The sequence below is a fragment of the Paramagnetospirillum marisnigri genome (genome assembly GCF_001650715.1).
GTDB lineage: Bacteria > Pseudomonadota > Alphaproteobacteria > Rhodospirillales > Magnetospirillaceae > Phaeospirillum > Phaeospirillum marisnigri.
On record NZ_LWQT01000120.1, the window covers coordinates 56685 to 165935 of the forward strand.

The window sequence follows — 109251 nt, forward strand, 5'->3', positions numbered from 1 at the left end:
GGCACCCAGCGTATCGAGGCGGAAACCGTCAAGTCCTACCTCACCATCGCCGAGGGTGACAACTACGACTCCGATCGGGTTAACCGCTCGCTGAAGGCGCTGTTCAATACCGGCCTGTTCGCCGATGTCAGCATCCGGCGCGAGGGAACCGAACTGGTGGTCCGGGTGGTGGAAAATCCCATCATCAACCGTATCGCCTTCGAGGGTAACCGCCGGATCAAGGACGAACAGCTGCAGACGGAAGTGCAACTGCGTCCCCGGACCGTCTATACCCGCACCAAGGCCCAGGCGGACGTCAAGCGCGTGCTTGAGCTGTATCGCCGCAGTGGCCGCTTCGCCGCCACGGTGGAGCCCAAGATCATTCAACTCGAGCAGAATCGCGTCGATCTGGTGTTCGAGATCAGCGAAGGTCAACCCACCTTCGTTCGCCGCATCTCCTTTGTCGGCAACCAGCAGTATGATGCGTCCCGGCTGGGGGAGGTTCTGCAGACCAAGGAAGAGCGCTGGTATCGCTTTCTGTCCTCGGACGACACCTATGATCCCGACCGCGTCACCTATGACCGCGAATTGCTGCGCCGCTTCTATCTGAAGCGCGGCTTCGCGGATTTCCGCGTCGCCTCCGCCGTGGCGGAACTGACCCCGAATCGGGAGGGGTTCTTTCTCACCTATACGGTGGAAGAAGGTGAGCGCTACAAATTCGGCAAATCCCTCATCAATGCCGCCTTGAAGGATCTGAAGGTCGAAGACCTTCAGCCGCTGGTGGTGAGCGAGGAAGGGGATTGGTACAACGCCGATCAGGTGGAAGATATCGTCCAGAAGCTGACCGATGCGGTCGGCACCAAAGGTTACGCTTTCGTCGACATCCGGCCGCAGGTCAATCGTAACCGCGAGACCAGGATCGTCGATGTCACCTATGACATCCAGGAAGGGCCGCGCGTCTTCGTCGAGCGCATCGACATCGTCGGCAATGTGCGAACACTGGACAAGGTTGTCCGTCGCGAATTCCGTCTGGTCGAAGGTGATGCCTTCAATTCCGCCAAGCTGCGCCGCTCCAAGCAGCGCCTGCGCGACATCAATTTCTTCGAAAAGGTCGAGGTCACCAACACTCCGTCCGAGAATGCCCCCGACCGGACCGTGATCAAGGTCGAGGTCGAGGAAAAGTCCACGGGCGAACTGACCTTCGGCGTTGGCTGGTCCAGCCAGGTCGGCCCGATGATGGAAGCCGTGCTGCGTGAGCGGAATCTGCTCGGCCGCGGTCAGGATATTCGCCTGGGCGGCATGCTGGGCCTGCGTCGGTCTTCGCTGGATCTGTCGTTCACCGAGCCCTATTTCCTGGATCGTGACGTGGCGGCCGGTTTCGACCTGTTCGCGATTGATCGCAAACTGCAACAGCAGAGCTCGTATAATTCCAGCTCCATCGGCGGCGATCTGCGCATCGGCTACCAGTTGACTGACAATATGCGGCAGGACTGGCGGTACATGCTGAAGCGGGATGAGGTCAAGGGCATCACTACCTTGTCGCCTTACGTTCTGGAACAGTTGGGAACCAGTGTGACCTCCTCGGTCATGCAGACGCTGACCTATGACCGGCGCGACAGCCGTATCGAGCCCACCGAGGGTTATTATATGCGGGGCAGCACGGAATTCGCCGGCCTTGGCGGCGATGTCCATCTGCTGCGCGGTACGATCCAAGGCGGCCACTATTGGCCGCTGGCCGAAAAGGTGGTGCTCAGCCTCAGTGGTGCCGGAACCTATGTCTATGGCTTGAGCGAACGGGTGCGCATCACCGACCGGGTCTATGCGGGTGGCGATAACCTGCGTGGTTTTGCCTCCGGCGGTGTCAGTCCGCGCGACAAGAACACCGGCGATGCGATTGGCGGTATCTGGATGGCCACCGGCTCGGCCCAGGTCAGGTTCCCCATCGGCTTGCCCGAGGAGTTCGGGGTGCTGGGTGAGGCTTTCACTGATTTCGGCACGGTGGGTGAAACGGATGTCGCCAATGTCGCGGGCGTGGAACAGTCATCGTCCATGCGTGCTTCGGTCGGCGTCGGTGTGTCGTGGAAGTCTCCCATGGGGCCGGTCTCCATCGATCTGGGCTTCCCGATCATGAAAGAGACCTTCGACAAGAAGGAAATGTTCAAGTTCAATCTTGGGACGAGGTTCTAGTGGCCCGATGTCATCGGGTCACTCCCCTGAACCACGAAGCGTTATAGGACGACCGGGAATGATCAGGCTCACCGTCCTTTGGATGTTGGCCATCCTCGTGGTGTTTGTGGGAAACGGTTCCCTAGGTGGAGAGGCCCTGGCCCAGGCCCGTCCTGTCGGCGCGCCCGTCGTGGTGATCATCGTCGATGTCCAGCAGATCCAGCGCGAATCCCTGGCCGGTAAGGGGCTGATCACCCAGCGCGACAAGTACCAGCAAAGCTTCCAGGCGGATTTCAATGCCGCCCGCCAGCGCCTTCAGGCCTCGGACCAGGAACTGGCGAAGCAGAAGGGGACCATTCCCCAGGATGCTTACGACCAGAAAGCCAAGGCCCTGGAACAGCAGGTGGTCGCTTTCCAGCGTCGTACCCAGGTGGCGGTCCGGGCACTGGAAAAATCCACCGAAGCCGCTGCTGCCGAGCTCATGAATGCAATACTTGGCATAACCGGGGAAGTGGCCAACGAAATGGGGGCCAATCTGGTTATTCCAAAGCAGCAGGTGGTCCTGCACGAGCCCAGCATGGATGTCACACCCAAGGTGATCGAGCGGCTTAACCGACGCCTGTCTGCTGTAAACTTTCCCGCCCCGGTGGTTGACGACGCTGAGCCCGCCGCAGCCTCCACTGCTAAACCCAATAAGAAGTAGATCATGGCAGATCCGAGATTCTTCACCGTTGCTGGTCCGTACACCCTTGCCTCCTTGGCGGACATCGCCAAGGCATCTGTATCCGATGGCGCTGATATGGCCCGGATATTCAAGGATGTGGCGCCATTGGAGGTGGCGGGGCCGGACGAGGTTTCCTTTCTGGACAACAAGAAATACGTGGCCGCATTCCAGGCGAGCAAGGCGGGATTATGCGTGGTATCGCCCGAAATGGCGGACAAAGCGCCGCCCGGCATGACCTTGCTGCTGGCGAAGGATCCGTATCGCGCCTATGCCCGCATTGCCCAGGCCTTCTATCCGGTGGCGGCTCCCGAGCCGTGGATCGCGCCGACCGCCTGTATCGATTCCACCGCCAAGGTCGCGCCCAGCTGCCGCGTCGAGCCCGGCGCCGTCATCGGAGCTGGAGCCGAGATCGGCGAGCGCAGTCATGTCGGCCCCAATGTGGTGATCGGGCGAGGTGTGATCATTGGCGAGGACTGCATCCTTGGCGCCAATGCCACCGTCTCCCATGCCGTCATCGGCCACAAGGTCAATATCTATCCCGGTGCGCGCATTGGCCAGGACGGGTTCGGCTTCGCCATGGGAGCGGAAGGCCATCTGAAGGTGCCGCAATTGGGCCGGGTGGTCATCGGCAATGGTGTCGAGATCGGCGCCAATACCACCATCGACCGCGGAGCCGGTCCCGACACGGTGATCGGTGATGGCTGCATGATAGACAATCTGGTTCAGATTGGGCACAACGTCCAATTGGGGCGGGGCTGCGTCATCGTTGCCCAGGTCGGCATTTCGGGATCGACCCGGATGGGTGATTTTGCCGCCGCCGGGGGGCAGGCGGGGATCACGGGCCATCTGCGCATTGGCGCGGGGGCGCGGATCGCCGCCCAGGCCGGGGTGATGCGCGATGTCGGCCCCGGTGAAACCGTGGGCGGCGCGCCGGCGGTGCCCATGACCGAGTGGCTGCGCCAAACCGCCATGATCGGCAAGATGGCACGTAAGAAGGGTTGAACCGTCACCCGGGCCAAGCGCCCCGGACGACATCAAGGCGAGATAAAGTGCAGGATCGTCATATGGAAACCACTGCTTCCGAACAGGGCAAGGTCATCGATATCAACCGGATCATCCAGATGATCCCCCATCGCTATCCGTTCCTGATGGTGGACCGGATGGTCGATGTCAGGCCCAATGAAAGCGCCACCGGCATCAAGAACGTCACCATCAACGAGCCGTTCTTCCAGGGCCATTTCCCTTCGCGTCCGGTTTTTCCCGGCGTGCTGATCATCGAGTCCATGGCCCAGACCGCCGCCGTTCTGGTGGTGGAAACCCTGGGGCCGTCGGCCGAGGGGAAGCTGGTCTATTTCATGACCGTGGAGAACTGCCGGTTCCGCAAGCCGTTCGGGCCGGGCGACCAGTTGCACATCCATGTCACCAAGGAACGGTCGCGCGGCAATGTCTGGAAGTTCCGGGGCGAGGCCAAGGTCGACGGGACCCTGGTCGCCGAAGCCACTTATGCCGCCATGATCCTGGACGAATAGGGCAAGATGACCAATATTCACCCCACCGCCGTCGTCGATCCCAAGGCTCAAATCGCCGATACCGCCATTATCGGCCCGTTCTGCGTGGTCGGCCCCGAGGTCGAGTTGGGCGATTCCGTGGAATTGCTGTCCCATGTGGCGATCGCCGGTCGCACCCGGATCGGGGCGGGGACCCGCATCTTCCCGTTTGCCTCCATAGGCCACCGTCCCCAGGACCTCAAATATCGCGGCGAGCCCTCGACCCTGGAGATCGGCGCCAACAACCAGATTCGCGAGCATGTCACCATGAATCCCGGCACCGAGGGAGGCGGCATGGTGACCAAGGTTGGCGACAACTGCCTGTTCATGGCCAGTGCCCATGTGGCCCATGACTGCATCCTGGGCGATAACGTCATCATGGCCAATAACGCCACCTTGGCAGGGCATGTGACGGTGGGAGAGTTCGCCTTCCTGGGCGGCCTTTGCGCGGTGCACCAGTTCGTTCGTATCGGTCGCCACGCCATGATCGGCGGCATGTCCGGCGTCGAAGCCGATGTTATCCCCTTCGGCACGGTGATCGGCAACCGGGCTCATCTCAACGGCTTGAATATCGTCGGATTGAAGCGCCGGGGCTTTTCCCGCGACGACATCCACACCTTACGCAATGCCTATCGTCTGCTGTTCGCCCCCGAGGGAACCCTGCAGGAACGCCTGTCCGATGTGGAAGAGCAGTTCAAGGCCAATGCGGCGGTGATGGAGATCGTGGAATTCATCCGCTCGGATTCATCTCGGTCGCTCAGCACCCCGAAATTCACCGGTGATGGCGCCTAAACTCGGCATCGTGGCGGGAGGGGGCGAGCTTCCCGGGCTCGTTGCCGCCGCCTGTCGGGCCGAGGGACGCCCGTTCCACATCCTGGCGCTGTCGGGCCACGCCGATCCGGCGGTGATTGCCGATGCCCCCTGCGACTGGATTCGCCTGGGCGAGGCGGGCACCGGCTTCGAGCGCTTGCGTCAGGCCGGGGTGGCAGAGGTGGTGATGATCGGCCCGGTCCGGCGTCCCACCCTGTCCGAGTTGGCGCCTGACTTCCGCACCGCCCGCTTTTTCGCCAAGGTCGGCCTGAAGGCCCTGGGCGATGACGGCCTGCTGCGCGCCGTGGTGGCCGAGCTGGAGCATGAGGGGTTCCGGGTGGTCGGTGTCGATCAGGTCCTGGCCGATTGCTTGGCTCCGCCGGGGCCTTATGGACGGCTGCGGCCCGATGCACAGGCCGAAGCCGATATCGCGCGCGGGATCGAGGTCGGGCGCGGCCTCGGTGCCCTGGATGTGGGGCAATCGGTTGTGGTGCAGCAGGGCATCGTGCTGGGGGTGGAAGCCATCGAGGGCACCGACCGCCTGCTGGATCGCTGCGACGAACTGGCCCGCGACGGGGTCGGCGGCGTACTGGTGAAATTGCGCAAGACCGGCCAGGATCGTCGCATCGACTTGCCCACCATCGGTGTGACCACGGTGGAGGGCGCCGCCCGGGCCGGGCTGCGCGGCATTGCGGTCGAGGCGGGTGGCACCCTGGTGCTGGGACGTGACGCGGTAGCGGCAGCGGCCGATAGGCTGGGTCTGTTCGTGGTCGGGCTGGAGCTCGATTCATGACCCGGACGGCACCGTTGATTTATGTGATCGCGGGCGAGCCCTCGGGCGACCTGCTGGGCGGGCGGCTGATGGCGGCCCTGAAGGCCCGGACCGATGGCGCGGTGCGCTTCGCCGGGATCGGCGGTGAATCCATGCGGGCCGAGGGGCTGGAACCGCTGTTTCCCATGGCGGAGCTGTCGGTGATGGGGCTGGTGGAAGTATTGCCCCGGCTGCCCAACATCCTCCGCCGCATCGGCCAGACTCTTTCCGACATCGAAACAAAGCGCCCCGATGCGGTGCTGACCATTGATTCCTGGGGATTTACCGGCCGCATCCACAAAGGGTTGAAGGCGCGGGGTTCGACCATTCCCCGCATCCATTACGTGGCGCCCATGGTCTGGGCCTGGAAGTCGGGACGGACCAAGACCCTGGCGCGGGTGTTGGACTTGCTGCTGACCCTGCTGCCCAACGAGCCCGCCTGGTTCGAGAAGGAAGGCCTGCGCTCGGTCCATGTGGGACATCCGGTGATCGAGGGGGGAGCGGGCAGGGGGGACGGCGCCGCATTCCGCGCCCGCCACGGCCTGGCCGCCGATGCCGAGTTGCTCTGCGTGCTGCCCGGCAGCCGTCATTCCGAGACCTCGCGGCTGCTGCCCGCCTTCGCCGAGACCTTGGCGCTGCTCGCCTCCCGGCGCCCTGGGCTGGTGGCGGTGGTGCCCACCGTCGAGACCGTGGCCGAGGACGTGACGGCCGCTGCCCGAAGCTGGCCGCTGCCCACCATCGTGGTGCGCGGCGCGGCGGAAAAGCATGACGCCTTCGCCGCCTGCAGCGTCGCCCTGGCAGCATCGGGGACGGTGGCGCTGGAACTGGCCATGGCGGGCCTGCCCTCGGTGATCACCTACAAGGTTTCCAAGCTGTCGGCCTTCATCGCCACCCGCTTCCTGGGGCTCAGCCTGAAATTCGTCACCCTGGTCAATATCCTGGTGGACCAGCCGGTGATGCCGGAACTGCTGCAGGACCAGTGCCGCCCCGACCGGCTGGCGGCGGCGGTGGAGCATCTGCTGATTGATCCGGCCGCCCGCGAAGCCCAGGTGGCGGGTGCCCGCCGGGCGCTGGAAAAGCTGGGCCTGGGCGGCGCCAGCCCCAGCCTGCGCGCCGCCGACACCGTGCTGGCCTACATAGGAGAACGGTCATGACCACTCCCGAGTTCCGCTTTCTCCACACCATGATCCGGGTCGGCGACCTGGATCGCTCGCTGGCCTTCTATACCGGCCCGCTGGGCATGACGCTGCTGCGCCGCCAAGACTATCCCGAGGGGCGCTTCACCCTGGCCTTCGTCGGTTATGGCGCGGAGCGCGACCAGACGGTGATCGAACTGACCCATAACTGGGACACCGCTGCCTACGACATCGGGACCGGCTTCGGCCATCTCGCCCTGGGCGTGCCCGATATTCACGGCGCCTGCGACCGACTGGTCGCCGCCGGGGCCAAGCTGGTGCGTCCGCCCGGCCCCATGAAGCACGGCTCCACCGTCATCGCCTTCATCGAGGACCCAGACGGGTACAAGATCGAACTGATTCAGCGCTGAATGATGTCCAGCCAGCCGGGAAGCGCCTCACGCGCCCGTTCGGCATAGAGCTTCTTGCGGTCGCGGCCCTTGATGCGGCGGCCCTTGTCGTCACGCTCGGGCGGCGGCGGGAACAGGCCGAAATTGATGTTCATGGGCTGGTAGGTCTCGGCCTCGGCGCCGCCGGTGACATGGGCGAGCAGGGCACCCAGCGCCGTGGTCTGGGGCGGTGGCGGCAGGGGCTGGCCCAGGGTCTCGGCGGCGGCGAACAGTCCCGCCAGCAGGCCGATGGCGGCGCTTTCCACATAGCCCTCGCAGCCGGTGATCTGCCCGGCCAGGCGTAACCGGGGCTGGGCCTTCAGACGAAGAAATCCATCCAACACTCTGGGACCATTGACGAAAGTGTTGCGATGCAAACCGCCGAGACGGGCGAATTCCGCCGATTCCAGCCCCGGGATGGCGCGGAAGATACGGGCCTGTTCACCATGGCGCAGCTTGGTCTGGAACCCCACCAGATTGTAAAGCGTGCCCAGCGCGTTGTCCTGGCGCAACTGCACCACGGCGAAGGGCTTGGGGCCGTTGGGATTGGTCAGGCCCACCGGCTTCATGGGGCCAAAAGCCAAGGTGTCGCGACCGCGCGAGGCCATGACCTCGATGGGCAGGCAGCCCTCGAAATAGGGTGTGTCCTTCTCCCAGTCGTGGAATTCCACCTTGTCGCCTTCGATCAGGGCGTCGATGAAGGCGTAATACTGGTCCTTGGACAGCGGGCAGTTGATGTAGTCCGAGCCGGTGCCCTTGTCGTAGCGCGACTGGAACCAGGCCTGGGAGAAATCGATGCTGTCCTTGGTGACGATGGGGGCGATGGCATCGAAAAAGGCCAGCGACTCCTCGCCGGTCAGCCCCCCCAGCCCTTCGGCCATGGCAGCGGAGGTCAAGGGACCGGTGGCGATGATGGTCTGCCCCCAATCCTCGGGCGGCACCCCCGTCACTTCCTCGCGCACCAGGGAAACCAGGGGATGAGCGGCCAGGGCGGCCTCGACCCCGGCCGAGAACCCCTCGCGGTCCACCGCCAGGGCGCCGCCCGCCGGAACCTTATGGGTATCCGCCTGGGACAGGATCAGCGATCCGGCGCGGCGCATCTCCTCGTGCAGCAGGCCGACGGCGTTATAGTCGGCGTCGTCCGAGCGCAGGGAGTTGGAACAGACCAGTTCGGAGAGACCGTCGGTCTGGTGGGCGGGGCTGCGGCGATGGGGCCGCATCTCGTGCAGCACCACCGGGATATCGGCCTGGGCGAGCTGCCAGGCGGCTTCGCACCCGGCCAATCCGCCGCCGATCACATGGATAGGCTTAGTCATGCCCCGTCACATAGACGCTCGGACGGCGTCTGTCCAGGGGATGGCTATTTGATGTTCTGCGAAACCGCCAACTGGGTCAGCCAGCCAACGGAGCCGCCGGTGGCCGCCGCCACCGATTTGTTGCCCTGGGCCGAATTCTTGCGGGCGCCCTCCACGTCGGTGCCTTTGTTCTTGTCCGGCAGATCCATGGGGCCGAAGGCATAGGTGGCGAAGGCCGAGGATGGGCCGGACGCGGCCTTGCGGGTGGAATGGCTGGCCGGGTTGTCCTTGCGGTTCAGAAGGATGTGGGACGAGGCCCCGGAAAGAGCTTGCATGGTCGGTCTCCGACGCGAAAAAGGAACTGCCCTCCACACTGCATTCGCCGTGCCAGCACGAAAAGCCAGCGTTTCCGCCGATCTGCCTCGGCATGCCCGGCAAATGCTGCCGGGTACGGGTGCAAGGAAGGAGATTTCTTCCCGGCGCGGATTAGGGTATAAGCACGCCGCCACCCCCTTTCGGATGGGAAAGAGACTACCCCATGGCCAAGACCTACTATGTCGTCGGCGGCGAATACGCCGATACTTCCTTTACCGTCATCGCCCCCGGCCATGTCGAGGAGCATTTCGGCCCGTTCGACGAGCACGAGGCCCATATCTGCTGGCGGGCACTGACCGGCAAGTCCGTGGACAACGCCATGATCCGCTACTTCATCCGCGCGACCGAGCAGGAGACGGTGGAGGAAGGCTGGTACGTGGTCGGCGGCGAATATGCCGACAACTCCTTCCAGGCCATCGCGGGCGGGCGCAAGCCCGACGTGTTCGGCCCGTTCAGCCGCAAGGAAGCCTTGGACAAGTGGCGCGAGCTTACCGGACGCACCGTCGATAGCGCGCTGACCCGCTATGACCTGTGCACCGCCGAGGAATTGAAGCGGGGCGATTAGCCATTGATTGGCTGGTCAAACCGCGCTCATCGCGGTATCTCCTGAAGGGTTGAATCAAGCACCGGAGGCTTGTCGTGTCGCATTACCCCAACAAGTATCATGCCTTCATCTGCACCCAGCGTCGGCCCGAGGGCCATCCGCGCGGCTGCTGCACCACCAAGGGCGGCGGGATGCCCATGTTCGAACGCCTGGTCGGCCAGATCAGCGCCAAGAATTTGTGGGAAGCGGGTGTCAGCGTCGCCTCCAGCAGCTGCCTAGGCTTTTGCAAGGCGGGGCCGCTGATGGTGGTCTATCCCGAAGGCACCTGGTACAAGGTTGAAAAGCTGGAAGATATCGACGAGATCGTCGAGTCTCACTTCACCAAGCATACCCCGGTGGAACGACTGATCGTTACTCCCAGCAAGTGATCAGGTCCGGGCCGTGGTCAGGGCATCCTTGATCAGGCCGAAGAATATCCTGGGCTCGGCGCTGCCTTCATAGCGCCAGCCCAGGTGGGCTTCGCAGCCCCGGCAGGCGCACAGCCGCCACAGATATCCCCGAAACCAGGTAAATACCCCCGAGGCCGCGCCCACCGCCGTCGCGCCCGGTGCGTCGCGGAAGCACAACACCCTGAACACCAGTCCCGCCGGGTTGAAGAAGACGTGTTCATGGCCGCCATTCAGGCTCATTTCCCAGCGGCCCCGGGTGACCAGGGCGCCGCAGCGGGCGCAATAATACTCGATGTCTTGCGTCCAGGGCGCCAGGACCGCGTCGTGCGAGGGAGCATCGCGGGGCATTCGGCCTCCAAATCTGCTGCCGCCACCGAATGTTGGAAGCGATCATATGACCATTCCAAGGTATGAGGCGCTAATGCCTTTCCCCATTATGCAGATCGGCAGTGCTGAAATACCTTGGCACAAGAAACCTAGGGGTATTCGCGACGTGCAATTGGGGCATCACGATAGCGGCAGTGCCATCGACCGTCTCGCCAGCTTGCTGGACGAGGAAGCGGTGGGCCGCCCCATTGATCCGGACGAGGTGATCCGCCTTGCCCAGGAGGTTTCGCGGATCGTCCCGGAAATCACACCCTTCATGCATCGGGTGATCCATCGCATGAAGGCGAAGCAATCCCGTATCCGGGCGGCCTGAAGCCCGTCAGTCGGTCCGTTGGATCAGGTGGAAACCGAATGGGGTTTCCACCACGCCGCTGACCTCGCCCGAGGCCAAGCTAAAAGCGGCCACTTCGAATTCCGGCACCATGGCGCCCTTGGGGAAGACACCGAGATCGCCGCCATCTTCCGACGACGGACAATCGGAATACTGCCGGGCCATGGCCTCGAAATCCGCGCCCTCCTTGATCTCTTCCAGAATCTCGGTGATGGCGGTCAGCGCCTCGTCCTTGCTGCGGCTGGCTTGCGAGCGCATGGAGCCCTTGTACATCAGCAGGATATGGGCGGCGCGGATCTGGTCGGGCATGGTGTCGGCTCCACAGGAGGGGGGAAGGAGGCGAGTTTAGGCGGTTCGGCCCGACTGCGCCAGTTGATGAATCACGATGGCGGCGGTGGCGGCGACGTTCAGGGACTGGATGCGCCCCGAGCCCTCGATGGTGGCGATCTCGTCGCAGGCGGCCAGGGTGGCGGGGGACAGGCCGTTTTCCTCATTGCCCAGGATCAGGGCCACCGGCTTGGAGGTGGGGGCCAGGCACTGGGCCAGCGGCCGCCCGGCACCCAGGGCGGTGCCGATGATTCTGTGGGAGTCCCTCAGCCGTTTCAGGGCCGGAATGAACTTCTGGGTGCGATAAATATCGATCCATTCCAGTCCGCCCTCGGCGACTCGCTGGGCGGCTTCCGATGGCAGCGCCTGGGCGGGATGGTCCGAGACCAGAAGACGTTCCAGGCCGAAAAAGGCCATGGTCCGGGCGATGGCTCCCAGGTTATGGGGATTGGAAATGCCATCCAGCACCAGCAAGGGTCGGCCGGACTTGGCCCAAAGCTGGGCCTCGGCCGGATCGAACACCGCGATGGGGCGCGGCTTGGCCACCACCACGATGCCGCCGTGAAGCTGGGTTCCGGCGATGCGGCTCAACTCCTCGGTGGGGACCATGCGGTAGGGCTTGTGCTGGCGCGCCATCACCGCGCAGAAATCGCCCGCCAACACCTTCATGCGATCATCATAGAACAGGCGCTCGGCCCGGCGGGGATCACGGGCGAACAGGGCGGCAACGGCGGGCAGTCCCGCCACCCGTTCCAAATCCTCGGCGGGACGCTTCGGGGCGGGCTTCTTGTGCGGGAGCGGGGCTCGTGCCATGACTGAGGGGCCTTGCATTGGTGGGGATGTGTGTTTTGCCTCGGCTGATCCTGTTCAACAAGCCCTATGACGTGCTGACCCAGTTCACCGACCGCGACGGCGGCCGCGCCACCTTGAAGGATTACGTCGTCATTCCCGGTGTCTATGCCGCCGGGCGGCTAGACCGGGATTCCGAAGGTCTGCTGGTGCTGACCGATTCCGGGCCGCTGATCAAGCGCATCAGCGATCCCCGCCACAAGCTGCGCAAGGTCTATTGGGCCCAGGTGGAAGGTCAGCCCACCGAGGCGGCGCTGGAGGCGCTGCGGCGGGGCGTGACGCTCAATGACGGCCCCACCCGTCCGGCAGGGGCGAGACTGATGGAGGAGCCGCCCGGCCTGTGGCCGCGCGACCCGCCCATCCGCTTCCGCGCCGCCATTCCCACCGCCTGGATCGAATTGACCCTGTCCGAGGGCCGCAATCGCCAGGTCCGGCGTATGACCGCCGCCGTGGGTTTTCCCACCCTGCGCCTGATCCGCTGGGCGGTGGGCGACTGGACCCTGGACGGACTGGCGCCGGGGCAGTGGCGTGAGATCATGCCACCTCGGACAGAACCCGGCGCAAGGCCGCGACCGCCTCGTCCAGCAATTCGGGGGTAATCACCAGCGGCGGCGCGAAGCGAATGGAATTGCGGTGGGTGTCCTTGGTCAGCACCCCCTTGGCCGCCAGCCGGTCGCAGACCTCGTGGGCGGTGACGCGGGCGGCATCGAACTGGATGCCGACGAACAGGCCCTTGCCCCGGATCTGGGTGATCAGTGGCGAGCCCAGGCCGCGCAGACTGGACAACAGCCGCTCGCCCAACTCGGCGGACCGTTCGATCAGGCCTTCCTCCACCAGCACCGACAGGGCTTCATGCCCCACCGCCGCCGCCAGGGGATTGCCGCCGAAAGTGCTGCCGTGGTCGCCGGGCCGGAAGACGTCGATCACCTCGCGCCGCGCCAGGAAGAGCGAGACCGGCAGCACGCCGCCGCCCAGGGCCTTGCCCAGGGTGACGGCATCCGGGGTGATGCCGTCGTGCTCGCAGGCCAGCAGTCGGCCGGTGCGCCCCAGGCCGGTCTGGACCTCGTCGGCAATCAGCAGCACCCGGTGGTCATCGCAGATGCGGCGGCAGGCGGCGAGATAGCCCGGCGGCGGCACCACGATTCCGGCCTCGCCCTGGATGGGTTCCACCAGGAAGGCGGCGGTATCGGGCGTGATGGCCCGCTCCAGCGCCTCGGCGTCGCCGAAAGGAACCTGATCGAAGCCGGCCGGGTAGGGGCCGAAGCCGTCGCGATACTGCGCCACCGAGGACATGCCGATGATGGCGATGGTGCGGCCATGGAAGTTATCGGCGCAGGAAATGATCCGCGCCTGGCCCGGTGGCACGCCCTTGACGGTATAGGCCCATTTGCGGGCCGCCTTCAGCGCGGTTTCCACCGCCTCGGCGCCGGTGTTCATGGGCAGGCCGCCATCCATGCCAGTCAGGCGGCAGGCCAGTTCCAGGAACGGCCCCAGCCGGGTGGTGTGATAGGCCCGTGATACCACCGCCAGCCGGGAGGCCTGCTCGGTCAGCGCCTTGAGAATGCGGGGATGGCCGTGGCCCAGGCTGACGGCGGAATAGCAGCCCATCATGTCGATGAAACGACGGCCGCCTTCGTCCCACAACAAGGCGCCCTGTCCGCGCGCCAGGACCACCGGCAGCGGCTGATAGTTATGGGCGCACCAGCGCGCCTCGCGTTCGATAGTGGTGGTCATGGAGGGTCTCCCGACGACCGTATCGCCGCTTCGACGATGGTCTCGACCAGGGCGGCGGTGCGTTGGTCGATGTCGTGGTGGGGATTGTACTCGGCGATTTCCAAGCCGATACAGCGCGGCGAGGCCAGCAGCGGCGCCAGGGCATCCAGCAATTCATCGGCCCGAATGCCGCCAGGGGCGGGGGTACCCACCCCGGGGGCGTCGGCGGGATCAATGGCGTCTAGGTCGAGGCTGATGCCGAAGTCGCCCGGCCCGGTGGCCTCGGCCAGGGCGGCGGCAAGGCCGAGCCGCTTCAGTTCGGCCATGCCCATGACCCGGATGCCGTGGCGGGACGTCCTTGCTTCCTCCTCGGGCTCCCAACTGCGCACGCCCATCAAGGTGACTTCAGTCCCCGTCAACACGGGGGGATGGCGTGCCAATCCCGGCGGCCCCAATCCCAGCAGGCAGGCCAGTGGCATGCCGTGCAGCGCGCCGGACGGGCTGGTATCGGGCGTATGGAGGTCCATATGGGCATCGATCCAGATCAGGCGGAAGGCCGCCCCATGGGCCTGGCGCAAGCCCGCCCAGGTGCCCATGGCGCAGGAATGGTCACCGCCGATGACGATGGGAAAGCGACCGCGGCCGCATTCCTTGGCCACCAGTGTGGCGAGATGATCGGCGAGACGGGGAATCACCGTTTGGGCGTCACCAAGCGGCGCCTGGAGTTCCAGGCAATGGAGGTCCTCGGTCAGGCCTCGCAGCCTCTCGCCCATGCCGCCCCGGCGCAAGGCCCGGGGGCCATCGGCGCAACCGCCGTCACGGGCGCCCAAACCACAGCCCACGCCAAGGATGGTCATGGCTCGACCCGATCCGGTCATGTCGGCCTCCATCCGACCACAGGCCCTTATTCCCAATGAGTCATTTAACCATTGTCGGGACTGATTTGCAGGGGAGCCAAGGGGGACACGGTGAAAAATCACGGTTTCGCCACAATGGCGCCCCGCATGTCGCCGTAATCTCCGGCCATCTTGGCGTTCGGAAGCGGGAGGGGCGCCCGGCCCGGCTTCCAGACCTCACGCGGCGCCGGAAACAGTGATCATGTCGAGCAAGAGCGAAGCCAGCATCTCCCAGGCCTCTGAAGCTTCCAAGTCGGCCCAGGAGGCAGCCAAGGCGGCGGCCGAGGCATTGCGGCAGCGCCGGGCCCAGATCGCGGCCTATATCTGAGGATTGATCAGGTGAGGGGGTGGAGCGGCGGTCCGCGAACCGGCGGAAGGTCGGCCACCCGCTCGCCCATGGGCGCGATGGCGGCGATCCAGGCCGAAGCGGCGCTCGCGGCATCCGTCACGGCAGGCAATGTCGCCTCCGGGCCGGAGCCGGCCAGGACACCGGTGACGGGGTCGGAAGCGGCCGTGAGGGTGGCGCCGTCGCTGGCGGGAGACTCGGCGCTGGTCTGGGGAATATCCACGGCGGCCGACTTGGCCTGGGGCTCCCAGGTGATCTCGACGCGACGGTCGCGGGCTTCCTTGTGCTTGCCTTTACGGGCGGTGGTGGATTTGTCCGAGCCGAAGCCCACGACTTCCACCTTGGCGGCGACAATGCCCAGCTTGCGGAGCTGGTCAGCCACGGCCTGAGCCCGCTTTTCCGACAGCATCCGGTTATAGGACGACTTGCCCGCAGAATCGGTAAAGCCGTGAATGCGGATCACCGAGGGCTGCGCCGCCTTCAGCGCCGGGGCCGCTCCGTGCAGGACCTGCATGGTCGAAGCCGAGATGTCCGACTTGTTGAGGCCGAAATACACCACCAGCGGCTGAGCTTCCATTTCCACCGGCGCGGCCACGACGGGCGGCGGGGGCGGGGGGGCGGCACTGGTCACGGGGGCGACGGCACTCTGGGTCGAAACGACGGGAGCCGAGGACTCCATGGAGGGGGACGCCGCGCAGGCGGATAAGGCGGTCAGGGCCGCCAGGGTGGTGAATACGCGGACGATCTTCATGGTCGGTCTCGTCAAGCAATGGCCACGACCGCCCCAGACAGGGACAGGCGCAACCTCAATCTTGCAAGACGAGACTCAATTGTCCAGCAAAATACTGGCATGAACGATGTCGAACTAAAGTAAGCGCCATGACAAGGCGCCAATATAGCTAAAAAGTCACTTTAAAGGCGTTGGATTCACGATCGCAAAAAATAATTGCTAATCAATGCGTTATCGGGCGCTCCTGGGCGTGCGCGCCAGGATGGGGCCCAGGTAGCGCCCCGTGTAACTTTCCGCACACGCAACGACATCTTCGGGTGTTCCGGCGGCAACAATACGCCCGCCGCCGTCACCGCCTTCCGGTCCCAGGTCGACGATCCAGTCGGCGGTCTTGATGACTTCGAGATTGTGTTCGATCACCAGGACGGTATTGCCGGTCTCCACCAGCGCCTGGATCACCTCCAGCAATTTGCGGACATCCTCGAAATGCAGGCCGGTGGTGGGTTCGTCCAGGATGTAGAGGGTGCGGCCGGTGGCGCGGCGCGACAATTCCTTGGCCAGCTTGACCCGCTGGGCCTCACCGCCCGACAGGGTGGTGGCCTGCTGGCCGAGATGGATATAGTCCAGCCCCACCCGTTGCAGGGTGACCATCTTGTCGCGGATGGCCGGAACCGCCTTGAAGAAGTCGGCGGCCTCCTCGACGGTCATGTCGAGAACATCGGCTATGCTCTTGCCACGAAAGGTTATTTCCAGGGTTTCGCGGTTATAGCGCTTGCCCTTGCAGACGTCGCACTGGACATAGACATCAGGTAGGAAGTGCATCTCGATCTTGATGACGCCATCGCCCTGGCAGGCCTCGCAGCGGCCGCCCTTGACGTTGAAGGAGAAGCGGCCGGGCTTGTAGCCGCGCACCTTGGACTCCGGCAATTCGGTGAACCAGTCGCGGATGGGGGTGAAGGCACCGGTATAGGTGGCCGGATTGGACCGGGGCGTGCGGCCGATAGGGCTTTGGTCGATATCGATGATCTTGTCCAGATGCTCGATACCCTCGATGCGGTCGAAGGGAGCGGGCTGCTCGCGCGAGCCCATCAGGCGGCGCGACAGCGCCTTGTACAGGGTCTCGATCACCAGGGTCGACTTGCCGCCGCCCGACACGCCGGTGACGCAGGTCAGGGTTCCCAGCGGGATATCCATGGTGACGGATTTCAGGTTGTTGCCGCGCGCTCCGTGCAGCGACAGACGGGCGCCGCCGCCCTTGCGTCGGCTGGGCGGAAGCGGGATATGGTCCAGGCCGGACAGGTAGCGGCCGGTGGAACTGGCCGGATCGGCCATGACCTGTTCGGGCGTGCCCGCCGAGACGATCTGGCCGCCGTGGATGCCGGCTCCCGGCCCCATGTCGATGAGGTGGTCGGAGGCGCGGATGGCGTCCTCGTCGTGCTCCACCACGATGACGGTGTTGCCGATGTCGCGCAGCCGCTTCAGGGTCGCCAGCAAGCGGTCGTTGTCGCGCTGATGCAAGCCGATGGAGGGCTCGTCCAACACGTAGAGCACGCCGGTCAGGCCCGAGCCGATCTGGCTGGCCAGGCGAATGCGCTGGCTTTCGCCGCCCGACAGCGAGCCCGAGCCCCGCGCCAGGGTCAGGTAATCCAGCCCCACATCCACCAGGAAGCCCAAACGGTCGTTGATCTCGCGCAGGATGCGCCGGGCGATTTCCTGGTCCTTGGGGCGCAGATGCTGGTTCAACTCGCCGAACCAGTCCCGCGCCTTGGCGATGGAATATTCCGTGGCCTCGCTGATATGCAGGCCCCGGAGCTTGACCGCCAGCGCCTCGGGCTTGAGACGGGCGCCGCCGCAGGATTCGCAGGGCGCGGTGCCCTGGAAGCGGGACAGATCCTCGCGCACCCAGGAGGAATCGGTCTCGCGGAAGCGGCGGGCCATGTTGGGAATGACGCCCTCGAACGACTTCTCGGTGTGATAGCCCCGGAAGCCGTCCTCGTAATTGATGCGGACCTCCTCACTGCCGGACCCGTGCAGGATCACCTGGCGCGCCCGCTCGGGCAGGTCCTGCCACGGGGTTTCCAGCTTGAAGCGGTAATGCTCGGCCAGGCCCTGCAGGGTCTGGATATAGTATTGCGAGGTGGAGTTGGCCCAAGGCGCGATGGCGCCATCACGCAGCGATAGCCCAGGATTTGGAACGACCAGTTCGGGATCGAAATAAAGTTTCACCCCCAATCCGTCGCAAGTCGGGCAGGCGCCGAACGGATTGTTGAAGGAGAACAGCCGGGGCTCGATCTCCTCGATGGTGAAGCCGGAGACCGGGCAGGCGAATTTGGCGGAAAACACCGTGCGCTCGCCACTGGCGGCGTCCTCGGCGATGCACAGACCATCGGCGAGGTTCAGCGCGGTCTCGATGGAATCGGCCAGCCGGTTGCCGAGGCCGGGCTTCACCACCAGCCGGTCCACCACCACCTCGATATCGTGCTTCTTCTTCTTGTCCAGGGCGGGGACGTCGTCGATCTCGTACAAGGTGCCGTCAACCTTGACCCGCTGGAAGCCCTTCTTCTGCAGCTCCTGCAGGTCCTTGCGGTACTCGCCCTTGCGACCGCGCACGAAGGGGGCCAGCAGATAGAGCCTTGTGCCCTCGGCCATGGTCTCGACCCGGTCGACCATCTGGCTGACGGTCTGGCTTTCGATGGGCAGGCCGGTGGCGGGGGAGTGGGGAATACCCACCCGCGCCCATAGCAGGCGCATATAGTCATAAATTTCGGTGACGGTGCCGACGGTGGAGCGGGGATTCTTCGATGTGGTCTTCTGCTCGATGGAAATGGCGGGCGACAGGCCCTCGATGCTTTCCACGTCGGGCTTTTGCATCAGCTCCAGGAATTGCCGGGCATAGGCCGACAGCGATTCCACATAGCGCCGCTGCCCCTCGGCATAGATGGTATCGAAGGCCAGCGACGACTTGCCCGATCCCGACAGGCCGGTGATCACCACCAGCTTGTCGCGCGGAATGTCAACGTCGATGTTCTTCAGATTGTGTTCCTTGGCACCGCGCACGCGGATATGGCCGCTCATTTGGGTCCTCGTCGCATGATCAGGGCGCGGATGTTAGAGAGTTTCCCAGAAGGGATAAAGCGTCCTTGCCAGTCGGGGCGCGCATGGCTATCTTCCGCCCCGTCATTGGGGAGTAGCCTCCTTCACCTCCAGAAGGGGATGCGTCAACAGACTTGGACTGCTTCAGTCCATGGCGCATCCGGCCCGAGCGGCTTGGCGAGACCTTTGGCGGGAGTCCCTCGACGCATGGGGTCGGGCGGGACGACCGGCCATTGGTTTCTTCGCCCGATCCCCCCGGACATATCATCATGGAAGCCGTTCTTCTGTCCCTGACCGTGGTCGCCGCCGCCGAGATCGGCGACAAGACCCAGTTGCTGGCCCTGCTGCTGGCCGCCAAATACCGCAAGCCCGTGCCGGTGGTGGCGGGCATCTTCGTCGCCACCATCCTCAATCACGGCATCGCCGCCGGAATCGGCGTGGCGGTGGCGCAATGGCTGGGGCCTGACTGGCTGCGCTGGATCATCGGCCTGTCCTTCATCGCCATGGCGGCCTGGACCCTGGTTCCCGACAAGATGGACGAGGAGCCGAAGATGTGGGAGCGGGCAGGGGCCTTCGTCGCCACCACCGTCTCGTTCTTCCTGGTGGAGATCGGCGACAAGACCCAGGTGGCCACCGTCGCCCTGGGCGCCCGCTATGGCGATTTGCTGGCCGTGACCACCGGCACCACGCTGGGCATGCTGATCGCCGACATTCCCGCCGTCTTCGTCGGCAATGCCCTGGCAGAGAAGATCCCCCTGGGGCTGGTGCGGGTCATCGCCGCTGCCATCTTCGCCATCCTCGGCGTGCTGGCCCTGATGGGATACGGCAACGAACTTCTGTAAAGAAAAAGCCGCGCAATCAGATGGTTGCGCGGCTTTCCTCTCACCTGTTCCCGATCAGAACGGAATTTCATCGTCCATGTCGGCCGGGGGTTCCCAGCTCTGGCCGCCGCCCTGGCGAGCACCGCCGCCACCGCCGCCGCCGCCCTGCTGACGCGGGCTGTCGTCGTAGCCACCGCCGCCATAACCGCCACCGCCGCCGCCGTCACGGCCGCCCAGCAGGGTGAGTTCGCCCTTGAAACGGCCGATCACCACTTCGGTGGAGTACTTCTCGACGCCCTGCTGGTCGGTCCATTTGCGGGTCTGGAGCGCGCCTTCCACATAGACGCTGCTGCCCTTCTTCAGATAGCGCTCGGCGATGTCGGCCAGGTTTGGATTGAAGATCACCACCCGGTGCCACTCGGTCTTTTCCTTGCGCTCGCCGGTGGCGCGATCCTTCCAGGATTCTGAGGTGGCGATATTGAGATTGACGATCTTGGACCCGTCCTGCGAGGTGCGGACCTCGGGATCACGGCCGAGATTTCCAAGCAATATCACCTTGTTGACGCTACCGGCCATGTCGCACGGGCTCCCCGCTTGAGATTGAAAGCGGGATCGTACTGCATGGCCGAAGGCGGTGAAAGCCCTAATGCTTCGCCTTGGATGGGGGGGCGGGCAGCAGGCGCCCCAGCAGCGAGCCCAGCGCCTTGACATAGGCGGCCGCACCGGAGCGATGCATGCGCAGATTGATCTCGCCCCCCCGGGCAAGGCGGAAGCCCAGGGTCAGATATTCCTCGTCCGCCTCGGGACGGATGGTCCATTTTTCCACGGCGATGGCCGGGGCGGGGGCGGCGGGGTTGCTCTGTTCGGTATCGGCCAGGCGTTCGGCATGCTGCAGCCAGGACGACAGGATGGACAACTGGTCCAGCGGCAGGGTGACCACCGCCTCCTCGCCGGATTCGTCAAGCAGCACCAGCCGCACACCGTCGCCGGTATCCGAGGTTCTGGCCGACAGGACCTGCTGCGCCGATATCACCCGTTTCATGCCGTTTCCCGGTCTGGAAGCGTTTTGAAGCGGCCCGCATTATGCCACACCCACACGGTTGTCGCACTGCACGATATCTGGTAGCGTGCGCCAGCCTTGGCCCTAGCGGCCACCCCATCACTCTTACGGTTTTTCACGAAACCGACGGGAAGATTTCGTTGACCACGCCTCCTGCGTCGCCACAGTTCGATATCAGTCCGGTCACCATCGAAGACGAGATGAAGCGCTCCTATCTCGATTACGCCATGAGCGTGATCGTGAGCCGCGCGCTTCCCGACGTCCGCGACGGTTTGAAGCCGGTTCATCGCCGCATCCTCTTCGCCATGAAGGAGGCAGGCTACGACTATAACAAGCCCTTCCGCAAATCGGCGCGCATCGTCGGTGATGTCATGGGTAAGTATCACCCCCATGGCGACTCGGCGATCTATGACGCCATGGTGCGCATGGCGCAGGACTTCTCCATGCGGCTCATGCTGGTGGATGGGCAGGGCAATTTCGGCTCCATGGACGGCGATCCGCCCGCGGCCATGCGCTATACCGAGGCGCGTCTGGCCCGCTCGGCCCATTCGCTGCTGGAGGATATCGACAAGGATACCGTCGATTTCCAGGCCAATTACGACGAATCCACCCATGAACCCAAGGTTCTGCCCGCCCGCTATCCCAATCTGCTGGTCAATGGCGCCGGCGGTATCGCCGTGGGCATGGCCACCAATATCCCGCCCCATAACCTGGGCGAGGTGATCGACGCCTGCTGCGCCTTCATCGACGATCCCGAAGTGACGGTCGAGCGGCTGATGGAGCTGGTTCCCGGCCCGGATTTCCCCACCGGCGGCACCATCCTGGGGCGGTCCGGCATCCGCTCGGCCCAGACCACCGGTCGCGGCTCGGTGATCATGCGCGGCCGCGTCCATATCGAGGAAGTCCGCAAGGACCGCGAAGCCATCGTAGTCACCGAGATTCCCTATCAGGTCAACAAGGCGCGCATGCTCGAGCAGATCGCCGAGCTGGTGCGCGACAAGAAGCTGGAAGGCATCTCGGACCTCCGGGACGAATCCGATCGCGACGGCGTGCGCATGGTCATCGAGATCAAGCGCGACGCCATCGCCGACGTGGTGCTGGCCCAGCTCTACCGCTTCACCCCGCTGCAGACCAGCTTCGGCGTCAATTCCCTGGCGCTCAACGGCGGTCGCCCGATGATGATGACGCTACGCGACATCATCAAGGCCTTCATCGCCTTCCGCGAAGAGGTGATCACGCGGCGCACCATCTTCGAACTGGGCAAGGCCCGCGACCGCGCCCATATCCTGGCCGGTCTGGCCATTGCCGTGGCCAATATCGACGAGGTCATCCGCCTGATCCGCGCCGCCCCCGATCCGGCGGTGGCACGCGAGCAGTTGATGACCCGCCGTTGGCCGGTGGGCGATGTCGGCCCACTGATCCAGCTGATCGACGAGCCCGGCCGCGGCATCGAGGATGGCACCTATTCGCTGTCCGAGCTGCAGGCCAAGGCCATCCTGGACCTGCGGCTGCACCGCCTGACCGGGCTGGAGCGCGACAAGATCGGCGACGAGCTGCGCGATATCGGCCGCCAGATCGAGGAATTCCTGCTGATCCTGTCGTCGCGGCCACGCCTGTTCGAGGTGATGAAGACGGAACTGCTGGAAATCCGCGAGCAGTTCGCCACGCCGCGCCGCACCACCATCGAGGAAAACGAGTTCGAGGCCGATATCGAGGACCTCATCGCCCGCGAGGACATGGTGGTGACGGTGACCAATACCGGCTACATCAAGCGGGTGCCGCTGTCGGCCTATCGCGCCCAGAAGCGGGGCGGCAAGGGCCGGTCCGGCATGAACATCAAGGACGAGGACTTCCTGTCCCAGGTGTTCGTGACCAACACCCATACGCCGGTCCTGTTCTTCTCGTCGTCGGGCATCGCCTACAAGCTGAAGGTCTATCGCCTGCCGCTGGGCAATCCCCAGGCGCGTGGCAAGGCCATGGTCAATATCCTGCCGCTGGACGAGGGCGAGACCATCTCGACCATCATGCCGTTGCCCGAGGACGAGACCACCTGGGGCAACCTGCATGTGGTGTTCACGACCTCGTCGGGCGATGTCCGGCGCAATCTGCTGTCCGACTTCACCGAGGTCCGCGCCAACGGCAAGATCGCCATGAAGCTGGGCGAGGGCGAGCGCCTGATCTCGGTTCAGACCTGCACCGAATCCGACGACATGCTGCTGGCCACCCGCCTGGGCAAGGCCATCCGCTTCTCGGCCTCGGATGTTCGCGTCTTCAAGGGCCGCGATTCCACCGGCGTGCGCGGTATCCGGCTGGAGGCGGGCGACGAGGTCATCTCCATGTCCATCCTGCGCCATGTGGACTTCGACTCCGAGACCCGTGACGCTTACTTGCGTGGCGACCTGCCCGCCGACCAGATCGAGCGCATGGCGGCGGAGGAGCAGTATGTGCTGACCGTGACCGAGAACGGCTTCGGCAAGCGGACCTCGGCTTACGAGTACCGCATCACCGGCCGTGGCGGTCAGGGCATCGCCAATATCGACATGACCGACAAGACCGGGCCGGTGACGGCCTCGTTCCCCGTCAATCACGAGGACGAGGTCATGCTGGTCAGCGACGGTGGCAAGCTGATCCGCATGCCCGTTGACGATATCCGCATCGTCGGACGCCGCACCCAGGGCGTGACCCTGCTGCGCACCGCCGAGGGCGAAAGGGTGGTTTCGGCCGCCAGACTGTGCGACATCGCCGGAGGGGCCGAGGATGACGACGATTCCGACGGGGACGGCGACGACATCCCCGATGGTGTGGCGGGAGGCGAGGATGCCTAAACGGGTCGGCCTCTATCCCGGGACCTTTGATCCCATCACCAATGGCCACCAGGACATCGTCGCCCGCGCCGCGCGCGCCGTCGATCACCTGATCGTCGCCGTGGCGGTGAACGCCGGCAAGGGGCCGCTGTTCTCCCATGACGAACGGGTGTCCATGGCCGAGGACGAGATGGCCGATCTGGCCCGCGCCATCGGCGCCAGCATCGAGGTTCGCTCGTTCGACACCCTGCTGGTGGATTTCACCGCCCAATGCGGCGCCAATCTCATCGTGCGAGGCTTGCGCGCCGTGTCCGACTTCGAATACGAATTCCAGATGGCCGGCATGAATGCCCGCCTGTCGCCCGAGATCGAGACCATCTTCCTGATGGCCTCGGAACGTTGCCAGTTCATTTCGTCTCGCTTCGTCAAGGAGATCGGGCGGTTGGGCGGTGACATATCCCAGTTCGTCAGCCCCCGGGTGAAGGCGAAGCTGGACGAGAAGTTCGGCTTCTCTTCATAGCCGACCAAGACCAACGGAGGATTCCCGTGGACGCCGAAAACACCCTTTATCTCGACCTCAAGGACGGCCGCGTGGTGATCCAGCTGCGCCCCGATCTCGCCCCCAATCACGTGGCCCGCATCAAGGAACTGGTGCGCGAGGGCTTCTATGACGGCCTGAAGTTCCATCGGGTCATCGACGGCTTCATGGCCCAGACCGGGTGTCCCAAGGGCACCGGCACCGGCGGCTCCGACAAGGGCCACCTGAAGGCCGAATTCTCGGGCGAGAAGCATGTGCGCGGCACCTGCTCCATGGCTCGTGCCGCCAGTCCCGACAGTGCCAGTTCGCAGTTCTTCATCTGCTTCGGCGCCCATTCCCATCTCGACCGCCAGTATACCATCTGGGGACAGGTCTCCGAGGGCATGGACTTCGTGGATGCCATCAAGAAGGGCGCGGCGCGCAGCGGCAGCGTCGATTCTCCTGATTCCATCATCCGCCTGCGGGTCGCGGCGGATTGCGAGGACTGATCAGATCATGACTTCCGTTTTCAAGCGCTTCGCCCTGGCCCTGGCGGCCCTGGCGCTGTCCGCCCTGCATCCCGCCCTGGCCGCCGGCCCCGACGACACCTGGGTGTTGGAATTGTCCTCGGGCAAGGTGGTGATCGAATTCCGCAACGATCTGGCGCCCCATCACGTGGCCCGGATCAAGGAACTGACCCGCAAGGGCTTCTATGACGGCACCCCGTTCCACCGCGTCATCGCGGGCTTCATGGCCCAGGGCGGCGATCCCACCGGCACCGGCTCCGGTGGTTCGGGCACCAGGATCAGGGCCGAATTCACAGGCGAGCCCTTCGTGCGCGGCGTGGTCGGCATGGCCCGTTCCGGCAGCCCCGATTCCGCCGATTCCCAGTTCTTCATCATGCTGGGCTCCGCTCCCAGCCTGGACGGCAAGTACACCGCCTTTGGCCGGGTACTCGAAGGCATGGAATTCGTCGATCGCATCAAGAAGGGCGACGCGGGCGACAATGGCATTGTTTCCAATCCTGACAAGCTGCTCCGGGCCCAGATCCTGGCCGACGTCAAGAAATAATCTTTCCCGCCGTTGACGGAGGGCGCTCACCTGCCTATGGTGGCGCCCTCTGGAAATTGGGGGTCCGTAGCTCAGTCGGTAGAGCAAGCGACTTTTAATCGAGAGGTCGTGGGTTCGAGTCCCACCGGACCCACCACTTTCCAGGAGATCAGGCAAGGGAGCATCCCGGTTCGGGAGGCTCCCATTTTTCTGGGCGCTCACGGACTTTTGATTTGCTTCCAAAGGTATGTTTATCCCTTCGGGCGCCAGGGCCATCCCCGAAGCATGGGTGCATGGTGAATAAGAATAGTTGGAGCGACTCTAGGGTGATTCCCTGATAGGCGGCACCGCCAAAATGATCAAAGACTAACCAAGTCACGATCACTGGAGGCCACCATGTCGACATCCATCATTCCCGGCACCTGCGGCGCCTGCTCTCAGTACAGCGGTGGCCAGTGCCAATCCACGGGATCCCAATTCTCCGGCAAGCCGGTCTGGGCGCTGTCCTGCCTTCCCTGCCAGGGGTATCGGCGCAGCTCGGCGGCTGCCACTCCAGTGGATCCGGTTGCCCTGGAGGCTGTCGTCCGCCGGGCCATGGTCAATGCGAGCGCGGCGCCGTTCCACTGAGGCAAGGGTGCAGGATGCCTCAGACCCGGCCGATCATGGCCACCAAGATGCGCTCTGCCCGGTCCAGCCATGTGTGCCCAGCCTGGTAGGCGGGTAGGGCGGCGCGGGCCACGTCCCGCCAGTGATTGGCCCTGAGGGCCTGGTCGACAAGGTCACCGACCTGCCGGGGATCGTCGTAGAACAGGATGGACTCGCCATGGGTGAAATCCTGTTCCACGAAGGTCGAGCGGTTGGAGATCAGCGCCGCTCCTGCCGCCATGCCGTACCAGATGCGTTCATGCGACCCTTCGGGAAATTTCTGCGAGACATTGATCACCACCTTGGAGCGGCGCATCAGGGCCAGGCTCTCGGTGAAGGAGCGGTTGAAGCCGTGCCGCACGCAGCCATCCGGTAGGTGCCCGGCCACATCCTCCGGAACATGTCCGACCACGTGCAGGCCTGACTGGCGAATGCTGGACAGGGCGGCAAGGCGGGCACAACGCTGGGCCTCGTCGGTGGCCAGATTCAGCAGCCGCGCCAGTTCGTCGGCCTGACGGCTTCCCAGGGCGGCCACAAGCGACGGGAAGGGATCGATGGCTCCCCTGGCGGCGGCGCTTCCGACCGCCAGGGCGACAGATTCCGATTCATCGAGGGCTGTGGTCGCGTCCAGGATATTGCCCACGAACAAGACGTCGATATCGCGCTCTCCTTCCAGCGCCGAGGCATCGGCGTTGGGGCCGCCATGGGGAATGAAGGCGGCGGGAGCCCGCAGATAGTCGGAGGCCCGGCAGTGCCCCTGGTCGATCAGTCCCAGCACGGTACGGGTTCCCGTCTGAAGCAGTCGGGGATGGCTGACCGGATGATCGACCACCAGCGACAGCTTGGGGAAATCCCCGGTGTGGATCTTGCTGTTGACGTCGATGGCGAAGGAGCCGGGATGGCGCATGGCCTCGTGGGGCAGGGCCGGTGGGGTGCCGTTTCCGAGCATGGTCAGAATGGCTGGCCTGCCAAGATCGTGGAACGCCAGGGTAAGATCGGCGAGGAACCGGTTGACGGTGTCGGCGCTGTCCACATGGCCGAACAGCAGAATGGTTCCTGGCACTGTGATCACTCCCCGTCAGGAAGGTCGAGCCCGGCAAGCCTGTGTCTACGACCTTTCTTTGGATATCATCACCCGAGGACGTCCAGTGGGAAAGCAGGAATTATGATCCGAATCGACCATCTCGACCATCTGGTGCTGACCGTGGCCAGCATCGAGAAAACCACTGTATTCTATGCCGATGTCCTGGGAATGGTGGTCGAGACCTTCGGCGGCGGGCGCACCGCTTTGCGTTTCGGCAATCAGAAGATCAATCTGCATCAGGCGGGGCAGGAATTCGAGCCAAAGGCCAAGGCGCCGACACCGGGGTCCGGTGATCTCTGCTTTATCACCACGACCAAGTTGGAGGATGTCATTGCCCATCTTGCCCGGCTCGCCATTCCCATCGAGCAAGGCCCGGTGGAGCGGACGGGTGCGACAGGGAGAATCCGGTCGGTCTATATCCGTGATCCGGATGCCAATCTGATCGAGATTTCCAATCCCCTGGACGGTTGAAGGTCAGGCGACAGGCACGCCCCGCGTTAACAGCATGTTCACCGGGATTTGGTAGGGTAAATGAAACGGTCATCCTGTTTCGGGTGCCGTCGAACCGTCAGAATGACGGAGGCCGCCATGATCCCGCGTCTGTTGCTCAGTCTTGTCGCCACGTATCTCGCCCTGGAAGGTTATTCCATCCTGACGGCACCGCCAGACTTGGTGCGCCAGGCTATCGCCAAGGCCCAGGAAAGCACGCGCGCCTTTCCCGAAGTGGATGTCGTATAGGTAATGCAGAATTGCCAGCGAGTGGCGGTGGCCCTATCATTCGGGCGCACAGGGGCCGTGGTGACAGGTTCATGATTGAGACGTTTGAGGGATCATCCGGCGACGGCGATGCCGTCTGGCGGAACAGCCTGCATGACCAAGCCGGGCGAACTTCCGATCTTTACGCCAATTGCGTGGGAGCCTACCACGCATTCGACAGCCTGCCGCGTCTGGTGGAAGGACTGCGTTTGCTGTCCATCAATGCCGGGCTGGTATCCGCCAGGGCAGGGGATTACGGCCGTTCCGTGCGGGTACTAACTCATTTCGCTACCGAATCGGTGGTTCGGCTGCACGAGGCCGTGCCCAAGATGCTGGCTCTGAAGCGCGACACTTATGAAACCGCGGCCGGGGTCATGCGGGCCATCAACGACATTGGCAAGCTGGAAGCGGCCGGGACCCTGATCCTGCGCAACTCGGGGCCGGAGGCTGCCGCGCTGATCCGGATGGGGGCGGCCTGGCGGTCGCGGGTACAGCATTTGGGGCGCGCGGCCGGGCATCTGGCTGCCACCAACGACCAGTTGGTGGCCATGGTCAAGGTGGCGCGGGAAGTCATGCTGCAAACCGAGCTGATCGCCGCCAATATCGCCATCGAGGCCACCTCGGCCGGCCCTTGGGAAGCGGAATTGACGGCCATCGCCGACACCATCCGGGAAAAAGTCGACGAGTTGCGGACCATGGTGGACGAGGCGGGACGACGGCTGCGCAACGCCACCGAGACCATCGTCGGATTGGTGGCCTTCGGTCACAGGACACAATAATGAAGGAACGGATGGGATGAAGTGCACCGAGCTGTGGGCCGAGGGCGAGTACCGCTGGCTGGCTTTTGCCGATGACCCGGCCAAGCCGGAGAACGTCATCGACACCAACCAGTTGGTGGTGGTCGGCTCCCAAGGCTGCATGCTGATCGACCCGGGCGGAGTCGAGGTGTTTCCCGCCATGGTCGCCGCCGTCACCCAGGAAGTGCCGGTGGATACCATCCGCCATCTGTTTCTCAGCCACCAGGACCCCGACGTGTCGTCGGCGCTGCCGCTGTGGCGTCAGGTTTGCCGCGAAGACCTGACCACCCATGTATCGTGGATGTGGACCGGCTTTGTCAGCCATTTCGACCGTGAGGCCCGCTTTCACGCCATTCCCGATGAGGGGTGCGATATCCAGGTGTCGCCGGAAGTCTGGCTGAAGGTTCTGCCCGCTCATTACCTGCATTCACCGGGAAATTTCTCCATCTACGACCCCAAGGCCAAGGTGCTGTTCTCCGGCGATATCGGGGCCGCTCTGGTGCCGCGCGAGCGCCGCTCGGGGATTTACGTCGAGGATTTCGCCAGCCATATTCAGTACATGGAAGCGTTTCATCGGCGCTGGATGGGATCGGCAGCGGCCCGCGACAAGTGGATTGCCATGGTCCGCCGTCTCGACGTGGATATCCTGGCCCCCCAGCATGGGCTGCTGTTCCGGGGTGCCGATGTGGGCCGTTTCCTCGATTGGCTCGGCGAGTTGCCTCTGGCGGGCGGACTGGACTCCTTCGATCAGGCAACGGCCCGACTGGGTTGACAAGTGATCGCACGGGAAGCACTGTCAACGCATTGTTGACGGGGAAGTGATGGATCTCTTCGACCAACTGAGCGAGGGGCGCGAGGAGAAGGCGCTGGACCGCCTGTCCTCCATGCTGGCCCAGTTCGAAGCCGAAAACGAAATTGAACAGGATCTGGCGCTGGAGCGGGCCTCGGCCTATTGCGACCGCGAATGGGGAAGCTACGCCGCCGGGCTTGAGGCCCTGGCTCTCCGTGTCGAAAGCCGGGGCAACGGTTCGGTGGATGCGTCGCTGGAAGCGCTTCGTCTGCGCGAGGAGGCCGACAATCCCGGCGGGATCATCGCTGCCATCCGCCGCCGCCGGAACCGCGAGCGCGGCCAATTGAGCGAGCGCGAAACCGTGATCGCCCTCTATGGCTCGGAAGAAGCCGTGGCGGCGCCGACGGCATTCGAATCCGTCTTCATCCATGCCTGCGACCATTTGCGTGATGGGGCCTCGGACTCCGACGATCCCTTCCTGCCCCTGGCGGGATGGAGCCTGGCCTGGCACGATCTGCCGCCATCGCTGCGCCAGGCGGTGTCGGGCGCCTATCCGCTTCCCGGAACCGTTCAGGCCGCCCGCGATGAATGCCTGCGATGGGAAACCCGCCTGCGTCATCTGGAACTGCTGTTCGGCTGCCCCGGTTCCGGCATCCTGCCCACCGCCTGCGCCGCCCGGCGTAAGCTGGTGGAGGAGATGTGGCGCAAGGACCTGGCCGCCGCCAGCCTGGAGGACTTCGCCGCCCGCCTGGACTACTGGGCGGAGCGGGGAGGCGAGGACGGCACCGGCTATGTCGTGCTGCGGCGTGATCTTCCGGTGGTGACGGCCACCCTCGCGGTGGCCAGCCCCAGGGAAAGCACCAAGGACCGTGCCCGACGCCTCAAATCCGAGAATCCGGACTGGTCGCTGGCCCGTATCGGCAAGCAGCTCGGCATTTCCCGTCAGGCGGTGCACAAGCATCTGAAAGGGTTCACCCTACCGGTATGACCGATTGGCGGCGAGATGGAAGCCCTGTATGCTCGCTAAATCGGCTTTCACTTACCGGATTACGCCATGTACCGCTCCGCTTTCGTCCTTCTTGTCACCGCCTTGGTGTCGAGTCCGGCCTCGGCCCAGCTTCTGGACGTGCTGACCGCCCCCAAGACCCTGATCGAACGGGCCGCCGAAGCCCGCTCCATGGGGGATATTGCCAGCGACAACGCCATTGTGGTCAAGGTCAACGCCGCCATGGCCCGTCAGGGCACCATCGCGGCCGCCACCGAAATCTATGAACAGCGCCTGCTGGTGACGGGGTTGTTCGATGACAAGGCCAAGTTCGAGGCGTTTCAGCGCGACGTGAAGGCGGTGGAGGGGGTGAAGAAGCTTTACTGGCACGCCCTCTATTTGCCCGAGACCGACCCCAAGCGGAAGGGAATGCCCAGTTGGAGCGACACCCTGGCCCTGACCACCAAGGCCCAGGTGAGGCTGACCAAGGCGATCGGTGGACGCTATGTCAATTTCCGCATCGCCGCGGATTCCCATGGCACCCTCTATGTCATCGGCCGCGCCTACACCAAGGACGAGGCCAATAGCGTGATCGCCGCCCTCAAGGACGGTGATGGCGTCAAGAAAGTCGTCAACTACATGGATGTGAGGCCCTGATCATGGCCCAACGCCTACCCCGTCACGTCATCGGTGCCATCAGCGTCGCCATCGGTTTCTTCGGCGGTATCGCCATGCTGCTGATCCTGCCCCAGAAATTTGGTGTTTCACCGAAGCTGACCGGCTTCATGGCCCTGGCCGTCTGGATCGCGTCCACCTGGGTGTTCTGGACCGGCGGCAAAGAAAAAAAGGGAGAAACCGAGACGGCACCGCCGCCGCCCGCCGGAGAGTCATGAGGCATGCGTGATCACGCCTGGACCCGCGCCATGCCGGGCGTCTTCGTGCTGTTGTGGAGCACGGGGTTCATCGGTGCAAAATATGGACTTCCCTATATCGAGCCCTTCACCTTCCTGGTGCTGCGCTTTGTCATCGTCGTGGCCCTGCTGGGGGTGGCCATCGGGATCGCCCGCGCCCCATGGCCGCGCGATCCGGGCCTGATCCTGCATCTCTCGGTATCCGGCCTGCTGGTCCATGCCATCTATCTCGGCGGGGTCTTCTCCGCCATTCGGCATGGGGTGCCCTCGGGACTGGTGGCATTGGTGGCCGGTCTGCAGCCACTGCTGACCGCCGCCGTTGTCGGGCCGCTGCTGGGGGAGCGGGTAGGGGGCAAGCAATGGCTGGGCCTCACCCTGGGGCTGGTGGGGGTGGCCATGGTCCTGTCAACCCGGCTAACGGGCCTCGGCTTCGATACTTTCGGCTGGGATGGCATGGCCTTTGCCATTGCCGCCCTGGTGGGAATCACCGCCGGAACCCTCTACCAGAAACGTTTCTGCACCGGAATGGATCTCCGCACCGGCACCATGGTGCAGTATTTGGCGGCTCTGGCCGCTGTCGCCCCCGCGGCTTTTGCCCTGGAAACCATGGAAATCCGCTGGACGCTCCCCTTTGTCCTGGCGCTGGCCTGGTTGGTGCTGGTTCTGTCGCTGGGCGCCATCAGCCTACTGATGACCTTGATCCGCCTGGGAGAGGCGGCGAAAGTGGCCAGCTTCTTCTATCTGGTGCCACCCATGACCGCCATCCTGGCTTTCCTGCTGTTCGACGAGGCGTTGACGCCCCTGGCGCTGGCCGGAATGGCCGCCACGGCGGTGGGCGTCGCCCTGGTTGTGCGACAGAAATGATTCCCTAGCGCTGGCTCATCCAGTCGGCCAGACGGCGCAGGAAGCTCTCGCACTGGGCCACCTGATCCAAGGTGATGAATTCATCAGGTTTGTGGGCCTGCAGGATGCTGCCGGGGCCGCAGACCACGGCGGGAATGCCCGCCCGCTGAAACAGCCCGGCCTCGGTGGTGAAGGCCACTTTGCTGGTGTCGTTGTTGCCGGTCAGGGCACAGACCAGGGCCACCGCCTCGTGGTCGGCGGGCATGTCGAGGCCATCGGTGGTGTTGTGTTCATCCAGCATGATCCCGGCCTCGGGCGACACATCGAGCATTTCCGGCACCAGATCCTGGGCCCAGCCGCGCATCTCGGCCATCAGGCTTTCCGGATCATGGGCGGGCAGGTTGCGGATCTCGAATTCGAAGTCGCAACTGCGGGGAACGATGTTCAGCGCCGTTCCGCCCCGGATGGTGCCGGTATGAATGGTGGTGTAGGGGGGCTGGTAATCGAAGTCGAAGGGGCCGGTCTCGCGGATGCGGCGCTGCAGACCGCGCAGCCGCGCCACCAGATCGGCAGCGATTTCCACCGCGTTGACGCCCTTGTGATTGAGGGCGGAATGGCACTCATGTCCCTCCACATGGCAACGCACGCTTTTTTTGCCCTTGTGGCCGATGATGGGCTTCATCTCCGTGGGCTCGCCGACGATGCACAGGCGGGGAGGGACGGCCAATCCAGCCAAATCGTCGATCAGGCGACGAACCCCAAGGCAGCCGATTTCCTCATCGTAGGAAAAGGCGAAATGCACCGGCATGGCAAGGTCGCGGGCGGCGAATTCCGGGGCCAGGGCCAGGCAGACGGCGATAAAACTCTTCATGTCGGCGGTGCCGCGCCCCACAAGCCTGTCGTCCAGGCGAACCAGGGAAAACGGATCGGCGCTCCAGTCCTGGCCGTCCACCGGAACCACGTCCGAATGGCCGGACAGCACCACTCCGGGACGGTCCGCGGGACCAATGGTGGCAAACAGATTGGCTTTCTGGCGGCTGTCGTCCCAGGTCAAGCGGATGTCGGCCCCGAGCGCGGACAAGACATCGGCAGCAAAGTCTATTAACTTCAAATTAGTCTTGTAGCTCGTAGTGTCGAACGCTACTAGATGTTCGATCATCTCGATGCTGGAAAAGTGTTGCGCCGCTGGATGTCTGATCAAGGACAGGGTCTCTCGCTGAAGGGCCGTCGGCCAAAAATCCCGGGGACAATCCCGGGCGCTTTGTCTTGCCATCATACGGTGGCTTTGGGACGAGGCACCAGTCATTGCGCGCAGGTTATTCCCAATCGGCTATGGTCGCGCGACAGGGGCACCGCTATTGTTGGGCCATCGGGCTGCCGCGGATTTCCGCGATCCCGCCTTGTTGAAGCAGGGAGCGTGGGGGATGTCCCCCATGTGGCGATGTGATGGCGGATACCGGCGCGGAAACGCGGAATGGCGCCCAGGAGGCCCCGGTCAGCATCGCCTCGCTGTCAACGCTGCGCAACAACATGATCGACCTTACCTTGGGGTCGGTATTCCTCAATATCCTGGGCCTGGCCCTGCCCATGGCGCTGCTGCAGGTCTACGACCGCATCCTGCCCAACAGTTCCGTTGGCACCATGTTTCTGTTGATGGGCGGCGTGCTCGGGGCGTTGTTGCTGGAATCCACCCTGAATTTCTGTCGCTCCTACGTTACCGGCTGGGTTGGCGCCAAGTTCGAGCACAAGGCCGGCTGTACCGCGCTTGACCGTCTGGTCATGGCGGGCATCGACGATTTCGAAAAGGACGGGTCGGGTGCTCATCTGGAACGCATGGGATCGCTGTCCATGGTGCGCGAATTCTATGCGGGCCAGGCCATTCTGACCCTGCTGGATCTCCCCTTCGCCATTCTCTATCTGGGACTGGTGGCCATGATGGGCGGCTGGCTGGTGATGGTACCGCTCGTCATCCTGGTGGCCTTCGCCGTTACCGCCATCGTGATCGGCACAAGGTTGCGCGGTTCGCTGCAAAAGCGCATGACCGCCGACGACCGCCGGTTCAACTTCATCATCGAGGTTCTGGGGGGCATCCACAGCGTCAAGGCCTTCGCCATGGAAGCCCAGATGGTGCGGCGCTACGAGCGCCTGCAGGAGGCCTGTGCCGAGGGGTCGTATCGCGTCGCCCTGAATAGTTCCACCGCCATGGGCATCTCCTCGTTCTTCTCCCAGGCCACGACCATCGCGGTCGCCATGGCGGGCGCCTTCGTTGTGATCCAGGGGGAGATGACCACCGGCGGCCTGGCCGCCTGCTCCATGCTGGCCGGTCGGGCCATGAACCCTCTGCAGAAGGCGCTGGGTGTGTGGACCCGTTTCCAGTCCTTCATGCTGGCCCGCCATCGCCTGTCGGAGCTGTTCAAACTGAACCCAGAAGCCCCCAAGGGCCTGCCCAAGGTGGGGCAGATCAAGGGGGCGCTGGAATTCGACAATGTCAGTTTCCGCTACGGCGAGAAGCTACCCTATATCGTCAAGGACGCTTCCATCGCCATCAAGGAGGGCGAGTGCATCGTCATTTCGGCGGGCAACGGCGCCGGCAAGACGACGTTGCTGACCCTGATGCAGGGCACCCTTCGCCCCACCCAAGGACGCCTGCTCATCGACGGCGAACCCGCGTCCCAGTACGAGCCGCAAAGCCTGCGTGACCAAGTGGCCTATCTGCCGCAGATGGGCGAGTTGTTCCAGGGCACCATTCTCCAGAACATCACCATGTTCCGGAAGGAATTCGACGACGTCGCGGTAGAGACCGCGGGATTACTGGGTTTGGACGAAGTGGTGGCCACCATGGCCCTGGGCTTCGATACGCCGGTCGGCGACGGCGCCTATGACTCGCTGCCGCGCGGCATCAAGCAGCGTATCGCCATCGCCCGCGCCCTGGTCAACAATCCCCGCATCGTGCTGTTCGACGAGGCCAATACGGCGGTGGACGCCACCGGCGACAATTATCTTCGTGTCTGGCTGGAAAGAGCCAAGGGCAAGCGAACCCTGGTCCTGGTCACCGCCCGCCCAAGCCTGGCCAAGATGGCGGACCGGATCTTCGAACTGGACCGGGGAGAACTTCGCCTCAAGCCGCCGCGCGAGGATCGTGCCCCGGTGCAGGCCCCCGGCGGCCTTTTGCCGCAGGGGGGCGTGCCATGAACCAGATGGTTGCCTCCACCGCGCTGCCCTCCAAGCCCAACCAGAAGGCACTGGAGCAGTACGAACAGCAATTGGCCCAGAACGCGCTGGGCGGCTTTTCGGCGGCATCCGATCTCGCCGCCTGCCTGCTGCCTCTGCTCAAGGCATTGGGGTGGAAGGGCGATCCGCGCCATGTGGCGGAATCCCTGCCGCATTTCGCCAATGAGCTTGACCTGACCGGCCTGCGCAATGTCATGGCGACGCTCAACTATTCCAGCCGCCCCGAGATGCTGGAACTGGAAACCATCGACCCCCGACTGTTGCCGTGCCTGTTCCTGCCCGAGAACCAGCCCGCCATGGTGGTGAAGGCCATCGACGATTTCGGCAATGCCGAGGTGTTCGACAGCGCCGAGGCCTCGTCACGCAGCATCGAGCCCTGCCATTTGAAGGGCATCGCCTATTTCTTCACCAATCTGGGGGCGGATACCGCGGCCAAACCGGCCAGTTGGTTCAGGAGTGTGATCGAACGCTTCCGGCCGCTGTACTGGCAGGCCTTCTTTGTCACCCTGATCCTCAATGTGTTTTCGCTCTCGACGCCGCTATTCACCATGGCGGTCTATGACAAGGTGATCGGCGCCTCGTCGCTGTCCATGCTGTGGGCCTTGTCCATCGGCGTCGTCTTCGCCCTGCTGGCCGACGCGGTGCTGCGCGAGGTACGTGCCCGGGTCCTGGCCTTTGTCGGCGCCCGGCTCGATAACATCATGGGCAACAATATCTTCCAGCACATCCTGGCCCTGCCGCCAGGGTTCACCGAGCGGGCCACCATCGGTGCCCAGGTCGCCCGTATCAAGGACTTCGAATCGGTTCGCGAGTTCTTCACCGGGCCGCTGGCCACGGTGTTCATGGAACTGCCCTTCGCCTTCTTCTATTTCGCGGTGATCGCCATGCTGGGCGGCATCATCGCGGTGGTGCCCATGATCGCCACGGTCATTTTCCTGATCGGCGGCTATCTGGTGCTGCCCATCGTGCGCAAGAATGTGGGCATCGCATCCCGTGCCGCCTCTCGCCGCCAGGAATTCCTGGTGGAGACCCTGGGCAAGATGCGGGCGGTGAAGCTGGCCTCGGCCGAGCATACCTGGGTCAAGCGCTATCGCGAGATGTCGGCCCGCGCCGCCATGGGCGGATTCAAGAACGGCGTCTTCGCCTCGCTGATCACTACCCTGTCCAATATCCTGATCATCAGTTCGGGATTGGCGACCATTTCGGTCGGTGTGCTGGGTGTCATCGACGGCACCATGACCATCGGCGGTCTGATCGCCGCCATGATGCTGGTCTGGCGGGTGCTGTCACCCATCCAGACCGGCTTCACCATGATCCAGCGGGTCGAGCAGGTGAGGGGCTCCATCCGCCAGATCGACGGACTGATGGGCATCAAGCCCGAGCGCGACCCCAAGGCCATCGTGGCGCCGCTGAAGAATGTGAAGGGCAGGGTGGTGTTTTCGCGTGTTTCCCTGCGCTACACCAACGATGCCGACCCGGCGCTGGTCGGCGTGTCGTTCGAGGTCGAGCCGGGCGAGGTGGTGGCGGTGACGGGGCGCAACGGTTCCGGCAAGTCGACGGTGATCAAGCTGCTGTTGGGCCTCTATCAGCCGCAGGCGGGTAACATCAAGATCGACGCCGCCGATATCCGCCAGATCGATCCAATCGAGATGCGGCACATGATGTCCTATGTGCCGCAGACCTGCAGCCTGTTCTTCGGCTCCATCGCCCAGAACCTGCGTCTGGCCAATCCCACCGCCACCGACGCCGATATCCGCTGGGCCTGCGACCAGGCCGATGTCTGGGATGAAGTCGCCGCCCTGCCGCGTGGCCTGGAGACCCGCATCGGCGAGGGCTCGGCCGATCACCTGCCCACCAGTTTCATCCAGAAACTGTCGCTGGCCCGGGGCTATCTCAAGCGCAGCCCCATCATGCTGTTCGACGAGCCGGTCAATGGCCTTGATTTCGAGGGCGACCGGACCTTCATGCAGGCCGTGGAGAATTTCCGCGGCCAATCGACCATCTTCATGGTTACCCATCGCCCAAGCCACCTTCGTATCGCCGATCGCATCCTGGTATTCGACGGCGGCTATCTGCGTCTTGCCGGTCCCGCCGAAGAGGTGAGGGCTCGCATTCCTCCGGATCTGATCTGACATGAGCAGCAACAGCCAGAGCCTCGCCAACGTTTCCGGCAATCCGCAGAACCTGCCGCAGACGGTGGCCCCCAAGCCGCCAGCGGTCAAGATGTCGTCACGGCAGTCCCGCCATCTGGCCCAGGCGGTTGTGCTTGAGGAAAGCGGCACCTCCGGCCTGGTTCGCTTTACCATGCTGGTGGCCAGCGTCACGACCGCCGCCTTCGTTGTCTGGGCGGCGCTCACCGAAATTCCGGAAATTGCCTCCGCCGAAGGCAATGTCATTCCCAGCGGCCAGATTCAATCGATCCAGCATCTGGAAGGCGGCATCATCCAGGAAATCGTGGTCAAGGAAGCGGAGATCGTCGAGGCGGGCCAAGTGATCGTGCGCCTCAATCCCGCCCAGGCCATTTCCGACCTGGAGCAGACCCGTGCCCGCGAAGCCAGCCTGCTGATCAAGGCCGAGCGCTTGCGCGCCTTCGCCGAGGAACGTCAGCCTGATTTCAGTGGCATGCCGCCCGGCTATGAACGCCTGATCGCCGATAACATGGCCATCTTCGCCAGCCAGAACCAGGCCCGAGATACGGCCCGCTCGGTGATTTCCTCGCAGATCGACCAGAAGCGCTCCGACCTCAAGCTGCTGCAAAACCAAGAGATCTCGCTGCGCGAGCAGTTGGGGCCTCTTCAGGAAGAAATGACCATGCGCCAGGAACTGGTGGCCAAGGGCCTGGTGTCGCGGGTGGTCTATCTCGACACCAAGCGCGAGCTGTCGCGTGTCCAGGGCGAAGTCGCGCGCTTGATCGGACAGGAGGTCACGGCGCGCGGCGCCTTGATGGAGGTGGAGAACCGCCTGATCGACAGTAATTCCTCGCTGCAGAAGCAAACCATGGACGAGATGGGCGTCACCGTGAACGAACTGGCCCAGGTCCAGGAGAGCATCGGTCGCCTGGAGGACAGGGTGAAGCGCCTGGACGTGGTGTCGCCGGTGCGCGGCATCGTCAAGGGACTGGCGGTCAAGAATCAGGGGGCGGTGATCGCGCCCGGTGGTCAGGTCTGCGATATCGTCCCGATCGAGGATGAAATGAAGATCGATGCCAAGGTCACCACCAAGGATGTCGGTCATCTCAAGATCGGTCAGCCGGTCAAGGTCAAGGTGACCACCTATGACTTCGCCCGTTATGGCGCCGCCGAAGGCACGCTGACCAAGATTTCCGCCTCCAGTTTTACCGATGAGAAGGGCAATCCCTTCTTCAAGGCGGTGATCGTGCTTCACCAGAATTACGTGGGCAAGGTGCCTGGACGTTTCATGGTCCATCCCGGCATGACGGTTACCGCCGAAATCATCACCGGCGAAAAAACCCTGCTGCAATACATGCTGAAGCCCATCTTCACCCAGATCCAGCAGTCGTTCCATGAGCGTTGAGACCCGCGAGGACACCAAGGCCAGACCCAGCCTGATCCCCCGCCTGGGGATCGGCGCCCGGCTGCGTGCCTATTTCTTCGCGGGTGTGGTGGTGGTGGCCCCGGTCTCCATCACCTTCTATATCGCCTGGAAATTCATCAGCTTCGTCGATGGGCAGGTCTCGCCACTGATACCGCCCGCGATCCTGCCGCAGCATTGGGCTTTGCCCGGGGTCGGCCTGGTGATTGCCGTGGTCGGCCTGACCCTGGTGGGGGCGCTGACCGCCAACTTTGTCGGCAGGCTGGTGGTGCGGATATCCGAGGCCATCCTGACCAGGATGCCGGTCATCCGGGGCATCTATAGCGCGGTGAAACAGATTTTCGACACCATCTTCGGCCAGAAGGCGGAAGCCTTTCGCGAAGTGGTCCTGGTGGAATATCCGAGGGCAGGGGCATGGACCATCGCCTTCGTGACCGGCCAGGCCTCGGGAGAGATCAAAGACGCCTTCGCGGACGAGATGGTCAGTGTCTTCGTGCCCACCACGCCGAATCCGACTTCGGGATTCCTGCTGTTCGTGCCCAAGGCCGATCTGCGGCCGCTGGCCATGACGGTGGAGGAGGGGCTGAAGATGGTGGTGTCCATGGGGGTATTGACCCCGGCCGGGACACCTGCGGCGGTCCAGGGCTGAGCAGCGTCAGCCCGGAGGCAGGTCTTCTTCCAGGATGGTCATGTGCAACGAATACGACACTTCGCCGTCTTCGTCGTCACGGTGCAGCACACCGATGAATTCTCCACCCAGGGTCACTTCGATCGGCGCGCCACGCTTCTTGGGCGGCTCAATCCTGATCTTGGGGTTGCCGAAGGTCGCGCGCAGATAGGCCTCGACCCGGGCGATGTCTTTGGGGGTCATGCAAGTCACCGAATGGCTTGATCAAGGGGGAGGGAGCCTTGGCACCCTCTCGGCAAGGACAGTCGGTGACCCTTGGGCCACCGACCACCTTTAAAGACTCAGAGAGCCTTCAGATTGACCGCGGAGGTCTTGCCCTTGCGGGGGTCGCGCTCTTCTTCGAAAAACACCTTCTGGCCGTCCTTCAGGCCACCCAGGCCGGCACGCTCCACGGCAGAGATGTGGACGAACACGTCGGCGCCGCCGTTATCCGGAGCGATGAAGCCGTAACCCTTGGTGCTGTTGAACCATTTGACAGTGCCGTTCGGCATTTGATGTCTCCAATCATGAGCAAAGCCCAGCGCAGGAATGCGCCGAGCATCAAGTGCCGAGCGATTCTGGTCGTTTCGAAAGGCAGGTTTGATCAAGGCACTCTCGATTGGATCGGGCGGAAAAGCAAGAGAAAGAAAGCATAAGTCTTGATTTGGGGGCGTGCGCGCGACGCGGGTCTACCCCATTCCCGACGGCCTGCATCCTTATGTCGCATAATGTATATTATGGAAACTGTCGCTTTGGCGGATACGGGACGCCAAGCCATTGATCCGATTAAACAAAGCGCAAACCAACCCAACCGAACCCGCCGAGGTCAGAATGATCAAGATACAGCTATCCATTGACGACAAACACTTACCAGTGATCGAACAGTTCTTGGCTTCCGCATTGGCGGAAGTACAAAAGGCGCGCAATCCTGCATATATGCCTGAAGTATGTTGCAAAAAGACAACAGCGTATTTCGACACCGTTCAGAAGCTCGCAAAGGCAGCAATGGAGCGGGTTACGCTGGGGACGCCGATAGATGATGCTGTTGCAGAAATGACACGCCAAGCCCCATACCCTGCATGGGATACCGCGCTTGCCAACCTAAGACTAGCCATGAAAAAAAGGGACCGCGAGACGCGACTAAAGCGCGATGCGCTCATAGAGCGGATGCTGCAAGCCGGATATAGGAACCGCCAGATCGCCGAAGCCATCGGGTCAGACGAGAAATTCGCCGCCAAGCTGGCGGCTGCCGCGAAATCCAGAATTATGAAGGAAACTCGCCCATGTACTGGTTCTTGATGATCATCACCATGACGAATGGGCAACCGTCCATTCAGTCAATCACCCCTATGCCAAGTAAAGAAGTGTGCGAAGATTTTGTTTCAAGACTTCAGGATATGACGATCGCGACACATGATGGAAAACACATCCGTTTTCACTCAAATCTCAAATGCTTGTCTAGCGCCGTGACAACGCCCAAGCCATAAGGACAATTGACCCGACGATAAACCAGAATGCCGCTTCGGCTTCTTTGCGGGTCAGGATCGTGCCGGTGGCGGAAATATAGACCCGCTCGACGCCATCGGTTCCGGTGTAGAACGTCGGGCGGGGTTCCGGGCGGGGCGCATCAGCCCCGCTCAATCCGCCATCCTGGAATTCCTCTTCGTACATCATCGCCTCCGCTTGTGACTGGCGACCACCATGACCAGCCCCAAGGCCACCAGGGCGACCCACAGCCATTTGTGATTTTTTCCCACAAATCCATCCAGCGAGGCCCCGAGGCCGGTGGCGCTGTCGCCTTCGGCTGATCCAGCATCAGATCCATTGTCCTGCGTCACGGCATCAATCGTGGCTTGATATGACCCATCATCAACTGGTTCTGTCCTGGCCCCATCAGGCATGCCAGGGGCGACCGTAATTTCTGGATCGTACGCCCGTGATCCGTCCGTATAGACGACCCACCGATTCCCCCGCTCGTCATATTCGACATGGTCAACATAGACCGCCATCGCCTTCCCTCCTCTATCTGGACGCGATGAAGACGGCGAACACCAGGACGGCCCCGCCGATCACCGCGAGAGGCAGATAGCTGTCAATGGTTTCGCCCGCCCCCTTGGCGGCTTGCTCCCGGATGTAGTTTCCGGGAGCATCCAGGATGGCGTTGAGCCAGTCCGGCATATCTACCTCCGCCGACGCTTGGCCTTGGCCTTGACGATCTTGCCGCCCTTGGTCAGGCGATAGCCCTTCTTGATCCGCCCCGAGGCGGTGCGCGCCTTAGCCATTGGGCACCCCGCCATTGTTCGGGGTGACAAAGGCGAGGACGGCCGCCATCACGGCGCCAATGGCGGTGTTGGCGTCGACGGTGCCGGTCGCCACGCCGATCCCCGCCCCCACGGCGGAAAGCAGGGCAGTGCGGGACGAGTTTTCGGACAGGCGCTTCAGGAACCACTTCATCGGTCACATTCCTTCTCGAAATTGCAGGGAAGCCGCTTGAACAGGATTTCCAGCTCCAGGATGCGGCGGTCCAGCTTTTGCCAGACCCACAGGATTGCGGCGGCGGGAAGCGACCCGGGCGCCACGGCGGAAAGCATGTTGATCAGTTCGGCGTCAGGCATAGAAGACGTGCCTCCCGATCTGAGCGGTGACGGTCAGTTCATCCGCCCAGGCCGGGTGAATGTTGACCGTGTGATAGTGGGTGGCGCCCCCGGTGATATCGTCCAGGCCACCGTTGACGGCCGCCGTAGCGATTTCGACGGCCGCCGCGAACGACGGATCAGCCGTGGTGACGGTGGCGAGCTTGACCAAGTTGGGGTCGTTGGCGTTCCAGGCGCTGAACTGGTAGGGGGCTTGGCACACCCCGACCCATCCCCGCCCCCACCACCCCGGATTGGCAACCCGGTTGGAAATCACATTGGCGACGGCCTGCATGCCGGTCGCGCCTTCACCGCGGGCCTCGCCCCAAATGGTGCGGGCCACCACATCAACGGCGGCATCGGCTTCGGGCATTGCGTCATAATTGGCGGAAAGAGCCGCCTTGGCTTGGCGAGACGTGAGCATGAACACTCCATAGGCGAGCAGTCCGAGACCGAGCAGACGGACCAGCATTGGTTAATTTCCAGGGGCGAAAGCATCGTCGGGGACCGGGTTTTCACCGGGCTTGATCGGCAACGGGGGCATGATCACCTCACTTGGCCTGTATCCAGACGCCATGATTGGAAAGGGTGTAGGCGGCGCTGGTACGCCAGCGCCAATAGATGCTTGACCCGGCCGGTTGAGCCGACAGGTTGACGAGCCCGCCGACAATGCGGGTGGTGGCATTGAACTTGCCCAGATCGGCCAGGGTGACGGCCGCCCAGGTGGTGCCGTCACGCGACAGGTCAAGCATGCAGTCCGTCCCGATGGCCCCGCCGCCAAGCTCTACCGGACACACAATGCGTGCCTGGGATGGCTGGAACCCGAGGGCAAATGCGGCAGATACCACCGTCACGGCGGCAGCCGCGCCGACCGTCTGATAGGTGTATCGCAGGATCGGCGCTTGAGCCGTTCCGGACCCGACTTCCGTCATTGACACCGCTCCCGACGCATCCCCGGACATCCAGGCCGCGTTTCCCGGAGCGCCGTTGACCATGCTGTAGCCACTGGACGCATAGGCTGCGAGGCAGAACGTGCCCGACCCTGGCACCGCATAGGCACTGGATAGCGTCGCGTCTTCCCAGCCCGTTCCGCCATGGGCCAGGGTCGCCGAAGCCACCACCGTAAAGGCACCCGCCCCGGTCCTCTGCATCAGCTTGACCGGTATCGACGCGGCGACCGTGGAATAGACCCCGATTTTGGTGACGGTTGCTCCATTGGTGACGGTGAAAGACATGTCCACCACCGTGCGGCCAACCCAGGCGCCGAAAGTCGAATTCGCGGACCAAGACGTTGCGGCGGTGCCGCTACTTACTGATTGATTTCGCACCGTCTTGGCTGTCGCGTCATAGGCGCCGCCGCCAAGCGCCGCAATCCCGGTCTGATCGGTAAAGGCATCGGCCATGCCGGTAGAGAGTGCCAGAACCGACCACCCATCCTTGAGCACATCCCGGAGCGAGGCGACGGCTACGTCAACCTGGAGTGCGTCAAGGTCAGGACGAAGATTGGGAATGATCATGCCCATGATCAGCCCTCCGCCATGACGCGCACATCGGTTCCGGCCGTGTCGGAGATTGCCCAGATCGCCGCCGTGGTGCCTTCGAAGGTGAACCCTTCGCCCGGCCCCAGGGGGAAGCCGCTGGCCGTGGTGACGGCATTGGACGAGCCCAGATAGACCTTGGCGGCGGTGGAATTGTTGCGCACGGTCAATTTCTGGCGGGTGGAGCTGGAGGCCGCCGCCTGGACGGCCGAAGTCCCGACCGTGACGGCCACGGCCGACAAGACGGACGAAACCGACTGCGTTACCAACTGGCGGGACGGCGGCGCCGAAATCATCAAGTCCTCGTTGGGCGCCACCAGCAGATAGGCCGTCACGCCGGGTTGAGCCGCCCAGGTGAAGCGGATCATGGGCACCGGCTGGCGCGCCCGGATGATGCAATTGGTGGTCATGGGCACGCTGTCCATGACCACGTCGCCCAGCATCACATTGACCTTGGCGCCCAGCACCTCGGCGCCCGACGCGTCTTCGGCACGGATGAAGCTGATCACCCCGGCCAAATCGTTGAAATCCTTGGAGCCCGCCGACGACAAGTCGACGGGCACAATCTGGAAAGTGGGGCCTTTGGCGAACGCCATGACTATCTCCGGGTCAGGATCAGGGCAGCGGCACCGATCAGCGCCGCCGTGATGGTTGCTTTCGATCCGCCATCCACATGGGCCGAATAGGCTTCCATGGTGGCCTTGGTGTTGTCCTGCACCGCCTGAATGGCCTTGACGGCGGTGACTGCAATTCCTTCCGCCACGCCCTTGATCGCTGTGGCGTTGATGGTGGCGCTTTGGGTCTGGGCCTGGGCTTGGGCCTCCGACGCCACAGTCAGCGCCTTGGCGATATCGGCATTGTCGACCGTGACATTGACCGTCACGTCATTGCTTGCCGTCGACTGGCTACTTGACCCCCCTCCCCCTCCGCCGCTGTCGAAAGGGTCGCTCATGGCGTGATCCGATAGGTGCGGCCGATTTCGCGCCACCCCAAGCGGGTCAGATGATGCATGGCTCCAGGTCGGTGGGTGAATGCACGAGCCCCTTCGAACCCGCCCGCCAGCACCGCCGCCATGACGTAATCGTGGGCGGCGTCGACCAATCCGGCCCCGCTACCCGCCAGGGCACGGACAACCAGGTCATGACCAATGCCATCCTGAGCGGCGGAAAAGGCCATGGCGCCAATCTGTTTGTCATCCCGTTTGACATACACGCCATAGGCCCCAGCTAGCAGATCAACCCGGCCGCCGAAGACGGCAGGCGCCAGGGCTTGAGGATCGAAATCGGAAGTGGGCTCGAAGATGATCAACGCCGCCGCCCTCCGCCGCCGCCTCCGGTCAGCATGATCAGGGCGAAGCCACCGAACAGCAGCATCCAGATCATGGTCTGGGGATTGGTGGTGACACCAAGTTTGACGCCATTGGGATCACTGGTGGGAACATACTGGCCAGCCCCAATTGCGGATCGCGGCGTCGTCGTCCCTCCAAGACTGCCCATCGACCCCGGCAGGGGGACTTGCAGCGACGCGGGGTTGGATTGCGTCGCCGTTGACGTTGATGTTGGTACCATCGTCTGGGGAGCGTCAACATAAGGGCTGGCGGCGCCAGTCCCCGTCAGGGCCGTGATTATCGGGTTGAAGCTGATTTGATTGGTCGCCAACGACGACGATGACGACACACTATCTCCGCCGAGGATTGCCATGGGCTTACCTCGCCTGAGCGGTCTGGCGCAGCAGCAGCACGAACATCAACAGCGCCGCGCCGATATAGAGCGCCTGCCGATTGGACTGCGATGCCAACACCGAGTTGGTTTGTGCCAGTTGAGCCATATAAGCCTGTTGGGCGCGCTGCTGATCAGCTTGCCCCTTGGCCGTGTAGATGGTTCCGATCACGCCGCCCGCCGTTTCGGCCACGTCGCCCACCGTCCCCAAAATTCCGTCAAGCCATTCGGGCATGCCCGAGCCTCCATCAGAGGAGGGGGCGGCATCGGCCGCCCCCAACACGCTGTCAAGCCACCCCGGATCAGTAATGTCCGTGGGGTCCATGGCCGCCTCCCTATCGGATCAGGGGGCGGATGGCCTCGCGCTGGATGGCGAGCTTGCAGACGGTGCCCTGCTTGGTCAGGTCCATGACCGCCTTCAGATCGCCTTCGAGTTCGGCGGTGTTGATGGCGTTGACCACCGACCCATCCAGGCGCGGCTCGATGTAGAGCAAGCCCGCCTGCGTCGCCGCGTTGTCCAGGTACAAGTCCATGATATTTTCCGCCCGGATCAGGGCGGCATCACGGTTGAGGTAGACGAAGCTGGCCGCCTCCATGCGAATGGAATTGACGACGGTATCCACGCCCACGTTGTCGGACAGCTGGGCCATCAGGAACGAGGTCACCAGCAGGCCGGTACGGCTGTCGAGGATGGCGCTGAACGCGGTCGACGATGACGTGACGTCGACTTCGGTGTAATCCAGCTGGCGAACCAGATAGGGCTTGCCCGTCTTGCCCGACACGGCGGTGCCGTTGGCGGCACGCATCGGGTTGGCGACGTAGTGGCCTTCCACGTCCAGCGACACGTTGGAGATCGCGGCGCCGTTGGGGGTGGTGAACAGGTCGGAGGCGTCCGACCGGCCCCAGGTGACGATCAGGGAAAGCTGCTGCAGGCCGGTGGTATCCAGGGCGCAGTCTTCCTCACGGCGGCCAAGCGGCAAGGTGAAGTCGACGGGCAGGATTACGTCATAGGTGGTGACAGCGCTGTTGGTCAGCACCACCGTGGCGCCCATGCCGTAGGGCAGGCGGCCGTTTTCCAGGAACGCGCGGGCGGCGAGGAAATAGCCGGGCACCGACTGAACCATGTCGCGACCACCGGCCAGGACTTCGATCCGGGACAGCAGGCGGGCCAGGGTCTGGAACAGCGGCCCCACCGGGCCGGTGGCACCGTTGGTGACGGTGAACCGCAGCCGCAGCATCAGGCGCAGCAGCACGCCGTTCTTGTCGATTTCCAGGCTTTCCCGGCCCGCGCTGGTGTAGCGAACGGTTCCGAGCTTGCGCTTGTGCAGGGTGGGGTTGGAGGGCATGTCTTCGGCCCTCCTCAGATCTTACCGCGAACGAACTTCTCGTAGACGATCATGCCGACGATCACACCGGCGGCGGCCTTGGCAATGGCGATGGGGGACATGGAGTTGAGCCTTAGAAAGTTGAGCACTTTCATCGGCTTGCCATGAGACCCTAAACCAAGCCACCACGTAACGTATACGTTACGTGTCTAGGCAGGAAAATCACTGGAACGGCGATTTTTTTACGGCCACCCCAGCTTCCGACCAATCCAGTGCGTGATAATCACGTAACGTTGGAAGTTGCTTTGCCGCGTCCCCGACATAGTCGGCAAAATATCGAAGGTCGCGTGGCTCTGTCGTACGGAACACCGCCATACGGGTTGCGAGGGCGGTCAGGGTCCGGTTCATGCGATAGGGGCGGCGCGAGCATGCGATGATGCGAAGGCCCCGGTGGCGCCCTGCCTGGACGAGATTGTCAGCGATCGGCGGCAGTTTCATGGGGTCGGTGAAGCGGTCAACCTCGTCCCACACCACGAACATGTTTTCGCCAGCCCAGGCGCACCGATTAGCCCACTCGAAGGCCCCTTCCCCGCCGGTCATGACGCCACGCCAGCAGATGCGGACCTTCCCCGGCCGCGCCACCAGTTCCACCAGTTCGGCCTGATCCTCCGTCACCACGGCGCCCTTCGCCCATGCATCCTCTCCATTGGGATCGAAGATCAGCACCCGCTTGGCCTTGGCGACCCAAGAGCGGGCCAGGGTACTTTTCCCCGACCCGCTCTTGCCCAGGCACAGCCGAATGTCGGCGGCATCCAGCTTCATGTGCCCGGCACCCGGTCCATGGCGGTCTCGACCACCCCGGCCACGTCGCCAAACGACGGCGGCGGCGAAGCGGCGATTTCGGCTTCCTCCGCCACCACCGGAGCCAGCGGGCGGCGGGCCGACACGACACCGATGCAGGCCAGACCGAACCCCATCCAGGCCGCCCCCTTGGGGTCTTTCGGCCCCAGGTCATAGACCGTCACCAGCTGGGCCAGGGCCTGCCCCAGCACATCGGCCTCCGCCGTCACCAGGGGGGTGACGTTGGCGCGGCGACACGCGGGAATGGACAGGCCGTAGATCGCCATGGAAAGGGCCTGCACAAGGGCGGGATCGGCGACGGGCGCCATTTCCTCCATGACCGCTTCGGTAACGGGTTCCGTCTCGGGAGCCGGGAGAGCCTCGGCACGTAACGTGTTCAGTTCATCCTGCGACATCAGATGATCTCCTTCTCCCACCACGGCACGCTGGCCGGTTTGCTCTCCGGTTTCGGGTTTCCGCCGCCCTCTCCGAGCAGGCGCGCCCGGTCTTCCTTGTTGGCCCATTTTGTGATCCTCTTCGCCAATTCCCGGTCGCCCTTCTCCGATCGGCTGGTGGTTCCCGACAGGCACCCGCCATCCGCCTCGACGACGCAATAGACGTACAGGTGCCCTTTCTTGTTGACCTTGTAGGCGGCGCCATTGCCGCAGTTCGGGCATGGCCCGGTCCCGATCACTCGCCCCCTCTGTTCATCCGCCATCGATGGCCCTCCTCAGTGCTAGGCCCTTGTCGACAAGCATGGACAGGGCGGCGGGCCATCCGCCCCGCTCTACGGCTTCCAGCACGTCAACGGCCAGCCCGGCCCGCATGATGCGGACCCACACGCCCCGCCGGATGTGCGCAACGATGGTTTCCCCGGTTTCCTTGACGATTTCGGCCGGGTCTATGCCGTGTTCCATGGCGGCGATTTCCGCGTCGGATAGCTCCTGGCCATCCAAGTAGGTGTCGCGCAAACCGTGGCTCATGGTGATGTGCTTAGTCCCGGCCATGACGGCGGCATATTCCCGCCACCGGATACGGGCTTCCACGTCGCCCTCGGCGGCGGATGCCAGCAACTGCCATGGCGATAGGTTCTTCCCCCTGCCCTTCTTCACGTGCCACTTCGCCAATTCCGCGTCGCATCCCCACTTGGCGACGTAATCCCCGGCTTCCTTGACCGCCGTGGCGCGATACAGGTCAACCCCATGGGCCTCCGACACCATCCCCAGGCCCATCTTGGCGACGAACCGCGCCCACCGCTCATAGAGGGCGTGCCGCAGGGTCATTTCGACGCAGGCGCCCGGCTTCCCCAGGATCAGCACATGCAAGTGGGGATGCCATCCGTTCTTGCCATGGGTCAGTTCCATGGCGCGGATCACTCCCACGATGCCGCATCGCGCCTTGAGACGATCCCATGCGGCGCCCCGCAGCACACGGCGCCAGCATTCAGCGACATCTTCCCTCAATCGGTCCAGGCTATCCCACCGGCCATGGGGCACGGTGAATGTCGCCATGTAGACCGCTCCGGGCGCCGCCTGATATCCCTGCCATTCCCCACCCCAGGTGTCGCCCGGCTGCTTGACAAACCGCCGCCTACGGCCCTCGCAATGGGCATGCAGCATGGTTTCTATTTCAGCTCGGCGATGTTCGGCGATCTTGGCGCTGCATACGGGGCACAGCCATACCGAGCCGCAGGTTTCCAGCCCGAGGAACCGGGCGCCCCCCTCCCCCGCCACAACGGCAAGCTGGCCGCCCAGGATATGACGGCCGCACCGGGCCACACGGTGCAGCACGTCACGGGTGGTCCCGTCCAGGCCAAGGATTGACCGCCGGGGTAGCATCCGCCCGGCATGGTCCCGGAGGCGCCATTTGAGACGGCGAACAGGTTCAGCCAGGGGACCCTCCCAGGCTCCGCCTTCGGCTCCGGGGAGGGGGGGGGTTACATTACTTGCGATGTTCCCGAGAGGGTTCACAGCGCCCATCCCTTCCCGGTCTTCGGGTCATAGCCCATGGCTCTGGCGTCGTTTTTCCCCTTGCGCTTGGCGGCTTTCCAGACGGCGGCAAGGCCGTCTTTCTTGGACAGCCCTTTGGCGACAGTGACGCTCACGCGTTTGATCCCGTAATTTCGCGCCATCAGACGCGCCTCGCGTTGCCGAGCATGAGGCGGCTGGTGTTGTGTTCGCGGCCGGGCACGATTTCCAGGATGCCGCGCGCGAGGATGCGGGCATCCTCAAGGGTCAACCACATGCCGCCGATCAGTTTGTCGGGATCTTGGTTCGTCACCTCGCAAAGGGACAGCAACACCTCCTCTCCGGTGGCATGGACCTTCAGGCGCCAGAATTCAGACCGGTTTGGCACGAAGGCGGTGAAATGGATAAGGCCGGATTTCTCCGGCCCCTCCTCCCGATAGATTTCGATCCTAGCCATTGGCCTGCCCCGACGCCTGGAGCCCCGCCTTGCCGACCACGGTCGAAACCGATAGCGCGACTTCTGCGGACAGCACGAACGAATGGCGTTGCCCCGCCAGGGCGACGGTCATGTAGACCTCGCCATTCACGGCATTGGCGATGACCTCGAAAGGCATCGGGATACCGCAAATCTTGGCGGTATCCATCACGCGGCCGCCACGGCACGCGGGCGGCGCCACACCACCTCATATTCGGTGAAGTCTTCCTTGTCCTTGGCCTTGACCAGCACGAAGGCGGTCAGGTTCAGCGGCGCCTCGAAGCTCGGATCATCCACGGTGAAGCTGAAGAACTTGGCGCCACGGTTGGCGCCTTCCTGCACCGTCTTGGTCCAGGCCGCGCCCGCCTCGAAAGCGCCGCTGGCGCCCTTCAGGTGCACGAGATGCGACGGGCTGTTGCTGTCCCCCTGTTTGTGCTCGGGGTTCTTCTCGAAGATGAAATTGAAGGTCTGGCGCAGAGAGGTGTAGTTGCCCTCTCCATTGCCGGTGGCATCCAGGATCAAGCGATTGCACTTAGCCATGACGGGTTTCCTTCCTTGGCGGGATTATCAGGCGGTGCCGCTTCGCGGCCCCTTGGCGGGTTCTGGTTTCGGGGTCGGGTCGAATGTTTTGCCAAACGACCCGACGCCCGTTTCGGACCTTCCGGCCCCGAAATCCGCATGGGTAAACCCGCCAAGGAACCCCATGCGGCAAAGCTCTCCAAACCCCACGATGTTGATCGTCAGGACAGAGCAAAGCCAAGATGCAGGGGGTTCGTCAACGTATTGGGATAATACTTATCGTCAGCCCAACATATAGTTCAACACAACATGTTGAGCCAAACTCACCTATGAAACACAAATTGTTTTCACAGATGTTAAGTAAAAGCGCGCCACAATGCCGCCTAATTCTTTTATTACTATTTTGCTTGAGACCGACGAGACACGAACAAAAGGCGAAAAACCCGCCTAATTCGCCGTCTTTTGTATATTATGACAAATCATGCTAACCCGTTGTCAGACCTCCAAGATCATCCCGTCATAGGCCGGTTCGACCCAAGGCGGCAGTGTCTTGCGCAGGGTCTGGTAATCCAGCCGGGTTCCCATATGCGTCAGGACGGCGCGACGCGGTTTTACCCGTTCGATCCACTGCAGCGCCTTGTCCACATGGGCATGGGTGGCATGGGGATAGTCCACCAGACAGCCGATGATCCACAGTTCGACGCCTTCCAGCAGATGAAAGGACTCTTCGGGGATTTCGACCACATCGGTGCTATAGGCAACCTTGCCGAAGCGCAGCCCGATGGTCCGCGAGTAACCGTGATCCTGGTCGAATGGCACCACGGGAATGCTGCCGATCCTGAACGGTCCATGGATATCGTGGGGTTCCAGCAAGGGCCGATAGATGAACTCCCCCATCTTCTCCATCGGCTCGAAAGCATAGCCGAAGCGTTGGCGGGCGGTATCGAGCACCTGTGGCGTGCCCCAGACCGGCAGCCATTGCCGGGTTACCCGGTTGATCTCGCGCAGGTCGTCCAGGCCGTGCAGATGGTCGGCATGATCGTGGGTATAGACCAGGCCATCGACGATGCGGATATCGGCTTCCAGCAGCTGCTGGCGCAGATCAGGCGTGGAATCCACCAGCACCCTGGTATCCGCGTCCTCTACCAGGATGGACGAGCGGGTCCGCCGGTTGCGGGGCTCGTTGGGATCGCAGGCCCCCCATCCCATGGAAATGCCGGGAACCCCAGAAGCTCCACCGCATCCCAGGATGGTGATCTTCATGGCGGCGGAACCTTGGTGAACAGCCGCAGGAAATTGGCGGTGGTGGCCTGTTCCAGTTCGCCGACGCCGACACCCTTGACCTGGGCCAGCCGGGCGGCGGTATGGGCCACATAGGCGGGCTCGTTGCGCTTACCGCGAAACGGGATTGGCGCCAGATAAGGCGCATCGGTTTCCACCAGCAACCGATCCAGCGGCACCCCGGCCAATGTGTCGCGCAAGGCGTCGGCGGTCTTGAAGGTCATGATGCCGGACGCCGAGACGTAAAGTCCAAGATTTATTGCGATTTCAGCGAGTTCAGGCCCGGAGCTGAAGCAGTGGACAAGGCCGGTGAAGGCCCCCTTCCCCATTTCCTCGCTCAGGATGGCGGCCATGTCGTCGTCGGCATCGCGGGTATGGATCACCACCGGCAGGCCGGTGCGCCGCGCGGCCTCGATATGAAGGCGGAAGGACTCCCGCTGCCGCTCGCGCGGGCTCTTGTCGTAGAAATAATCCAGGCCGGTCTCGCCCAATCCCACCACCTTGGGATGGTCGGCGAGACGTAGCAGGGTCTCCACATCGGCGAAAGGCTCGACCCCGGCCTCGTGGGGATGGATGCCGACGGTGCAATAGACGTTGGGAAAACGCTCGGCCACCCGCAAGACCTGGTCATAGCGGCTGACATGGGTGCCGATGCTGAGCAGGATGCCGACACCGGCCACCCCTGCCCGGCCGACCACCCCGTCAAGGTCGTCGGCGAAATCAGGGAAATCCAGGTGGCAATGGCTGTCGACCAGCATGGCCTTAACTCGCTACCTCTTCGACGTAACGCGGAAACACGCCCTGCGGGCTGGGCAACGGCGTTCCGGTCACCAGGGCGGCAACGGGCGAGAAACTGCGGTAGTCCCTCTGGCCCTCGGGCACCGCCACCAGATCGAGGATGCGGTTCGACGCGGTGGGCATGAAGGGCTGCGTCGCCAGCGCCAACAGGCGGATGGTTTCGGCCAGGGTCCACAGCACCGTGCCCATGCGGGCCGGATCGGTCTTCTTCAGCCCCCAGGGCGCCTGCTTGTCCACATAGGCGTTGGCGGCGCGCACCACCATCCAGATGGCCTCCAGGGCTTCGTGGTAGAGCTGCCTGTCCATGGCGTCGCGCAGCCGGGCCAGCAGACCATAGGCCGGGGCCAGCATCTCGCTATCGTCCCCAGTGGCGGGGCCGCGTTCGGGAACCTGGCCGCCGCAGTTCTTGCCGATCATGGACAGCACCCGCTGGACCAGATTGCCATAGTCGTTGGCCAACTCGCTGTTCATGCGTCCCATCATGGCGCGATGGCTGAAATCGCCGTCATTGCCGAAGGGAACCTCGCGCAGCAGGAAATAGCGCACCTGATCCAGGCCATAGGTCTCAATCAGGCTCAGCGGGTCGATGACATTGCCCACCGACTTGGAGATCTTCTGGCCCTCGTTGGTCCACCAGCCATGGGCGAACACCCGCTTGGGCGGCGGCAGATCGGCGGCCATCAGGAAGGCGGGCCAATAGACGGCATGGAAGCGCACGATGTCCTTGCCCACCATATGGATGACGTTGGGCCAGTAGCGGGCGAAATCGCCGCTGGTGTCGGGATAGCCCAGCGCGGTGATGTAGTTGGTCAGGGCGTCGAGCCAGACATACATGATATGGGCATCGTCGCCGGGAACCGGAATGCCCCATTTGAAGCTGGTGCGCGACACCGACAGGTCCTGCAGCCCGCCCTTGACGAAGCTCATCACCTCGTTGCGGCGCGAGTTCGGCCCGACACAGTCGGGATTGTCCTCGTACCACTGGAGCAGCCGGTCCTGCCAGGCCGACAGGCGGAAGAAATAGCTGGGTTCCTTCACCCATTCCACCGGCGCCCCGGTGGGCGCCAGCTTGGCCCCATTCGGCTCCTTGACCAGTTCGTCCTCGGCGTAGAACGCCTCGTCGCGCACCGAGTACCAACCCTCATAGGCGCCGAGATAGATGTCGCCCTTTTCCAGCAGCTTGGTCCACAGCGCCTGACAGGCGGCCAGATGACGGGGCTCGGTGGTGCGGATGAAGTCGTCGTTGGAGCAGCCAAGAATGCCCGCCAACTCCTTGAAATTGGCCGAATTCTGGTCAGCCAGCGCCAGGGGTGGCACGCCTGCCGCCTCGGCCGACTTCTCCACCTTCTGACCATGCTCGTCGGTACCGGTCAGGAACTTGACGTCGAAGCCGTCCAGGCGCTTGAAGCGAGCCAGAACGTCGCAGGCAAGCGTGGTATAGGCATGGCCGATATGGGGCTTGTCATTGACGTAGTAAATCGGCGTGGTGATGTAGAATGTCTTGGCCCCGCTCATGACGGCCTTGCTCCTGCTTGGGTCTGCCTGTCAGCGAGAACCGGCGCGGGCCAGTCTCTCCACCGCGAGGAAAGCGCCGAGGACGGCCTGCTTGCGATCCAGATGGACCGCCTCGGCGCGGGCGAACAGGGTGCTGATCTTTTCCCACACCTCCAGCCAATGTTCAAGGCTGGCCGCCGCCAACAGGCGGCCCATCAGCGCCGCCTCGCCCGGCACCACCTCGGCCATGCCCCTGCCCTCGCGCCCGCCCGCCCGCACCAACCGCGCCAGCCACCAGATCAGCAGGCCGCTGACGGTGCGGAAACTGGCGTCGTTCTCGGGCCGCGCCACCCGGTCGCCGAAGGCGTGCAGGGCGGGCACGTCCAGCCGGGGCAGGCCGTTGAGCAGCAATACCACCTCGCGGTACAGATCAAGCCCGCCCTCGTCGGCCAGCGCCAGGGCCTTGCCGATGCTGCCCTCGCCCAGCCGGGCCAGGGCGTCGCGGTCGGCGCCCGCGAGTTCGGGGCGCTGCTCGGCCAGAAGCTCGGCCACCGTCGCCTCGGGCAAGGGTTGCAGCATCAGGCGGCGACAGCGCGAGCGGATGGTGGGAAGCAACCGGCCAGGTGAATGGGAAACCAGCAACATCAAGGCATTGCGAGGCGGTTCTTCCAGAACTTTCAGCACCGCATTGGCGGCGTTGCGGTTCATCTCGTCGGCGGAATCGATGATCACCACCCGCCAGCCGCCCTCGGCCGGGGTCAGGGACATGAAGGCGCCGATGCCGCGCACATCCTCAACCACGATCTCGGTCTTCAGCTTGGTCTTCTTGTCGTCGGACCAGCCGCGCTCCACCGTCTCCAGGTCGGCATGGCCCTGGGAGGCCACCCGGCGGTACACCGGATGCTCGGCGCCGATATCCAGGCTGTCGGGCGGGCCGCCGAACAGGCCACCGCCCTCACCGCCCCCGGCAAGGACGAAGCGGGCGAAGCGATAGGCCAGGCTGGCCTTGCCGATACCCTTGGGGCCGCAGATCAGCCAGGCATGGGCGAGGCGGCCGGAATTCCACGCCTCCAGCAGAACCTGTTCCGCCGGGCCGTGGCCCCGCAGGCTGTGATTGACGCGAGGATGCGGAGTCTCGCTCACGGCACCGGCAACCGGGCCCGTACCGTCGCCAGGATGTCGTCGTGGACCTTGCCCGGCGAGGCGGCGGCGTCGATCACGGCGCAACGCATGGGATTGGCGGCGGCGATGCCGAGGAAGCCCTGGCGCAGGCGCTGGTGGAAGCCCAGGCCCATGCGCTCGTAGCGGTCTTCCGCCCCCCCTCCTCCACCGGCAGAGCCCCGGCTACCCGCCCGCTTCAGCCCGTCCTCCACCGGCAGGTCGAGGACCAGGGTAAGGTCGGGAGCGAAATGCCCCACCGCCACCCGGTAGAGGCTGGCGATCACCTCGGGGTCGAGGCCGTGGCCGAAGCCCTGATAGGCCAGGGTGGAATCGGCGAAGCGGTCACATAAGACCCAATGGCCACGCTCCAGGGCGGGCCATACGGTGCGGACCAGATGGTCGCGCCGGGCGGCGAAGTGCAGCAGGGCCTCGGTCACCCCATCCCAACGCTCGGTCTCGCCCGAGACCAGCAGGGCGCGAATGGCCTCTGCCCCAGGCGAACCGCCCGGCTCGCGGGTGGTGACCACCATCAGCCCGTCCTCGCGCAGCGCCTCGGCCAACAGACGCAGTTGAGTGGACTTGCCCGCCCCCTCGCCGCCTTCCATGGTGATGAAACGCCCGCGCGCGGGACCGGTGGCGGCCATGCCTATTTCTTGCTCCCCCACAGGATGCGGCCCAGGGCGGCACTGACCCGCCCGGTGAAGCCCAGGCGATTGACGTTGTCCACCGCCACCAGGGGCATTTCCAGCGGCGCCATGCCCGGCGCGGTCACCACGATCTTGCCCAGCTCGGTTCCGGCGATGATGGGCGCGGGAATGGGACCGTTGTGGACGGTGGTCACCTTCATCTCGGCACGGGCACGCCGAGGCAGAGTCACTTCCACATTGCCCTTGGCCGCCAGACGCACGGTCTGGACCTCGCCCAGCCACACCTCGGCATCCTCCACCACCACCTCGCCCGCCTTGAACAGGGCATAGCTCTCCCATTCGCGGAAAGCCCATTCGGCGATGCGCTGGGCTTCCTCGGCACGCTCCTTCATGCTGGACATGCCGTTCAGCACCATGACGATGCGGCGGTTGCCCCGCTTGATGGAGGCGGCAAGGCCGTAGCCCGCCGCCTCGGTATGGCCGGTCTTGAGGCCATCGGCGCCCGGCGTGTTGTAGAGCAGCGGATTGCGGTTGCCCTGCTTGATGCCGTTGAAGACGAATTCCATCTGGCTGAACAGCGGATAGTATTCGGGAAAGTCCATGATCAGATGGCGCGACAGGATCGAGAGATCGCGCGCCGTCATCATATGGCCGGGCTCGGGCCAGCCGCTGGCGTTCTTGAAGGTGCTCCGAGTCAGGCCCAACTGGCGCGAGCGGCGGGTTTCTTCCTCGGCGAAGGCCTCCTCGCTGCCGGAATAGGCCTCGGCCAGCACTGAACAGGCATCATTGCCCGACTGGATCACCACGCCCTTCAGCAGATCCTCGACACTGGCGGTGGAATTCACCGGCAGGAACATGAGCGAACCGCCCGACTTGACGTGCTTCTTCCACACGGTCTCGCTGACCGGCAGGCGGTCCGACATCTTCCAGGCGCCGGTCTTGAGCTTGTCGAAGACCATATAGACGGTCATCAGCTTGCTCATGGAACTGGGGACCATCAGCTCGTCGGCGTTCTTTTCCATCATCACCGCGCCGCTGGCGTAGTCGATGATGATGGCCTGCTTGGCCGCCGTCTCGATGGTCTGGCCATGGGCGGGCTGGGAAAGCCCGAAACCGGCGACCAGTAGGATCGCGGCGAGCGGACGCATGAAAGGCTTGGAAAACATCGGGCCTACGACCTCGGCTGTTGATTGCATGGATTAGTCCACCACCACGCGGGCGTCCTGGCTGCCCGCCGCCACTACGGCCTCGAGGGTGCGGTCGGCATCCTCGACATTGGCCATGGGGCCGAGGCGAACCCGGAACACCGGCTTGCCCTGGACACTGGCCTGGGTGATCTGGGCCTTGCCCACCCGCGACAGACGCGCCGCCAGCCGGTTGGCGTTGTCGTGGCGGCTGAAGGACCCGGCCTGGACGTAGATATTGGTCGGACGAATCGGCACCGAACGCACCTCCTGGGTCGCCAATTCGCGTTCGACGGCGTCCACGGTCATGCCGCGCTGCGGCTGGACCGGGTTGGAGGACGCCAGTTCAGGCACCGAGGTATTGGCCTTGGAACCGGGCGGTGGCGGCAGGCTTTCGGCCTGGACCGAGCCTCGTGGCGCCGCCTGGGCGACCTTGGGCTCGTTGCCCGACGTATCCGGCTTGATCTTGCCCGCCAGGGCGCGGCTCTCCTCGGGCAGAATTTGGACACGGACCTTGGCGGTGCCCTTGCCCTCGATTCCCAGCAACTGGGCCGAACGCCGCGACAGGTCGATGATGCGGCCATGAACGAAAGGCCCGCGATCATTGATGCGCAGGATGATGGACCGCCCGTTTTCCAGATTGGTGACGCGGGCGATGGATGGCATCTGCAAGGTCTTGTGGGCCGCCGTCACCGCGTTCTGGTCGAACACCTCGCCATTGGCGGTCAGCTTGGCGTGAAAATCGGGACCGTACCACGAGGCGATACCGGTCTCGTCATAGGCAAAGTCTTCCTGGGGATAGTACCAGACCCCGGCCACCTGATAGGGCTTGCCGACCTTGTAATTGGACGAGGCCGAGGCCGATGGCGGCGGCGGCGTCTCGCCCCCCACCGCCGATTTGGCGCCATGGGCGAACAGATTGATTTCCGAGCATCCCGCCAGGATGGTTCCCGACAGCAACAGCACGGCCAGGCGCGACGCCCGCGACGTCTTCCCCATCATCTAGTCGCCTCCCTCGCCCTTCCACCAAACATATAGTCTACTTGCCGCCGATACGGTCCGCAAGATGCCCGACGGTCAAAGCGAAGAAGGTCGAGCGGTTCCACTTCATGATGGTGCGGAAATTGTCGTAGACCAGGAAGGCAGGTCCCTTGGTTCCTTCCGCCAGCACGACGGAGCCCGTCAGATCACGGGCGGGCAAAGGCTTGCCATCGGCGCCGCGCACGCCCAAGGCGTTCCACTCTTCCAGGCTTTTCCTGGTATCGACGCCCAGCAGCTTGGTGTCGAAACCGGCAGGCAGGCGCACCGCCCGGCCCCAGGTCTGGTCGCCGCGCCAGCCCTCTCCCGCCAGATAGTTGGCGGCGGAGGCCAGGGCGTCGCCCCGATTGGACCAGATGTTCTTGCGGCCATCGCCGTCCCAGTCCACCGAGAATCTGAGGAAGGTGGACGGCATAAACTGACACTGTCCCATGGCGCCGGCCCAGGAGCCGATCATGGACGGCGCCGCGATATGGCCCTGGTCGAGGATGGTGAGCGCGTTCATCAGCTCGGTGCGGAAATACTTGGAACGACGGCCGTCATAGGCCAGGGTCGCCAGGGAAGAGACCACCGACATGCCGCCGGTATTCTTGCCGAAGCCGGTCTCGATGCCCCACAGGGCGACGATGAAGCGCGGCTGCACCCCGTAGCGCTTCTCGATGGCCTGGAGCAACTCCCGGTTCTCGGCCAGTTTGCGCCGTCCCTCGTCCACCCGGGACTGGGTGACGATCCGGCCGAGATAGTCGTCGAACCGCAGGGTGAATTCCGGCTGCTTGCGGTCCAGCTCGATCACCCGATCGATATGCTGGACGTTGCCCAGGGCCGCGTCCAGGGTCTCGGCCCGGATGCCCTTTTCCATGGCCTCGGCGCGAACACCGGCCAGGAAGGACTGGAAGCCACCATCCGCCGCCGGAGTCATGGCCGCCGTCATGACCGGCGCCGCCGGTTCCTCGGCCGAGGCGGCACAGCCGGTCAGCGCCAAACTCAGCACGGCCACACCGGCCAGCGCCCAAGATTTCGTCGCCCAAGCCATGGACTGAACCCCAAATATAGTGATGCCTTGGTCTGTTGTGCCACATTCGGCGGTGTCAGGGCAACCGCTGCCTCATGGATGGGGAAACAAGGCGTCACTCCAGCCGAACACCCGATAGGCGGCCAGACCGGTCAGTTCATGCAGAACCAGCCCCAGGCCGCTGCTGGCTGCGGCCAGATTGAAGCGCAGGTCGGACAGGGTCGGAACCTCCCCCGTGGTGTGGAAATCCACCGGATAAGGCAATACCGGCCAGCCGATGGCCCGGAAGCTGCCCACCGCCCTCGGCATATGGAAGGCCGAGGTTACCAGCAGCCAGGTCTCCCCCAGCTTCGGCTTGGCCATGGCATGGCTGAACAAGGCGTTCTCATGGGTATTGCGCGATTGGTCCTCATAGAGGAACCGCGATGGATCCTGTCCAATTTGCTCAATGAATTCCTTGGCGTAATGAGCTTCCTTGAAGCTTTGCTCAAGCATCATTCCCGAGCCGCCGCTAAAGATCACCCGCGCCTCGGGATAATTTCGGGCAAGCGGCAACATCGCGGTCAACCGCGTGATGGCGCTGTTGACGGTGGGTTGGCCGCGCCGGGCGCTGACCAGCGGATTGATGCCACCGCCCAACACGATGATGCCGTCCACATGGTCGGGCAGCGCGGCCGGGATGGGAAATCGGTTCTCCAGCCAGGTCAGGGCCAGGCGTTCAACCGGCACCACCGCCACCAGCAGCGCCGCCAGCACCGACACCACCAGCACCCGCCGCCCCCAGGCGCGCAGGCGCCGCGACAGCAGCAGCAGGCACCCCAGGATTACCGCCAGCAGGAACAGGGTCGAAGGATCGGTCAGGGCCCCCAGCACCTTGGACAGGATGAACATTCGCACTTCCCCCCTCACACGACGCTTGCCCGCCGAGGCTTGGCGGCATCATAAGCTGAGTCAGGGGCCTGGAACCACGTCATTGGAAGATCATGGACGCCAGCAGGGAGTCACGTCTGGCCACCGCCATCGAGCGGCACAAGCGCGGCCTTCTCACCGAGGCCGAGGCGGAGTATCGCCGCTTGCTGGATCAGTTCCCGGACTTTGCCGAGGCCCATAACGCGCTCGGCATCGCGCTTCAGCAGCAAGAACAGGTCGAGGCCGCCGCGGATTGTTTCCGGGTCGCCGCGCGGCTGAAGCCCGATTACGTGTCGGCCCGGGCCAATCTGGGCGCCGCCCTGTTGGGCTTGGGGCGCGCGGACGAGGCCGTCGAGGCGCTGAATGCCGCCCTGGACCTTGATCCCGCCAATGCCGAGATCCATTACAACCTGGCCTGGGCGGCACAACAGCACGGCGACACCGAGTCCGCCCTGGCGGGCTATGGCCGTGCCCTGGCGCTCAATCCCGGCCATGCCGCCGCCTGCAACAACACCGGCCTGATCCTGCGGGCCCAGGGTCGGCTTGCCGAGGCCGTGGCGGCCTATGACCTGGCGGTGGAGCTGGCACCAGCCAATGCCGTGATCCGCTATGGCCGGGCCCAGGCGCGGCTGGAATCCGGCGACTTCGCGGGGGGATGGCGCGATCACGAGGCCCGGTTCGTCGGAGGGATTGCCCTTGCCCGCCATGAGTCCCGGCCCCGTTGGGACGGTGAAGACATCCAGGGAAAGCCGATCCTGGTCTGGGCCGAGCAGGGTCTGGGCGATTCCATGCAGTTCTGCCGCTATCTGCCGATACTCGCCCAGCGCGGTGCCCAGGTGGTGTTCGAGGTTCAACCGCCGCTCGAGCGGCTGTGCCGCCAAAGTCTGCCCGGCATGACAATTGTGGCCCGAGGGCAGCCCCTGCCGCCCTGCCAGGTCCAGGTGCCGCTGATGAGCCTGCCCCGGCTGCTGGGCGAGATGCCGTTCTGGCCGGGGGCCTATCTGCGCCCAGACCCGGCCGAGGCGGCGGCGTGGAAGCCTCGGCTGGGGCCGCGACTCCGGCCGCGCGTCGCCCTGGTCTGGGCGGGCAGTCCCACCCACAAGGACGACCGTAACCGCTCGCTCCCCCTGGCCGTTCTGGCCCCGCTGCTGGCCCTGGATGGAGTGGACTGGCTGTCGTTCCAGGTCGGCGAGGCCGCCGCCCAGGCCGAGGATGCCCCGGCATTGCGCCGCCTGCCCCACGGGCTCGGCGACTTCGCCGATACCGCCGCCGCCCTGGTTCACATGGATCTGGTGGTGGCGGTGGACACCGCCGTGCTGCATCTGGCGGGATCATTGGGCCTTCCGGCCTGGGGGATGCTGCCCTTCGCGCCCGACTGGCGCTGGCTGCAAGGCCGTGACGACAGCCCCTGGTATCCATCCATGCGGCTGTTCCGCCAGGGACCCTCGCGGGATTGGAAAGAGGTGGTCGCCCGGCTGGCCGAGACCTTACCCGGCGCCTTCCAGGAACTCGGCCAAGGCGCTCAGGGCGCTTGACAGCAGCCGGTGGTCGCGGGCATCGATCACCGTGCCCAGCACCGCCGCCGCCTCATCGCCCAGCAGTTCGATGGCCTGCATGGAGGCCAGCACGCCCTGGCTTTCCAGGGCCTCCTTGGCGGGGCGAAAGGCGCGGTTGCGGCCGCCCTTGGATTCCTGGTCCAGCACCTCGGCCAAGGCTTCCTCGGCGGGACGCTTGCGGTGAATCTGGAAGGCCAGGGCCTTCAGCACCCTGACCTTGTCGGCCGTATCGAGATCGCTGCCCTTGGCCATCATCCACCTTCATTGTCTCTGAAAATCATGGAAACCTCGTCGGGAGACAGGCAACGCCAGTTTCCTTCCTCCAGATCACCCAGGCCAAGCCCGCCGATCCCGATCCGCCGTAGCCGCTCCACATGGTTGCCAACGGCGGCGAACATCCGCTTCACCTGGTGGTAGCGGCCCTCATTGATGGTGATATGGGCGCGTTGGGGCGCCAGTACCAGCATTTTCGCGGGCGCCAGCGGTGTCTTTTCCGAGCGCAGCATCAAGCTGCCCGAGGCGAAGATGATCGCCTCGTCGCCGTTCAGCGGCCGTGCCAGCTCCACCTCGTAGGTCTTGGCCACATGAGCGCGCGGCGCGGTGATCCGGTGCGACAGGGCGCCATCGTCGGTCAGCAGCAGCAGGCCGGTGGAATCCCGGTCCAGCCGCCCGACCGGAGCCACCAGCGGGCTGCGATGCATGAAGCGCGGTGGCAGCAGTTCATAGACCACCCGGCCGGGGTCCGAGGTGGAACAGGTATAGCCATCGGGCTTGTTCAGCATCACCATCAGCCCTGGAGCCGGGTCCAGGGGCTCGCCATCGAGACGGATGTCGGCATGGTCGCAGCGGCTGTCGGCGGCCAGAACCTCGCCGGAAGCGGTGGTCAGCCGCCCGTCGCGGATCATGGCCTTCACCTCTTTCTGGCTTCCATAGCCGAGATTGGCCACCAGGCGTATCAGCCGCATGCCGCCCTACCTGTCGTGCCGGTTGGTGGAAAGGTAGACCTTGAATCCGTCCTTCTGCTCGATCAGCTCCACCTCGCGGAAGCGGCGGCGCAGTTCGACCTCGTAAGGAAGGCTTTGATTGGCCACCATCAGGAACTTGCCCCGGCGCCGGATGGCGGCCCAGGCGGCGGTGATGAAGGCCCTTCCGATGGCGGGATCGGCCTTGCGCCCCTCGTGGAAGGGCGGATTGCAGACGATCCAGTCATAGGGCGCGCATTTGGGCAGCCCGGCGCAGACATCCAGCCAGTGGCAGGCGACCCGGTCGGCCTTGTCCGGCACCAGCCGCGCCAGATTGGCGGGCACGTCGGCCAGGGCCAGGGTCTCGGCCTCGAACAGGTCGATATCCGTGACCTCGGGGCATTGTTGCAACAGACGCACCGTCAGATAGCCCCAGCCGCCGCCCAGATCGGCCACCCGCCCGGCGATGGCATCGGTGAAATGCGCGGCCAGGATGGCGGAGCCTCGATCCACCTGACTGGCGCCGAAAGCACCGGCGCGGGCGACGAAGCCGCTGTCGCCCACCGGCCTGGGCTCGGCCCCCTGCCGCCACTGGGCCAGAAGCTCCGGCACGGGACCATCGCCGCGCCGCGTCCAGAACACCCGGGCCTGATGCTTGGACAACTGGCCTTCCAGGCCCAGGGCCTGGTCCACCTCACGTTCGATGCTGGCCGCTCCCAGGGCCTTGGCGCCGCAGACCAGCAGCAGGCCGCCGGGCTCCAGAAGCTCCCAGGCCCGCGCGATATTGGCCAGGGTCTCGGCCTTATGCTTGGTGACCAGCACCAGTCCGGCGGGGAAGCTTCCCTCCAGCCGGTCCACCACCAGGAACCCGGCCTGGGCCAGACGGTCGGCGGCGGGCTTGAAGCCCTGCTCGCACACCAAATGCTCGCGCCAGCCGTCCTCCAGCCCCTCGCCGCCCTCGGGACGCATGAGGAAGGCGCGTTCAGGCCGGGGCAGCAGCCCCTTGTCGAACGGCAACAGTAAGGCCTTGATCTGATCCGGCTGGTCCACGCCCATATCCTCGCGAAAGCCGCCAGGGTGTAGCACGGGCCGCCCGATCAGACCAATGCAATGGCCGATGGATGCCCATGCCGGGCCAGACCTGTCAGGCGGCGACCTGTCCGGGCTCGCTGTTGGGCAGCAGGCTATCGGCGATGCGCAGCGCCACCAGCCACGACAGGGTTTCATCGCTCTGCTGGATGGCCTGGGCGGCGAAGTCCAGGGCGATGGCACGATCCATGCCCCCGGCCTTGGCGGCATCGGCGGCATCGGAAATCAGGTCGAGCAAGGTGGTGTTCATGGCGGCATCTTGGTCAGGTTCAAATCAGATGCCCCACCATACAAAGGTTATGATTAAGGATCAGTGAAGCCCCATCTAGCCAAGCCCGATCGGCTCGACTATCTTCCGAGACGGATCGGATGTTTGGTCCGGATGGGTGGCAGAGTGGTCTATTGCACCGGTCTTGAAAACCGGAGGGGCGCAAGCCTCCGTGGGTTCGAATCCTACCCCATCCGCCAGTCCTTTCAATATGTTACGGTGTGTCTTGCGGTGCCCTGGCCTGCTGTCCCGGTGGCCGGGCGATATCCGTGACGCTTCAGATTATTAAAATTTTTCGGGATCGGCAGGCTCCAGCAGCGACCTGCTGATGGCCCAGGCCGTTCCCCTTATTGACCATTAGTTCACTTTATGTTCTATTCGCATCCCGCTGAATGAGAGTCCAGCCGATGCGGAAGCCGACCGACCCCGAACGCCTCTATCTCGATTTTGACGGATTTTTCGCCTCATGCGAGCAGTTCGCCCATCCCCATCTGCGGGGAAAGCCGGTTGGTGTTGTTCCGTTTGCCGGGGTGGGCACCACATGCGTGATTGCCTGTTCGCGTGAGGCAAAAAAGCGTGGCGTCTCCAATGTCATGATGATCAAGGATGCGCTGCGGATCTGTCCCGATCTCATCCTTCAACCGCAAAACCCCGATCTTTACCGACGCGCCCACAACGCGCTGCTATCGGAAATCGCCATGGTCATCCCGATCGACGCGGTGAAATCCATCGATGAACTGACCTGCCGTCTCGACCCGTCCCAACAACAGCATCCCCTGGCGGTCGGTGATGCCATCAAGGCACGCCTGCTCAAGCTGGTGGGCCCCTGGATCAAATGCAGCATCGGCTACGCCGCCAACAGGCAGCTTGCCAAGATGGCCTGCAAGGCGGGCAAGCCAGATGGAAACATGCTCTGGCATCCCCGCGATATGCCGGGTCCGCTCCTGGCCCTCCGCCTAGCGGACGTGCCCGGTATCGGCAAGAACATCCTGCACCGGCTCTGGGCGGCGGGCGTCGTCGGCATGGACGATCTGCTTGCCACCCAGCCCAAGCAGATGCGTGCCTTGTGGGGCAACGTTACCGGCGAGCGGCTTTGGTACGCGCTGCACGGTTACGATGTCCAGCCCCCGGTTTCCGAACGCGGCATGTACGGCCATGGCAGGGTCATGCCCCCGGATCACCGTTCTCTGGCCGCGGTCAAGCCGATCTCCCGCCTGCTGCTGGTCAAGGCCGCGCGGCGGATGCGGCGCGATGGCTGGTCGGCCAGTCGCCTCCACCTTTGGCTGGGCATGTGGGAGGATTCATGGAGCGGCAGCGTCGACATGGCCGCCATCTCCGATGATCCCGGTATCCTCGATGCCCTGGAGCAGCTTTGGGGCAAGGCAAGGAGGGCCCTGCCCCCCCGCCCCGTCATTGCCCGCCTGGGCGTGACATTGGGGGAACTCAGCCGCACCGACCGGCGTCAGCTTGACCTTTTGACCAATGACGAACCCATTCGCCAACGCCTGGAAAAGGTCACCGAGGCCATTGATCACCTGAACAGGCGCTATGGACGCACCGTGGTCAGCGTCGGTCCCTGGACACCTCCACCGGGGGACCATGCCGGCGGCAAAATCTCCTATACCCGCATCCCCCGCGCCGAGGACTTCTATTGATGAACTGGAAAAGCGAAAGCCGCCTCTCCGACCTCGATCCCGCGACCCAGATCGAGGTCACGTGCCGTCGATGCGGGCTGACCCGCTACGAAACACAACGAAGCCTGATGACCCGGGCACAGTTGCGCCAATCAACCCTGGACGCGGTAGAGGCGGCATTGTCCTGCGCGGACCGATATTGCAAGGGGCGCGTCCGGATCGCCTTCATCCACGACGATCTGAATGAGCCATTCGTGGGAGGCCTTGCCTGATACCGCGACGGGGAGGGAGCAATCCATGGCGTCGATCCCGCCCCCAACCGCCAGGTCCAGAGTGCCGCGAAGCGCCCCATCGCGTTGGTATTAGCCGCCATGTGTGGGAAACCCTTGCGGTGAGAGACCTTGGATGGCAGGGTCCAGAGCTGATAAGCATTTTCTTAGAGGTTGAATGCCCCCGCGCGTCCTGCCCTCCACCGTCGCCGAGGATGATTTCGGCGGCTATCGCTCCTTGTTCGAAAATGCGGTGGAAGGCATCTACCGCACCACTCCGGCTGGGCGATATCTGGATGCCAACCCGGCTCTGGCTCGCATCTACGGTTACGACGGCCCCGCCGAGTTGATGGCGGCCCTGACCGACATTGCCCATGACCTTTACGTCAATCCCGCCGACCGCGACCGCTTTCGGGAAATCCTGGAGCGGGATTCGGTGGTGCGCAACTTCGAGGCGCGGGTCTATGGCAAGAACCGCGACATCATCTGGATCGCGGAAAATGCCCGCGCGGTGCGCGGCAGCGATGGCCGTCTCCTGTGCTACGAGGGAACGGTCCAGGATATCACCGAGCGCAAACGGGCCGAGGAATCACTCCGCCTCGCCGCCGCCGTGTTTGAAACCGTGGGCGAGGCCATCGTGGTCACCGACGCAAGACGGCATGTGGTGGCGGTCAATGCTGCTTTCGAGCGCATGACCGGCTGGAATGGCGCCGAAGTCATCGGCCAGCCCTGCGACCTCTTTGCCATCGAAATGATCGGCTTCGCCGAAATGAACGAGGTCTGGCGTCTGGCCACCACCAGCGGGCTGTGGTCGGGGGAATCCTGGGCCCGACGCAAGGATGGCGACCCCTTCCCCATCGCCCTGGCTTTGAGCGCCATCGCGGGCGAAGAAAGCGGCGCCGACCGTTATGTCTTGCTGGTGCGCGACATCACCAGCCACCGCCGCGACGAACAGCGCATCCGCTTCCATGCCAGTCATGACAGCCTGACCAAGCTTGTCAACCGCCGCACCGTGATGGAAAGCCTGGCCGACTGCCTGGAACGCGCGGAACGGGGCGGTGAACGCCTTGCCGTGCTGTATCTCGATGTCAACCGTTTCAAGGATATCAACGACAGCTTCGGTCATGCGGTCGGCGACGAGCTGCTGCGTCAGGTCGCCAGCCGCCTGAAGGCCTGTGTGCGGGCCAGCGACATCATCGGCCGCCTGGGGGGCGATGAATTCGTGGTGGTGCTGCCCAGCGTTGCCGATCACTCCACCGCCGAAGTCTGCGTCAGCAAGGTGCTCTATGCCTTCGCCGAGCCCTTCGTCATCAACGAGTTGGAGCTGTTCTCGTCCACCAGCATCGGCGTGGCTTTGTTCCCCGACGATGCCGAGAATGCCGAAAGCCTGCTGTCGCGCGCCGACGCCGCCATGTACCACGCCAAGCGCAATGGCCATGCCTTCAGTTGTTTCGATGCCGACATGGATCGCCAGGTGGCCGATCGGGTCAATCTGGAGAACGATCTGCGCCACGCCCTGGCGGATGGACAGTTCAGCCTAGCCTTCCAGCCCAAGGTGGACTTCCACAAGGGCTGTATCGTCGGCGCCGAGGCCCTGATCCGATGGCGCCACCCCGAACGCGGTCAGGTCTCCCCTGCCCTGTTCATCCCCGTGGCCGAGCGGGCCGGATTGATCGGCGCCATCGACGACTGGGTGCTGGGACAAGCCTGCGACCAGATGGCGCAATGGCGGGCCATGGGCCTGGATATCCCCGCCATCAGCGTCAATCTGTCACCGGCCCAGTTCCATGACGGGCGACTGAAGGACAAGGTCAAGGCTGCCCTGGCTCGGGCCCATTTACCCACCCACCTGTTGGAGCTGGAAATCACCGAGACCATGATGGCCAGCGACGTGGATCGCGCCATCGAAATCCTCAGCCAGTTGACCGCCCTGGGGATCAAGGTGTCGCTGGATGATTTCGGGACCGGCTATTCCTCGCTGGCCTATCTGAAGCTGTTCCCGGTCTCGGCGTTGAAAATCGACCGCACCTTCGTCGATGACCTGCCCGACGATGCCAAGGATGGCGCCATCATCGCCTCGGTGGTGGCCCTGGCCCGCAATCTGGGATTCGCCGTGATCGCCGAGGGGGTCGAGACCCAGGGTCAGGCTGACTTCCTGGCCGAGCAAGGCTGCGCCGTCATGCAGGGCTATCTGTTCAGCCGTCCGGTGGACGCCGATGCCTTCGCCCATCTTCTGGCCCATGGCTTGCCGGGCCTGAAGCCCCGCTGGAGCTGACGGGACGTCATCCCAGATGGGTGGCGAGATCGTCCAACGACATGGGGCGGCCCAGCAGGAATCCCTGCACCAGATCGCAATCGCAGGAGCGGAGAAAATCCAACTGCTCGGCGGTTTCCACCCCTTCGGCCACGGTTTCGAGCCCCAGGCCATGGGCCATGCCGACGATGGTTTCCACCAACTGGGCGGTATTGGGGTCGAGCACGGCCCCCTGGACGAAGGACCGGTCGATCTTCAGCGTGTCGAAGGGATAGCGTTGCAGATAGCCCAGGGATGAATAGCCGGTGCCGAAATCATCGATGGACAGCCGCACCCCAAGATCACACAGCATCCGCAATGTCTGTCCGGTTTCGGGGGTGTCGTCCATCAACACGCTTTCGGTGATTTCCAGTTCCAACTGGTCTGGCGCCAGCCCGCTCTCATCCAATTGACGCCGGACCCAGTCGCCGAAGGCACCGCCCTTCAACTGACGGGGTGAGACATTGACGGCCACCCGCAGCTTGGCACCGCGCCGTCGGGCGAATAGATGCGCTGCCTCCTGGCAGGCGGTGGCCGCCACCCAGTCACCGATTTCGGTAATCAGGCCCACTTCCTCGGCCAAGGGGATGAAATGGCCCGGTTGAATCAGGGTGTCGGGGGGGCGGCGCCAGCGGATCAGGGCTTCCATGCCGACGGCACAGCCGGTACCGGCGCTGAACAGCGGCTGGTATTCCAGGCGAAGCTCGCCCCTGGCGGCGGCGCCGCGCAACTGGCTTTCCAAGGCCAGCCGATCCCGCACCCGCTCGTTGATCTCGCGGGTGAAGAACTGGTAACGCCCCCGCCCCTGCTCCTTGGCCTTGTACATGGCCAGTTCGGCATTGCGCAGCAACACCTGTCCATCGGTGCCATCGGCAGGAAACAGGCTGATGCCGATGCTGGCCGAGACGAAATGGTCCTGGCCCGACACGGTGAAGGGCGGCGTGAAGGTATCCACCACCCGGTCGGCCACCTTCTGCACCGCGATGCCGTCATCGACACCGGGCAGTATGATGACGAACTCGTCGCCACCCATGCGCGACAGGGTGTCGCCTTCGCGGACACATTCGGTCAGCCGCGCCGCCGCATCCTTGAGCAACTGGTCGCCGAAGGCGTGCCCCAGGGAGTCGTTGACGTTCTTGAAACGGTCAAGATCGATATAGATCAAAGCCGTCATGGTCTGGCGGCGATGGGCTACCGCGATGGCCTGTTCCAGACGGTCCAGGGTCAGCAATCTGTTGGGCAGACCGGTCAGTTCGTCGTAATTGGCCTGCCGCAGCAGCCGCTCCTCATAGCTGCGCCGAACCGAGATGTCTTCCTTGACCGCCACGAAATTGGTGATGGTACCGGCGGCGTCCTCCAGCGGCGAGACGGTGGCGTATTCCCAGAACAGTTGACCGTCTCGGCGCTGGTTGCAGAATTCCCCCCGCCACTCCTGACCGGCATGGATGGTGGCCCACATGGCCTTGTAGGTTTCCTCGCCAGCATCCTTGCGGTGAATGAAGTCGATGGGCCGCCCGATGGATTCATCGGCGCTGTAGCCGGTGGCCTTGACGAATTTGGGATTAACGTAGCCGATCACCCCCTCGCGATCGGTGATCACCACAGAAACCGGGCTTTGCTCGATGGCCAGCGACAGCACCCGCACCCGTTCCTCCGCATCGCGGCGATGGACACGTTCGTTGGCATCGCGGATCTCACGCTCGATGGCGGGCACCAGACGGGCCAAGCTGGCCTTGTCGAGAAAGTCATGGGCGCCCCGCTTGAGCAGGATGACGGCATCCTCGGCCCGCACCACACCCGACATGATGATGAAGGGAATGTCGCGTCCGCTTTCCTGCAAGGTCGCCAGCGAGGCCTCGGCGCTGAAACGGGGCAGATGGTAGTCGCTCAGGACCACGTCCCAGACCGTGGACGACGCCAGGGCGTTTCGCATGTCGTCGGCGGTCTCGACCCGCCGGATCTCGGGTGAGAATCCCCCCCGGATCAGTTCCAGTTCAAGCAGTTCGGCATCATCGGCGGAATCCTCCACCAGCAGAACCCGCAGGGGCTTCGTCATAGCCAGGCCCTCACAATGGCGGCGCGACATTGGTGATCAGCCAGTAATGTTCCAGCTGCCGGACCATTTCCCGAAAGGAGTCGAATCCGACAGGCTTGCGGATATAACTGTTCACGCCCCGGTCATAGCCGCCGATGATATCGGCCTGATCGTCGGACGTGGTCAGAATCACCACCGGCACCCGGCGGGTTTCGGCCCGTTCGCGCAGGCGCCGCAGCACTTCCAGACCGCCGATCCCCGGCAGCTGCAGGTCAAGCAGGACCAGGGACGGCAGATCGCGCGTCTCCCTTTGGGCATGGCGACCATTGGCGAAAAGGTAGTCCAAGGCCTCCTCGCCGTCATGGGCGACAATGATTTCCGGGGCAACAGTACTGCCGCTGAAAGCATGCATCGCCAGTTCGACGTCGTCCTGATTATCCTCGACCAGCAGGACCTGCGGCGCTTTCGACATCAATCCAACTCCTCAGACAGGCGGGCGCAGATTAGTCATCACCCAATAGTGCTCGAGATGGGTGATCAGTGCCCGAAAGGCTTCAAATTCATGGGGTTTGCGCACAAAACTGTTGGCGCCCAGATCGTATCCGGCCAGCACGTCCTCGTCGCGTTCCGAGCCCGTGAGGATAACCACCGGAATGCGCCGGGTTTGGGGACGGGATCGCATGGTCCTCAGGACCTCCAGCCCTCCCATCCCCGGCAGTCTGAGATCGAGGATGACCACGGCCGGAGGGTCGGCCTCCGCCCGGAACAGATAGTCCAGCGCGGCTTCGCCATCCTCGGCCACCACCAATTCGGAATGCAGATGGAGGGACTGGTCGGCAAGCCGCACCAGTTCCGCATCGTCGCGGCTGTCCTCCACCAACAGGATTCTAGGGTTTGTCATCCTGGCCTCCTGCCTCCCAAAGGGTGAAGCGGAACACGGCGCCCTTGCCGATGGCGCCCTCGGCCCAGATCCGGCCGCCATGGCGGGCCAGAATGCGCAGCACCGTGGCCAGGCCAATGCCGGTTCCCTCGAATTCTTCCGGCCGGTGAAGGCGACAGAAGGGCATGAACAGACGATCGAGATAGTTCATGTCGAAGCCCGCGCCGTTGTCGCGCACCACATAGACCACCCGTCCCTCGGAGGTCTCGCATCCGAAAGAGATGGCCGCCGCCTTGTTGTGGCGGGAATACTTCCAGGCATTGCCGATCAGATTCTCCAGCACGGCATCCATCAGGCGACGATCCCCACGGTTCCGCAGGCCGGGAGCGATCTCCACCGAGACGCTGCGTTGCGGGTCTTTCTCGCGCAGGCGCGCAACAACCTTGGCGGCCATATCCGACAGATCGATATCCTCGACGGTCAACTCGCTGCGAGTGGAGCGTGACAGCTTCAGGAAGCTGTCGATCATCTCGGACATGTCACGGGAGCCCGCGCGGATGCGCTGGAGATAATGGCTGAAACGCTCGTCAAGCTTGGTTGAGTATTCATCGGCGAGAATTTGCCCGAATCCCTCGATGCGGCGCAGGGGCGCCCGCAGATCGTGGGAGACGGAATAGGTAAAGGCATCCAGTTCCTTGTTGCTGGCCTCCAGTTCGGCGGTGCGCTGACGCACCCGTTGTTCCAGCTCGGAGTTCAGGCGAGTGACCTCCTCCTCGGCCTTGCGTCGGGCAGCAATATCCTCTTCCAGTTCGGCATTGACCTCGTGAAGCTGCTGATAGACTTCGCGCAACCCCGATGACATCTGGTTGAAGGCGCCGACCATGCGGTCAAGCTCATCCTCCCTGGATGGCCGACTGCGCGACAGGCGCAGCGGGTCGCTTTGGCTGAGATTGAACCGGCTGAGATACGAGGCGATGGCCACCAGATGACGGGTCACCAGGCGATAGACGATATAAAGAATGAACATGGAAACCAGGAAGGTCTTGATCCCCTGGCTGATCAGGATCACCACCGCCTTGTCCACCAGCCGGGCATAGACACCGCTCAGGGTGGCCTCCACATACAAGGCTCCGATGGTCTGCTCGTCGTTGCGATCACGGGATTCGGCGTAGGTGATGGGAAATTCACGGCTCAGCACCGGTCCGACACCACGATCGCCGGTCGAAATGGTGACCCGGCGCTTCAATGAGCGGCCGATTTCGCGGACTTCCAGATACTGCATATCGGGAAGGCGCTTGATCCCCTCGATCTGCAACTGAAGCTGGTCGGTATCAAGACTCCACAGGCTCCCGCCCAAACTGGGCAGATAGGCGGTCTCGATCTCCTCGAACCGATTGACGATGTCGTCAATCTGTCCCCGGTAATCCATATAAAGCTCGAATAAGGTCGTCAGCAGGGTAACCAGCGAGCTGAACAGAAAAATCGAGGCAAGCAGTCGCCATGCCACGCCATGCCCGATGGGCGCGCGCGCACTCACCACAGTCCCGGCCTGGTGGCCATCCTCGGTGCCGTCGTGCACGCCATCACTCCCTTCGGTTTTCCCCATGAATTACCTCCTCACCCTATAGTACAGCGCCCATCGGCATGGGTGAAGCGGATACGAAGGAGTCTCGATACCCGCCAAGGGAGATATTCAATCACTGGATACCCACCCGTCTTACGGAACGGGAATGCCAGACGCGCCCTATCGCATTACGCGCTTTCAATTATTCGAAATACGCGTTTTTGAAGTTTACCCTGACGCCACATCCAAAATTTTTTTGGTGCGGAGTCTCTCGACATGCTCGTTTTCGATGATTTTGGCCCAGCGCTGGCGCATGGGTCTGCGCCCTTCCGTTCCCATTCCGCCTCGCGCCGCAAGCCACACACGCCCCGCCCCCCATCCTTGGCGGAGCAAACCCGGAGCCTTTCCCGGTTGATGAGCGCCGCCCCAGGGGATGCGGCGGCGGCGGCCCAGTCGTTCCTGACACTGACAGGTCAACTGGCGTCGCAATGGACGGCCACACCGGGACTGGTCACGGAACAGGCGGCGGAACTGGTCCGGGTACTGGCTTCGCCGATGCTGCAGCCCGATTCCGGTTCGCAACCGACTCGGCCCGATGACAAGATCAAGCTGGGGTCTCCCTTTATTGGCGTCATCGGTCCCCATGACGTGGCCGCCGCTCTGACGGATCTTTCGGGAAGGCTGGCATGGCGTCCCGATCTGGTGATGGAGGAAGGGGGACGCCTGCTCGCAACCCTCGGCCAGGGATTTGACGGTTCCTCGTCCCTGACACCCGCCAAGGGCGACCGGCGATTTGCCGATGCCGCATGGCGATCCAATCCCTTCCATCGCCTGTCCCTGCACGCCTACCTGGCTTGGACCACCGCCTTGGACCGTCTGATCGACCGGGTCGGGGCCGACGACAAGACAACGGCGCGATTGCGTTACATCACATCCCTGTTCACCGACGCCCTGTCCCCGGACAACAGCTTGCTGGGCAATCCGGCGGCACTGAAGCGGTTGCTGGAGACGGGCGGCGGCAGTCTGGTGTCAGGGATGCGCAACCTGCTCATCGATGCCGCCAGCCATCAGGACGCCCCGGCGCAAGTGGATAAATCCGCCTTCACCATCGGCGGCAATATTGCCGCCACGCCGGGTGCGGTGGTCTACCGGCACGAGTTGCTGGAGTTGATCCAGTACAGCCCCACAACCGGTCAGGTCCATGAGATACCGCTCATGATGGTGCCGCCGGTGGTGAACAAATTCTACATGATGGATCTGGCGCCGGGACGCAGTCTGGTGGAATTCCTGGTGGCTCGGGGCTTTCAGGTCTTCATGCTCAGTTGGCGAAATCCAGGTCCGGAACATGCGGATATGGGATTGGACGCCTATGTCGCCGCCATGATGGACGCGGCCGAAGCGATTCGCGAGATATCCGGCAGCGCCGACATCAACACCTTCACCATCTGCACCGGCGCCGTTCCCCTGGCGGCCTTCCTTGGCCATCTGGCCGCCCGGAAACAGGGCGGCATCCGGTCCGCCACCATGGTCGTCTCCATTCTCGACAGTAACGAGGGGCGCTCCCTTGGCCTGTTCGCCACCCCGGAAACCATTGCGGCCGCCAAACGCCGCTCGGCGGAACGAGGACTGCTGAGTGGTGAGGAGATGGCCCGCGTTTTCACCTGGATGCGGCCCCGTGACCTGGTCTGGAACTACTGGGTCAATAACTATCTGATGGGAAACCAGCCCCCGGCCCATGACGTTTTATACTGGAACAACGATTCCACCCGGTTGACGGCGCGTCTGCATTCCCAGTTGCTGGATGTCTTCGCCGACGATGTCTTGGTCTCCCCCGGCAGCCTGTCGGTGCTCGGAACGCCGCTCGACCTTAGGCAAGTGGCCTGCGACCGCTATGTGGTGGCTGGGATGACCGACCATATCAGCGTATGGAAGGGAGTCTATGCCTCGGCCGGCAAGATGGGGGGGCGGTTCAACTTCGTGCTGCATTCCAGCGGCCATGTCCAATCGGTGGTCAATCCACCCGGCACCCCCAAGGCCAAGTATTGGACCAATCCCCTTACCCCGGACACCCCCGAGGATTGGCTGAGCCAGGCCCAGCCGCAGCCCGATTCCTGGTGGGTCCATTGGGCCGGATGGCTGGCGGATCGGTCGGGGAACATGGTCTGCGCCCCTTCCCGCACCGGCAGCCAACGCCATCCGGTGCGGGAGAACGCGCCGGGAGCCTATGTGCTGGAACCTTGATCCCGCGACGACCATTGCGGCCATTGCCGCGCCACAACCTCGCCCTCGGCGGCGAAGGCGTGGCAGGTGTCGATCAGGGCGGGCCGTCCCGGCGGCTCGCCCCGTTCGGCGCGCAATGCGGGATAAATGGTCTGAAACGCGGTGGCTGCGATGACTCCCATCAGCTCGGCCAGATGGGTGCAGCCCTTGCGCCCACCGAATCGGGCGCGGACCTCGCGCATGAAGCCGGTGCCCAGATGCAGACCGGCCAATGCGGCGAAGGCCGGGGCGATGTCGGCGCACATGGGAAAGGGCGCGCCATCGATGGAGGCACGGGCCGATAGCACCGTCATGTCGTCACTCACCACCACCGAGGCCAGCATGTCGTGAATGGGTTCCCCGGCCGGGATATGCAGGCGGTAAAGCCCCTGGATATCTTCGGCCTTGATATCTGTCAGGCGGGATTCGATCTCCCAGTTGCCGTTTCCAAGACGATAGCCCCGAACGGTGATGGATCGGGTGTGCACAAGCTGTCGTGTTTCATCGGACATCCCGGTCATAAAGTAGGCCTCCGCATCATGACAGCATTCATTACGTGTAGTTTACAGTGTTACGCACAGCTAAAGCATATTCACAGGACCGGGTCAAATGGTTGAGCGGACGGAAAGTTTGGGTTAATGTCTATGCAACGAACAAAGAAACTGGCCAAGGACTGCGACCCTTGGCGACAGTGAGCGTCAGGCAAAAAATACAACGAATAGTAAATATCCTGATTCTCCGGGGAGAGAACCGCATGCGACCAAATAAGTTTTCTGGAATTTACTTGGGACTGGTGGCATTGGTGGTCACTCTGATTTCTTGTGGCCCAGCCTGGGCGCAGTCCTCGCCCAAGCATTCGGGTGTGCGTGAGCTGGAATACGCCTTTCCCGATCAGTCGGTCTGGACCACCCGGACGGACGAGAATGGCGACCCGGAAAACCCGCTGCTGCGCCTGGCGGCGGCGATGTTCGACAAGGCCGGTATTCCCTGGCATGCCAAACGCTATCCCGCCGCCCGCATGTTCAATTATCTGAATGACGGCACGGCAGAGTTCTCCATGCTGGTGAATGCTCCGTCATTGAAGGAATGCTGCCTTCTCAGCCGAAGCCCGGTGGCGAGCACCGATTTGCGGGTCTACCATCTGCCGGGAAAGCCGCCGGTCAAGACCAAGGAAGACCTGATCGGAAAACGCATCATCACCATTCGCGGCTACAGTTATGGCGGTCTGCTGTCCTTCATCTCAGACCCTGCCAATAACATCAGCAACAATACAGCCATCAAGCATGAAACCGCCTTTTCAATGCTGGAGGCAGGGCGCGGAGATTACCTGCTGGATTACACCGGTCCGGCTTTGGAGGTTCTTTCGGCGCGCCCCATTCCTGGCGTCCAATACGAGACACTGTCGCGACTGGATGTCTTCCTGGTGCTGGCCAAGTCCTATCCCGATGCCCAGGCCGTGATGAACCGCCTGGAAGCCATCGTCGAGAGCCTTAACAAGGACGAGATCATCCGCGGACAGTCACGGTGAGTCGTTGGCGCGATCTTCCTTAGAAATCCTTGGCCAACCGTATTATCGTAGCGTGACGCTGCATATCCGGAAGGCCATACGCCGATGATCCGCCTCGCCAATGTCCTCATCGTCCATTCCGATGCCGCCGTCGCCGAGGCATTCGCGGCACGGCTGTCCCATAATGGCTACCACGCCCAAGTGGCCACCAGTTCCGAACAGGCGTTGCCCCGGCTGAAGGGCGAGCATCTGGACTTGATCATCCTTGGGCAAGCCATTGCCTCTGCTCTCGACCTAACCCGTTCCATCCGGGCCACCGAAGATGGCCGCGATGTGCCCCTGGTCCTGGTGGCGGACACGGTGGATGCGGCCCTCGCCGAAGCGGCCCTGGCCAACGACCTGGATGATGCCATCGCCTGGGACTGCAACGATGCCGAGTTGTTTGCCCGGCTGCGCCCATTGGTCCGACTGGCCACCATGCGCTCGGAACTGGACCAACGGGTGGCGGTTGCCCGGGCCATGGGCGATGACATAACCGCGGAGACCGATAGCCAGGGCGCCGCGCCGCCGCGCATCCTGGTGGTCGGTCAGGATCTGGGCGAGGTCTCTAGCTGGCTGGCCGATATGGGTGAGGCTGTCCGCAGCCAGAACCTCTACGACGCCGAAAGCCAGTTGGAGACGCGGAATTTCGATGCGGCGGTGGTGTGCGTCGGCACCGATCCCGCCCCTTTCCTGGCTTTCGCTTCGCAGGTCCGCAACAACCCCCGCCTGTTCAACCTGCCGCTGGTGATGTTGACGACGGCCCCTTCCATTGCCGACGACGCCTATCGCCACGGAGTCAGCCGGGTTCTGCCGCGCATGGCCGACATCGCCCTGATCCGAGCGGTGGTGAAGACCCTGGTCCGCCGCCAGCAACTCCGCTGGGCCATTCGCGGAGCCCTCTCCAAGGTCTTGGCCGGAAAGTCCCGCGATCCCATGACCGGAACCTACAGCCGCGCCTTCCTGGACCATTACCTTCAGGCCCGCCTCTCCACCGCCCAGGCACACCAACGTCATCTGGCCGTGGTTTTTTTCTCCATTCCCAATGTGGACGGGGTGCGGTCCCATTTCGGCGACGATGCCGCCGAACATCTGGTGCAGCAATTGGGGCAATGGATCAGCGGCCTGTTGCGCGCCGAGGACCTGAACGCCTACTACGCCCCCAACCAGTTCTGCGTCGTCCTGCCCGATACCCCGCTGGTGGAAGCCGATGTGGTGATGCACCGCATTGCCGGAGTGCTGGCCTATACGGATTTCGCGGTGCGCGAGGTCTATCAGCCGGTCAAGGTCTGGGTGCAGGTCGGCAGCACCAACGCCAAGCCCACCGATACCGCCGAGCAGTTGCTGGGTCGGGCCCGGGCAAAGCTGGACTGATCCGAAATGAAGATCGAATACGTCTTCGATACCGTCTGCCCCTGGTGCTATGTGGGCAAGCGCCGGTTCGAACGCGCCCTGGCCATGCGACCCGATGTCCGGGCTTTGATCCGGTGGCGGCCGTTCCTGCTCAACCCGGACCTGCCGCCGGAAGGCATCGACCGTCAACTTTACCTGGACCGCAAATTCGGTGGCGCGACCAGGGTTCAGCGGGTCCATGCCGCTGTGGCGGCGGCCGGAGCCGCCGAGGGGATCGAGTTCCGTTTCGACTTGATCACACGCACGCCCAATACATTGAACTCCCACCGCCTGATCCGCCATGCCGCCACGGCAGGCCTGGAGAGCACGGTGGTCGAGGCCCTGTACCGGGCCTATTTCACCCAGGGGCGTGATATCGGTGACTTGGGAGTCTTGGCCGCCATCGGCGCCGAGGCCGGTCTTGCCGCCGCCGAAACCGCTGACTTCCTCAGTGCGGACAAGGACGCCGCCGTGGTGATGACCGACAATGCCCGCGCCCATCGCCTGGGCGTCAATGGCGTCCCCTGCCTGATCATCGATGGTGTCTATGCCCTTGCCGGAGCGCAGGAGCCCGAGATCCTGCTCCGCCTGATCGATATCGTTCGGGAAACCGAAGCCGAGGCGGTCTTCAGCCCAAGGTGATCTGGATCATACCGCGATAAGGGCCGCGGCGACGCTGCGGTCCTCGGCCAGCAGGACGTTGAAGGTGCGGCAGGCGGCACCGGTATCCATGGCCTCCAGCCTGATTCCGGCCTGACGCAGGGCGAGGCGCAATTCGGACGGAACCACGGCCATCTGACGACCGCATCCCAACAGCAACAGGTCCGGCTTGGCCTCCATCACCGGGCCGAGCGCGGCGATATCCACCTCGGCCATGCTGGTCGGCGGCCATGCCAGGCTGCGGTCGGGAAACACCAGCACCGATCCTTCCCACCGCTCACCGCTGATGGTGAAGCCAAGGTCGCCATAGCCCTTGATCAGTTGGCGACCGGCGGGAATGACCGGCGTGATATCCATCAGGGCGCCTTTTCGCCCACCGCCGCTGCCTCGGCCTTGGCTTCATCCTCGGCGCGATCCTTGCCGGTGCGCAGGTTGAAATACACCAGCATGGGCATGGCGACATAGATGGAGGAATAGGTCCCGATGATCAGGCCCCACAGCATCGCCACCGAGAAGCCGTGCAGCACGTCGCCGCCAAACATCAACAGAGCCAGCACAGTGACGAACACCGTCGACACCGTCAGGATGGTGCGGGCCAGGGTTTCATTGATGGAGAGGTTCAGCAGCTCGTACAGGCTCATGGTCTTGTACTTGCGCAGATTCTCGCGCACCCGATCATATTCCACCACGGTGTCGTTCACCGAATAGCCCGCGATGGTCAGGATGGCCGCCACCGTGGTCAGGTTGAATTCCATGCCGGTGATGGAAAACAGGCCGAAGGTGGTGATGACGTCGTGGAAGGTAGAGATCAGGGCGCCGACACCGAACTGCCATTCGAAGCGGAACCAGACATAGACGGCGATGGCCAACAGCGACAGCGCCACCGCCAGCACGCCGTCGCGCACCAGTTCACCGCCGACCTTGGGGCCGACGATTTCCACACGGCGATAGCTGAATCCCTCGCCCAGGGCTTCCTTGACCTTGCCCAAGGCCGCCATCTGGACCTTCTCGTCGCCTTCCTGGCGCTGGACACGGATCATGACATCGCGGCCGGTGGTGCCGAATTCCTGCAAGGACACCTCGCCCAGCCCCAGGCCGCCCAGGGTGGCGCGCATGCCGTGGAGGTCGGCGGGGCCGGTGGTCGATTGGGCTTCCACCAGGATACCGCCCGCGAAGTCGATGCCGAAGTTGAAGCCCTTCACCACGATCGAGGTGATGGACCCCAGGATCAGCAGCGCCGTGATACCGAAGGCGATCAGGCGGTAGCGGATGAAATCGTAGCGGGTGTCATGCGGCAGGAGCCGTTCGATCAGTCTCATCCTTGCGTCTCCTTACGCCAGCGGCAGCGACTTGAGCCGCCGCCAGGACACCCAGCTGAACACCAGGATGCGGTTGACCAGAACAGCCGTGTACAGCGACACCAGCAGACCGATGGACAGGGTCACGGCGAAACCGCGCACCGGCCCGGTGCCGAACTGGAACAGCAGCGCCGCCGCCACCAGGGTGGTGACATGGGCGTCGAAAATGGTGGCGAAGGCACGGTCGTATCCGGCCTGCATGGCTGACATCACCGTGCGGCCGTTCCGCTGTTCCTCGCGCATGCGCTCATAGATCAGCACATTGGCGTCCACCGCCATGCCCATGGTCAGCACGATACCGGCGATGCCGGGCAGGGTCAGGGTGGCCCCCAGCATGGACAGGAAGGCCAGCAGCAGGATCAGGTTGAGCACCATGGCGATATCGGCCAGCAAGCCGAAGGTGCCGTAGATCAAGATCATCAGCACCACCACCAGGATCAGACCCAGAAGCGAGGCCACGGCACCGGCCTTGATGGAGTCGGCGCCAAGATCGGGACCGACGGTGCGCTCCTCCAGCACCTGCAGCGGCGCGGGCAACGCACCGGCGCGCAGCAGCAGGGAAAGGTCCTGGGCCTGCTGGACGGTGAAGCTGCCGGAAATGATGCCGGACCCGCCCAGGATGGGCTCGTTGATGCGCGGCGCGCTGATCACCTTCTCGTCCAGCACAATGGCCAGGGACTTGCCCGCGTTGTCGCGGGTGGCGTCGCCGAATTTCTTGGCGCCCACGGTGTTGAAGCGGAAACTGACCACCGGGCGGCCCTCGTTGAAGGTGGCCTTTGAATCCACCAGCATGTCGCCGCCCACCTCGATGCGCTTGCGCACCACGTAAGTCTCGGGGAACCCCCGCTCCTTCTCCGCCGAGGGCAACAGCATGGAGCCAGGAGGAACCCGGCCCTTGGCCGCCTCCTCGGGCGTGGCGCTGTCGTCGAGCAGGTGGAAGGTCAGCTTGGCGGTCTTGCCGAGCAGCACCTTGATGCGGTCGGGATCCTTGACGCCCGGCAGTTGGACCACGATGCGGTCCTCACCTTGGCGCTGAATGGACGGTTCGCGGGTGCCCAACTCGTCGATACGGCGACGCACGATCTCCAGCGACTGCTCCACCGCGGACATCTTGCGGCGCTTGACCGCTTCTTCCGAATATTTCAGCACCATCAGCCCGTCATCGCGGGCATCCAGGCTGGCATCCCCATCCAGCTTGCGCAGGAATTCGCGGGCGCGGCTCCGGTCCTCGGCATCCATGACCCGGACGCTGACCACATCACCCTTGTTGCCCAGCTCGGAATACTTGATCTTTTCCTTGCGCAAGCCGCTGCGCACCGCCTCCACCAGGGTGGTGAGCTGCTCGCGCACCACATAGCCGGTATCCACTTCCAACAGCAGGTAGGAACCGCCCTGGAGATCAAGGCCGAGACTGACCGGCTGCAGCCAGGACGGCAACTGGTCCGCCTGTTCGCGGGACAGCAGATTGGGGGCGGCGAAGACGATACCCATCAGGCTCGTCAACACCACCACGATGATCTTCCACTTGGGGAAATGACTCATGTCCCGGCCTGTGCTGAAGGGGTGGCAGTCAAACGCTCGATCACTGGTCGGCGGGCTTGTCGGTCTCGGCCTTGTCGGCCTTGTCGGCCTTGTCGGCGGCCACCGGCTCGGTCTTGGACATCACTTCGGTGATGGTGGTACGGATCACCCGCACCCGCACGCCCTCGGCGATCTCGACCACCACCTCGGCGTCGTTGACCAGCTTGTTGACGGTACCGATGATGCCACCCGCCGTGACGACACGATCGCCACGACGCAGTTGGGCCAGCATCTCCTTATGGGTCTTCATCCGCTTCTGCTGAGGACGGATCAGCAGGAAATAGAACACCACGAAGATCAGAACCAGCGGCAGGAACTGCTCAAGCGCGCCCAAGGAACCGCCGGAAGCGGCCGCGGCCTGGGCATAAGCGGGCGACACGAACATCACTGTCTCCTAAAGTCTAATCCGCCAAAAACGTTGCCGGAATATAGCGGCCAAACGCGCCGATGCAAACGCCAAGTGGCCGATTTCGCAAAACCTTGCCCAAAGTTGGCGAGATGATAGGCTACCCGGCTTCCCCGCCGTCAAGCCGCCGGAGCCCGCCATGATCGAAGCCGAAGCCATCCTTGCCCTCAAGCGCATCGCCGATGCCTTGGAACGGCTGGCGCCTCCGGCCCCCGCCCCGGCCGATCTCGCCGCCGCCGATGCCTTCGTCTGGCACGCCGATCCCGATCGGCTGCAACCGGTAGCGGACGTCAACCGCGTTGACATTGGGTTGCTGCAGGGAATCGAGCGTCAGCGTGAACAGCTTCTGGCCAATACAAGGCGCTTCGCCGATGGGCTTCCTGCCAATAATGCCCTGCTGTGGGGCGCGCGCGGTACCGGCAAGAGCTCGCTGGTCAAGGCGGTGCACGCCACCATCAATGCCGAGCGCCCCGGAGCCCTGGCCCTGGTGGAAATCCACCGTGAGGATATCCCGTCCCTGCCCCGCTGCCTCAAGATACTGAAAGATGGCGGCCGCCGGGCGGTCCTGTTCTGCGACGATCTGTCTTTCGACCAGCAGGACGATGCCTATAAGTCGCTGAAAGCCGTTCTGGAAGGCGGGATCGAGGGCCGCCCCACCAATGTGGTGTTCTACGCCACCTCCAATCGCCGCCACCTGATGGCCCGCGACATGATCGACAATGAACGCTCCACCGCCATCAATCCCGGCGAGGCAGTCGAGGAGAAGGTCTCGCTGTCGGACCGCTTCGGCCTGTGGCTGGGCTTCCACCATGTGGGCCAGGACACCTTCTTCGCCATCGTCGAGGGCTATGTCAGCCATTTCGGCCTGCCCATCGGCCTCGACGAACTGCACCGCGAGGCCAATGAATGGGCGGTCACGCGCGGCTCGCGTTCGGGCCGGGTCGCCTGGCAGTTCATCCAGGATCTGGCCGGGCGCCTTGGCAAGGCCTTGTGATCAGAGGCTTTTTCGACCTTATGGCTTGACCGCCAGCCGGACGCAGCCCCAATGGCGCCCCCGCACGGTGATGGGGGCGTCGAATTCCTTCAGCAGCACGAAATTGCCGCCTCCCATGTCGCGGGGATAGGTCTGGACGTAATACGGGTTGGTATTCCGGGCCGCCACCAGCCCGGCGCGGTCGTCGAAAATCCGGCGATTACGGGAATTGGCCATATTCCACAGGCGATCATCCGGACGTTGCGGCTGGGAATACTTCTTGTTGTGCGTGGCGATATAGCCGTTGCGGTCCGCGACACAGCAGATGACGATGCGGGGATCGCGATCCAGTACCGACTCGGTGAACTGATGAACCACGTCATCGGTCAGTGTCGCGTGCTTGGCCAGGAACTGCTGCGGGTCGGTACCGGTGATGGGGTCATATTGGGTGTCGAACAGGTCAGTCTCGGTGATCCGCCCCTGCTTCACCGCCGTCTCGAACGCCGCCGATACCCCGCCAGAAACCGATTGCACCGCCTGAATATAGACCTTCTCCTCCTCGCGCGCCCGCTCCTGGATGGCGCGGATCGCCTTCTGGGCATCGACGGAGACATCGCGGAAGCGCAGATGAAGCCCGAGGACGCTGGCCGCCACCGCATCACAGGTCAAGCTCCCGATGCCGTCGAACTCCACCGCTCCCATGTCTCCGACCTGGGCCTTGTCGTTCAGCCCGGCCAACACGGTTCCCTTGGTGGACAGATCGCCGGTATGACCGGCGATCTCGCGCTTGCCCAGACGGCCCTTGAATGCCACGCCCACCGCCACCCGCACTACCGCGCGACGATCACCCGCCGCCGACGAGCGCAGGATGATGCCGAGGCGCCGCTGCAGATCGCTCACATCACGTTGGACCACCGCCGACAGTTCATTGACCCGCTGGGCCGTGATCCCGGTGCGATCTGCCTGGTCGAGCACCGAACGGGCATGGCCCGACACGGTGGCGGTATGGTGGGCAGCCTGATCGGCATTGCCCCGGATCTCCGATGTGGCGGCGATCTGCTGCTCGCTGGCGCGGTTAACTTCCTGGGCGATGGAATTGATTTCCTGGATCGAGCGGGTGACCTCCTCGACCATGGAAACGGTTTGCTCGGTGGCATGACCGATGGCCTTGGCCTGGCTGTTGACGCCCTGAATGCCGTCCTCGGTCAGCCGCGCCAGGCGCTTGACCTCGTCGGCCACCACGGCGAATCCCTTGCCCATGTCGCCCGCCCGCGCCGCCTCGATGGTGGCGTTGAGCGCCAGCATGCGGGTCTGTCCGGCGATGGACTGGATCAGGCGCACCACGTCCTGGATTCGTCCCGTGGCTTCCTTCAACCCCTCGACGGTGGCGGCGGCCTCTTCCATCTTGCCCTGGGCAGCGTCGGTCAGGCGAGAGGTGCCGTGAACCTTGGCGGAGATATCGCGCGAAGTCTCTTCCAACGCCTCGGTCGCCCCCGCCACCGATTGGACATTGTCACCAGTCACGGACACCGCACCTGTCACCGATTCCGCCATGGTCTTCAGCGACGCGGCCACGTCGCCCAACTCGTTGGCGCCTTCGATCAGGCGGCGGACCTGGGCGCCGATATCGCCCACGGTGACCGCCACCTCGCCATCAATGGCATCGGACAGGGCCAGCATTTCCCGCTTCAGCTTTCCCGCCTCGCCCCGCTCGATATAGGTGCTGATCGCCACATCCATATCGAGAAAGGCGGCCCGCATCACCGCCCCCATGACCTCGGCGAAGCGGGCCTTGTCGACTTTCTGGTGAATCTGGGCGATCAGCCGCTCCAGCACGAAGCAATAGCCACCGAGATAGCGGCTGTTGTCCAGGCCGATCCTCTCGTGGGTGGCACCGATCACAGCGGCCTTGTCGAAATAGTCGTCATCGAAGCGACCGGAGAACAAGGCACGCCAATGATCCTGCTGGGTCTTCTTCAGGTGTCCGACCTTGGAGCCATCGCCCAACAACTTGGCGGTGTCGGGCCATTTGAGCAAGTGGCCGTAGAAGGCATCGGCGATGGCGGGAAGGGCGCCGTCGACCAGGGAGCGAGTCTCCCGCAGGGTTCGGACGGTATCATCCTCGATCCGCAGGAATTTCAGCCGTTCACGATTGCGGGAATCGCCGACGCCGTCAGCCGCCATCCTGCCGCCTCCCTCTCTGAGCCCGATACATAGCCGAGCACGTGACTTTTTGTAGCATTAGCGTGTCGTGTTAGACCGACAGCGTCAATACGGATTATCCGCGATTAAATCAGAAGTATGGAGTTGAGCCGAGCTATCCAGGAGGTATTCGGCGGGATTGACCGCTTCGGTTCCCCGACGCAACTCGAAATGCAGTTGAGGTGTCGTGACATTGCCCGACGCCCCCACCGTTGCGATCACCTGTCCACGACGGACATGGTCGCCGCGCTTGACCATGTGCTTCTCGTTGTGGGCATAGGCACTGATCCAGCCATCGGCATGCTTGACCAGCAACAGATTGCCGAAGCCCTTCAACTCGTTGCCCACATAGGCCACGGTGCCATTCTCGACCGCCTTCACCGGCGTGCCCTTGGCGGCAGCGATATTGATGCCGTCATTGTGCTGGCCGCGCCCGGCCAGGGGCCCGAATTCGGCCAGCACCTCGCCCTTCACCGGCCAGAGGAAGCTGCTGGCGCCCCTGGGCGGCGGTGGCGGCATGGCGGCGGGAGGGGCGACAGTCTGACGCCCCTCGGCAGTGCCCCCCGGCTGAGCCGGTAATGGGGGCGACGAACCGGGCGCGGCATTTGGCGAGGCGATGGTGATGCCACTGGCCGGTCGGCCGGATACGGGGGGAGCCATGGCGGCTTGCGAGGGCGCCGCCGTCCCCTTGGCCCCCGGAATGGTCAGCCGTTCGCCCACCTGCAGCACATAGGGCGGCCGCTTGTTGTTGGTGGCGGCGAATGTGTTGAAGTCCACCTTGAAGCGCCGCGCCAGCACCGACAGGGTATCTCCCCGCTGCACCACATAGTCGGAGCCGCCTCCCGGCAGACGCAACATGGTTCCCGGCGTCAGGGCATAGGGCGGCTGGAGATGGTTGGCCTCGATCAGGTCGCGCACCGGCAGGGAATAGCGTCGCGCGATGGAATAGACCGTGTCCCCGGCATAGACGGTGACGGTGGCCGGGCGTTGCACCTGCATGGGCCCGCCATGGCCCACCGGCACCTTGGACTCCCAACTTGGCTGGCAGGCGGCCACAAGCCCCACGCCGCACAGCATGGTCAGGAAACGGACTAGATGATGTGGGCCGAGCCTCATAAGCGACACTATAGCCGCTGGACACCCCGCCGGGCAATCACTCCTCCGGCAGGCCTTCAACCAATGGGACGAAGCGTACCGGCAGGAAGGGGTGGATATCGATGCCGTCCGGGGTCTTGGTGATCCGCACCAGTTCCTGGTCGATGCCGCCCACATCGCCCAGGGGCAGCACCATGATGCCGTCGGGCTTCAACTGATCCACCAGGGTTGGCGGGATGTCGGGCGCGGCGCAAGTGACCATGATGCGGTCGAAGGGCGCCTGTTCCGGCCAGCCGCGCGATCCGTCGCCCAGGCGGGCGGTGATATTGTGCAGCCGCAAGCGGCGGAAACGGGTCTCGGCCTGGGCCAGCAGCGGCTTGTGGCGTTCGATGCTGTAGAGACGGCGGCAGAGCTGGGCCAGCACCGCCGACTGGTAGCCCGAGCCGGTGCCCACCTCCAGCACCTTCATGCGCTCGCCCACCTCCAGCGCCTGGGTCATCAGCGCCACCACCAGCGGCTGGCTGATGGTCTGGCCGCAGCCGATGGGCAGGGCGGTATTCTCGAAGGCCTGGTCCAGGAAGGGATCGGCCACGAACTGTTCGCGCGGCACCCGCTCCAGCGCCGCCAGCGTCCGGGAATCCGAAACCCCCATCCGACGCAGTTCCATCAACAGCCGGAGTATCCGGGCCGTCGCAGGGCTCATGGGAAGACCGACGCCAGGGCTCGCAGGGATTCATGGTGAGTCAGGTCGAAGCACAACGGCGTCACCGTGACGGCGCCGCGCAGCACCGCCTCGATATCTGTGCCGGGCGTCGAGCGCTCCTCGGCCCGCTGCGCCCCGATCCAGACATAGGGCTCGCCCCGGGGATCGGCCCGTTCGACGATGTTGTCGCCCAGCTTGCGCTTGCCCTGGCGCACCACCTCGATGCCGGTGACGGAAGACTGGATCACGTCGGGGAAGTTGACGTTCATCAGCAGGTTACGCCCCCATCCCGCCGCCAGCAGCCGCCGGATGACCTCGGGCGCCCAATGCTCGGCGGTGCCCCACTTCACCGGATGGGGATGGGTGATGTACTGGGACAGGGCGATGGCGGGAATGCCCAGGATGGTGGCCTCCATGGCCGCCGCCACCGTGCCGGAATAGGTGACGTCCTCGCCCAGATTGGAGCCCCGATTGACTCCCGACAGCACCAGATCGGGCTTGCGCCCCGTCAATACATGATTGACCCCCAGCAGCACCGCGTCGGTGGGGGTTCCGTCCACCGCGAAACGCCGCCGCGACAGCTGGCGCACCCGCAACGGCCTGCGGATGGTCAGGGAATGACCGGCGGCGCTTTGCTCATGCTCGGGCGCCACCACCCAGACGTCATTGGACAGGGTGCGGGCGATCCGCTCCAGCACCTTGATGCCGGGGGCGTTGATGCCGTCGTCGTTAGAAATCAGGATGCGCAGCTTCGACGGATCGGCGACGGGAGGAAAACTCATCTCAGCCGATCGCCTCCAGCCCGCCCATATAGGGCCGCAACACCTCGGGCACCGCGATGGAGCCATCGGCGCGCTGATAGTTCTCCATCACCGCGATCAGGGTGCGGCCGACGGCAAGGCCTGAGCCGTTGAGGGTATGGACGAAGCGGGTCCCCTTCTCGCCCTCGGCCTTGAAGCGAGCCTTCATGCGCCGCGCCTGGAAGTCGCCACAGTTGGAGCAGGACGAAATCTCGCGGAAGCGCTGCTGGCCGGGCAGCCAGACCTCGATGTCATAGGTCTTGCGCGACGAAAAGCCCATATCGCCGGTGCATAGCACGATGACGCGATAGGCCAGTCCCAGCTTCTGCAACACCGTCTCGGCGCATTGGGTCATGCGCTCATGCTCGGCGTCGGAGGCATCGGGATGGGCGATGGAGACCATTTCCACCTTGTGGAACTGGTGCTGGCGAATCATGCCCCGCGTGTCCTTGCCCGCCGCCCCCGCTTCCGAGCGGAAACACGGCGTCAGCGCCGTCATCCGGATGGGCAGCGCCTTCTCGTCGACGATCTCGTCGCCCAGGAGATTGGTCAGCGGCACCTCGGCGGTGGGGATCAGCCAATGGCCGGTATTGGTCTTGAACAGGTCCTCGCCGAACTTCGGGAGCTGGCCGGTGCCGAAGGCGGCGCCATCCTTGACCATCAGCGGCGGGTCGATCTCGGTATAGCCGTGATCATTGGTCTGAAGGTCGAGCATGAACTGGCCAATGGCGCGCTGCAGCCGGGCCAGTTGCCCCTTCAGCACCACGAAGCGGGCGCCGGACAGCTTGGCGGCGCCGTCGAAATCCATCAGACCCAGCTTGGCGCCGATGGCGTCGTGGTCCAGCGGCGTGAAGTCGAAGCTCTTGGGCGTGCCCCAACGCCGCAGTTCGACATTGTGTTCCTCGTCGGGGCCATCGGGCACGTCCTCGGCGGGCAGATTGGGGATGGAGGTCAGGATATCCTCGATCTGGACGCCGAGCGCCCGATCCTCCTCCTCCACCGCCGGGATGCGCTCCTTCAGCGAGGCGACCTCGTCCATCAGGGCGCTGGCGTCACCACCGCCCTTCTTCAGCGCGCCTATCTGCTTGGACGCCTCGTTGCGGCGCGCCTGCATTTCCTGGAAAGCGGTCTGCGCGGCGCGACGACGGCCATCCAGTTCCAGAATTTCGGCGGCACGGGGCGCCAGCCCCCGGCGCTTCAGACCGGCGTCGAATCCGTCCGGGTTGTCGCGAATGGACTTGAGGTCATGCATGGGAGGCGTTCCACAGGCTAGGAATTGAAATCGGTTTCCTCGACCGCGTCATCCCCGTCGTCGTCCTCGCCTTCGGCCCGCTTCTTCTCGGCCCAACGGGCGGAAAAGATCGATATCTCGTAGAGGAAGACCATGGGAATGGCCAGCGACAGCTGGCTGACGATGTCGGGCGGGGTCACGACGGCGGCGAAGACGAAATTGCCGACGATGGCGAAGCGGCGCTTTTCGGCAAGACCCTTGGCGGTCACCAGCCCGACGCGGGCCAGCAGGGTCAGCAGCACCGGCATCTGGAAGGCGAGGCCGAAGGCGAAGATCAGGGTCATGATCAGCGACAAGGACTCGTTGACCTTGGCTTCCAGTTGGATGGGCAACTGCCCCGGCGCCGCCACCAGGTTCTCGAAGCTGAGCAGATAGGTGTAAAGTCCCGGCAGCACGATGAAATACACCAGCGCCGCACCGGCCAGGAACAGCACCGGGGTCGCCATCAGGAAGGGCAGGAAGGCCTGCTTCTCGTGCTTGTACAAACCCGGCGCGATGAAGGCCCATAGCTGCCCGGCCCAGACCGGGAAGCACAGGGCAGCCGCCGCGAAGGCCGAGACTTTCATGAAGGTGAAGAAGGCCTCGGTGGGCGCGGTGTAGATCAGGCGCCGCGCGCCGCCCTTGGCCAGGGCGGCGGTGGAATAGGGTTCCAGCAGGAACTCGTAGATGGCGTTGGAAAAGTAATAGCAAAGCCCGAAGGCCACCACGAAGCTCACGGCGGACCAGATCAGCCGCTGGCGCAGCTCGATCAGATGCTCCAGCAGGGGCATGGTCTTGTCGTCGGTCTCGCTCATGATCGGATCAGGGCTCCGGCGGACGCGGGGCGGGCGCGTCGGCGGCGATGGCCTCGGGAGTCGGCACCGCTTGGGTGGCGCCGGTCAGGTCCAGGGTCGGGACCTCCATGGCCTTGGCCATCTCGCCGGTGGGGTCGATGGCCTTATCGATCTCCTGGCGCAGCAGATTGGGCTCGGCCACCTTGGCCACCTGCTGCTTCAACTCCGCCAATTCGCTCTCGCGCGCCATATCGTCCATGCCGCGCTGGAAATCCGCCGCCATCTCTCTTGCCTTGCGGGTCCAGCGCCCAACCTGGCGCAGGACCACGGGCAGATCCTTGGGGCCGATGACGATCAGGCTGACCACGGCGATCAGCGCCATTTCGTCCCAACCGATATCGAACATCCGGCTACCCCCGATGCTCGGGCGTGAAACGATGCAGCATCAACACCTGCGCGACGACGCCGCTCAGGGCTTGGCGGCGGTGTCGGGCTGCGCGGCGGGCTTCGGCGCCTCGGCCTCGGTCACGCGAGCCGGGGCAGGCGGCGGCGGAACCGGCTGGGCCGCCGCAGGCGCCTCTTCCTCGTCCTTCAGGCCGTGCTTGAACGCCTTCACGCCCTTGGCCATGTCGCCCATCAGCTTCGGGATTTTGTTCGCGCCGAACAGCAGCAGCACGATAATGAGGACGATGAGCCAATGACCGATACTCCAGGTACCCATACCGAACTACTCCCTGACGACGTGCGGGCCTTGTCATCGACCCGGCGGCGGATCATCGCAAAAGACTCGCCCCTCCGCAATGGGCGCAAGCCAAGGAATTGGAAATAGACACTACTCCCCGATTCCTAAGATATCCTCTTCGTCCAGCAGGTCGAGCTGGGCGTCTTCCTCCTCGGGACCGGTATCCACCAGCCGGTCGCCGTCCACGGCGCGATTGCCATAGGCACCGGCGGCGGCACGGGCATCCAACAGCCCCGCCGCCTCCAATTCCTTGACGCCGGGCAGGTCGTCCACCGATGTCAGGCCGAAATGATCGAGAAAGCCGTCGGTGGTGGCCCAGGTCAGCGGCCGCCCGGGAGTGCGCCGCCGCCCCTTGGGCGCCACCCATCCGGCGGCGAACAAGGTATCCAGCGTTCCCTTGGACAGGGCGACGCCCCGGATTTCCTCGATCTCGGCGCGGGTGACCGGCTGGTGATAGGCGATGATGGCCAGGGTCTCGGTGGCGGCGCGCGACAGCTTGCGCTCCTGGGTGCGCTCCACCTTGAGGGCCTCGGCCAGATCGGGCGCGGTGCGAAAGGCCCAGCCCTGGCCGCGTTGGACCAGATTGAAGCCGCGCACGGCATAATGGGCCTCCAACTCCGCCAGCAGTTGCGGAATATCGGTGGCTTCCGGCAGGCGTTCGGCCATGGCCCGCTCGGAGACCGGCTCTCTTGAGGCGAAGATCAGCGCCTCGATCAGGCGCAAATGGGCCGGATCATTCATCACTCAGGCTCCCCCGCCCCTCGCCCGCCTTGACATAGATGGGAGAATAGGCGGCTCCATCCTGGCGCAGGGTCAGCCTCCCCTGCTTGGTCAGCTCCAGCGCGGCGACAAAGGTCGACGCCATGGCCGACTTGATCTTGAGGGCATCGCCCCCCACCGGCGGCAGGAAGGACATCAGCACCGACCAGTCCGGCAGCCGCCCCAGGCCCAACATGGACTCCAGCCGGGCCAGGGCATCTTCCACCGACCACAGATCGGGGGCCTCCACCGTCAGGGTACGCACCGAATTGCGCACCACATGGTCGGCATAGGTTTTGAGCAGGTCGTACAGCGCCAGATCGAAGATGGAGCGACTGACCACCTCCACATCCTCGGGATCGCCCCGGCCGAACACATCGCGCCCCAGCAAGCGGCGGGCGAACAGGGCCGCCCCGGCGTCGCGCATGCCCTGGAGCCGCTTCAGCCGGAAGGCCAGGGCGGCGGCCATCTCTTCCGGCGACAACTCGTCCTCGGCCTCGGGTTCCGGCTCGGGCAGCAGCAGGCGCGACTTGAGATAGGCCAGCCACGCCGCCATCACCAGGTATTCGGCGGCGAGGTCCAGCTGGGTTTGACGAACTCTGTCAATGAATTCAATATACTGGTCGGCGAGCTTAAGAATCGAGATCTTGGCGAGGTCTACCTTCTGGTCGCGGGCCAATTGCAGCAGCACGTCCAGTGGGCCTTCCCAGCCGTCCAGGTCCAGGATCAGCCGCTCGCCCGGCTCCCGCCCCGCCCGCTCCTCGTCGGCCTGGAAGACGTCAAGCTGCATCTACTGCAGGACCTCCACCAAGACGCGGCCCAGGGTATCCACCGGCCCCTGAACCAGCCAGCGGAACACATCCAGGTCCAATCCCAGCTTGCCGCCCAGGATCGGCAGGACGAACAGCGCCAGCAGCAGGATGATCATTCCCGCCTTCTCCAGCCGCGCCACCCGCCAGGCCAAGGGAGCGGGCAGCACCCCCACCAGGACCCGGCCACCATCCAGCGGCGGGATGGGGATCATATTGAAGACGGCCAGCAACAGGTTGAAATAGATGGCGTTATCCAGGTTGAGCAGCAGCCAGCCCTGGATGTCGCGCGGCATGTGCGGCAGCAGATGGATGGCCAGCAGCACCGAAATCACCGCCAGCGCCACATTCATTCCCGGCCCCGCCGCCGCCACCACGATCATGCCCAGGCGGGGCGAACGCAGCCGGGCGAAATTGACCGGCACCGGCTTGGCCCAGCCGAACATGACACCGCCCAGGGCCAGCAGCAGGCCCGGCAGGATGATGGTGCCGAAGGGGTCGATATGACGGATGGGGTTGAGGCTGATGCGGCCCATGCGGCTGGCGGTATCGTCACCCATCATCAGGGCAGCATAGCCGTGGGCGGCCTCGTGCAGGGTAACGGCCAGGATCAGGGGCAAGGCCCAGACGGTAATGCCATAGACCAGTCCGGCCAGATCGCCCATCACCCCACCCGCGCCAGCAAGGCATCGACCCGCCGGGCGGCGGCGGCCACATCCAGGGGCTGGGGAGTCCGCTTCATGGCCGAGGCGCGGGCCAGCCGTTCACGGGCTCGCTCGTCCAGCGGCCGCAGGACCTCGGCCACCGCTTCCATTTCGGCCATGTCGCCGTTGCAGTGGAGCACCAGATCGCATCCGGCGGCCAGGGAGGCGGTGGTGCGCTCCTGGAAGCTGCCCCCCAGGGCCTTCATGGACAGGTCGTCGGAGACCAGCACGCCGTCGAAGCCGATGGCGCCCCGGATGATCCCGGAAATCACCTTGGCCGAGGTGGTGGCGGGGGCGCTGGCGTCGAGCGCGGTATAGACCACATGGGCGGTCATGGCCCAAGGTGCGTGCCGCAGCGCCCGGAACGGCGGGAAATCCTGGGCCTCAAGCTCGGCCAGCGAGGCTTCCACCACCGGCAGGGCCAGATGGCTGTCCACCATGGCGCGGCCATGGCCGGGGATATGCTTGATCACCGGCAGGACAGCCTCGTCCAGCAGGCCTTCCACCACCTGAACCGCCAGATCGGCCACAAGGTCGGGGGTACGGCCATAGGCGCGATCGCCGATGACGTCGTGGGCGCCGGGCACCGGCACGTCAAGCACCGGGGCGCAGTCCACATCGATACCGAGATCGGCCAGTTCACGCCCGATCAGGCGGAAATTCAGCCGCAGCGCGTCCCGCGCCGCTTCCGCGTCCAATCCGGCCAGACGGGCGAAGGGTTCGCCCGGCGGCGCCTTACGCCAATGGGGAGGCTTCAGGCGCTGTACCCTGCCCCCCTCCTGGTCGATCAGCACCGGAGCATCGGCGCGGCCGACAGAGTCCCGCAGGTCCTTGACCAGGGCACGGACCTGGGCGGGCGTGTCCACGTTGCGGGCGAACAGGATGAAGCCCAACGGATCGGTCCGCTCGTAAAAACGGCGTTCGGCATCGGACAGAGTGAGCCCGGCGCAGCCGAATACGGCCGCGGCGGGGGGAGAGCTATTTGCGGGCAACGATGCACCCCTGGCTGCGATGCGCCAGTTCGGCGCAGATTTGACGGGCGGCCTGTTCGGTCAGCGGCGCGGCGCGGACCCGCCAGAACACCCCCTTGCCTTCCAACTCCACCCGGACGATGTCCGGGCGCAGAGTCCCCAGCAGATCGGCATTGCCCTTCTGGATGCGGGCCCATTCCTTTTCCGCCAGATCCTGGGCGCGCACCGCCCCCAACTGGATGACGTAGTCGCCGATGCCGCCGCTGGCCTTGGGCACCGCCGGAGCGGGCATGGCGGCAGGCGACGGCGCGGCGGGCGCGCTGGCCACCTGGGCGGGGGTGATGACCTGATCCTGGGCTGGCGTGCGGGCCTGGACCGGCTGATAGGCGGGCGCGGACGGAGGCGCCGGGGGCGGAACCGTCGCCGCGCCCTCCATGGGCTGCGCCGCCACCTTCGGGGTGGGCGCCGCCTTCGGGTTCGGAGGTTCGCCCGGCTTGGCCGCCAGCGGCGCGGTCGGGCGCTGCGGCACGGGCGCCGGTTGCGGCTGGATCTGGGGCTGCAAGGGAATCAGGGTTTCCACCGGCTGGGCCAGTTTGGGCGGCGCCTTGGGCGCCTCGGCCTGGGGCAGCAAACGCTCCACCTTGGGCTCGGCGTCGGTGCCCTGCTCCATGCGTTCGTAGACCAGCTTGTCCTGGTTGGGCACCTGCATGCCGCCACGATCACCGGGCGGCGGACGCATCTTGATGGGCTTGTCGTCGGCCCTGATCACCGGCACGCCAAGCCCGGCCCCCTTCTTGCCGCCCAGAAAGTGCAGACCGGCGGCGACAATGGCCCCCACGGCGACCACGGCGACCACGATGGTGACCATGCCGCGCAAGCGATGTCCGGCCCGCGCTTGATGCGAATCGGCATCGGCGTCGAAACGCTGGGGAATGATCTTCTGGATATCGTCGTCGAAATCGTCGCTGGGACCCCGTGCCATGTCAGCGCATCTCCTCCATGGGCTCGACACCGAAAACCGCCAGGCCCGACGCGATCACCACCACCACCGCCCTCAGCAGCGCCAGACGGGCCAGCGACACCTCGCGGTCATCCTCGATCAGGAAGCGCAACCGGGCCTCGTCCTTGCCCTTGTTCCACAAACCGTGGAACGCCGCCGCCAGCTCGTAGAGATAGAAGGCGACGCGGTGGGGCTCGTGGGCTTCGGCGGCGGTTTCCACCAGACGCGGCCACCCCGCCAGATGCTTGATCAAAGCAAGCTCGGCCGGGTCGGTCAAGCGCGCCAGGACGGCGGCATCAGGCCGTTCGACGATGCCGGTCCAATCCGGCCAGATTTCGCTGGCATGGCGCATCACCGAATGACAGCGGGCATGGGCGTATTGGACATAGAACACCGGATTGTCGCGGCTTTGCTCCAGCACCTTGTCCAGGTCGAAATCCAGATGGGCGTCGTTCTTGCGGGTCAGCATGATGAAGCGGACCACATCCTTGCCCACCGCCTCCACCAGATCGGCCAGGGTGACGAAGGTGCCCGCCCGCTTGCTCATCTTGTAGGGCTGGCCGCCCTTGAGCAGGTTGACCATCTGGCACAGCTTGACGTCCAGGTCGCCCTCGCCGCCGCTGACCGCCTTGACCGCCGCCTGCATGCGCTTGACATAGCCGCCGTGGTCGGCGCCCCAGACATCGATCATGGCGGCGAAGCCGCGCTGAAACTTATCCAGGTGATAGGCGATGTCCGAGGCAAAATAGGTCCAGGACCCGTCGGACTTCTTGAGCGGCCGGTCGACGTCGTCGCCGAACTCGGTGGCCTTGAACAGAATTTGGGGACGAGGCTCCCAGTCGTCGGGCAGCTTGCCCTTGGGCGGCTCCAGCACACCTTGGTACACCAGCCCTTTCGAGGCCAACAAGTCTAACGCTGCATTCACTTTTCCGTCGTTGTGAAGCCCTAGTTCGCTGGTAAAACAATCGTGCCTTACGCCAAGCGCTTTTAAATCGCTCTTGATCATATTCATCATAGCGAACGTGGCGTCGGCCCTAAACGTCGCCAGCCACTCCACCTCGGGTGCGTCTTTCCACTTCGGACCATGGACCCTCGCCAGTTCAGCCCCGGCGGGCTTCAGATAGTCGCCGGGATAGAGGCCTTCCGGAATCTCGCCGATCGCCTCGCCCAGGGCCTCGCGATAGCGCAGGTGAACCGAGCGGGCCAGAACGTCAACCTGGGCCCCGGCATCATTGACATAGTATTCGCGGGTGACGGCATAACCCGCCTTGGCCAGCAGCGAGGCCAGGGCGTCGCCGGTGACGGCGCCACGGGCATGGCCGATATGCATGGGACCGGTGGGATTGGCCGAGACATATTCCACATTGACGCGCTTGCCGCCGCCCTGGGTGGAATCGCCATAGGCGACACCGGCGCGCAGCACGTCCATCAGCCGCTCGACCCAGAACGAATCGGCAAGGCGCAGATTGATGAAGCCGGGACCGGCGACCTCGACCCCAGTCACCGCCGGATGACGGCGCAGTTCCTCGGCCAGCTTCTCGGCCAGATCGCGGGGTTTCATCCCCGCCGGCTTGGACAGAACCATGGCGGCGTTGGTGGCGACATCGCCATGGGCGGCCTCGCGCGGCGGCTCGGCGGTGATCTTGGAATGGTCGTGGCCGGGAATCACCTTGTCGGTGGCGGCGACGATCTCGGTGCGGAAGTAACTGAACAGATTCATGTGATTACGGCTTCTCTTGCATGTCGAACAACCGGCGATGCTCGTCGAGGGCGAAGCGATCGGTCATGCCGGCGATATAGTCGGCCACCACGCGGGCGGTCTTGGCGGTGCCCCGGCCGTCTGCGAGACGGCGCCATTCGGGAGGCAGGCATTCCGGCTCGGCGAACAGCAGCCGGAACAGGTCCTTCACCACCCGACGACCCTTGCTGGTCATGCGATTGACGGTGAAGTGACGATACATATTGGCGAACAGGAACTGGCGCAGCGCCGCGTCATGGGCGCGCATACCGTCGGAAAACGCCACCAGCGGCCCGCCCAGCCCGCGCACATCCTCGGCGGATTTGGGCTTGTACTGCTCGATGCGGCGCTGGGTCTCGCCGGTCAGGTCCAGGATCATGATGCCGATCATGCGCCGCACCACTTCGTGAATGTGCAGCGAGGTCTCGGCATCGGGATATTCGTGGCGGACCTTGTGGAACAGCGGCCCCACCAGCGGCACATCGGCCAAGTCCTCGATGGTGAACAGCCCGGCGCGCAACCCGTCGTCGATATCGTGGTTATTATAGGCGATATCGTCGGCCAGGGCCGCCACCTGGGCCTCGGCCCCGGCATAGGAGTCCAGGTCGAGATCATGCAGTTCGGCATATTCGGCGATGGCGCCCGGCAGCGGCCGGTCGGCGCGCACCGCTAAGGGGCCGGTCAGCGGGCCGTTGTGCTTGACCAAGCCTTCCAGGGTTTCCCAGGTCAGGTTGAGCCCCTCGAACTCCACATAGCGGCGTTCCAGCTTGGTGACGATACGCAGGGACTGGGCGTTGTGATCGAAACCACCGAATTCGGCCAGCACCTCCTGAAGCGCGTCCTCGCCCGCATGGCCGAACGGGGTATGCCCCAGATCGTGGGCCAGGGCCAGGGCCTCGGCCAGATCTTCGTCCAGCCCCAGCACCCGGCTGATGGAGCGCGCGATCTGCGATACTTCCAGGGAATGGGTCAGCCGCGTGCGATAATTCTCGCCCTCGTGATAGACGAAGACCTGGGTCTTGTACTGCAGACGGCGAAAGGCGGCGGAATGGATGATGCGGTCGCGGTCGCGCTGGAACGGCGAGCGGGTCGGGCTGTCCGGCTCGCCGTGAAGCCGCCCGCGCGACTCCGCCGCCCGGCTGGCATAGCAGGCGAGAAAGCGGGCACAAGATTCGGTGGTCGCACTCATGGCAGGGACACTACAAGCCGCGCATGCGGAACGCAACTGCGAGGCTCCGTAAGTCGGCCGCGATGCGAAGGCTTGAAATACGCATTCGCATACCTAAATAGCAGGCTCGGGCCTTCCCCCGGCAAGGGCGGCGATGGTATCGTGATGCCAATCCGCCCGATCATCTATCCAAAGGGACCGACATGACCGAAACAGAGCACAATTACGCCGCGCGGGTCGCCGTGACCGAAAGCGCCGCCGACCGGGTGCACACCCTGATCAAGATGGAAGGCAATCCCAACATGATGCTGCGCATCGGCGTGTCCGGCGGCGGTTGCTCGGGATTCCAGTACGGCATCTCGCTGGACGACAAGATCGGCGACGAGGACCGGGTATTCGAGGACCACGGCATCCGCCTGGTGGTGGACCAGACCTCGCTGGACCTGCTGGACGGCTCGGTGGTGGATTACGTGGAAGATCTGGTCGGCGCCTCGTTCCAGATCAAGAATCCCAATGCCTCCTCCACCTGCGGCTGCGGCAGTTCCTTCTCGGTCTGACGCCTACCAACTGGGACAGCGGCTCATCACCAGCCGGTAATTGGCCGCCGTGTCGATGGCGGCGTTCCTGTCGCGCAATTCAGCCCTGAACCCGTCCATGGGCGGGTTCAGGGAGCGGAACAGACGCTGGGTGATCTCTTCCCGCCTCCGCTCCACCTGTCCCAATGGCACCACCATGGGAGAGATGCCGCCCGCCTCGCGGCGCAAGGCGTCCTCCAGGCGCGGCGCCCAGCGCTGGAAGGTCTCGCGGGCGATGGCCACATGCTCGTCCTCGTGCAGGCGGACCTTGGCGTAATTGCAGCCGCCGGGTCCGTATTCTGAGGCGATGTGGACGATCAGGTCGCGCAGCCGCCAGAAGCCATCCACCCGCCCCAGCCCCAGACAGGACTGCCCTCCCCCCAGGTCGACGGTCCAGAATTGCGGCAGAACCTTGCCTTCCACCTCGCTTTGGGTCAGGCCCACCACCTTGCCACCGGACAACTGCCCCAGCCGTCCGGCAAGGGCATTGACCTGGGCGCGGCTGAGCTCGCTGCTGTAAACCGGAACCCCCATTCCGGTTGACAGCGATACCTTGCGCTCGGGTACGAAGACACCGGGCGGCGGGCAGGTCTGGGCGGCGCAGGGGCTGGCCAGCAGCAGCGCCAGGACAAGGACTCGGATCACCATACCGACAGCATATGGGAACTGCGCGCCAGGCTCCAAGCGGGGTTTCGCCGGAACGCGGCGGCGGCTATGCTCCGCCGGAGTTGATCTCGGAGACGGAAGTCATGGCCCTGCGCATCGCCACCTGGAACGTCAACTCGGTTCGCGCCCGTCTCGCCAATGTGCTGGACTGGCTGGGCGAGGCCAAACCCGATGTCCTGCTGCTGCAGGAGATCAAGTGCCAGGACGACGCCTTCCCCCGCCTCGAGATCGAATCGGCGGGCTATCACTGCGTGGTGCACGGCCAGAAGAGCTATAACGGCGTCGCCATCCTGTCCAAGCGCCAGCCCGAGGACATCCGCATCGGCCTGCCCGGCGATGCGGGTGATGAACAGGCCCGCTATGCCGAGGCGACGGTGGAGGGCGTCCGGGTGGCCTCGCTCTACCTGCCCAACGGCAATCCGGCGCCGGGCGACAAGTTCGACTACAAGCTGGGCTGGATGCGCCGTCTGGTCGGCCATGCCCGCGCCCTGCTGGAGAGCGAGGTGCCGCTGGTGCTGGCGGGCGACTATAATGTCTGCCCCACCGACGACGATGTCTACGACCCCGTCAACTGGCAGGCTGACGCCCTGTGCCGTCCGGAAAGCCGGGCCTTGTTCCGCGAGCTACTGAATCTCGGCCTGACCGAAGCCTTCCGGGCGCTGCATCCCGACGAGCCGCGCCGCTATACCTTCTGGGATTATCAGGCGGGAGCCTGGCAGCGCGACCAGGGCCTGCGCATCGACCATCTGCTGCTGTCGCCCCAGGCCGCCGACCGGCTGATCGCCTGCGACATCGACAAGGCGCCACGGGCCAAGGACAAGGCCAGCGACCATACGCCGATCTGGGTGGAGCTTAGTTGAACGGCGTGGTTGTCGAGGTGCGATAGGCCTCGCCGCCCACCACCCGCTGGGGAGCAATCGTGGCGCGGGCGTGGCGCAGGGCTTCGATGATACGGACGTCGCTCACCCGATGGCGGTCTTCCAGCGTCACTTCGGGGCATTCCTCGCCGAAGACATGGCGATAGAGACCGCCCATCATGGCGGTACGCCCGGCCATCAGCATGTTGCAGGCGTTCTCCACCACCCCGCGATCCTCGGGACCGCGCATGTGCAGCGATGTCACCAGCATCACCGAGATGGCGTGCAGCACGTCATAGCGCACATGGGCGATGAACACTTCCAGATGGCGCGGCGTCAGGCCTAGGCCGTCGCGCTGGGAGACCCGGATCAGGCCGCCCAGCAGCAGGCTGAAGAATTCGGGGACTCCCCATTCCATGCCCAGTCCCACCGAGGCCAGGGCTTCCAGCGGCGTGAATTCTGGATGGCCGGCGACAAGGCGCTGGATCAGCACATTGTCGGCCACTTCGGGCAGCATGGCCACATCCTGGTCCTCGGGTGCCAGGCCCAAGCCCTCGAACAGTTGGCGATACATGACGATATGGGTCTTGGCCGCCAGCAGCCGCCCCAATTCGGGATAATCCTCAAGACCATGACTGCCGACGCCGTATTCATCGGCCACCAGTTGCGCCAGGGCGATCTGGGTCAGCTCGGACAGACGCTCGCCGCGATTGCCCTCGGCCAGGGCGGTCAGGCCGTGGAACCGGCCGATGGCCAGGGCCACGCATTGCCGGGTGTTCTTGATCTGGTTGAAATACTGGGTGGCGAAGCGCTTGACCTGCTCGGGGGTGATACGGCCCTCGAACACCCGCAGGAAAAAGGGATGGGTCCAGACCGGATGCTCCATCACATGGCGATGCAGGTGCAGGAACAACACGCCGAGATCGGCGGTCTTGCCCCGCCCCAGTTCGGCCAGGACGGTGCGCAGCGGCGAGGTCCCCTGCCCCATCTCGGCCAGGACCCGTTCGAAGTCGGCGCGCTGGCTGTGGATGAAGGCCGAAAGCACCGAGGCGGCGTCACGGTTCAGCAGATCGGGCAAGGGGTGGATGTGGTCCGGCAGCAATCCACGTTCATCCACCAGCATGCCGCAACTCCTAGCTTTGCGCCGGTTTGGCCGCCAGCCGCGACAGGCAGATCAGCAGTCCGCGCGCCGTCACAGGCTTTTCCATGAACTCATCCGCCCCCGCCAACAGCGCCAGATCGCGATTGATCAAGCGCTCGTGGCCCGACAGGATCAACACCGGGATGCTGGCCAGGCGCGGCGGCCCCTGGCGCAGCCACTTCACCAGATCCAGACCGCTATCGGCGCCCACATGCCAGTCGGTGATCAGCAGGTCCACCGCCCGCTCCACCAGGGCCGCCTTGGCGGCGGCCACGTCATTGACGACATTGACCCGGTTGATGCCGACGCTGCCCAGGATGGTGATAAGGATTTCACAGAAGTTCAGATTGTCGTCGACCAGCAGGATGTCGAGACTGCGCAGGTCGCGGGCCGAGTCACGGCGGCCCGGCACCACCATATCGACCTTTTCACCGGCCTGCCGCGCCCCGGCATGGCCCACCAGCCAGGCCCGGTAGCTCATATCGGTGGTGCAGATGTGGTTGACCAGCCAGTTGTTGAGGAAGCTGAGGCATTCCCTCGCCCGCACCGAACTGGGGTTCTCCTCGTAGCGGGCCTTGATGGACGCGACCTGCTCGGCGAAACCGTGATGGGTGCGCTGGTGCTGCTCCAGTTGCGGGCAGCGGCTGGCGCGCATCATCCCTTCCTCGCGGGCGAAATGATGGGCGGCGTACTCCTCCAGCGCCCCCAGCACGGTATAGACCGCCACATACTCTTCCCGGTCACCGATGGAGCGATGCAGAAGATTGATAAGACCGATCAGGGTCTTATGATCCTCGTCCAGCATCGGCACGCCGACGCTCATGGACTCGCTCCAGGTGATGGTCATGGGCCGTCCTAGGATTCCAGTTTAGACACGTCGCGCACCGCGCCACGGGCCGCGCTGGTGGTCATGGCGGCATAGGCCTTCAGGGCCGAGGACACCTGACGATCGCGTCCCACCGGCTTCCAGGCGGCCTTGCCCTTGGCCACCATGGCCTGTCGCCGCGACTCCAACTCCGCCTCGGACACCCGGATGGCGATCAGACGCTTGGGAATGTCGATATCGATGATGTCGCCGGGCTGAACCAGACCGATGGCGCCGCCCTCGGCCGCTTCCGGCGAGACATGGCCGATGGACAGGCCCGAAGTGCCGCCGGAAAAACGCCCATCGGTGATCAGGGCGCAGTCCTTGCCCAGGCCCATGCTCTTCAGATAGCTGGTGGGATAGAGCATTTCCTGCATGCCGGGGCCACCCTTGGGGCCTTCATAGCGCACGATCACCACGTCACCCGCCTTGACCACGCCGTCCAGGATCTTGGCCACCGCCTCATCCTGGCTTTCACAGATGACGGCGGGGCCGGAGAAGGTCAGATTCTTGTCGTCGACGCCGGCGGTCTTCACGATGCAGCCGTCCAGGGCCAGATTGCCGAACAGCACCGCCAACCCGCCATCCTTGGAAAAGGCGGCTTCGGCCGAGCGGATCACGCCCTTGGTCCGATCGGCGTCCAGGCTGTCCCAGCGTTTGGACTGGCTGAAGGCCTCGGTGGTGCGCACCCCGCCGGGGGCGGCGCGATAGAAGGTCTGCACCGCCGGATCATTGGTGCGGCTGATATCCCACTTGTCCAAGGCGGCGGCCATGGAGGGGGCATGGACGGTGCCGCAATCGCGGTTGATCAGCCCGGCCCGGTCCAACTGTCCCAGGATGCCGACGATGCCACCGGCACGATGGACATCCTCGATGTGGACGTCGGGAACATTGGGCGCCACCTTGCACAGGCAAGGAACCCGGCGCGACAGGCGATCGATATCGCCCATGCGGAACTCCACCTCGGCCTCCTCGGCCGCCGCCAGCAGATGCAGCACGGTATTGGTGGAACCGCCCATGGCGATGTCCAGCGTCATGGCGTTCTCGAAGGCCGCCTTGGTGGCGATGGAGCGCGGCAGCACAGAGGCGTCGTCGCCCTCATAGGCGCGCTTGGCCAGATCGACGATCAGGCGTCCGGCTTCCAGGAACAGTTCCTTGCGGTCGGCATGGGTGGCGACCACGGTGCCGTTGCCGGGCAGGCCCAGGCCCAGCGCCTCGATCAGACAGTTCATGGAATTGGCGGTGAACATGCCCGAGCACGAGCCGCAGGTGGGGCAGCTTTCCCGCTCATAGGCCAGAGCCTCCTCGTCGGAGACATTCTTGTCGGCGCCCTTGATCATGGCGTCGATCAGGTCGACGGCGTGGGTGGTCCCCTTAACCGTCACCTTGCCCGCCTCCATGGGACCGCCCGAGATGAAAACGGTGGGAATGTTGAGGCGCAGGCTCGCCATCAGCATGCCGGGCGTGATCTTGTCGCAATTGGAGATGCAGACCATGGCGTCGGCGCAATGGGCGTTGACCATGTACTCCACCGAATCGGCGATCAGTTCGCGACTGGGCAGCGAATACAGCATGCCGGAATGGCCCATGGCGATGCCATCGTCGATGGCGATGGTGTCGAATTCCTTGGCGACGCCGCCCGCCTTTTCGATCTCGCGCGCCACCATCTGCCCCAGATCCTTGAGATGGACGTGGCCGGGCACGAACTGGGTGAAGGAATTGGCGATGGCGATGATGGGCTTGCCGAAATCCGCATCCGTCATGCCGGTGGCGCGCCAGAGGCCGCGCGCGCCGGACATGTTGCGGCCATGGGTGGAAGTGCGGGAGCGATAGGGAGGCATGGCGGTCTAACCTCTGATCTTCTCGGGATGGGCAATACCCAGGCGTTCGGCCTCGGCGTCGAAGGCTTCCCGATAGATGGGGAAGGCTCGGGTCTTGGTCACGGTCTCGCCGGTACGGGAATGAACATATTGAGTCCGTTCCAGCAGGGGATGGGCGGATTTATCCGGGCAGGCATCCCCCTCGGCGATCAGGGCCTTGATCTGGGCGGTCAGACCGGCCACATGGCAGGAATCGATATCGGCCTCGGCCTGAAGCTCCTCGACCTCGCGGCGCAGTTCCTCGATTTCCGCTTTCAAGGCTTCGTTCTCGGCCTGCAGTTCTTCCAAGTCGTCCAAGTTTCACACTCCCAGAAGCGCGGGCAGATCGGCCAGGGTGGCGATGGTCGCCGCCGTCCCGCGCGGCAGATTCTCGGCGCGGGCGCCGGTCCGGTTGATCCAGACCACCTGGAAGCCGGAGCGCGCCGCGCCATGGACGTCCCAGGCATTGCCCGAGACGAAGCAAACCGACTGGGGCGAGACCTGGAACCGGTCGTTGACCAGCTTATAGACCGCCGGTTCGGGCTTGAACACCCCCGCCTGCTCGACGCTCAGGAGGGCGTCGAGGGCAGGGCCGAGCCCGGCGGCGCGAACGCCCTCATCAAGCATCTGGCGGGTACCGTTGGACAAGATCGCCGTCTTGATGCCCGCAGCCCGCAGCCGCAACAAGGACGAAGCCACGTCGGGATACATGGCGGGCTCCAGCCAAGCCCGCATCAGGCGGGTATGCAGGGCGCTGTCATCCAGGCCGAAATGGGCCATGGCCTCATCCAGGGCCTCGCCGGTCACCAGCCAGAAATCGGCCTTTGTCACCACCTGAGGCGGCAGCCAACTGATTTCCAACTGTCGCTTGCGCCAAAGCTTCAGCAACGGTTCCGCCCTGTCGCCCAGGTCGGGCCGGAAGCGCTCCACCATGGCCGACAGGTCCATCAGGGTTCCATAGGCATCGAAGACGCAGACCCGGACCGAACCGGGCGTAATCATCGGTTCGCCTCGGCGGTGCGCCGGGCCCAGCGCTTCAGGTCGGCTTCCAGATGGGGACCGGCGGGCTTGCCCAGCCTGCGGCGGTAAACCGCGACGCTTTCCATCACCCGCTGCACGTAGTTGCGGGTCTCGCTGAACGGGATCAGCTCGATCCAGTCGATAACGTCCACCTTGGCGTCACGCGGGTCGCCATATTCCCGGATCCATTTGCGCGCGCGGCCCGGCCCGGCGTTATAGGAGGCCAGGGCCAGGATATAGGAACCCTCGAAATCGTTGAGGAGGCTGCCGAGAAAAGCCGAACCAAGGCGCACGTTGAAATCTGGATTGTCCAGCTTGTCCACGTGATAGGGCAGCTTGAGCGACTTGGCGACGCGGACGGCGGTGGCGGGCATCAGTTGCATCAGGCCACGCGCTCCCACGGGAGATTCCGCATCGCTCATGAAGCCGCTTTCCTGGCGGATCAGGGCCAGGACCAGGGCCCGCTCCGGCCCATCCTCGGAGGTGGCCCAGCTGGGGACCGGCCAGCCAGCCTCCAGCAGGGTGACACCCTCGCGATCCGACCGCCGGGCCACCGTCAATGCCAGATCATCGCGGCCGCCGCGGGCGGCCAGACGGGCCACCAGCCCGCGTTCACCGGGGGTATTGACGATGTCGTTGAGCCGGATGAAGAAGGCACGCAGTTGGTCCTCGACCCCCAACTCGATCAGCAGCTTGGCGGCGGCGACCACGTCGCGGGATTCGAAGCGGGCGGTGTCCTCGGCGGTGGGCAAGGGCTCATCGGGCAGCGGCCAGTGATGGTCGCCCAGCTTGGAGGCCCCCAACTGGCCGTAATAGGTGGTGGAGTAGCGCGCCGCGCGAGTGTACCAGTCGCGGGTCTTGGCATCGCCTCCGGCCTCGCTCGCCCGTCCCGCCCAATAGGCGGCGCGGGCGCGCGAGATGGGGTGGCTGGCCCAGTCGTACAGCCGCGAGAAATGCATGGTCGCGGTTTCGCGATCATCAAGGAAACGCAGCGCGATCCACCCCGCCAGGAACTCGGCGTCCACATACTGGCTTCCGCCTTCCAGCCCGTGGTCGGCGGCGCTCTGATAGGCCCGCGAGACGTGCCCCTTCTGCAAGGCGCGCCGCGCCAGGATGGCGCGTTCCTGCCACCACAGATCGGGCCGAACCTTGTTGCGCGAGGGATGGCGCAGCAGGTCCACCGCCTCGTCGTCCAACTCCTTCTGGCGGCGCCAGCGCACCCGCTCGTAGATCAGGCCGGGATCGTCGCGCAAAGCGGCGGGCACCGCGTTGATCAGCGGCTCCGGATTGGCCTTGCCGCTTTGCAGGGCGAGGCGGGCCTGGGCCAGGGAGCGATGGCCGGGATCGACCTTGAGGATCATGCGCTGGACCGAGGTCTCCTGCCGGTCCCACAGCAAGCGGTCCAGGCGGCCCCAATGGTCCTCGTAGCGCAGATATTCGCCGAAGAAGCCGAGATACTGCTTTTCCTGCAATGCGCCGAAACTGAGATTGACCCAGGTGTCGCGCACCACCTTGACCGCCTGCTCGGTCCGCCCGGCGGCGAACAGGGCGCGGGCATAGGCACCTCCACCATCGGCCGTGGTGGGGGGATGATGGTCGAACCACCCCAGAACCTGAGCCGTGGGCGTGGCGGCCGTGATGGATTCTTCGGCCCGCCGGGTCATCTGGCTCATCAGCGGCCAATCGGGATTGGCATTGATGAAAGCGGTCAACTGGGCGAAATCGGCATCGGAACGGCCCGAGACATAGGCCATCCAGGTCACCAGCAACGGCGCCACCTTGACGCGGGACTGGCGGGCGAGCCGCAAGGCCTCGTCGAACCGGTCCTTCTTGGCGGCGGCAACCGCCTGGCGGGCAAGCCCCAGGTCACCGGAAATGGTCTGGGCCGAGGCCGAGGGGCCAACCAGCAGGCCGACGGCGAGAAACAGGGCAACGAGAAAAACCTTCACCGGCGACAACCCCGACATGGCGGCAATTCGAGCCGGTCATATTAGAGGCCCAAGGGAATGCCTTTCAAGCTGAACCCGGCATCACCGTGCGATTTCCAGCCGGAACCGGCGCTGCCGACCGCGGCCGATCTTGCAGGCGAAACCGGTTAGGGCTAATGTCCCTGCTCTTTTGCAACCTCTTTCGTGGATAGCCGCCATGTTCAAGGGATCGATCACCGCCCTCATCACTCCGTTCCGTGACGGAAAGGTGGATGAAAAATCGTTCCAGGACCTGGTGGCGTGGCAGATCGCCGAGGGCACCCATGCCCTGGTCCCGTGCGGCACCACCGGCGAGTCGCCCACCCTGTCCCATGCCGAGCATCATCGGGTGGTGGAATTGTGCATCGAGGCCGCCAAGGGCCGGGTGCCCGTGATCGCCGGAGCCGGGTCCAACTCGACCGAAGAGGCCATCGACCTGTCCCGCCACGCCAAGAAGGCCGGTGCCGACGCGGTATTGGTGGTGGCACCCTATTATAACAAGCCGACCCAGGAAGGCCTGTTCCGGCATTACGAAGCCATCGCCAAGGCCGTGGACATTCCCATCATCGTCTACAACATCCCTGGGCGCTCGGTGGTGGATATCAGCATCGACACCTTCCAGCGGCTGGCCGCCCTGCCCACCATCGTGGGCGTCAAGGATGCCACCGGTGATCTGGTCCGCCCGCTGCGGGCCCGTCTGGCGCTCGGCCCGAACTTCTGCCAGTTGTCGGGCGAGGACGCCACCGCCATCCCGTTCAACGCCCAGGGTGGTGTCGGCTGCATCTCGGTCACCTCCAACGTGGCGCCCAAGCTGTGCGCTCAAATGCAGAACGCCTGGGCCGCGGGTGATCTCAAGACCTGCGCCGCCCTGAACGAAAAGCTGATGCCGCTGCACGACGCCCTGTTCTGCGAAACCAGCCCGGCACCGGTCAAATACGCCGCCTCGCTGCTGGGCAAGTCGACCCCGGACGTGCGCCTGCCGCTGGTTCCGGCCTCGGACAATGCCCGGAAGCGCGTCGAGGCCGCCATGAAGGCGGCCGGGTTGATCTGATGGTCCTTCCCGGCCATATCGCCGCCCAGAACCGCCGCGCCCGCCACGACTATTTCATCGTGAGCGAGATCGAGGCCGGGATCATGCTGGTCGGCACCGAAGTCAAGTCGCTGAGGATCGGCAAGGGCAATATCAACGAAGCCTTTGCCGGTCCCATGCAGGGCGAGTTGTACCTGTTCAACGCCTATATTCCCGAATACCAGTCCAAGATGCCGTTCCCCCACGAGACCCGGCGGCCGCGCAAGCTGCTGCTGCATAAACGGGAAATGGCGCGGCTGATGATGTCCATCGCCAAGGACGGCATGACCGTGGTGCCGCTGGACATTCATTTCGCCAATCGCGGCATCGCCAAGGTGCAATTGGGGCTGGCCAAGGGCAAGAAGCTGCACGACAAGCGCGAGGCCATCAAGGAACGCGACTGGAATCGCGACAAGGCCCGCCTGATGCGTGACAAGGGCTGACCATTCCGCGATCCGTTCCCATATGGTGGGAACCATGAGCATCGAAGACGATCCTCCGCCGCCATCCAAACTCAGCCGTGCCAAGGAAGAATGGGCAAGAGCCCGTCGCGGCCTGAGCGGCCAGCCCCCCTCGCCCGCCCGTCCGCGCCTGCCTCCCGGCCAGCGTGAAACAGCCGACTTTCCGGTGCTGGATCTGGGGGATCAGCCCAATCTGTCGGTCAAGGACTGGAGCCTGTCGGTCGGCGGCCAGGTGGAAACCCCCATCCGTTGGGATTGGCAAACCTTCCTGGCCCAACCCCAGACCGAAATCGTCAGCGATATCCACTGCGTCACCACCTGGTCACGCTACGACAACCTCTGGGCCGGTGTTTCCGCCCGTCATCTGCTGGCGATGGCGCGCCCCCGCCCCGGCGTCAAATTCCTGCTGCTGCGCAGTTTCGACGGCTATACCACCAATCTGTCGCTGGAGGACTTCGGCGACGAGGATGTGCTGCTGGCCCATTCCTGGCAGGGCAAGCCGCTGTCGCGGGAGCATGGCGGCCCGGTGCGGGTGGTGGTGCCGAAGCTGTATTTCTGGAAAAGCGCCAAGTGGCTGCGTCACATCACCTTCTCGGATCGTGACACCCCAGGATATTGGGAATTGCGGGGATATCACGACCGGGGCGATCCCTGGGCCGAGGAACGTTACAAGTAGCGGTCCTACTCACCCGCCTCTTGCATGGGCTCCGAGGAGGATTCAGTGCGGCTGGGAAGGTGGACGGTCACGGTGGTTCCGCGCCCCTTGTCGCTGTCGATATCCAGGCTGCCGCCATGGAGTTCGACGAAAGCCCGCACCAGCGGCAGCCCCAATCCCGTCCCTTCGTAGCGCCGCCCCAAGCCGCTGTCCACCTGACGGAAGGGTTGCAGGGCCACCACGACTTCGTCCGAACTCATGCCGATACCGGTGTCGCTGACCGTGAAGCGGGCCACATCGCCCTCCATGCCCACCGTAAGCTCCACGACCCCGCCCTTCGGCGTGAACTTGACCGCGTTGGACAACAGATTGACCAGGATCTGCAGCAGTCGGCGCCGATCGGCGCGGATGGCGGTAATGGGGTCCACCACCGTGCGCCGCAGCGTCAGCCCCCCCATGGCGGCGCGGGTTTCGACGATGCGGATCGCCGCGGCCGAGACCTCGGCCACATCCACCTCCGAAACATGGAAATCCATCTTTCCCGCCTCGATGCGGGCGATGTCGAGGATGTCGTTGATGACCTCCAGCAGATGTCGCCCGGAACTGAGGACATCCTGGACATAACCCTTGTAGCGCGGCTCGCCCAGC

At 64.3% G+C, this 109251-nt stretch carries 127 protein-coding genes, 2 tRNA genes and 1 riboswitch (2 of these 130 running past the window's edge); of the genes, 48 read left to right on the plus strand and 81 right to left on the minus strand.

Annotated features, from left to right (window positions below; translation table 11 throughout):
• From bamA to gloA, 8 genes are all read left to right on the plus strand, one after another.
• Window positions 1-2166, plus strand: partial view of an outer membrane protein assembly factor BamA gene (gene bamA, locus A6A04_RS19835; protein WP_068495749.1) — the 3' portion only. The gene continues 120 nt to the left of window position 1, outside the view; the window shows 2166 of its 2286 coding nt (coding positions 121-2286); the start codon falls outside the window, past its left edge; it ends in the stop codon at window positions 2164-2166.
• 58 nt (window positions 2167-2224) lie between these two features.
• The gene (locus tag A6A04_RS19840; protein ID WP_082915085.1) at window positions 2225-2848 is read left to right on the plus strand and encodes an OmpH family outer membrane protein; all 624 of its coding nucleotides are present in this window, start codon (window positions 2225-2227) and stop codon (window positions 2846-2848) included.
• 3 nt (window positions 2849-2851) lie between these two features.
• Entirely contained in the window at window positions 2852-3871 is a 1020-nt protein-coding gene (gene lpxD / locus A6A04_RS19845; protein WP_068495751.1) for a UDP-3-O-(3-hydroxymyristoyl)glucosamine N-acyltransferase, read from the plus strand.
• Window positions 3872-3933: 62 nt separating this feature from the next.
• Window positions 3934-4398, plus strand: a complete 465-nt coding sequence (gene fabZ / locus A6A04_RS19850) for a 3-hydroxyacyl-ACP dehydratase FabZ (protein ID WP_068495752.1) — start codon at window positions 3934-3936, stop codon at window positions 4396-4398.
• A 6-nt stretch (window positions 4399-4404) separates the two neighbouring features.
• Window positions 4405-5208 (plus strand): acyl-ACP--UDP-N-acetylglucosamine O-acyltransferase, encoded by an 804-nt coding sequence (lpxA, locus tag A6A04_RS19855; RefSeq protein ID WP_068495753.1) that lies wholly within the window; start codon window positions 4405-4407, stop codon window positions 5206-5208.
• Window positions 5198-6019: an LpxI family protein gene (locus A6A04_RS19860; RefSeq protein WP_068495754.1), complete on the plus strand. Its 822-nt coding sequence runs from the start codon at window positions 5198-5200 to the stop codon at window positions 6017-6019. The genes lpxA and A6A04_RS19860 overlap by 11 nt, the downstream gene beginning before the upstream one ends.
• On the plus strand, window positions 6016-7191 hold the full coding sequence (gene lpxB / locus A6A04_RS19865) for a lipid-A-disaccharide synthase (protein WP_068495755.1): 1176 nt from the start codon (window positions 6016-6018) through the stop codon (window positions 7189-7191). Before A6A04_RS19860 ends, lpxB begins: the two co-directional genes overlap by 4 nt.
• The gene (gene gloA / locus A6A04_RS19870) at window positions 7188-7583 is read left to right on the plus strand and encodes a lactoylglutathione lyase (RefSeq protein ID WP_068495756.1); all 396 of its coding nucleotides are present in this window, start codon (window positions 7188-7190) and stop codon (window positions 7581-7583) included. The genes lpxB and gloA overlap by 4 nt, the downstream gene beginning before the upstream one ends.
• On the opposite strand, the gene trmFO is transcribed toward gloA, so the two are convergent.
• Window positions 7574-8917, minus strand: a complete 1344-nt coding sequence (gene trmFO / locus A6A04_RS19875) for a methylenetetrahydrofolate--tRNA-(uracil(54)-C(5))-methyltransferase (FADH(2)-oxidizing) TrmFO (RefSeq protein ID WP_068495757.1) — start codon at window positions 8915-8917, stop codon at window positions 7574-7576. The two genes, gloA and trmFO, sit on opposite strands and share 10 nt — an antisense overlap.
• A 44-nt stretch (window positions 8918-8961) precedes the next feature.
• The gene (locus tag A6A04_RS19880) at window positions 8962-9231 is read right to left on the minus strand and encodes a hypothetical protein (protein ID WP_068495758.1); all 270 of its coding nucleotides are present in this window, start codon (window positions 9229-9231) and stop codon (window positions 8962-8964) included.
• Between the two features lie 203 nt (window positions 9232-9434).
• On the opposite strand from A6A04_RS19880, the gene A6A04_RS19885 reads away from it, so the two are divergent.
• Both A6A04_RS19885 and A6A04_RS19890 read left to right on the plus strand, forming a co-directional pair.
• Window positions 9435-9836, plus strand: a complete 402-nt coding sequence (locus tag A6A04_RS19885; RefSeq protein WP_068495759.1) for a DUF4170 domain-containing protein — start codon at window positions 9435-9437, stop codon at window positions 9834-9836.
• Between the two features lie 74 nt (window positions 9837-9910).
• On the plus strand, window positions 9911-10243 hold the full coding sequence (locus A6A04_RS19890) for a (2Fe-2S) ferredoxin domain-containing protein (protein ID WP_068495760.1): 333 nt from the start codon (window positions 9911-9913) through the stop codon (window positions 10241-10243).
• Here A6A04_RS19890 and A6A04_RS19895 read toward each other — a convergent pair whose 3' ends face one another.
• Window positions 10244-10612: a cereblon family protein gene (locus A6A04_RS19895; protein ID WP_068495761.1), complete on the minus strand. Its 369-nt coding sequence runs from the start codon at window positions 10610-10612 to the stop codon at window positions 10244-10246.
• 73 nt (window positions 10613-10685) lie between these two features.
• On the opposite strand from A6A04_RS19895, the gene A6A04_RS19900 reads away from it, so the two are divergent.
• The gene (locus A6A04_RS19900) at window positions 10686-10964 is read left to right on the plus strand and encodes a hypothetical protein (protein ID WP_156612709.1); all 279 of its coding nucleotides are present in this window, start codon (window positions 10686-10688) and stop codon (window positions 10962-10964) included.
• Between the two features lie 6 nt (window positions 10965-10970).
• Here the strand turns inward: A6A04_RS19900 and A6A04_RS19905 are convergent, their stop codons facing one another.
• Both A6A04_RS19905 and A6A04_RS19910 read right to left on the minus strand, forming a co-directional pair.
• Entirely contained in the window at window positions 10971-11291 is a 321-nt protein-coding gene (locus tag A6A04_RS19905; protein ID WP_068495763.1) for a peptidylprolyl isomerase, read from the minus strand.
• 36 nt (window positions 11292-11327) lie between these two features.
• The gene (locus A6A04_RS19910; protein WP_068495880.1) at window positions 11328-12122 is read right to left on the minus strand and encodes a TrmH family RNA methyltransferase; all 795 of its coding nucleotides are present in this window, start codon (window positions 12120-12122) and stop codon (window positions 11328-11330) included.
• A gap of 35 nt (window positions 12123-12157) precedes the next feature.
• On the opposite strand from A6A04_RS19910, the gene A6A04_RS19915 reads away from it, so the two are divergent.
• Entirely contained in the window at window positions 12158-12757 is a 600-nt protein-coding gene (locus tag A6A04_RS19915) for an rRNA large subunit pseudouridine synthase E (RefSeq protein ID WP_068495764.1), read from the plus strand.
• On the opposite strand, the gene rocD is transcribed toward A6A04_RS19915, so the two are convergent.
• Together rocD and A6A04_RS19925 are read right to left on the minus strand one after the other, a co-directional pair.
• Window positions 12693-13892, minus strand: coding sequence for an ornithine--oxo-acid transaminase (gene rocD, locus A6A04_RS19920; protein ID WP_068495765.1), 1200 nt, complete (start codon window positions 13890-13892; stop codon window positions 12693-12695). The genes A6A04_RS19915 and rocD overlap by 65 nt on opposite strands.
• Window positions 13889-14749 (minus strand): arginase, encoded by an 861-nt coding sequence (locus tag A6A04_RS19925; protein ID WP_172822831.1) that lies wholly within the window; start codon window positions 14747-14749, stop codon window positions 13889-13891. The genes rocD and A6A04_RS19925 overlap by 4 nt, the downstream gene beginning before the upstream one ends.
• A 220-nt stretch (window positions 14750-14969) precedes the next feature.
• Between A6A04_RS19925 and A6A04_RS23515 the strand changes: the two genes are divergently transcribed.
• Window positions 14970-15095, plus strand: coding sequence for a hypothetical protein (locus A6A04_RS23515; protein ID WP_281196797.1), 126 nt, complete (start codon window positions 14970-14972; stop codon window positions 15093-15095).
• 7 nt (window positions 15096-15102) lie between these two features.
• Here the strand turns inward: A6A04_RS23515 and A6A04_RS19930 are convergent, their stop codons facing one another.
• Window positions 15103-15864 (minus strand): OmpA family protein, encoded by a 762-nt coding sequence (locus A6A04_RS19930; RefSeq protein ID WP_068495766.1) that lies wholly within the window; start codon window positions 15862-15864, stop codon window positions 15103-15105.
• 210 nt (window positions 15865-16074) lie between these two features.
• Window positions 16075-18918 (minus strand): excinuclease ABC subunit UvrA, encoded by a 2844-nt coding sequence (uvrA, locus tag A6A04_RS19935; protein ID WP_068495767.1) that lies wholly within the window; start codon window positions 18916-18918, stop codon window positions 16075-16077.
• 95 nt (window positions 18919-19013) lie between these two features.
• Window positions 19014-19188, plus strand: a riboswitch (yybP-ykoY riboswitch).
• Between the two features lie 17 nt (window positions 19189-19205).
• Between uvrA and A6A04_RS19940 the strand changes: the two genes are divergently transcribed.
• The gene (locus A6A04_RS19940; RefSeq protein WP_068495881.1) at window positions 19206-19778 is read left to right on the plus strand and encodes a TMEM165/GDT1 family protein; all 573 of its coding nucleotides are present in this window, start codon (window positions 19206-19208) and stop codon (window positions 19776-19778) included.
• 54 nt (window positions 19779-19832) lie between these two features.
• Here the strand turns inward: A6A04_RS19940 and ssb are convergent, their stop codons facing one another.
• Entirely contained in the window at window positions 19833-20333 is a 501-nt protein-coding gene (gene ssb, locus A6A04_RS19945) for a single-stranded DNA-binding protein (protein WP_068495768.1), read from the minus strand.
• A gap of 67 nt (window positions 20334-20400) precedes the next feature.
• Window positions 20401-20799: a hypothetical protein gene (locus tag A6A04_RS19950; RefSeq protein ID WP_068495769.1), complete on the minus strand. Its 399-nt coding sequence runs from the start codon at window positions 20797-20799 to the stop codon at window positions 20401-20403.
• Window positions 20800-20957: 158 nt separating this feature from the next.
• Between A6A04_RS19950 and gyrA the strand changes: the two genes are divergently transcribed.
• From gyrA to A6A04_RS22560, 6 genes are all read left to right on the plus strand, one after another.
• Entirely contained in the window at window positions 20958-23642 is a 2685-nt protein-coding gene (gyrA, locus tag A6A04_RS19955) for a DNA gyrase subunit A (protein ID WP_068495770.1), read from the plus strand.
• Window positions 23635-24141 (plus strand): pantetheine-phosphate adenylyltransferase, encoded by a 507-nt coding sequence (coaD, locus tag A6A04_RS19960; protein ID WP_068495771.1) that lies wholly within the window; start codon window positions 23635-23637, stop codon window positions 24139-24141. Before gyrA ends, coaD begins: the two co-directional genes overlap by 8 nt.
• Before the next feature lie 26 nt (window positions 24142-24167).
• Window positions 24168-24647 (plus strand): peptidylprolyl isomerase, encoded by a 480-nt coding sequence (locus A6A04_RS19965; RefSeq protein WP_068495772.1) that lies wholly within the window; start codon window positions 24168-24170, stop codon window positions 24645-24647.
• A 7-nt stretch (window positions 24648-24654) separates the two neighbouring features.
• A complete protein-coding gene (locus A6A04_RS19970) occupies window positions 24655-25209 on the plus strand; it encodes a peptidylprolyl isomerase (protein ID WP_068495773.1) in 555 nt (184 codons plus the stop codon).
• Between the two features lie 60 nt (window positions 25210-25269).
• Window positions 25270-25345 (plus strand) — tRNA-Lys (locus tag A6A04_RS19975).
• A 239-nt stretch (window positions 25346-25584) separates the two neighbouring features.
• Window positions 25585-25815: a hypothetical protein gene (locus A6A04_RS22560; RefSeq protein ID WP_156612710.1), complete on the plus strand. Its 231-nt coding sequence runs from the start codon at window positions 25585-25587 to the stop codon at window positions 25813-25815.
• Window positions 25816-25834: 19 nt separating this feature from the next.
• Here A6A04_RS22560 and A6A04_RS19980 read toward each other — a convergent pair whose 3' ends face one another.
• Complete coding sequence (locus tag A6A04_RS19980) at window positions 25835-26896, minus strand: glycosyltransferase (protein ID WP_068495774.1); 1062 nt, start codon at window positions 26894-26896, stop codon at window positions 25835-25837.
• A 102-nt stretch (window positions 26897-26998) separates the two neighbouring features.
• Here A6A04_RS19980 and A6A04_RS19985 point away from each other — a divergent pair, with 102 nt between their 5' ends.
• The 8 genes from A6A04_RS19985 (at window position 26999) to A6A04_RS20015 (ending at window position 32020) form a co-directional block, all read left to right on the plus strand.
• Window positions 26999-27388 carry a VOC family protein gene (locus A6A04_RS19985; RefSeq protein ID WP_068495775.1) on the plus strand — a complete coding sequence of 130 codons (390 nt, stop codon included), beginning with the start codon at window positions 26999-27001 and terminating at the stop codon, window positions 27386-27388.
• 117 nt (window positions 27389-27505) lie between these two features.
• On the plus strand, window positions 27506-27655 hold the full coding sequence (locus A6A04_RS22565; protein WP_156612711.1) for a hypothetical protein: 150 nt from the start codon (window positions 27506-27508) through the stop codon (window positions 27653-27655).
• Between the two features lie 71 nt (window positions 27656-27726).
• Window positions 27727-28452: a hypothetical protein gene (locus A6A04_RS19990; RefSeq protein WP_068495776.1), complete on the plus strand. Its 726-nt coding sequence runs from the start codon at window positions 27727-27729 to the stop codon at window positions 28450-28452.
• 16 nt (window positions 28453-28468) lie between these two features.
• Window positions 28469-29242 carry an oxygen-binding di-iron domain-containing protein gene (locus tag A6A04_RS19995; protein WP_068495777.1) on the plus strand — a complete coding sequence of 258 codons (774 nt, stop codon included), beginning with the start codon at window positions 28469-28471 and terminating at the stop codon, window positions 29240-29242.
• 49 nt (window positions 29243-29291) lie between these two features.
• The gene (locus tag A6A04_RS20000; RefSeq protein WP_068495778.1) at window positions 29292-30248 is read left to right on the plus strand and encodes a helix-turn-helix domain-containing protein; all 957 of its coding nucleotides are present in this window, start codon (window positions 29292-29294) and stop codon (window positions 30246-30248) included.
• 66 nt (window positions 30249-30314) lie between these two features.
• Window positions 30315-30902, plus strand: a complete 588-nt coding sequence (locus A6A04_RS20005; RefSeq protein WP_068495779.1) for a BON domain-containing protein — start codon at window positions 30315-30317, stop codon at window positions 30900-30902.
• A gap of 2 nt (window positions 30903-30904) precedes the next feature.
• Window positions 30905-31138, plus strand: coding sequence for a hypothetical protein (locus A6A04_RS20010; protein ID WP_068495780.1), 234 nt, complete (start codon window positions 30905-30907; stop codon window positions 31136-31138).
• A 3-nt stretch (window positions 31139-31141) separates the two neighbouring features.
• Window positions 31142-32020, plus strand: a complete 879-nt coding sequence (locus tag A6A04_RS20015) for a DMT family transporter (RefSeq protein ID WP_068495781.1) — start codon at window positions 31142-31144, stop codon at window positions 32018-32020.
• Between the two features lie 4 nt (window positions 32021-32024).
• Here the strand turns inward: A6A04_RS20015 and argE are convergent, their stop codons facing one another.
• A complete protein-coding gene (gene argE, locus A6A04_RS20020) occupies window positions 32025-33200 on the minus strand; it encodes an acetylornithine deacetylase (RefSeq protein WP_245651317.1) in 1176 nt (391 codons plus the stop codon).
• 245 nt (window positions 33201-33445) lie between these two features.
• Between argE and A6A04_RS20025 the strand changes: the two genes are divergently transcribed.
• The 4 genes from A6A04_RS20025 to A6A04_RS20040 are packed head-to-tail and all read left to right on the plus strand — an operon-like array spanning window position 33446 to window position 39431.
• Window positions 33446-35191, plus strand: coding sequence for a peptidase domain-containing ABC transporter (locus tag A6A04_RS20025; protein ID WP_068495783.1), 1746 nt, complete (start codon window positions 33446-33448; stop codon window positions 35189-35191).
• The gene (locus A6A04_RS20030; RefSeq protein ID WP_245651318.1) at window positions 35188-37362 is read left to right on the plus strand and encodes a peptidase domain-containing ABC transporter; all 2175 of its coding nucleotides are present in this window, start codon (window positions 35188-35190) and stop codon (window positions 37360-37362) included. Before A6A04_RS20025 ends, A6A04_RS20030 begins: the two co-directional genes overlap by 4 nt.
• Before the next feature lies 1 nt (window position 37363).
• Window positions 37364-38764, plus strand: a complete 1401-nt coding sequence (locus A6A04_RS20035; RefSeq protein WP_068495784.1) for an HlyD family type I secretion periplasmic adaptor subunit — start codon at window positions 37364-37366, stop codon at window positions 38762-38764.
• Window positions 38754-39431, plus strand: coding sequence for a DUF502 domain-containing protein (locus A6A04_RS20040; RefSeq protein ID WP_068495785.1), 678 nt, complete (start codon window positions 38754-38756; stop codon window positions 39429-39431). Before A6A04_RS20035 ends, A6A04_RS20040 begins: the two co-directional genes overlap by 11 nt.
• Window positions 39432-39437: 6 nt before the next feature.
• Here A6A04_RS20040 and A6A04_RS20045 read toward each other — a convergent pair whose 3' ends face one another.
• Together A6A04_RS20045 and A6A04_RS20050 are read right to left on the minus strand one after the other, a co-directional pair.
• The gene (locus A6A04_RS20045; RefSeq protein WP_068495786.1) at window positions 39438-39653 is read right to left on the minus strand and encodes a DUF3126 family protein; all 216 of its coding nucleotides are present in this window, start codon (window positions 39651-39653) and stop codon (window positions 39438-39440) included.
• 98 nt (window positions 39654-39751) lie between these two features.
• Entirely contained in the window at window positions 39752-39961 is a 210-nt protein-coding gene (locus A6A04_RS20050; RefSeq protein ID WP_068495787.1) for a cold-shock protein, read from the minus strand.
• A gap of 319 nt (window positions 39962-40280) precedes the next feature.
• On the opposite strand from A6A04_RS20050, the gene A6A04_RS20055 reads away from it, so the two are divergent.
• Complete coding sequence (locus tag A6A04_RS20055) at window positions 40281-40748, plus strand: hypothetical protein (protein ID WP_156612712.1); 468 nt, start codon at window positions 40281-40283, stop codon at window positions 40746-40748.
• Window positions 40749-40907: 159 nt separating this feature from the next.
• On the opposite strand, the gene A6A04_RS20060 is transcribed toward A6A04_RS20055, so the two are convergent.
• The 30 genes from A6A04_RS20060 to A6A04_RS20190 all read right to left on the minus strand — a co-directional run bounded on the left by A6A04_RS20060 (window position 40908) and on the right by A6A04_RS20190 (window position 59970).
• The gene (locus tag A6A04_RS20060) at window positions 40908-41123 is read right to left on the minus strand and encodes a hypothetical protein (protein ID WP_156612713.1); all 216 of its coding nucleotides are present in this window, start codon (window positions 41121-41123) and stop codon (window positions 40908-40910) included.
• On the minus strand, window positions 41120-41458 hold the full coding sequence (locus A6A04_RS20065; protein ID WP_068495790.1) for a hypothetical protein: 339 nt from the start codon (window positions 41456-41458) through the stop codon (window positions 41120-41122). The genes A6A04_RS20060 and A6A04_RS20065 overlap by 4 nt, the downstream gene beginning before the upstream one ends.
• Window positions 41459-41471: 13 nt before the next feature.
• Entirely contained in the window at window positions 41472-41627 is a 156-nt protein-coding gene (locus A6A04_RS22570; RefSeq protein WP_156612714.1) for a hypothetical protein, read from the minus strand.
• 96 nt (window positions 41628-41723) lie between these two features.
• Entirely contained in the window at window positions 41724-41903 is a 180-nt protein-coding gene (locus A6A04_RS20070) for a hypothetical protein (protein WP_068495791.1), read from the minus strand.
• The gene (locus A6A04_RS22575) at window positions 41900-42064 is read right to left on the minus strand and encodes a hypothetical protein (RefSeq protein ID WP_156612715.1); all 165 of its coding nucleotides are present in this window, start codon (window positions 42062-42064) and stop codon (window positions 41900-41902) included. Before A6A04_RS22575 ends, A6A04_RS20070 begins: the two co-directional genes overlap by 4 nt.
• Entirely contained in the window at window positions 42057-42554 is a 498-nt protein-coding gene (locus tag A6A04_RS20075; protein ID WP_082915087.1) for a cell wall hydrolase, read from the minus strand. Before A6A04_RS20075 ends, A6A04_RS22575 begins: the two co-directional genes overlap by 8 nt.
• A gap of 79 nt (window positions 42555-42633) precedes the next feature.
• Window positions 42634-43605: a hypothetical protein gene (locus A6A04_RS20080; protein WP_068495792.1), complete on the minus strand. Its 972-nt coding sequence runs from the start codon at window positions 43603-43605 to the stop codon at window positions 42634-42636.
• Window positions 43606-43607: 2 nt separating this feature from the next.
• On the minus strand, window positions 43608-44216 hold the full coding sequence (locus tag A6A04_RS20085; RefSeq protein WP_068495793.1) for a hypothetical protein: 609 nt from the start codon (window positions 44214-44216) through the stop codon (window positions 43608-43610).
• A gap of 2 nt (window positions 44217-44218) precedes the next feature.
• Window positions 44219-44572, minus strand: coding sequence for a hypothetical protein (locus A6A04_RS20090; RefSeq protein ID WP_082915088.1), 354 nt, complete (start codon window positions 44570-44572; stop codon window positions 44219-44221).
• Window positions 44569-44928 (minus strand): hypothetical protein, encoded by a 360-nt coding sequence (locus A6A04_RS20095; protein WP_068495795.1) that lies wholly within the window; start codon window positions 44926-44928, stop codon window positions 44569-44571. The genes A6A04_RS20090 and A6A04_RS20095 overlap by 4 nt, the downstream gene beginning before the upstream one ends.
• Complete coding sequence (locus tag A6A04_RS22025; RefSeq protein ID WP_082915089.1) at window positions 44925-45320, minus strand: hypothetical protein; 396 nt, start codon at window positions 45318-45320, stop codon at window positions 44925-44927. Before A6A04_RS22025 ends, A6A04_RS20095 begins: the two co-directional genes overlap by 4 nt.
• 4 nt (window positions 45321-45324) lie before the next feature.
• On the minus strand, window positions 45325-45663 hold the full coding sequence (locus tag A6A04_RS20100; protein ID WP_068495796.1) for a hypothetical protein: 339 nt from the start codon (window positions 45661-45663) through the stop codon (window positions 45325-45327).
• A gap of 10 nt (window positions 45664-45673) precedes the next feature.
• Window positions 45674-46684 (minus strand): hypothetical protein, encoded by a 1011-nt coding sequence (locus tag A6A04_RS20105; RefSeq protein WP_068495797.1) that lies wholly within the window; start codon window positions 46682-46684, stop codon window positions 45674-45676.
• 201 nt (window positions 46685-46885) lie between these two features.
• Window positions 46886-47485 (minus strand): DUF87 domain-containing protein, encoded by a 600-nt coding sequence (locus A6A04_RS20110; RefSeq protein ID WP_068495798.1) that lies wholly within the window; start codon window positions 47483-47485, stop codon window positions 46886-46888.
• Complete coding sequence (locus A6A04_RS20115; RefSeq protein ID WP_068495799.1) at window positions 47482-47919, minus strand: hypothetical protein; 438 nt, start codon at window positions 47917-47919, stop codon at window positions 47482-47484. The genes A6A04_RS20110 and A6A04_RS20115 overlap by 4 nt, the downstream gene beginning before the upstream one ends.
• On the minus strand, window positions 47919-48221 hold the full coding sequence (locus A6A04_RS20120) for a hypothetical protein (protein ID WP_068495800.1): 303 nt from the start codon (window positions 48219-48221) through the stop codon (window positions 47919-47921). The genes A6A04_RS20115 and A6A04_RS20120 overlap by 1 nt, the downstream gene beginning before the upstream one ends.
• Entirely contained in the window at window positions 48211-49293 is a 1083-nt protein-coding gene (locus tag A6A04_RS20125; protein ID WP_245651319.1) for a protein rep, read from the minus strand. The genes A6A04_RS20120 and A6A04_RS20125 overlap by 11 nt, the downstream gene beginning before the upstream one ends.
• 176 nt (window positions 49294-49469) lie before the next feature.
• A complete protein-coding gene (locus A6A04_RS22580) occupies window positions 49470-49634 on the minus strand; it encodes a hypothetical protein (protein ID WP_156612716.1) in 165 nt (54 codons plus the stop codon).
• Window positions 49634-49927 (minus strand): hypothetical protein, encoded by a 294-nt coding sequence (locus tag A6A04_RS20135; RefSeq protein ID WP_068495803.1) that lies wholly within the window; start codon window positions 49925-49927, stop codon window positions 49634-49636. Before A6A04_RS20135 ends, A6A04_RS22580 begins: the two co-directional genes overlap by 1 nt.
• Window positions 49920-50114, minus strand: a complete 195-nt coding sequence (locus tag A6A04_RS20140) for a hypothetical protein (protein WP_156612717.1) — start codon at window positions 50112-50114, stop codon at window positions 49920-49922. Before A6A04_RS20140 ends, A6A04_RS20135 begins: the two co-directional genes overlap by 8 nt.
• Window positions 50114-50485 carry a DUF736 family protein gene (locus tag A6A04_RS20145; protein WP_068495805.1) on the minus strand — a complete coding sequence of 124 codons (372 nt, stop codon included), beginning with the start codon at window positions 50483-50485 and terminating at the stop codon, window positions 50114-50116. Before A6A04_RS20145 ends, A6A04_RS20140 begins: the two co-directional genes overlap by 1 nt.
• 474 nt (window positions 50486-50959) lie before the next feature.
• Window positions 50960-51727, minus strand: a complete 768-nt coding sequence (locus A6A04_RS20150) for an MBL fold metallo-hydrolase (RefSeq protein WP_068495806.1) — start codon at window positions 51725-51727, stop codon at window positions 50960-50962.
• Entirely contained in the window at window positions 51724-52503 is a 780-nt protein-coding gene (locus A6A04_RS20155; RefSeq protein ID WP_068495807.1) for a TatD family hydrolase, read from the minus strand. Before A6A04_RS20155 ends, A6A04_RS20150 begins: the two co-directional genes overlap by 4 nt.
• A gap of 4 nt (window positions 52504-52507) precedes the next feature.
• Window positions 52508-54058, minus strand: a complete 1551-nt coding sequence (gene metG / locus A6A04_RS20160) for a methionine--tRNA ligase (RefSeq protein ID WP_068495808.1) — start codon at window positions 54056-54058, stop codon at window positions 52508-52510.
• A 30-nt stretch (window positions 54059-54088) separates the two neighbouring features.
• Window positions 54089-55180 (minus strand): DNA polymerase III subunit delta', encoded by a 1092-nt coding sequence (locus tag A6A04_RS20165; RefSeq protein WP_068495809.1) that lies wholly within the window; start codon window positions 55178-55180, stop codon window positions 54089-54091.
• Window positions 55177-55842 (minus strand): dTMP kinase, encoded by a 666-nt coding sequence (gene tmk / locus A6A04_RS20170; protein WP_068495810.1) that lies wholly within the window; start codon window positions 55840-55842, stop codon window positions 55177-55179. The genes A6A04_RS20165 and tmk overlap by 4 nt, the downstream gene beginning before the upstream one ends.
• Window positions 55843-55844: 2 nt before the next feature.
• A complete protein-coding gene (locus tag A6A04_RS20175; RefSeq protein ID WP_068495811.1) occupies window positions 55845-57011 on the minus strand; it encodes a D-alanyl-D-alanine carboxypeptidase family protein in 1167 nt (388 codons plus the stop codon).
• 33 nt (window positions 57012-57044) lie between these two features.
• Window positions 57045-58031 carry a septal ring lytic transglycosylase RlpA family protein gene (locus A6A04_RS20180; RefSeq protein ID WP_245651320.1) on the minus strand — a complete coding sequence of 329 codons (987 nt, stop codon included), beginning with the start codon at window positions 58029-58031 and terminating at the stop codon, window positions 57045-57047.
• A gap of 37 nt (window positions 58032-58068) precedes the next feature.
• Window positions 58069-59100 (minus strand): lytic murein transglycosylase, encoded by a 1032-nt coding sequence (locus tag A6A04_RS20185; RefSeq protein ID WP_068495812.1) that lies wholly within the window; start codon window positions 59098-59100, stop codon window positions 58069-58071.
• Between the two features lie 72 nt (window positions 59101-59172).
• Complete coding sequence (locus A6A04_RS20190) at window positions 59173-59970, minus strand: YdcF family protein (protein WP_068495813.1); 798 nt, start codon at window positions 59968-59970, stop codon at window positions 59173-59175.
• A gap of 92 nt (window positions 59971-60062) precedes the next feature.
• On the opposite strand from A6A04_RS20190, the gene A6A04_RS20195 reads away from it, so the two are divergent.
• The gene (locus A6A04_RS20195) at window positions 60063-61523 is read left to right on the plus strand and encodes a tetratricopeptide repeat protein (RefSeq protein WP_068495814.1); all 1461 of its coding nucleotides are present in this window, start codon (window positions 60063-60065) and stop codon (window positions 61521-61523) included.
• Here the strand turns inward: A6A04_RS20195 and A6A04_RS20200 are convergent.
• The 4 genes from A6A04_RS20200 to A6A04_RS20215 form a co-directional block, all read right to left on the minus strand.
• Window positions 61476-61799 (minus strand): hypothetical protein, encoded by a 324-nt coding sequence (locus A6A04_RS20200; RefSeq protein WP_068495815.1) that lies wholly within the window; start codon window positions 61797-61799, stop codon window positions 61476-61478. The two genes, A6A04_RS20195 and A6A04_RS20200, sit on opposite strands and share 48 nt — an antisense overlap.
• Window positions 61796-62509: a pseudouridine synthase gene (locus A6A04_RS20205; protein ID WP_068495816.1), complete on the minus strand. Its 714-nt coding sequence runs from the start codon at window positions 62507-62509 to the stop codon at window positions 61796-61798. The genes A6A04_RS20200 and A6A04_RS20205 overlap by 4 nt, the downstream gene beginning before the upstream one ends.
• Window positions 62510-62515: 6 nt before the next feature.
• Window positions 62516-63556 carry a class I SAM-dependent methyltransferase gene (locus A6A04_RS20210; protein ID WP_245651321.1) on the minus strand — a complete coding sequence of 347 codons (1041 nt, stop codon included), beginning with the start codon at window positions 63554-63556 and terminating at the stop codon, window positions 62516-62518.
• Window positions 63557-63650: 94 nt separating this feature from the next.
• Window positions 63651-63845: a hypothetical protein gene (locus A6A04_RS20215; protein ID WP_068495818.1), complete on the minus strand. Its 195-nt coding sequence runs from the start codon at window positions 63843-63845 to the stop codon at window positions 63651-63653.
• 130 nt (window positions 63846-63975) lie between these two features.
• On the opposite strand from A6A04_RS20215, the gene A6A04_RS20220 reads away from it, so the two are divergent.
• From A6A04_RS20220 to A6A04_RS20235, 4 genes are all read left to right on the plus strand, one after another.
• A tRNA-Ser gene (locus tag A6A04_RS20220) sits at window positions 63976-64063 on the plus strand.
• A 207-nt stretch (window positions 64064-64270) separates the two neighbouring features.
• Window positions 64271-65518 (plus strand): Y-family DNA polymerase, encoded by a 1248-nt coding sequence (locus A6A04_RS20225; protein WP_068495819.1) that lies wholly within the window; start codon window positions 64271-64273, stop codon window positions 65516-65518.
• A complete protein-coding gene (locus A6A04_RS20230) occupies window positions 65518-65769 on the plus strand; it encodes a hypothetical protein (protein ID WP_068495820.1) in 252 nt (83 codons plus the stop codon). The genes A6A04_RS20225 and A6A04_RS20230 overlap by 1 nt, the downstream gene beginning before the upstream one ends.
• A gap of 175 nt (window positions 65770-65944) precedes the next feature.
• Complete coding sequence (locus A6A04_RS20235) at window positions 65945-68041, plus strand: putative bifunctional diguanylate cyclase/phosphodiesterase (RefSeq protein WP_068495821.1); 2097 nt, start codon at window positions 65945-65947, stop codon at window positions 68039-68041.
• Between the two features lie 7 nt (window positions 68042-68048).
• Here A6A04_RS20235 and A6A04_RS20240 read toward each other — a convergent pair whose 3' ends face one another.
• Genes A6A04_RS20240 through A6A04_RS20255 form a run of 4 tightly spaced genes read right to left on the minus strand, consistent with a single transcriptional unit; the run spans window position 68049 to window position 72580 of the window.
• The gene (locus tag A6A04_RS20240; RefSeq protein ID WP_068495885.1) at window positions 68049-70115 is read right to left on the minus strand and encodes a putative bifunctional diguanylate cyclase/phosphodiesterase; all 2067 of its coding nucleotides are present in this window, start codon (window positions 70113-70115) and stop codon (window positions 68049-68051) included.
• Between the two features lie 10 nt (window positions 70116-70125).
• Entirely contained in the window at window positions 70126-70566 is a 441-nt protein-coding gene (locus tag A6A04_RS20245; protein WP_068495822.1) for a response regulator, read from the minus strand.
• A gap of 12 nt (window positions 70567-70578) precedes the next feature.
• Window positions 70579-70995, minus strand: a complete 417-nt coding sequence (locus tag A6A04_RS20250; RefSeq protein ID WP_068495823.1) for a response regulator — start codon at window positions 70993-70995, stop codon at window positions 70579-70581.
• Window positions 70982-72580: a sensor histidine kinase gene (locus A6A04_RS20255; protein ID WP_082915090.1), complete on the minus strand. Its 1599-nt coding sequence runs from the start codon at window positions 72578-72580 to the stop codon at window positions 70982-70984. The genes A6A04_RS20250 and A6A04_RS20255 overlap by 14 nt, the downstream gene beginning before the upstream one ends.
• A gap of 372 nt (window positions 72581-72952) precedes the next feature.
• On the opposite strand from A6A04_RS20255, the gene A6A04_RS20260 reads away from it, so the two are divergent.
• Window positions 72953-74779 (plus strand): alpha/beta fold hydrolase, encoded by a 1827-nt coding sequence (locus A6A04_RS20260; protein WP_216636135.1) that lies wholly within the window; start codon window positions 72953-72955, stop codon window positions 74777-74779.
• On the opposite strand, the gene A6A04_RS20265 is transcribed toward A6A04_RS20260, so the two are convergent.
• Window positions 74761-75318, minus strand: a complete 558-nt coding sequence (locus A6A04_RS20265; RefSeq protein ID WP_068495825.1) for a DUF2889 domain-containing protein — start codon at window positions 75316-75318, stop codon at window positions 74761-74763. The two genes, A6A04_RS20260 and A6A04_RS20265, sit on opposite strands and share 19 nt — an antisense overlap.
• Window positions 75319-75551: 233 nt before the next feature.
• On the opposite strand from A6A04_RS20265, the gene A6A04_RS20270 reads away from it, so the two are divergent.
• The 3 genes from A6A04_RS20270 to A6A04_RS20280 all read left to right on the plus strand — a co-directional run bounded on the left by A6A04_RS20270 (window position 75552) and on the right by A6A04_RS20280 (window position 78377).
• Window positions 75552-76325: a substrate-binding periplasmic protein gene (locus A6A04_RS20270; RefSeq protein WP_082915091.1), complete on the plus strand. Its 774-nt coding sequence runs from the start codon at window positions 75552-75554 to the stop codon at window positions 76323-76325.
• Window positions 76326-76409: 84 nt separating this feature from the next.
• Entirely contained in the window at window positions 76410-77717 is a 1308-nt protein-coding gene (locus A6A04_RS20275) for a diguanylate cyclase domain-containing protein (protein ID WP_068495826.1), read from the plus strand.
• Window positions 77718-77723: 6 nt separating this feature from the next.
• Complete coding sequence (locus A6A04_RS20280) at window positions 77724-78377, plus strand: DsbA family oxidoreductase (protein ID WP_068495827.1); 654 nt, start codon at window positions 77724-77726, stop codon at window positions 78375-78377.
• A 6-nt stretch (window positions 78378-78383) separates the two neighbouring features.
• On the opposite strand, the gene A6A04_RS20285 is transcribed toward A6A04_RS20280, so the two are convergent.
• Genes A6A04_RS20285 through yajC form a run of 4 tightly spaced genes read right to left on the minus strand, consistent with a single transcriptional unit; the run spans window position 78384 to window position 81719 of the window.
• Window positions 78384-78752, minus strand: coding sequence for an Mth938-like domain-containing protein (locus A6A04_RS20285; RefSeq protein ID WP_068495828.1), 369 nt, complete (start codon window positions 78750-78752; stop codon window positions 78384-78386).
• Window positions 78752-79714: a protein translocase subunit SecF gene (secF, locus tag A6A04_RS20290; protein WP_068495829.1), complete on the minus strand. Its 963-nt coding sequence runs from the start codon at window positions 79712-79714 to the stop codon at window positions 78752-78754. Before secF ends, A6A04_RS20285 begins: the two co-directional genes overlap by 1 nt.
• A gap of 12 nt (window positions 79715-79726) precedes the next feature.
• Window positions 79727-81295, minus strand: a complete 1569-nt coding sequence (gene secD, locus A6A04_RS20295) for a protein translocase subunit SecD (protein ID WP_068495830.1) — start codon at window positions 81293-81295, stop codon at window positions 79727-79729.
• A gap of 40 nt (window positions 81296-81335) precedes the next feature.
• Window positions 81336-81719: a preprotein translocase subunit YajC gene (gene yajC, locus A6A04_RS20300; protein ID WP_068495831.1), complete on the minus strand. Its 384-nt coding sequence runs from the start codon at window positions 81717-81719 to the stop codon at window positions 81336-81338.
• A gap of 160 nt (window positions 81720-81879) precedes the next feature.
• On the opposite strand from yajC, the gene A6A04_RS20305 reads away from it, so the two are divergent.
• A complete protein-coding gene (locus tag A6A04_RS20305) occupies window positions 81880-82734 on the plus strand; it encodes an ATP-binding protein (protein ID WP_068495832.1) in 855 nt (284 codons plus the stop codon).
• 18 nt (window positions 82735-82752) lie between these two features.
• Here A6A04_RS20305 and A6A04_RS20310 read toward each other — a convergent pair whose 3' ends face one another.
• The 15 genes from A6A04_RS20310 to A6A04_RS20380 all read right to left on the minus strand — a co-directional run bounded on the left by A6A04_RS20310 (window position 82753) and on the right by A6A04_RS20380 (window position 97489).
• Complete coding sequence (locus A6A04_RS20310) at window positions 82753-84897, minus strand: globin-coupled sensor protein (RefSeq protein ID WP_068495833.1); 2145 nt, start codon at window positions 84895-84897, stop codon at window positions 82753-82755.
• Window positions 84898-84981: 84 nt separating this feature from the next.
• The gene (locus A6A04_RS20315) at window positions 84982-86031 is read right to left on the minus strand and encodes a M23 family metallopeptidase (protein ID WP_068495834.1); all 1050 of its coding nucleotides are present in this window, start codon (window positions 86029-86031) and stop codon (window positions 84982-84984) included.
• Between the two features lie 37 nt (window positions 86032-86068).
• The gene (locus A6A04_RS20320; RefSeq protein ID WP_068495835.1) at window positions 86069-86713 is read right to left on the minus strand and encodes a protein-L-isoaspartate(D-aspartate) O-methyltransferase; all 645 of its coding nucleotides are present in this window, start codon (window positions 86711-86713) and stop codon (window positions 86069-86071) included.
• Window positions 86710-87495 carry a 5'/3'-nucleotidase SurE gene (gene surE, locus A6A04_RS20325; RefSeq protein WP_068495836.1) on the minus strand — a complete coding sequence of 262 codons (786 nt, stop codon included), beginning with the start codon at window positions 87493-87495 and terminating at the stop codon, window positions 86710-86712. The genes A6A04_RS20320 and surE overlap by 4 nt, the downstream gene beginning before the upstream one ends.
• Window position 87496: 1 nt before the next feature.
• On the minus strand, window positions 87497-88765 hold the full coding sequence (gene serS, locus A6A04_RS20330; protein WP_068495837.1) for a serine--tRNA ligase: 1269 nt from the start codon (window positions 88763-88765) through the stop codon (window positions 87497-87499).
• Window positions 88766-88782: 17 nt separating this feature from the next.
• Entirely contained in the window at window positions 88783-89598 is an 816-nt protein-coding gene (gene tatC / locus A6A04_RS20335) for a twin-arginine translocase subunit TatC (RefSeq protein ID WP_068495838.1), read from the minus strand.
• A 7-nt stretch (window positions 89599-89605) separates the two neighbouring features.
• Window positions 89606-89983, minus strand: coding sequence for a Sec-independent protein translocase protein TatB (tatB, locus tag A6A04_RS20340; protein WP_068495839.1), 378 nt, complete (start codon window positions 89981-89983; stop codon window positions 89606-89608).
• A gap of 63 nt (window positions 89984-90046) precedes the next feature.
• On the minus strand, window positions 90047-90298 hold the full coding sequence (locus A6A04_RS20345) for a twin-arginine translocase TatA/TatE family subunit (protein WP_068495840.1): 252 nt from the start codon (window positions 90296-90298) through the stop codon (window positions 90047-90049).
• Window positions 90299-90409: 111 nt separating this feature from the next.
• Window positions 90410-91060, minus strand: coding sequence for an SMC-Scp complex subunit ScpB (gene scpB, locus A6A04_RS20350; protein WP_068495841.1), 651 nt, complete (start codon window positions 91058-91060; stop codon window positions 90410-90412).
• Window positions 91053-91868 carry a segregation and condensation protein A gene (locus A6A04_RS20355; RefSeq protein ID WP_068495842.1) on the minus strand — a complete coding sequence of 272 codons (816 nt, stop codon included), beginning with the start codon at window positions 91866-91868 and terminating at the stop codon, window positions 91053-91055. The genes scpB and A6A04_RS20355 overlap by 8 nt, the downstream gene beginning before the upstream one ends.
• Window positions 91869-92552: a site-2 protease family protein gene (locus tag A6A04_RS20360; protein WP_068495843.1), complete on the minus strand. Its 684-nt coding sequence runs from the start codon at window positions 92550-92552 to the stop codon at window positions 91869-91871. It lies immediately after the preceding gene.
• On the minus strand, window positions 92552-93583 hold the full coding sequence (gene nagZ / locus A6A04_RS20365; RefSeq protein WP_068495844.1) for a beta-N-acetylhexosaminidase: 1032 nt from the start codon (window positions 93581-93583) through the stop codon (window positions 92552-92554). Before nagZ ends, A6A04_RS20360 begins: the two co-directional genes overlap by 1 nt.
• Complete coding sequence (locus A6A04_RS20370) at window positions 93570-94544, minus strand: SPOR domain-containing protein (protein ID WP_068495845.1); 975 nt, start codon at window positions 94542-94544, stop codon at window positions 93570-93572. Before A6A04_RS20370 ends, nagZ begins: the two co-directional genes overlap by 14 nt.
• A gap of 1 nt (window position 94545) precedes the next feature.
• Complete coding sequence (gene argS, locus A6A04_RS20375) at window positions 94546-96282, minus strand: arginine--tRNA ligase (protein WP_068495846.1); 1737 nt, start codon at window positions 96280-96282, stop codon at window positions 94546-94548.
• A 4-nt stretch (window positions 96283-96286) separates the two neighbouring features.
• A complete protein-coding gene (locus tag A6A04_RS20380) occupies window positions 96287-97489 on the minus strand; it encodes a deoxyguanosinetriphosphate triphosphohydrolase (protein WP_068495847.1) in 1203 nt (400 codons plus the stop codon).
• 182 nt (window positions 97490-97671) lie between these two features.
• On the opposite strand from A6A04_RS20380, the gene erpA reads away from it, so the two are divergent.
• A complete protein-coding gene (erpA, locus tag A6A04_RS20385; protein ID WP_068495848.1) occupies window positions 97672-98025 on the plus strand; it encodes an iron-sulfur cluster insertion protein ErpA in 354 nt (117 codons plus the stop codon).
• A 3-nt stretch (window positions 98026-98028) separates the two neighbouring features.
• On the opposite strand, the gene A6A04_RS20390 is transcribed toward erpA, so the two are convergent.
• Complete coding sequence (locus tag A6A04_RS20390) at window positions 98029-98691, minus strand: hypothetical protein (protein WP_068495849.1); 663 nt, start codon at window positions 98689-98691, stop codon at window positions 98029-98031.
• A gap of 101 nt (window positions 98692-98792) precedes the next feature.
• On the opposite strand from A6A04_RS20390, the gene xth reads away from it, so the two are divergent.
• Window positions 98793-99569, plus strand: coding sequence for an exodeoxyribonuclease III (gene xth, locus A6A04_RS20395; protein WP_082915102.1), 777 nt, complete (start codon window positions 98793-98795; stop codon window positions 99567-99569).
• Here the strand turns inward: xth and A6A04_RS20400 are convergent.
• The 6 genes from A6A04_RS20400 to A6A04_RS20425 are packed head-to-tail and all read right to left on the minus strand — an operon-like array spanning window position 99562 to window position 106400.
• Window positions 99562-100689 (minus strand): TenA family transcriptional regulator, encoded by a 1128-nt coding sequence (locus A6A04_RS20400; protein WP_068495850.1) that lies wholly within the window; start codon window positions 100687-100689, stop codon window positions 99562-99564. The two genes, xth and A6A04_RS20400, sit on opposite strands and share 8 nt — an antisense overlap.
• Window positions 100690-100699: 10 nt before the next feature.
• Entirely contained in the window at window positions 100700-101554 is an 855-nt protein-coding gene (locus tag A6A04_RS20405) for a bacteriohemerythrin (protein WP_156612719.1), read from the minus strand.
• 8 nt (window positions 101555-101562) lie between these two features.
• Complete coding sequence (gene ilvD / locus A6A04_RS20410) at window positions 101563-103413, minus strand: dihydroxy-acid dehydratase (RefSeq protein WP_068495851.1); 1851 nt, start codon at window positions 103411-103413, stop codon at window positions 101563-101565.
• A gap of 6 nt (window positions 103414-103419) precedes the next feature.
• Entirely contained in the window at window positions 103420-103749 is a 330-nt protein-coding gene (locus tag A6A04_RS20415; RefSeq protein WP_068495852.1) for a hypothetical protein, read from the minus strand.
• 3 nt (window positions 103750-103752) lie between these two features.
• Window positions 103753-104433: a haloacid dehalogenase type II gene (locus A6A04_RS20420; RefSeq protein ID WP_068495853.1), complete on the minus strand. Its 681-nt coding sequence runs from the start codon at window positions 104431-104433 to the stop codon at window positions 103753-103755.
• A complete protein-coding gene (locus A6A04_RS20425) occupies window positions 104430-106400 on the minus strand; it encodes a lytic transglycosylase domain-containing protein (RefSeq protein WP_245651322.1) in 1971 nt (656 codons plus the stop codon). Before A6A04_RS20425 ends, A6A04_RS20420 begins: the two co-directional genes overlap by 4 nt.
• 196 nt (window positions 106401-106596) lie before the next feature.
• Between A6A04_RS20425 and dapA the strand changes: the two genes are divergently transcribed.
• The 3 genes from dapA to A6A04_RS20440 are packed head-to-tail and all read left to right on the plus strand — an operon-like array spanning window position 106597 to window position 108624.
• Window positions 106597-107469 (plus strand): 4-hydroxy-tetrahydrodipicolinate synthase, encoded by an 873-nt coding sequence (gene dapA, locus A6A04_RS20430; protein WP_068495855.1) that lies wholly within the window; start codon window positions 106597-106599, stop codon window positions 107467-107469.
• Window positions 107469-107930: an SsrA-binding protein SmpB gene (smpB, locus tag A6A04_RS20435; protein ID WP_068495856.1), complete on the plus strand. Its 462-nt coding sequence runs from the start codon at window positions 107469-107471 to the stop codon at window positions 107928-107930. Before dapA ends, smpB begins: the two co-directional genes overlap by 1 nt.
• A gap of 34 nt (window positions 107931-107964) precedes the next feature.
• On the plus strand, window positions 107965-108624 hold the full coding sequence (locus tag A6A04_RS20440; protein ID WP_068495890.1) for a sulfite oxidase-like oxidoreductase: 660 nt from the start codon (window positions 107965-107967) through the stop codon (window positions 108622-108624).
• A 5-nt stretch (window positions 108625-108629) separates the two neighbouring features.
• Here A6A04_RS20440 and A6A04_RS20445 read toward each other — a convergent pair whose 3' ends face one another.
• Window positions 108630-109251, minus strand: the 3' end of a protein-coding gene (locus A6A04_RS20445) for a sensor histidine kinase (RefSeq protein ID WP_068495857.1). The gene runs 1970 nt beyond the window's last position; 622 of the gene's 2592 nt are visible here — the last part of the coding sequence; the start codon falls outside the window, past its right edge — the gene reads right to left on this strand; it ends in the stop codon at window positions 108630-108632.

Bases quoted from the DNA above. Each gene is read 5' to 3' on its own strand.
- A6A04_RS22575 (WP_156612715.1), bottom strand. From the start codon at position 42,064: ATGCCTGACGCCGAACTGATCAACATGCTTTCCGCCGTGGCGCCCGGG.
- A6A04_RS20405 (WP_156612719.1), bottom strand. From the start codon at position 101,554: ATGACCATCACCTGGAGCGAGTCCATGAGCGTCGGCGTGCCGATGCTG.
- A6A04_RS20240 (WP_068495885.1), bottom strand. From the start codon at position 70,115: ATGACGAAGCCCCTGCGGGTTCTGCTGGTGGAGGATTCCGCCGATGAT.
- A6A04_RS19950 (WP_068495769.1), bottom strand. From the start codon at position 20,799: ATGAAACGGGTGATATCGGCGCAGCAGGTCCTGTCGGCCAGAACCTCG.
- A6A04_RS19895 (WP_068495761.1), bottom strand. From the start codon at position 10,612: ATGCCCCGCGATGCTCCCTCGCACGACGCGGTCCTGGCGCCCTGGACG.
- A6A04_RS20115 (WP_068495799.1), bottom strand. From the start codon at position 47,919: ATGTCGCAGGATGAACTGAACACGTTACGTGCCGAGGCTCTCCCGGCT.
- A6A04_RS20150 (WP_068495806.1), bottom strand. From the start codon at position 51,727: ATGAAGATCACCATCCTGGGATGCGGTGGAGCTTCTGGGGTTCCCGGC.
- lpxD (WP_068495751.1), top strand. From the start codon at position 2,852: ATGGCAGATCCGAGATTCTTCACCGTTGCTGGTCCGTACACCCTTGCC.
- A6A04_RS20225 (WP_068495819.1), top strand. From the start codon at position 64,271: ATGCGGAAGCCGACCGACCCCGAACGCCTCTATCTCGATTTTGACGGA.
- A6A04_RS20200 (WP_068495815.1), bottom strand. From the start codon at position 61,799: ATGATGGCCAAGGGCAGCGATCTCGATACGGCCGACAAGGTCAGGGTG.
- A6A04_RS19880 (WP_068495758.1), bottom strand. From the start codon at position 9,231: ATGCAAGCTCTTTCCGGGGCCTCGTCCCACATCCTTCTGAACCGCAAG.
- A6A04_RS19885 (WP_068495759.1), top strand. From the start codon at position 9,435: ATGGCCAAGACCTACTATGTCGTCGGCGGCGAATACGCCGATACTTCC.
- A6A04_RS20045 (WP_068495786.1), bottom strand. From the start codon at position 39,653: ATGACCCCCAAAGACATCGCCCGGGTCGAGGCCTATCTGCGCGCGACC.
- A6A04_RS20305 (WP_068495832.1), top strand. From the start codon at position 81,880: ATGATCGAAGCCGAAGCCATCCTTGCCCTCAAGCGCATCGCCGATGCC.
- secF (WP_068495829.1), bottom strand. From the start codon at position 79,714: ATGAGACTGATCGAACGGCTCCTGCCGCATGACACCCGCTACGATTTC.
- A6A04_RS23515 (WP_281196797.1), top strand. From the start codon at position 14,970: ATGTCGAGCAAGAGCGAAGCCAGCATCTCCCAGGCCTCTGAAGCTTCC.
- A6A04_RS20040 (WP_068495785.1), top strand. From the start codon at position 38,754: ATGAGCGTTGAGACCCGCGAGGACACCAAGGCCAGACCCAGCCTGATC.
- A6A04_RS20400 (WP_068495850.1), bottom strand. From the start codon at position 100,689: ATGCTGGTGGATGAACGTGGATTGCTGCCGGACCACATCCACCCCTTG.
- A6A04_RS20185 (WP_068495812.1), bottom strand. From the start codon at position 59,100: ATGGCTTGGGCGACGAAATCTTGGGCGCTGGCCGGTGTGGCCGTGCTG.
- fabZ (WP_068495752.1), top strand. From the start codon at position 3,934: ATGGAAACCACTGCTTCCGAACAGGGCAAGGTCATCGATATCAACCGG.
- A6A04_RS20255 (WP_082915090.1), bottom strand. From the start codon at position 72,580: ATGGGGAAAACCGAAGGGAGTGATGGCGTGCACGACGGCACCGAGGAT.
- A6A04_RS20085 (WP_068495793.1), bottom strand. From the start codon at position 44,216: ATGGCGTTCGCCAAAGGCCCCACTTTCCAGATTGTGCCCGTCGACTTG.
- ilvD (WP_068495851.1), bottom strand. From the start codon at position 103,413: ATGCCTCCCTATCGCTCCCGCACTTCCACCCATGGCCGCAACATGTCC.
- A6A04_RS19940 (WP_068495881.1), top strand. From the start codon at position 19,206: ATGGAAGCCGTTCTTCTGTCCCTGACCGTGGTCGCCGCCGCCGAGATC.
- A6A04_RS20360 (WP_068495843.1), bottom strand. From the start codon at position 92,552: ATGGGCGATCTGGCCGGACTGGTCTATGGCATTACCGTCTGGGCCTTG.
- A6A04_RS20180 (WP_245651320.1), bottom strand. From the start codon at position 58,031: ATGATGGGGAAGACGTCGCGGGCGTCGCGCCTGGCCGTGCTGTTGCTG.
- yajC (WP_068495831.1), bottom strand. From the start codon at position 81,719: ATGTTCGTGTCGCCCGCTTATGCCCAGGCCGCGGCCGCTTCCGGCGGT.
- A6A04_RS20315 (WP_068495834.1), bottom strand. From the start codon at position 86,031: ATGAGGCTCGGCCCACATCATCTAGTCCGTTTCCTGACCATGCTGTGC.
- A6A04_RS20215 (WP_068495818.1), bottom strand. From the start codon at position 63,845: ATGAACACCACCTTGCTCGACCTGATTTCCGATGCCGCCGATGCCGCC.
- A6A04_RS19925 (WP_172822831.1), bottom strand. From the start codon at position 14,749: ATGACCGGATCGGGTCGAGCCATGACCATCCTTGGCGTGGGCTGTGGT.
- A6A04_RS20030 (WP_245651318.1), top strand. From the start codon at position 35,188: ATGAACCAGATGGTTGCCTCCACCGCGCTGCCCTCCAAGCCCAACCAG.
- A6A04_RS20175 (WP_068495811.1), bottom strand. From the start codon at position 57,011: ATGTTTTCCAAGCCTTTCATGCGTCCGCTCGCCGCGATCCTACTGGTC.
- tatB (WP_068495839.1), bottom strand. From the start codon at position 89,983: ATGTTCGATATCGGTTGGGACGAAATGGCGCTGATCGCCGTGGTCAGC.
- A6A04_RS20345 (WP_068495840.1), bottom strand. From the start codon at position 90,298: ATGGGTACCTGGAGTATCGGTCATTGGCTCATCGTCCTCATTATCGTG.
- A6A04_RS20070 (WP_068495791.1), bottom strand. From the start codon at position 41,903: ATGAAGTGGTTCCTGAAGCGCCTGTCCGAAAACTCGTCCCGCACTGCC.
- A6A04_RS19910 (WP_068495880.1), bottom strand. From the start codon at position 12,122: ATGGCACGAGCCCCGCTCCCGCACAAGAAGCCCGCCCCGAAGCGTCCC.
- argS (WP_068495846.1), bottom strand. From the start codon at position 96,282: ATGAATCTGTTCAGTTACTTCCGCACCGAGATCGTCGCCGCCACCGAC.
- lpxA (WP_068495753.1), top strand. From the start codon at position 4,405: ATGACCAATATTCACCCCACCGCCGTCGTCGATCCCAAGGCTCAAATC.
- A6A04_RS20320 (WP_068495835.1), bottom strand. From the start codon at position 86,713: ATGAGCCCTGCGACGGCCCGGATACTCCGGCTGTTGATGGAACTGCGT.
- A6A04_RS20205 (WP_068495816.1), bottom strand. From the start codon at position 62,509: ATGCGGCTGATACGCCTGGTGGCCAATCTCGGCTATGGAAGCCAGAAA.
- A6A04_RS22580 (WP_156612716.1), bottom strand. From the start codon at position 49,634: ATGGCGCGAAATTACGGGATCAAACGCGTGAGCGTCACTGTCGCCAAA.
- A6A04_RS20105 (WP_068495797.1), bottom strand. From the start codon at position 46,684: ATGCCCTCCAACCCCACCCTGCACAAGCGCAAGCTCGGAACCGTTCGC.
- A6A04_RS19995 (WP_068495777.1), top strand. From the start codon at position 28,469: ATGAAGTGCACCGAGCTGTGGGCCGAGGGCGAGTACCGCTGGCTGGCT.
- A6A04_RS20310 (WP_068495833.1), bottom strand. From the start codon at position 84,897: ATGGCGGCTGACGGCGTCGGCGATTCCCGCAATCGTGAACGGCTGAAA.
- tmk (WP_068495810.1), bottom strand. From the start codon at position 55,842: ATGGCCGCCACCGGTCCCGCGCGCGGGCGTTTCATCACCATGGAAGGC.
- A6A04_RS20075 (WP_082915087.1), bottom strand. From the start codon at position 42,554: ATGCTGGTCCGTCTGCTCGGTCTCGGACTGCTCGCCTATGGAGTGTTC.
- A6A04_RS20190 (WP_068495813.1), bottom strand. From the start codon at position 59,970: ATGTTCATCCTGTCCAAGGTGCTGGGGGCCCTGACCGATCCTTCGACC.
- A6A04_RS20230 (WP_068495820.1), top strand. From the start codon at position 65,518: ATGAACTGGAAAAGCGAAAGCCGCCTCTCCGACCTCGATCCCGCGACC.
- gloA (WP_068495756.1), top strand. From the start codon at position 7,188: ATGACCACTCCCGAGTTCCGCTTTCTCCACACCATGATCCGGGTCGGC.
- erpA (WP_068495848.1), top strand. From the start codon at position 97,672: ATGACCGAAACAGAGCACAATTACGCCGCGCGGGTCGCCGTGACCGAA.
- A6A04_RS22570 (WP_156612714.1), bottom strand. From the start codon at position 41,627: ATGCCGGACTGGCTCAACGCCATCCTGGATGCTCCCGGAAACTACATC.
- secD (WP_068495830.1), bottom strand. From the start codon at position 81,295: ATGAGTCATTTCCCCAAGTGGAAGATCATCGTGGTGGTGTTGACGAGC.
- serS (WP_068495837.1), bottom strand. From the start codon at position 88,765: ATGCATGACCTCAAGTCCATTCGCGACAACCCGGACGGATTCGACGCC.
- A6A04_RS20055 (WP_156612712.1), top strand. From the start codon at position 40,281: ATGATCAAGATACAGCTATCCATTGACGACAAACACTTACCAGTGATC.
- ssb (WP_068495768.1), bottom strand. From the start codon at position 20,333: ATGGCCGGTAGCGTCAACAAGGTGATATTGCTTGGAAATCTCGGCCGT.
- uvrA (WP_068495767.1), bottom strand. From the start codon at position 18,918: ATGAGCGGCCATATCCGCGTGCGCGGTGCCAAGGAACACAATCTGAAG.
- trmFO (WP_068495757.1), bottom strand. From the start codon at position 8,917: ATGACTAAGCCTATCCATGTGATCGGCGGCGGATTGGCCGGGTGCGAA.
- A6A04_RS20420 (WP_068495853.1), bottom strand. From the start codon at position 104,433: ATGATTACGCCCGGTTCGGTCCGGGTCTGCGTCTTCGATGCCTATGGA.
- A6A04_RS20100 (WP_068495796.1), bottom strand. From the start codon at position 45,663: ATGGACCCCACGGACATTACTGATCCGGGGTGGCTTGACAGCGTGTTG.
- smpB (WP_068495856.1), top strand. From the start codon at position 107,469: ATGGTCCTTCCCGGCCATATCGCCGCCCAGAACCGCCGCGCCCGCCAC.
- A6A04_RS19970 (WP_068495773.1), top strand. From the start codon at position 24,655: ATGACTTCCGTTTTCAAGCGCTTCGCCCTGGCCCTGGCGGCCCTGGCG.
- A6A04_RS20135 (WP_068495803.1), bottom strand. From the start codon at position 49,927: ATGGCTAGGATCGAAATCTATCGGGAGGAGGGGCCGGAGAAATCCGGC.
- rocD (WP_068495765.1), bottom strand. From the start codon at position 13,892: ATGACCACCACTATCGAACGCGAGGCGCGCTGGTGCGCCCATAACTAT.
- A6A04_RS20025 (WP_068495783.1), top strand. From the start codon at position 33,446: ATGGCGGATACCGGCGCGGAAACGCGGAATGGCGCCCAGGAGGCCCCG.
- scpB (WP_068495841.1), bottom strand. From the start codon at position 91,060: ATGAATGATCCGGCCCATTTGCGCCTGATCGAGGCGCTGATCTTCGCC.
- A6A04_RS20285 (WP_068495828.1), bottom strand. From the start codon at position 78,752: ATGGATATCACGCCGGTCATTCCCGCCGGTCGCCAACTGATCAAGGGC.
- A6A04_RS20250 (WP_068495823.1), bottom strand. From the start codon at position 70,995: ATGACAAACCCTAGAATCCTGTTGGTGGAGGACAGCCGCGACGATGCG.
- A6A04_RS20265 (WP_068495825.1), bottom strand. From the start codon at position 75,318: ATGACCGGGATGTCCGATGAAACACGACAGCTTGTGCACACCCGATCC.
- A6A04_RS20260 (WP_216636135.1), top strand. From the start codon at position 72,953: ATGAGCGCCGCCCCAGGGGATGCGGCGGCGGCGGCCCAGTCGTTCCTG.
- dapA (WP_068495855.1), top strand. From the start codon at position 106,597: ATGTTCAAGGGATCGATCACCGCCCTCATCACTCCGTTCCGTGACGGA.
- metG (WP_068495808.1), bottom strand. From the start codon at position 54,058: ATGAGCGGGGCCAAGACATTCTACATCACCACGCCGATTTACTACGTC.
- A6A04_RS20245 (WP_068495822.1), bottom strand. From the start codon at position 70,566: ATGTCGAAAGCGCCGCAGGTCCTGCTGGTCGAGGATAATCAGGACGAC.
- A6A04_RS22025 (WP_082915089.1), bottom strand. From the start codon at position 45,320: ATGGCAATCCTCGGCGGAGATAGTGTGTCGTCATCGTCGTCGTTGGCG.
- A6A04_RS19930 (WP_068495766.1), bottom strand. From the start codon at position 15,864: ATGAAGATCGTCCGCGTATTCACCACCCTGGCGGCCCTGACCGCCTTA.
- A6A04_RS20050 (WP_068495787.1), bottom strand. From the start codon at position 39,961: ATGCCGAACGGCACTGTCAAATGGTTCAACAGCACCAAGGGTTACGGC.
- coaD (WP_068495771.1), top strand. From the start codon at position 23,635: ATGCCTAAACGGGTCGGCCTCTATCCCGGGACCTTTGATCCCATCACC.
- A6A04_RS19985 (WP_068495775.1), top strand. From the start codon at position 26,999: ATGATCCGAATCGACCATCTCGACCATCTGGTGCTGACCGTGGCCAGC.
- A6A04_RS20120 (WP_068495800.1), bottom strand. From the start codon at position 48,221: ATGGCGGATGAACAGAGGGGGCGAGTGATCGGGACCGGGCCATGCCCG.
- A6A04_RS19905 (WP_068495763.1), bottom strand. From the start codon at position 11,291: ATGCCCGACCAGATCCGCGCCGCCCATATCCTGCTGATGTACAAGGGC.
- lpxB (WP_068495755.1), top strand. From the start codon at position 6,016: ATGACCCGGACGGCACCGTTGATTTATGTGATCGCGGGCGAGCCCTCG.
- A6A04_RS20370 (WP_068495845.1), bottom strand. From the start codon at position 94,544: ATGGCACGGGGTCCCAGCGACGATTTCGACGACGATATCCAGAAGATC.
- xth (WP_082915102.1), top strand. From the start codon at position 98,793: ATGGCCCTGCGCATCGCCACCTGGAACGTCAACTCGGTTCGCGCCCGT.
- A6A04_RS20145 (WP_068495805.1), bottom strand. From the start codon at position 50,485: ATGGCTAAGTGCAATCGCTTGATCCTGGATGCCACCGGCAATGGAGAG.
- A6A04_RS19990 (WP_068495776.1), top strand. From the start codon at position 27,727: ATGATTGAGACGTTTGAGGGATCATCCGGCGACGGCGATGCCGTCTGG.
- A6A04_RS22560 (WP_156612710.1), top strand. From the start codon at position 25,585: ATGTCGACATCCATCATTCCCGGCACCTGCGGCGCCTGCTCTCAGTAC.
- A6A04_RS20110 (WP_068495798.1), bottom strand. From the start codon at position 47,485: ATGAAGCTGGATGCCGCCGACATTCGGCTGTGCCTGGGCAAGAGCGGG.
- A6A04_RS19900 (WP_156612709.1), top strand. From the start codon at position 10,686: ATGCCTTTCCCCATTATGCAGATCGGCAGTGCTGAAATACCTTGGCAC.
- A6A04_RS20010 (WP_068495780.1), top strand. From the start codon at position 30,905: ATGGCCCAACGCCTACCCCGTCACGTCATCGGTGCCATCAGCGTCGCC.
- A6A04_RS20380 (WP_068495847.1), bottom strand. From the start codon at position 97,489: ATGAGTGCGACCACCGAATCTTGTGCCCGCTTTCTCGCCTGCTATGCC.
- A6A04_RS20065 (WP_068495790.1), bottom strand. From the start codon at position 41,458: ATGGCGGTCTATGTTGACCATGTCGAATATGACGAGCGGGGGAATCGG.
- A6A04_RS20140 (WP_156612717.1), bottom strand. From the start codon at position 50,114: ATGGATACCGCCAAGATTTGCGGTATCCCGATGCCTTTCGAGGTCATC.
- A6A04_RS20355 (WP_068495842.1), bottom strand. From the start codon at position 91,868: ATGCAGCTTGACGTCTTCCAGGCCGACGAGGAGCGGGCGGGGCGGGAG.
- A6A04_RS20270 (WP_082915091.1), top strand. From the start codon at position 75,552: ATGCGACCAAATAAGTTTTCTGGAATTTACTTGGGACTGGTGGCATTG.
- A6A04_RS20275 (WP_068495826.1), top strand. From the start codon at position 76,410: ATGATCCGCCTCGCCAATGTCCTCATCGTCCATTCCGATGCCGCCGTC.
- A6A04_RS20080 (WP_068495792.1), bottom strand. From the start codon at position 43,605: ATGGGCATGATCATTCCCAATCTTCGTCCTGACCTTGACGCACTCCAG.
- A6A04_RS19840 (WP_082915085.1), top strand. From the start codon at position 2,225: ATGATCAGGCTCACCGTCCTTTGGATGTTGGCCATCCTCGTGGTGTTT.
- A6A04_RS20440 (WP_068495890.1), top strand. From the start codon at position 107,965: ATGAGCATCGAAGACGATCCTCCGCCGCCATCCAAACTCAGCCGTGCC.
- A6A04_RS20090 (WP_082915088.1), bottom strand. From the start codon at position 44,572: ATGAGCGACCCTTTCGACAGCGGCGGAGGGGGAGGGGGGTCAAGTAGC.
- A6A04_RS22565 (WP_156612711.1), top strand. From the start codon at position 27,506: ATGATCCCGCGTCTGTTGCTCAGTCTTGTCGCCACGTATCTCGCCCTG.
- A6A04_RS20060 (WP_156612713.1), bottom strand. From the start codon at position 41,123: ATGATGTACGAAGAGGAATTCCAGGATGGCGGATTGAGCGGGGCTGAT.
- surE (WP_068495836.1), bottom strand. From the start codon at position 87,495: ATGAGTTTTCCTCCCGTCGCCGATCCGTCGAAGCTGCGCATCCTGATT.
- A6A04_RS20195 (WP_068495814.1), top strand. From the start codon at position 60,063: ATGGACGCCAGCAGGGAGTCACGTCTGGCCACCGCCATCGAGCGGCAC.
- A6A04_RS20280 (WP_068495827.1), top strand. From the start codon at position 77,724: ATGAAGATCGAATACGTCTTCGATACCGTCTGCCCCTGGTGCTATGTG.
- A6A04_RS20235 (WP_068495821.1), top strand. From the start codon at position 65,945: ATGCCCCCGCGCGTCCTGCCCTCCACCGTCGCCGAGGATGATTTCGGC.
- A6A04_RS20155 (WP_068495807.1), bottom strand. From the start codon at position 52,503: ATGCTGGTCGACAGCCATTGCCACCTGGATTTCCCTGATTTCGCCGAC.
- A6A04_RS19860 (WP_068495754.1), top strand. From the start codon at position 5,198: ATGGCGCCTAAACTCGGCATCGTGGCGGGAGGGGGCGAGCTTCCCGGG.
- A6A04_RS20035 (WP_068495784.1), top strand. From the start codon at position 37,364: ATGAGCAGCAACAGCCAGAGCCTCGCCAACGTTTCCGGCAATCCGCAG.
- tatC (WP_068495838.1), bottom strand. From the start codon at position 89,598: ATGAGCGAGACCGACGACAAGACCATGCCCCTGCTGGAGCATCTGATC.
- A6A04_RS20005 (WP_068495779.1), top strand. From the start codon at position 30,315: ATGTACCGCTCCGCTTTCGTCCTTCTTGTCACCGCCTTGGTGTCGAGT.
- A6A04_RS20000 (WP_068495778.1), top strand. From the start codon at position 29,292: ATGGATCTCTTCGACCAACTGAGCGAGGGGCGCGAGGAGAAGGCGCTG.
- A6A04_RS20390 (WP_068495849.1), bottom strand. From the start codon at position 98,691: ATGGTGATCCGAGTCCTTGTCCTGGCGCTGCTGCTGGCCAGCCCCTGC.
- A6A04_RS20015 (WP_068495781.1), top strand. From the start codon at position 31,142: ATGCGTGATCACGCCTGGACCCGCGCCATGCCGGGCGTCTTCGTGCTG.